The following is a 92,570-nucleotide window of genomic DNA, read 5'->3' as shown; positions in this document are numbered from 1 at the left end:
GGGACGGCGGGGTGGAGTGGGGACGGGAGGGGCGTGGGACGGAGAGATGACCGGCAGCTCACCGTGAGTTAGCTGACAATCGCGTGCCGGGGTGGGCCTTGGCTGACCTCGGTGGCAATCCTGGACACCATGCCCCGACCCCGGTCGCCGCTGTCGCGGCTCTTCACCGTGCTGCTCGCCGGCCTGCTGGCCGGCCTCGTGCTCGCGGTCGCCGCGCTGCCGGGCAACCTGCTCGCCGGGGTCGCCGCCAAGGCGGCGCTCGGGGCGTACGGCGAGTTGCCGGCGGCGCTGCGCACGCCGGCCACCCCGCAGCGTTCCTACCTCTACGCCAACGACGGCACAACGCTGCTCACCACGTTCTACGACGTCAACCGCACCGACGTGCCGCTGGCCGAGATCGCCCCGGTGATGCGGCAGGCCATCGTGGCCGCCGAGGACCGGCGCTTCTACTCGCACGGCGGGGCCGACCTGCGCGGCCTGGCCCGCGCCGTGGTCGCCAACGTCACCGGCGGTGCGGCGCAGGGCGGCTCGACGCTGACCATGCAGTACGTCCGCAACGTGCTCAAGACCGACCCCGGCCGCACCGCCGAGCAGCGGCAGGCCGCCACCGAGCAGACCGTCGGGCGCAAGCTCCAGGAGATCCGGTACGCCACCGCGCTGGAGGACACGCTCAGCAAGGACGAGATCCTCAACCGCTACCTGAACATCGCGTACTTCGGCTCCGGGGCGTACGGCATCGCGGCGGCCAGCCAGCGCTACTTCGGCAAGGCGCCGGCCGGCCTGACCCTCGGCGAGGCCGCCCTGCTCGCCGGCCTGGTCCAGTCCCCCGACGAGTACAGCCCGATCGACGGGGACGCCGACGCGGCGCTGGCCCGGCGCGGGTACGTGCTCGACGCGATGGTCGACACCGGCGTGATCAGCGAGGCCCGGGCCGCGCAGGCGCGGGCCGAGAAGCTGACGCTGAAGCCCACCGCCCAGCCCAACGGCTGTGCGGCGACCCGGACCGGCGACGCCGGCTTCTTCTGCGACTACCTGCGCCGCTGGTGGCTGGAGCAGCCCGCGTTCGGCGCCACCGCCGAGGAGCGGGAGCAGGCGTTGCGCCGGGGCGGCTACCGGGTGGTCACCTCGCTCGACCCGAAGGTGCAGGCCACCGCGGCCGCTCAGGCCCGCAAGGTGTACGCCGACGACGACGCGCGGGCGCTGCCGATCGCCGCGGTCGAGCCGGGCACCGGCCGGGTGCTGGCGATGGCGGTCAACCGGCAGTACGGCGTGGCCGAGAAGCAGACGGTCAACCCGCTGATCTCCGGCGGTGGCAGCGTCGAGGGCTACCAGGCGGGCTCGACGTTCAAGCTCTTCACCATGCTCGCCGCGCTGGAGGCCGGCAAGCCCCTGGCGACCGGCTTCGACGCCCCCAGCCGCCTGCCCACCCGGTACGCCGCCGAGGGGGAGGCCAGCTGCGACGGCAGGTGGTGCCCGGCCAACGCCAACCCGGAGCGGATGGACGGCTACCGGATGATGTGGGACGGCTTCGGCCGCTCCGTGAACACCTACTTCGTCTGGCTGGCCGAGCAGGTCGGCCAGGACAAGGTGGTGGAGATGGCCCAGCGTCTCGGCATCACCTTCCGGGCCGAGGCCGACGCCGCCTTCGCCGCCGACAACGCCGCCAACTGGGGTGCGTTCACCCTGGGCGTGGCCGCCACCACCCCGCTCGACCTGGCCAACGCGTACGCCACCGTGGCGGCCGAGGGGACGTACTGCGCCCCGACCCCGGTGGTGTCGGTGACCGCGCCGGACGGCACGAAGGTGCCGGTCGGCCAGCCCTCCTGCAAGCGCGTGCTGGAGGCCGACGTGGCCCGGGCCGCCACCGACGCCGCCCGCTGCCCGGTCGGTCAGCAGTCCGCGTACGGGCAGTGCAACGGCGGTACGGCCGGCGGGGTGGACCGGATCGTGGGCCGGCCGGTCGCCGGCAAGACCGGTAGCTCCGAGCAGAACGCCACCGAGACCTTCGTCGGGTTCACCCCGCAGGTGGCGGTCGCCGGCATCGCCGCCAACCCGGACGACCCGAGCGACGCGGTCGGTGGCGCGGTGCAGACGAAGGTGATCGACGCGGTCGCCCGGATCATCCGTGCCGCGGTCGACGGTCAGCCGGTCCGTGACTTCACCGCGCCGAGCCGCGAGCTGGCCGGCAACCCGCAGCGCCCCGAGCCGCCGCGGCCCTCGCCCCGGGAACGGGAGCGGGAGATCCCCTCCGACATCCTGCGCTGGCTGCAGGAACGCCGCAGCTGACCCGCCGAGATCGTGGACGGTTGCCGTCCCGTCCGGACGGCAACTGTCCACGATTCACCTCGTCGGGCTGACCAGCGGCCGGACCAGGCGGTCGAGGGCGGCGGCCACCGCCGCCGGGTCGGCCTCGCCGTCGAGCAGCCGGAACCCGGCGAACTCCGGCAGCGCCCGGTAGGCGGCGTCCAGCGCGCTCAGGTGGCCCAGCTCCTCGGTGTCGATGCCCCGCTCGTGCACCCGCCGCTGCGCCAGCGCCGGTGACACCGCCAGGAAACAGACCAGATCGGGGCGGGGGAAGAGCGCGTACGCCGCCCGGACCAGCCGAACGCCACGGTCCCCGCGAGCGCGCATGATCACGTACTGGCACCAGGTCCAGCGGTCCATCACGCCGACCCGCCCGGTCAGCCGGACCCCGGCGAGCGCCCGGGTCACGGCCAGCCAGCGCACCGCCGACTCCAGCGCCGGGTAGCAGCGCCGGCCGAACAGGTGCACGCCGTCGCGCCGGCCAAGCCGGCGGGCCAGCGCGTTCCACAGCGGCCGGCCGCCGGCGTTCTCGAAGTACGTCGCCGGGACACCGTGCTCGGTGAGCCGCCGGGCCAGCGCCCGGGCCTGCGTCGACTTGCCGGAGCCGTCGACGCCGAGCAGCGCGATGATCACGGGACGGGCCATGCTCCGGCACGCTAGCCGGGCCGGGCAAGAAATTCTGCGCCGAGGTGTCGGAAACCGTCGTCCCGCTCCGATCCACCGGTGAGAGCGCCCACCGCAGGCGCCCCGAGCGTGAGGAGAGGTCATGCGCAAGGTCATCTACTGGGTCCACCAGTCCCTCGACGGCTTCATCGAGGGCCCGAACGGCGAGTTCGACTGGCCGTCCATGGGGCCGGAGCTGTCCGCGTACTCCCTGGAGCTGACCGACCGGGTCGGTGCCTTCGCCTACGGACGCAAGGTCTGGGAGATGATGTCCTGGTACTGGCCGCGCGCCGAGTCGATGTCGACGGATCCGCACGACCTGGCCTTCGCCCCGGTCTGGCGGCGGACCCCGAAGGTCGTCGTCTCCCGGACGCTGACCGAGGCCGAGTGGGACGCGCAGGTGATCGGCGGCGACGACCTCGCCAAGGAGATGACCGCCCTCAAGGAGCAGCCCGGCGGCGATCTGCTGCTCACCGGCGGCTCCGGCGCCGCCGCCGCGCTGACCGCGCTCGGCCTGATCGACGAGTACCAGGTGATCGTGCACCCGGTCGTGCTCGGCGGCGGCCGGCCCGTCTTCCCCGGCGGCGCGGAGCGGTTCGACCTGCGGCCGGCCGGGTCGCGCGTCTTCGACGGCCGGAGCGTGCTGCTGCGCTACGAGCGTGCGGCGGGGTGAGCGTGGCCCGGGTCGCCCCGCCGACCCGCCCCGGCCGCCGCGCGCCGGGCACCCGGCAGAATCGTCGCGTGCCCGTCCACCAGATCACCGACCCCGACGACGACCGGATCGCCGACTACCGCGCGTTGACCGACGTCGAGCTGCGTACCCGCTGGGAGCCCCCGCACGGGCTCTTCATCGCCGAGGGGGAGCTGGTGCTGCGGCGGGCGTTGCGCGCCGGCTACCCCGCCCGGTCATACCTGGTCGACGCCAAGCGCGCCGACCAGCTCGCCGACCTCGACACCGGCGACGCGCCGGTCTACGCCGCCACCCCGGACGTGCTCCAGCGGGCCACCGGCTTCCACGTGCACCGCGGCGTGCTCGCCTCGTTCCGCCGCAAGCCGCTGCCGGCCGCCGCCGAGGTGCTGGCCACCGCCCGCCGGGTGGTGATCCTCGAAGACGTGAACAACCATACGAACTTGGGCGCGATCTTCCGGGCGGTGGCCGGGCTCGGGGTGGACGCGGTGCTGCTCTCCCCGACCTGCGCCGACCCGCTCTACCGGCGCAGCGTACGGGTGAGCATGGGCGAGGTCTTCGCCGTCCCGTACGCGAAGCTGGAGCCCTGGCCGGACGCGCTCGCCGAGGTCCGCGCGGCCGGCTTCACCGTGCTGGCGATGACCCCGGCCCCGGACGCGGTGCCGATCCAGCGTCTCGACGCCGCCCAGCGGGCCCGCGCCGCGTTGCTGCTCGGCGCGGAGGGCGCCGGGCTGACCCGGGCCGCGATGGACGCCAGCGACGCCCGGGTGGTCATCCCGATGCGCCGGGGCGTCGACTCGCTCAACGTGGCCGCGGCGACCGCGGTGGCCTGCTGGGAGCTGGGGCGCGACGACCCGCTCTGACCGCCGGGACGGCCTCTCGTCGGGCCGGGTCACGGACGGTAGCGTGTCGCCCGTGTTCCCTACCGTGCGTGAGGTGCTGGCGCTGGACCCGGTCCGCCACGGCGCGCCGCGCCTGGTCGCCGGGGACGCCGGTTTGGACGCGCCCGTGCGCTGGGTGCACGTCGCCGAGGTGCCGGACATCGCCACCCTGCTCGGCGGGGGCGAGCTGGTACTGACCACCGGCATCGGGCTGCCCGCCGACGACGCGGGCCTGCGCGCCTTCATCGGCGACCTGGCCGACGTGGGCGTCTCCGGGCTGGTGGTGGAGCTGGGCCGCCGGTACGTCAGCGGGGTGCCCCGGGTGATGGCCGCCGCCGCCGAGCGGCGCGGGCTGCCCCTGGTCGAGCTGCGCCGGGCGACGCCGTTCGTACGGATCACCGAGGCGGTGCACGCGCTGATCGTGGACGCCCAGCTCACCGAGCTGCGGGCCACGGAGGAGATCCACCAGCGGTTCACCGAGCTGTCGGTCGAGGGCGCCGGCCCGGCCGAGGTGGTGCGGCAGGCCGCCGAGCTGGCCGGCTGCCCGGTGGTGCTGGAGAACCTGTCCCGGCAGGTCCTCGCCTACGACGCGGCGGGGGAGAGCGCCGAGCTGTTGCTGGACGGCTGGGAGCAGCATTCCCGGCGGATCCGTCCCGCCGGGCGGACCGCGTACGACTCCGACAGCGGCTGGTTGGTGACCACGGTCGGCGCGCGGGGGCAGGACTGGGGGCGGCTGCTGCTGCGCTGGCCCGGCGGGGGAGAGCTGGCCGGCGGGGCCACGGCCGGTGGGCGGGCGGCGGGCGCCCCGCCGACCCGGCTGACGATCCTCGTGGAGCGGGCCGCGTCCACGCTGGCGCTGGGCCGGCTCATCCGGCGCGACGCCGAGGGCCTGGAGCGGCAGATCCACCGGACCCTGCTCACCGCCCTGCTCGACCACTCCCGCCCGGTGGACGAGGTGGCGCTGCGGGCGCGGGCGCTCGGCGTGACGCTGGAGCGCCGGCACCTGGTCGGGGTGGTGGTCCGGCACCGCCTCGACGACCCGGCCGCCGAGGGCGCGTCGGGGGAGAGCGGGCTGTCGGCGGACGCGGCCCCGGAGGCCGGTCCGGCGCGGCTGCGGGATCTCGCCGAGGCGGTCGGGCAGGCGTTGCGGGAGGCGAAGCTGACCGGGCTGAGCAGCGCGGTCGACGACCAGGCGGTGGGCGCGCTGCTCGCCCTGCCCGACGCGGCCGGGGAGGAACGGGCGCTGACCGCGTTCGCCACCGCCCTGCGCCGGATCCGGCTCGACGCCGCCCCGGCCCGTGCCGCGGTGGCCGGTGGCGTGGGGCCGGACGCGGTGATCGTCGCCGCCGGTTCCGGGGTGGGCGGCCTGCGGGAGGCCCGGCGTTCGCTGATCGAGGCCCGGCAGATCGCCGACGCGGCCCGTCGCGACCGCCGCGACCTGCCCATCTTCCGGCTACCCCACGTCGGGCTGGCCGGACTGCTGCACCTGCTGCGCGACGAGCCCCGGGTGCAGACCTTCGTCGAGCGGGAACTGGGCGCGCTGCTCGCCCACGACGCCCGGCACCCCCGCGACCAACTGCTCGGCACGCTGCGGGCGTACCTGGAACAGGGGCGCAACAAGTCGGCGGCGGCCGCGGCGGCGCACCTGTCCCGGCCGGCGTTCTACGAGCGGCTGGCCCGCATCGCCCGCATCCTCGACGTCGACCTGGACTCGGTCGAGGCCTGCCTCTCCCTCCACGTCGCCCTGCTAGCCCTCGACGCCATCCGCACCCCCTGACCGGCCCCCGCCCGCGATGCGGTGATCATGAAGTTAGCGGGGCGGTTCGCCCGTTCTGTCCCCGCTAACTTCATGATCAACCAGGCGGGACATGGTCGGCCAGGTGGGGGCCGGGTCAGGTGAGGGCGGTGAGGGTTTTGGCGTAGGGGGTGGGGACGAAGTTGGGGCCGCCGGGGGTGAAGACGTCCGAGTTCGCCGCGGCGGACCAGGCGGTCTCCGGGACGGCGTCGGCCAGGGCGCGGACGACCGGGGCGTCGCGCCACTGGTCCTGCTCGGCCAGCAGGCTCAGCGCCACCACGGACTCCTCCACCTCGCCGACGCACTCGAACGGCTTGTGCCCGTCCACTCCGAGCAGCTCCCGGTAGCCGGGAATCTGGCTCTCGTCGGCCAGCAGGTCGCCGCCGAAGATGTGCACCACCCGCTCACGCGGCATGAACGGCGCCATGGCCAGGAAGACGAACCGGCACTTCGGGCAGTCCCGGCACCAGCGCTCGCTCGCGTCGCGCAGCTTGAACGCGGCGTTGCAGCTGGTCACCACCGCGTCGTACCGGTCGATGCCGGCGAAGAGCCGGGCGATGTGCAGCTCCGACAGCGAGCGCAGCAGCGAGAAGTACGGCTCGGTGAGACCGGCGTGCTCGGCCAGCGCCGCCCGCAGCAGCCCCTCCGCCTCGACGCCCTTGGACCACTGGTGGTTGATCTCGTGACCGTTCCAGATCAGGTTCGGGTCGGACGCGGAGCGCTCGTTGGACATCACCACCGGCCCGAGCCCGTGCAGCACGGCGGTGGCGACCGCGATCAGCGAGTTGATCGCGGTGACCGGGATGTGGCCGTTGAGGGCGCCGGCCGCGTTGAGGTCGAACAGCACCGGGTCGATCCGCCGGCGGGCGGCCAGCGGGGCGAGGCCGGACGCCTCGTTCACCGAGACGATCACGTGGTTCGGGTTGACCGAGAACGGCACCGGGTCGAAGCCGGCCCGGCGCAGCGCCTCCAGGCTGACGATGGAGTCCTTGCCGCCGCCGACCGCCGAGAGCGGACGCCGGTCGGAGTCGTCGTACTCGCGGGCCGGGGAGACGGTGCCGGAGGGCACCTCGGGGCGCAGGTCGAGCACGTGCGGCAGCTGGTTGCGGTAGGCGTACTCGGCCAGGCCCTTGGTGTAGACGGCGGTGACCAGCTCGGCGGCGGCCGGGCCCAGCGGCGCCGGCAGCACCAGCCGGCGCGGCGCGGCGGCCTTGTAGTAGCTGACGCCGGCGACCACGTGCAGCAACTCCAGGACCCGGCCCAGGGTGGCGACGGTCTCGTCCGACGGTGGGCCGGCGGGCAGCGGCAGCGTGATCACCTCGGTGAACCGCTGCTCACCGTCGGGGCCGGTCAGCTTGTAGTCGAACAACGCCTCACCGGTGGCGAGGTCGATCGAGTAGGACGGGAAGGTGAAGGCGTCCATCCGCCGGAGCTGCTCGTTGGGCACACGCCATACTAGGCCCTGGTTCGTCCGGCCGTGTCCGGCTGCGCGGACCGTGCTCCGTGCCACGCCGTCGAGATCCCCGAGGAGAGAGCCCGTGCGCCTGTCTGACCTGCGCGGACGTACCGTCGCCGTCTGGGGGGCCGGCCGTGAGGGCCGGGCCGCCGTGACCGCCATCGCCGCGCACGGCCCCGCCGACCTGGTCGCCGTGGACGACAGCGCCAACTTCCTCACCCTGCCCTGGGAGGGGCCGCTCGCCGAGGCCGCGCCCCTGGTCACCGGAGAGGCGGGCTTCGACCGGCTGGCCGCCGCCGACGTCGTGGTCCGCTCCCCGGGCGTGCCGAACACCCACCCCTGGATGGTCCAGCTGCGCGCCCGGGCGGCCACCATCACCCAGGGCACCGCGCTCTGGATGGCCGACCACGCGGACCGGACCGTCGGGGTCACCGGGAGCAAGGGCAAGAGCACCACCTCCAGCCTGATCAGCCACCTGCTCGCCGCGGTCGACCGGCCCAACGTCTTCGGCGGCAACATCGGGGTGCCCACCCTCGACCTGCCCGAGGCCGACCTGTACGTGCTGGAGCTCTCCAGCTACCAGTGCAGCGACCTGACCGACTCGCCCCGGATCGCCGTGGTCACCGCGCTCTTCCCCGAGCACCTCGACGCGCACGGCGGCGAGGCCGAGTACTACCGGGACAAGCTCAACCTGCTGGCGTACGGCCCGCGGACCGTGGTGGTCAACGGCGCCGACCCGCGGCTCGCCCTCGAACTGGGTGACCGGGCCGCCGTGCGCGCCGGCCGGCCGGACACCGCCCACGTGGCGAGCGGCCCCGACGGCACGCCCTGGTTCCACCTGGCCGACCAGCCGCTCTTCCCGCGCGCCGTGCTGCCGCTGGTCGGCCGGCACAACGAGGGCAACCTCTGCGTGGCGCTGGCCGTGCTCGACGCGCTCGGGGTGGACGTGGTGGCCCGCAAGGACACCCTGGCCGTGGCGGTCGCCGAGTTCCAGGGCCTGGCCCACCGGCTGACCGAGATCGCCGACCCGTCCGGGCTCACCTTCGTCGACGACACCCTCGCCACCAGCCCGTACGCGGCCATGCACGCGATCGACGCGTACGAGGGGCGGCCGTTGACGGTGATCGTCGGCGGCGCCGACCGGGGCCTGGACTACAGCCCGCTCGCCGAGCACCTGGCCGAGCGGGAGATCACCGTGATCGGCATCCCGGACAGCGGCCCGCGCATCGTCGAGGCGCTGGCCGGGCTGCCGGGGGTGCGTACCGAGACGGCCGAGGACCTGGTCGCGGCGGTGGGGCTGTCCCGCAAGCTCACCCCGGCCGGCGGGGTGGTCCTGCTCTCGCCGGCCGCGCCCAGCTACGGGCGGTTCCGCAACTTCGAGCACCGCTCCGAGGTGTTCGCCCAGGCGGTCGCCGACACCGCGCCGTGACCGCCGCCGGAGCCGGGGACCCCGCCGGTCGCCGTCCGCGCCGCGCGCACCCCACCGACCGGTACGGCTCCAACACCGAGCTGTACGCCGCCCCGGGCCTGGCCGAAGGCACCGAGTACGCGCTGCGCTGCTGCCATCGGTGCGCCCCCGGCGACCGCCCCGCCTGCCCGACGGGGCGGACGCAGACGGCGGTCCTCGCGCCGCACGGCGGCGGCATCGAGGCGGGCACGTCGGAGTTGTGCCTCGCGGTCGCCGGTCATCACCCAGCGACCCTGGAGCCCAGCACCGACGGCAAGGGGCTGCACCACTGGTGGATGTTCGAGGGGCTGCTCGGCGCCGGCAACGCCGCCCTGCACGTGACCTCGGTGAACTGCGACGACCCGTCGGCGGAGTCGATCTGCGCCGGGGTCCGCCACGCGGTCGCCCTGCACGGCTGCACGGCGGCGCAGGCCGGTGAGCCGGACGGGACCGCGGCGGTGGTGATCGGTGGGCTGGACGGCACGCTGCGGGACCTGCTGCGCCGGGAACTGGCGAAGGTCCCCGTCACCGTCGCCCGGCGGGCCAACGGCGCCATCGACGGCACCAGCCCGCGGAACATCTGCAACCGGACGTCGTCGGGGGCCGGCGCGCAGCTGGAGCTGACCACGCCGCTGCGTGAGGCGATGTTCGGCACCAACACCCCCGCCGGACGCCCGCACACCACCCGGCCGCTGTTCTGGGACTTCGTGTCCGCGACCCGGACGGCACTCGCGCTGCGCGCCGCCGCCTGACGGCCCCTGACCGAGCGGCCCCCGCGCCGAGTCAGCCCAGCGCCTCGTGCAGGGCCCGCATCGCCCGGATCGCCGAGCGGATCTCCTGGAGGTAGCGCCCCGGGGTGAGCGCCGGCTCGGGCAACCGGACCAGGTCGGGCAGGGCCGGGTCGACGCCGACGGTGTCGACCGTGCAGCCGTACGGCACCGCCAGGGTGCGCAGCGCGTCGCAATGCTGGAACGGCACGTAGATCGGCGCGGTCACCACCAGCAGCGCGTCGCCGGGGGAGAGCCGGACGTGCCCGGCCCAGAACCGCTGGGTGTCCGCGGTGTGCGCCCGCCGCCGCTCCGGCTCGCTGGACGGGGCGGCGAGCACCCGCACCGGCGGCAGCCCGTCCGGCCGGTAGGTCCGCGAGGACCAGGAGTGGTGCGGGTGGCCGGCGTCGTGCCCGTCCTGCTCGCTCGGTGCGGTCACCTCGAACACCGACCGGACCGCCGCGTCGAGCGCGCCGACCTCGGTGTCGGCCGTGATCCCCACCCCGGCCAGCATGGCCTGCTCCACCTCGGACAGCGGCCGGAAGCTGCCGAGCACGGCCACCTCCCCGGCCACCGCCGGTCCGTGCCGTACCAGATGGGCCGCGTACGCGACGCGCCGCAGGCAGGCGTGCGCCAGCCCGCCCAGGACCACCAGGTGGGCGTACCGGGGGTGGGCCGGCGACACCGGGCGGACCAGGCCGAGCGCCTCGGCGGTGGCGAGCACCAGCGCGGCGGTGGCGGGGTCGAGGTCCGGTTCCCGCGCCTCGGGGCGTTCCCGCCCGCCTCGGAAGTCCCAGTGCCGGGCGGAGAAGTCGTCCAGCCCGGCCAGCACCGCCGCCAGGTCGCCGGTCGGCCACTCGCCACCGAAGTGCGCGACCAGCGCGCGCAGCGGCGGGGCCTGCACCCAGGCATGCAGCCCCCGGGCGAGCTGCGGGGGCGACGCGTCGGCCGGGCAGTTCGGCAGCGCCACGTCCGCGATCCGCACCACCGGATCGTACCGGCGGCCGTGGCCACGAGGGGCCCTTGTGGATCGGCACTACGCTGGGCGCACCCACGAGATCGAGGGGCTGCCGATGACTGGCGACGTGCTCCGCCGACGTTCCACCGGGCGTACCCGGCCGGCCGGTGGACTGGTCCGGCTGGCGGCGCACACCGACCCGGTGGCGCTGATCGGCATCACCCTGTCGATCGCGCTCTCCGTCACGCTCGACCTCACCAACGCCGCCAGCGGCGTCGAGTCGCTGCTGGCCGGGCTGATGGGCATCACCATCTCGCTGCTGGTGGACTCGCTGGCCCGCGCGGAGCGCCGGTTCCACCTGCGTACCCTGCTGGACGGCCCGTCCTGGTTGGTGCAGAGCACGCCGCAGCTGGTCAGCGCGGTGCGCGAGGCGGCCGAGCGGCACCCGGACACCCGGATCGCGGCGCGGGCGCAGCACCGCTACGAGCAGTTCCGCATCGAGGCCGAACAGCTCGCCGCGGGGCGGATCGTCCGGCCGGGCGACGACGACGAGGACCTGATCGAAGCCACCCGGGACTGCGCCCGGCGGCTCGACGGGCTGACCAACCTGGCGCCGCGGGCCAGCGGCGAGCTGAGCTGGTGGCGCAGCGAGATCGGGCGGCGCTACTGGGAGGCGAACCTGGCGGCCCTGGCACGCGGGGTGCGGATCACCCGGGTCTTCGTCTACGCCACCCTCTCCGACGAGCTGACCGAGCTGGTCGAGAGGCAGCGCCGGGCCGGGGTGCGGGTGGGCCTGCTGCCGCTGGGTGCCCTCAGCCCGCACCTGCACGTCAACCTGGCGCTCTGGGACGGCACGAGCTGCTGGGAGGCCAGGATGAGCGCGCACGGGGAGATCACCGAGAACCAGTTCTCGGTGAACCGGGCGGACGTCGACCGGCTCACCCGGGTGTTCGACCAGTGCGCGAGCGTCGCCACCTTCCAGGACTGACCGCCCCGGCGGGCGGTGGAGGGGAGCCGGCCGGCCATGACGTTCAGCGCCGTGATCCTGGTGACCGCCGTGGTCTGGGCGGTCAGCGTCATCCGATCGGTACGGCTGCGGGCGTTCGTCTACAGCCTGCCGCTGCCGATGACGCTGGCCCTGGTCACCACGGATCACCGGGTCGACGGCGCCCAGCTGCTCGGCGTGCTCGGCCTCAACCTCTTCTTCGCCACCGTGGCGCTGACCCACCACCGGCTGCGCTGGCCGATTCTGCTGGCCGACCTGGCCGGGATCGCCGCCTACGTGGCGCTGAGCGCCGGCCTGCTGGCGATCCCGGTGCCGTTCGGTCCGGCCCTGGCCGGCACGGTGGCGCTCTGGCTGCTCGCCATGGTCGTGCTGCGCCGCCGCGCCCACGTCGCGGCTCCCGCGCCGCCTGCGTCACCGGCGCCGGCCGCGTCATCCGAGCCCGCCGCGCCGGCCGCGACCCGGCGGGACGGTCTCCCCGCCCCGGCCAAGCTGGCGGTGATCTTCGCCGGGGCGATGCTCACCGGGCTGCTCGGCCAGCTGCTGCGCGGGATGGTGGTCACCTTCCCCTACTCCGGCGTGCTGGTGGCCGTCGAGGCCCGCCGCGAGCTGGTCGACTTCAGCCGGCACTTCGCCCGCAACAGCCTCGCGCTGGTCGGCTTCCTCACCGCCTACCACCACCTGCAGGACGGGCCACCGGCCCTCGCCCTGGCCGGGGGCTGGGCCGCCTTCGCGCTGCTGGCCACCGCCCTTCACCTGCCGCGCCGGGTCCACCTCGGACGACCCGCCCCGCACCGCCAGGGCGGCGCGGAGCCTCCCGGGCCGGGACGCTGGGCCGGGGTCCGCTCAGGGCAGGGCGGAGCCCACGGTACGGAATGAGTCGCAGATCGGCCCGACTCACACCGGAAAGAGGCGCGAACACCACACCTGGCTCCGGAAATCGCACCGGACGGGTTGACACGCTGTCGGGCCGCCACCCCGGCTGCGCTACACAGTGACAGTTGTCCCTGTACCCGGGTGGTGGAAGCGTGCGAGGAACGCGAATCCGCCGCCGCTGAAGGGTGCGACGATGACCTCCGACGACCTGCTGGCCCGACACCGGGCCGTGCTCCCGTCCTGGATGCCGCTCTACTACGCCGAGCCGATCGAGCTGGTGTCCGGCTCGGGCCGCCGGGTGACCGACGCGCAGGGCCGCAGCTACCTGGACTTCTTCGGCGGCGTGCTGACCAACATGATCGGCTACGACATTCCGGAGATCCGCGAGGCGGTGCAGCGGCAGCTGAGCACCGGCATCGTGCACAGCTCGACGCTCTACCTGATCCGGCAGCAGGTGGAACTGGCCGAGAAGATCGCCCAGCTCTCCGGCATCCCGGACGCCCGGGTCTTCTTCACCAACTCCGGCACCGAGGCGAACGAGGCGGCCCTGCTGGTCGCCACCAACCACCGGCGCTCGCACCAGATCCTGGCGGTGCGCAACAGCTACCACGGCCGGTCGTACGCGGCGATGGGCGTCACCGGCAACCGGGGCTGGGCGGCGAGCGCGCTCAACCCGCTCCAGGTGGCCTGGCTGCACTCCGGCGAGCGGCTGCGCGGCCTGCTGGCCCGCCTCGACGAGTCCGACCGGATCGACGCGGCGGTGGAGGACCTGCGCGAGGTCCTCGCCACCCAGACCGCCGGGGACGTGGCCTGCCTGATCGCCGAGCCGATCCAGGGCGTGGGCGGCTTCGTCGCCCCGCCGGACGGGCTCTTCGCCGCCTGGAAGAAGGTCCTCGACGAGCACGGCATCCTGCTGATCTCCGACGAGGTGCAGACCGGCTGGGGGCGTACCGGCGAGCACTTCTGGGGCTACCAGGCGCACGGCGTCACCCCGGACCTGCTCACCTTCGCCAAGGGCATCGGCAACGGCTTCGCCCTCGCCGGCGTGGTCGGCCGGGCCGAGGTGCTGGAGTCGGTGCCGGCGATCAGCTTCTCCACCTTCGGCGGCAACCCGGTCTCCACCGCCGCCGGCAACGCGGTCCTGGACTACCTGCGCGACCATGACCTCCAGGCCAACGCGGCCCGCACCGGCGCGATCCTCGCCGACGGCCTGCGCGCCGCCGTGGCCGGCCTCGACTGCGTCGCCGAGGTACGCGGCAAGGGGCTGATGCTCGGCATCGAGTTCGTCCGGCCGGGCGGCACGGAGCCGGACCCGGCGCTGACCACCCGGGTCTTCGAGGCGTGCCGGGCCGGTGGGCTGCTCGCCGGCAAGGGCGGCCTGCACGGCAACGTGCTGCGGATGGGTCCGCCGCTGACGCTGACCGAGGACGAGGCCCGCGAGGGGCTGGCCATCCTGGTCGACGCGATCCGCTCCTGCGCGGCGGCGGAGGTGGCGGCGTGAGCGCGAGGAGTGAGCCGGTCCTGCGAGCCCCGCAGTCGCGAACGGAAGGTGGCCCGGTGACCGCGGCGGAGAACGGGACGCTCATCGGGCATTTCGTCGACGGCAAGCGGATCTCCGGCGGCTCCCAGCGGCGCGGGGACGTCTTCGATCCGGCCACTGGCCGGCGTACCGGGCAGGTGGAGCTGGCCTCCGCCGCGGACGTCGCGGTCGCGGTGGAGGCGGCCGAGCGCGCAGCGCGCAGCTGGCGCGACGCCTCGCTGGCGAAGCGCACGGCGGTGCTGTTCGCCTTCCGCGAGCTGGTCCACGCCCGCCGCGACCGGCTCGCCGAGGTGATCACGGCCGAGCACGGCAAGGTGCTCGCGGACGCCGCCGGGGAGGTGCAGCGCGGCCTGGAGGTGATTGAGTACGCCTGCGGCATCCCCGCGGCGCTGCGGGGCGGGTTCAGCGAGAACGTCTCCACCGAGGTCGACTCGTACAGCATCCGGCAGCCGCTGGGCGTGGTGGCGGTGATCTCGCCGTTCAACTTCCCGGTGATGGTGCCGCTGTGGTTCGTGCCGGTGGCGGTGGCCTGCGGCAACGCGGTGGTGCTCAAGCCGAGCGAGAAGGACCCGAGCGCGGCGCTGCTGCTGGCCGAGTGGTTCGTCGAGGCGGGCCTGCCCGACGGGGTGCTCAACGTGGTCAACGGCGACAAGGAGGCGGTCGACGCGCTGCTGGAGCACCCGGCGGTGCGGGCGGTCTCGTTCGTCGGCTCCACCCCGGTCGCCCGGTACGTGCACCAGCGCGGGTCGATGGCCGGCAAGCGGGTGCAGGCGCTCGGCGGGGCGAAGAACCACATGGTGGTGCTCCCGGACGCCGACCTGGACCTGGCCGCCGACGCGGCGGTCAACGCCGGCTTCGGCTCGGCGGGGGAGCGGTGCATGGCGATCTCGGCGCTGGTGGCGGTCGAGCCGGTGGCCGACGCCCTGGTGGCGAAGATCGCCGAACGGATGGCCGGGCTGCGCACCGGCGACGGGCGGCGCGGCTGCGACATGGGTCCGCTGGTCACCGCCGCGCACGCGGAGCGGGTCCGCTCCTACGTCGCGGCGGGCGTGGCGGCCGGGGCGGTGGCGGTCCTCGACGGCCGGGACGTCACCCCGGACGGGGAGTCCGGCGGCTTCTGGCTGGGCCCGACCCTGTTCGACCGGGTCACCCCGGACATGTCGATCTACACCGACGAGATCTTCGGCCCGGTGCTCGGCGTCGTCCGGGTGGGCTCGTACGACGAGGCGGTCGAGCTGGTCAACGCCAACCCGTACGGCAACGGCACCGCGATCTTCACCAACGACGGTGGTGCCGCCCGCCGCTACCAGCACGAGGTGGAGGTCGGCATGGTCGGGATCAACGTGCCGATCCCGGTGCCGATGGCGTACTACTCGTTCGGCGGGTGGAAGTCGTCGCTCTTCGGCGACCTGCACGCGCACGGCGAGGACGGGGTGCGCTTCTTCACCCGGGGCAAGGTGGTCACCAGCCGCTGGCTCGACCCGCGCCACGGCGGGGTCAACCTCGGCTTCCCCACCCAGACCTGAGCAGCCGCAGCACGCCCGCCCCGGCCAGGTACGCCACCAGCGCCGGGACGGGCATCCCCAGCGGTTCGGGCGCCGACTTCGGCGTCACCGCGTTGACCACCAGGGCGTAGACCACCGCGGCGAAGCCGGCGGCGACGAGGGCGGCGCGTGCGGTCGCCCACCCGCCGGCCCACCGCCGGCGGGCGTCGCCCGGCCCGTCGCTGCGGCGCCGCCGGTCCGTCCGGCGGCGCCCGGAGCGCGCCTCGACGGGGCCGAAGACGGCGACCAGGACGGCCAGCACCACGGCCAGCAGGAGCACCCAGGGCACCCGCCAGGCCAGCCAGGCCGCCGAGCCCGCCGGCGGCGTCGGCAGCAGTCCCACCGCGTCCAGGGCGCCGACCAGCAGCACCGCGGCGCTCAGGTGCCACAGGAAGATGGTGAGCACGACGGCGTTCACCGCGATCACCGCCTGCCACGGCCGGGGGCGGTGCAGCCATCGCTCGGCCGGGTCGCGCAGTAGCAGGATCAGCCCCACCTGAGCGGTGGTCAGGGTGAGCAGGGCCAGGCTGGGCGGCGCCGCGTTGTCCAGCCGCTCACCCGGCATGTTGAGCATCGCGACCGGGTACGGGCCGACGCCGGTCAGCAGCACCGTCGCGGCCAGCCCGCCCAGCAGTGCCGTCCAGCCCGCCCGGCGCGACAGCGGCAGGCGGCGCGACCGCACGCCGCCCGGTCGCCCTGGCCGGGCGGACCCGGGTGCGCGGGCGTCGGGCCGGTCCGGTCGCCGGGCCTCGTACCAGGCGAAGCCGAGCTGGTGGACGGCGAGCCAGCCGAAGAGGTAGTTCGGCAGCGCCAGTGCCGCCGGTCCCACCGCGCGCCCCACGTCACCGGCCGCGACCAGCACCGCCAGCACCAGCGGTACGGCCAGGCCGAAGCGCCGGTGCAGCGCGTACGTCAGCGGGGTCAGCGGCACCACCACGAGGTAGGCGGCGAGGAACCAGAGCGGGATGCTGGCGAACCAGACGACGGTGCGGACCATCGGCGCGTCGACGCCGGCCGCGCGGGCCACCACCGCCCCGGCGACGAGTACCAGCAGCAGCGCGGTGGTGGGCCGCAGCAGGCGGGCGCCCCGGTCCAGTAGCCAGCTCGTCGCGTCGCCGCCGCGGTCCCGGTGCCGGGTCAGCGAGGCCGCGTTGGCGAAGCCGCCGACCAGGAAGAAGATCGGCATCACCTGGGCCGGCCAGGTGAACGGATACAGCCAGGGCAGGTCGCCGAGCGCCGACCGCCCGGTGGGCTGGCCGGCGGCGTCGCGGCCGATCACGGCGACGGCCCAGTGGCCGAGGACGACCATCGTGATCGCCAGCGCGCGCAGCAGGTCGACGTAGCGTTCCCGGCCGGCCGGGGTGCGCTCGGCGAGCTGGCGCAGGCGGCGCATGGGACCAGGCTATGCCAGCCCGGGGACGGGCGGTGGTGATAACGGATCGGTCGCCGGGGGTTGAAGTCGTCGCGCTCCTGCCGTAGAAATTCTTCAGCAACAACGAGTGAACTGAAGAGAATCGACGAGCCTCGCGCGGCGGACGCCATCCCCCAATGCACCAGGCACCCGCCCGACCCGATCCGAGGAGAAGCTGATGAACAGGCGTGACATCCTGCGGCGTACCGCTGCCGCCGGCCTGCTGGCCACCCCCGCCGCCGGCCTGCTCGCCGGCTGCGCCACCGGCGGTGGCGACGACAAGGCCGACGGCGGCACCTACCAGGGCACCAAGAGCGCGCAGAACCCCCTGGGGGTCAAGGAGGACGCCCCGCTCGAGGTGGTGATCTTCAACGGCGGCTTCGGCGAGGAGTACGCCAAGGCCCACGAGGCCATGTACAAGGAGAAGTACCCGAAGGCCGAGGTCAAGCACTCGGCCACGCAGGAGATCAGCAAGACCCTCCAGCCGCGCTTCGTCGACGGCACCCCGCCGGACGTGGTCAACAACTCCGGGGCCGGCCAGATCGACTTCAACGGCCTGGTCTCGCAGAACGCCCTCGCCGACCTCAACGATCTGCTCGCCGCCCCGAGCCTCGACATCCCCGGCAAGACCGTCAAGGAGACCCTGCTGCCCGGCGCGGTCGAGGTCGGCTCGTACGACGGCCGGTTCCTGGTGTTCAACTACACCTACACCGTCTACGGCATCTGGCACTCCACCAAGCTCTTCGGCGAGCGCAACTGGGCGTACGCCAAGACCTGGGACGAGCACATCGCGCTCTGCAAGCAGATCAAGGCCGCCGGCATCGCCCCGTGGACGTACGCCGGCCTGCACCCCCGCTACATGAGCTGGCCGCTGATCTCGACCGCGATCAAGTTCGGCGGGCCCTCGGTCGCCACCGCGATCGACAACCTGGAGCCGAACGCGTGGAAGTCCGACGCGATGAAGGCCGCGGCCGACGCCTGGCACCAGATCGTGAAGGACAAGTACATCCTGGAAGGCTCGCCCGGCCTGGACCACAAGCAGGCGCAGACGGCCTGGTGCCAGGGCAAGGCCGCCTTCATTTCCTGCGGCTCCTGGCTGGAGAGCGAGCAGAAGGACGTCACCCCGGCCGGGTTCAACATGACCGTGCAGCCGACGCCCAGCCTGGGCAGCGGCGACAAGCTGCCGTTCGAGGCGGTCCGGGGCACCGCCGGCGAGCCGTTCATGGTGCCGGCGAAGGCGAAGAACGTGGCCGGCGGCCTGGAGTTCTTCCGGACCATGCTCTCCAAGAAGGGCGCGCAGGACTTCACGAAGAAGGTCTCCAGCCTCACCGTGGTCGCCGGCGCCGCCGAGGGCATCGAGCTGCCGTACGGGCTGGCCACCGTGGTCAAGGCGCTCGACGCGTCCGGCGCCAACGGCTTCAACTGGGTCTACAACAACTACTACCGCAAGCTGGAGCGCAACCTCGTCGACGCCGCGTGCGGCGAGTTCTTCAGCGGCCGGATCGGCCCGGCGGAGTTCCTCGACCAGTGCCAGAAGGGCGCCGACTCGATCGCCCAGGACAGCTCGGTCAAGAAGTACAAGCGCACCGCGTGACATCCCGGCCGATGGGGACGCACCGGCGTCCCCATCGGCCGCCCGCCGGGAGTTGGGGCCCACCGTGAAACATGGCAAGTACCCGCTGATCATCACCTTCCTGGTGCCGCCGGTGCTGCTCTACGTCGTCTTCGTCGTATCGCCGTACCTGCAGGCGTTCCAGATCTCCACCACCGACTGGCTCGGCTACTCCGCCGACGCCAACTCCGTGGGGCTGGCCAACTTCAAGGCGCTCTGGCGCGACGACTACGTCTGGAACGCGCTGAAGAACAACGTCGTCCTGTTGGCCCTGGTCCCGGTGCTGACCATCGTGCTCGGGCTCTTCTTCGCCACCATGCTCAACATGGGCGGGCGCAAGGGCCGCGCCGGCGTGACCGGGGTACGCGGCAGCGCGCTCTACCGCACCGTCTACTTCTTCCCCCAGGTGCTCTCGGTGGTGATCATCGCGCTGCTCTGGAAGGAGGTCTACCACCCCAACAAGGGCCTGCTGACCAGCGCGCTGCACGCGGTGGGGCTCGCCTCGCCGACCTGGCTCGGCGATCCGCGGACCGCCTTCTGGTGCGTGCTGGCCGTGATGGTCTGGAGCAACGTCGGCTTCTACGTGGTGCTCTTCGGCGCCGCGATGTCGGCGGTGCCGAAGGAGATCTACGAGGCGGTCATGCTCGACGGCGCGTCCCGGCTGACCACCCTGCGCCGGGTCACCCTGCCGCTGCTCTGGGACACCGTCCAGGTCGCCTGGGTCTACCTGGCCATCTTCGCCCTGGACGGCTTCATCCTGGTGCAGCTGATGACCAACGGCGGCCCCAACTTCTCCACCGACGTGATCGGCGTGCGGATGTACGACACGGCGTTCGGCAGCGAGACCAAGTTCGGCTACGCCTCGGCGATCGGCGTGGTGATGTTCTTCCTGACCCTGTCGGTCGCGGTGCTGTCCCTGCGCGCCGGCCGACGCGACCGAATCGAGTACTCTTGACCTCCCTCGCTGCCCCTTCGGGCATGAGGTCCGACGATTGCTCGTCCGGTTTCCTGCTTCGTCGGGTCGCGCCGTTGGCGCTGTTGCGACAACGGTCTTACCTTCCCTCCACAGGCGTTTTCCCTCTCCGCCAGCCCGGCGGCGAGGATGTTTCTGGCGGCATTCACATCCCGATCGTGGATAAGTCCACAGTCGCACGTCCAAAGACGGTCAGACAGACGCAGCGCATTGTTGATCGCTCCGCATGCCGAGCAGCGCCTCGACGACGGAAGCCACCGGTCGGTCGCGATCACCGTCCGTCCATACCAGCGGGCCTTGTACTCCAGCATGGAGCGCAAGCGGTACCAACCCGCGTCAGCGATCGCCCTCGCCAACGTGCGGTTTCGCATCATGTTGCGGATGCTGAGCGTCTCGACGACGACCGTTTGGTTCTCACGGATCAGTCGAGTTGTCAGCTTGTGCAGGTGGTCGTGGCGTCGATCGCTGATCCGGCAGTGGATCCTCGCTACCTTGACGCTGGCTTTTTCCCGGTTGCGGGAGCTGGCCACCTTGCGGGAGAGGAGGCGCTGTGCTCGGGCGAGCTTCCGCCGGTCCCGCCGTTCATGGCGGGGATTTTCCACCACCTCGCCCGTGGACAGCGTCGCGAGGGTGGTTATGCCGACGTCCACCCCAACGGCGCCGATGGCCTTCGGCAGCGTGTGAATTGTTGCGTCTTCGATCCGGAGGGACACGAACCAGCGTCCTGCTCTGTCCCGAGACACAATAACCGTGGAGGGTACCGCACCTGGCGGAAGTGGACGCGACCAGACGATGTTGAGCGGCTGCGGCATCTTGGCGAGCATCAGCCGCCCTTCTCGCCACGTGAAGGCGGAACGGGTGAAGATTGCCGTTGCCCGCGAACGGTGCTTGGACTTGAAGCGGGGGTATCGAGCCCTCTTGGCAAAGAACGCTGTAAAGGCCGAGTGGAGGTGTCGGATCGCTTGCTGAAGCGGGACGCAGGACACCTCGTTGAGGAACGCAAACTCCTCAGATTTCTTCCACTGCGTCAGCGCAGCAGAAGATTCGGCGTACGTGGTTCCTCTGCGCTGTGTCTTCCAGGTCGAACTGCGTTCCTGCAGGGCCTTGTTGTAGACCCATCGGACGCAGCCGAACGTGCGATTGAGCTGAGCGGCCTGTTCTGCCGTCGGAAAGAAGCGGTACTTGAACGTCCGCTTCACCACCTCCGTCATGGTCCGCATGCTATGGGTACGCTCCGACAATTTCCGTGGGGAGGTGGCGGCGTGGGCCTGCGCCGAGGAGCGTCGGGCCGATCTGCGCCGCGAGCCACATGACAGTCCTAGAGACCTCGGATGGTGTGGTGGCTGCGGCCGCACCCGCCTCGAAGGCCGATCGCGCCGTGCGCCGGGAACTCGGCGTCGCCAACGTCTTCTCGCACGGCTTCCTGCTGGTCTGGGCCGCGCTGACGGTGCTGCCGCTGCTCTGGATGTTCGTCAGCTCGTTCAAGAGCAACGGCGAGATCCTGGCCGACCCCTGGGGGCTGCCCGAGACGCTGCGCCTGGAGAACTGGTCCCGGGCCTGGACGGGCGCGCACATCGGCCGGTACTTCCTCAACAGCCTGGTGGTGGTGGCCGGGTCGGTCAGCCTGACCATGCTGATGGGCGCCACCGCCGCGTACGTCTTCGCCCGGTACGAGTTCCGGGGCCGGCAGGTCGTCTACTACCTCTTCGTCGGCGGCCTGATGTTCCCGGTCTTCCTCGCCCTGGTGCCGCTCTTCTTCGTGGTCCGCAACGCCGGGCTCTTCGGCACCTGGACCGGCCTGATCCTGGTGTACGCGGCGTACTCGCTGCCGTTCACGGTCTTCTTCCTGACCGCCTTCTTCCGCACCCTGCCCACCTCGGTGGCGGAGGCGGCGCTGGTCGACGGCTGCGGTCACTTCCGGCTCTTCTTCCGGGTGATGCTGCCGATGGCCCGTCCGGGACTGATCAGTGTCGCGATCTTCAACTTCCTCAGCCACTGGAACCAGTTCCTGTTGCCGCAGGTGCTGATGCAGGGCGACGAGTCGAAGTGGATGCTCGCCCAGGGGCTCTTCGCCCTCTCGGTCAGCCAGGGCTATGCCGGCGACTACGCCCGGCTCTTCGCCGGCCTCAGCATCGCGGTGCTGCCCGTGCTCGCGGTCTACGTGGCCTTCCAGCGGCAGGTGCAGTCCGGCCTGACCGCCGGTCAGCTCAAGTGAGAGTTGACCGAGACTGATCACCCTTCTGCCCGGTCCGGCCTGACGGTAGGGCCGGGAGGGCTCAGCGGCCGGCGGGGACCAGCAGGGCGTGCAGGGCCAGCGGGTCGCCGGCCTCGGGCAGTTCCCGGGCGGCGAGCCAGGCCGCCGCGGCGGCGCCGTCGCCGGCCGTGCGCACCGCGGCGCCCGGCCAGCGCCGGTGCGCCTCGGCACGGACCGCCGCCGCCAGCGGCGTGTCGCCGGTGAGCAGTCCGCCGCCGAGCACGATCGGGGTGACCGCCTCCGCCGGCCGGATCCGCGCGGCGCTGTCCACCAGGTGCGCGGCGGCCGCGTCGAGCAGCGCCACCGCCTCCGGCTCGCCCTCGACGGCGGCGGTCACCACCAGCGGCGCGAGCCGGGCCAGCTCGACCGGGGGCCGCGTGGTCACCGCCTGGACCAGCGCGTCGACGGTGTCCCGGGTACGGGTCGCCACCTCGGCCGAGCCGAGCAGTTCGGTGAGCAGCCGGCGGCCCAGCCGATCGGGCGCGGCGGCGCTGTCCAGGGTCGCCAGCAGCCGGCGGACCGCCTCGCGCCCCAGCCAGAAGCCGGAGCCGGCGTCGCCCAGCAGCCAGCCGTGCCCGTCCGCGACCCGGTCCAGCCGCAGGTCGCGTACCTGGGCGGCGATCGCCCCGGTGCCGGCGATCAGCACGGTGCCGTCCGGGGCGGCGGTGCCCGACGCGTACGCGACGAGGGCGTCGCCGTGCACCGCGTACGGGCAGCGCAGGCCGGCTTCGGCCCAGGCCCGGTCGAAGGCGGCCCGCCCCGCCGGGTCGGCCAGCAGGCGGGCGGCGCCGGCGAGGCCGATGGTGCCGGCGCGTACCCGGGTGGGGTCCACCCCGGTGAGCGCGCCGGTCAGCGCGGTCAGCAGCTCGCCGGCGGCGCGCTCGGCGCCGTGACTGGTCGGGTTGCCGCCGCCGCCCCGGCCGGTGCCCAGCCGCTCCCCGGCGAGGGTGAACGCGGCGGCGCGGGTGGACGTACCTCCGACGTCGAGACCGACCACGACGGTGTCGGACATGCTCACGGGCCTCCCGGTGCGGCGGTACGGGTGGGTTCATGCTGGTCCGCCGCGTGCCGCTGGGGCAAGCTGGGGGACCGCCGAGGCCCTGTGCGCCAGGTAACAGTTTGAAAACTTCGCCCACGCTATTGACACGGAGGGGCCTTCAGTAAGAACTTTTACCACTAACAGTTAACAGTCTTATCCGAAAGGCGCTCCCGATGGTGGATCATGAGGTGGACACTTCCGCGGGGACCGCGGTGGTCGACGCCGACACGGTCGACCGGCGGGGCGCCGACGGGGTGCTGGCCCGGGTCAGGGCCGGTGCGGGCGAGCTGACGGGGGCGTTGCGCCGGGTCGCTGAGCACGTGCTCAGCGACCCGGAGGCGGCGGCCCGGGCCACCATCGTGGAACTCGCCGAGCGCAGCGGCACCTCCCCGGCCACCATCACCCGGTTCTGCCGGGCCATGGGCTTCGACGGCTACGCCGACCTGCGGCTCGGCATCGCCTCGGAGACCGGCCGGGCCCGGTCGGCCGGCTGGACCGTCGACATCGGCCGCGAGATCCAGCCGAGCGACCCCCTGGAGCGGGTGCTCGACCAGATCATGGCCGCCGACACCCGGGCCATGCACGACACCGCCGCCCTGCTGGACCTCGCCGAGGTGGAACGCGCCGCGGTGGCCATCGCCGGAGCGTCCCGGGTGAACATCTTCGGCGCCAGCGGCAGCGCCCTGGTCGGCGAGGAGATGCAGTTCAGCCTGCACCGCATCGGGGTGGCCGCCTGGGCCTGGAGCGACGTGCACGAGGGGCTGGCCAGCGCCGCGCTGCTCGGCGTCGGGGACGTCGCGCTCGGCATCTCGCACACCGGGCAGACCCGGGAGACCATCGAGATGCTGGCCGAGGCGGACAGCCGGGGCGCGACCACCGTGGCGCTGACCGGCTTCCCCCGCTCGCCGCTGGCCGAGCTGGCCGACATCGTGCTGCTCACCGCCAGCCAGGCCACCACCTTCCGGCCGGACGCGCTCTCCGCCCGGCACCCGCAGCTCGTCGTGCTCGACCTGCTCTACATCGCCGTGGCGCAGCGCACCCACGACCGCGCCCACGCGGCCTTCCGGCGTACCGCCCAGGCCGTCGACGGGCACAAGGCCGCGAAGGGGGCCGCCTCATGATCAGTGCACAGGGGTACGCCGAGGCCGTCCGCCCGGTCCTCGACCGGGTGGTCGACTCGCAGGCCGAGGCCATCGGCCGGGCCGCCGACCTGATCGTCGCCAGCCTGCGCTCGGGCGGGGTGCTGCAGGCCTTCGGCGCCGGGCACTCCGAGGCGTTCGCCGCCGAGCTGGTGGCCCGGGCCGGCGGGCTGGTACCCACCAACCGGCTCTCCCTGCACGACCTGGTGCTGCACGGCGACGCGCCCCGCACCCTGCTCGCCGACCCCAAGCTGGAGCGCGACCCGGCCGTCGCCCACCAGCTGCACGCCCTCGCCGGCCCGCACCCGGCCGACGTCTTCGTCGTCGCCTCGCAGTCCGGCATCAACGGCTCGGTCGTCGAGCTGGCGCTGCTGGTCAAGGACGGCGGCCACCCGCTGATCGCGGTCACCTCGGTCGCCCACACCGCCCGGGTGGCTCCCCGCCACCCGTCCGGTCACCGGCTCGCCGATCTCGCCGACGTCGTGCTGGACAACGGCGCGCCGTACGGCGACGCACTGCTGCCGCTCGAGGGCGGCGGCGCGGTCTGTGCGGTCTCCTCGGTCACCACCGCGCTGCTGGCGCAGCTGCTGACCGCGGAGGTCGTACGACGGTTCCACCAGGCCGGAGAGGTACCCCCTATCTACCTCTCCGCCAACGTCCCCGGCGGGGACGAGCACAACCTCGCCCTCGAGTCGCGGTACGCCGGGCGTCTCCGGCGAACCGCCTGACCCGACACCACAAGGAGAGACGACGATGTCGATTACCCCCGACCAGCCTTCCGAGGTCAGCCGCCGTACCCTGCTCGGCCGCGCCGCCGCCGCGGGCCTGCTCGCCACCCCGGCGGTCAGCCTGCTCGGCGCCTGCGCGACCAGCACCTCCGACGAGGGCGGCAGCAAGGCCGAGACGGGCACCAAGAGCGCCACCAACCCGCTGGGCGTCAAGGAGGACGCGCCGCTGGAGGTGGTCATCTTCAACGGTGGCTACGGCGAGAAGTACGCCACCGACGTGCACCAGCCGCTCTACAAGAAGGCGTTCCCCAAGGCGGAGGTGAAGCACCAGGCCACCCAGGCGGTCTCCACGGTGCTCCAGCCCCGCTTCGCCTCGGGCAACCCGCCGGAGTTCGTCAACAACTCGGGCGAGAAGCTGATCGACTTCGGCTCGCTGGTGGCCGACGGTCAGCTGATGGACCTCACCGAGCTGTGGGACGCCCCGTCGGTCGACGACCCGAACAAGAAGGTCCGCGACACCGTCGTGCCGGGCACCGTCGAGGCGGGCTCGTTCAACGGCAAGCCGTACGTGCTCTACTACGTCTCCACGGTCTTCGGCATCTGGTACTCGGGCAAGCTGTTCAACGACAACGGCTGGGCGCCGGCCAAGACCTGGTCGGAGTTCACCGCCCTGCTCGACAAGATCAAGGCCAAGGGCATCACCCCGTACGGCTACGCCGGTGCGAACGCCGCCTACTACCAGTGGAACGTGATCCTCACCCACGCCGCCAAGATCGGCGGCACGGACGTGCTGAAGAACATCGACAACCTGGAGGACGGCGCCTGGCAGCAGGACGCGGTCAAGCAGGCTGCCGAGGCGTGGGCCGAGATCGGCGCCAAGTACGTCGACAAGAGCTTCGAGGGGCTCAAGCACACCGACGTGCAGCTGCGGCAGAACCAGTACAAGCTGGCCTTCTACCCCAGCGGCGACTGGCTGGAGGGCGAGCAGAAGAAGGACACCCCGGCCGGCTTCGAGTACCAGCTGATGCCGGTGCCGAGCCTGTCCGCCTCGGACAAGCTGCCGGCCACGGCGCTGCGCGCCACCGCCGGTGAGGGCTACTTCGTCTCCGCCAAGTCCAAGAACCCGCGGGGCGGTATGGAGTACATGCGCCAGATGCTCTCCGTCGCGGGCGCCAAGGGCTTCACCGAGGTGGTCAAGGCCCCGACCGTGGTCACCGCCGGCAGCGAGGGCTTCGCCTTCCCGCCGGGTGTGGCCAGCTCGCAGGCCGCCCTCAAGGCGGCCGGCCAGGACGTGTTCAACCTGTACTTCGACGGCTGGTACAAGGAGCTCGACACGGAGGCGCGCACCGCCACCAACGAGCTGATGTTCGGCCGGATCAAGGCGGACGCCTTCGTGGAGCGGATCCAGAAGCGCGCCGACGCGATCAAGAAGGACAGCTCCGTCGCCAAGTTCAAGCGCTGACCGATCGGAGTAGCGGGATCATGCGGCACGGCAAGTATCCATTTGTGATCGGGTTCCTCTTCGCCCCGGTCACGCTGTACGTCGTCTTCGTCATCGCGCCGTACGCGCAGGCGTTCCAGATCTCGATGACCAACTGGCGGGGGCTCTCCGCCCCGCAGTGGGTGGGCCTGGACAACTACCGGCGGCTGCTCGAGGACGGCAGCTTCTGGAAGGCGGTCCAGCACCACGGCGTACTGCTGCTTGCCCTGCCGCTGATCACCATCGTCATCGCGCTCTTCTTCGCCTTCCTGCTCAACGTGGGCGGGCGGAGCGTGGGTGGGCAGCGCCAGGGGGTCCGGGGGGCGAAGTTCTACCGGGTGGTGTTCTTCTTCCCTCAGGTCCTGGCGGTGGCCATCATCGCGGTGCTGTTCCAGATGGTCTACCGGCCCAACGAGTCCGGGCTGATCAACGGTGTGCTGATGAAGCTCGGCCTCGACCCGGTGCTCTTCCTGGTCAAGCCGAACCTGGCGCTCTGGTCGATCATCGCGGTGCTGGTCTGGCAGGCCGTCGGCTTCTACGTGGTGCTCTTCTCGGCCGGGATGGCCTCCATCCCGGGCGAGATCTACGAGGCGGCCGAGATGGACGGGGCGAGCAAGGTGACCCTCTTCTTCCGGGTCACCCTGCCGCTGCTCTGGGACACCCTCCAGGTGGCCTGGGTCTATCTCGGCATCGCCGCGTTCGACGCGTTCGCCATCGTCGCGGTCCTCTCGGTGGACAACGGTGGCCCGGACGGCGCGACGACGGTGCTGGCGGTGGAGATCTACCGCAACGCCTTCGTCTACTCGAAGTACGGCTACGCCTCGGCGATGGGCGTGGCGCTGTTCTTCCTCACCCTCACGTTCGCGGCGCTGACGCTGCGGCTGACCAAGCGGGAAAGCGTGGAGTACTGAGATGACATCGCAGACGACGCTGCCGCCGACGTCCGGGGCCACGCCGCCGGCCGCGGCCCCCGACGCCCGCCGCCGCAAGCGCCAGCACCAGGAGGTACGGCTGCTCAGCAGCCTCGGGCAGATCTCGCTCGCCGTCTGGGCGGTGATCGTGATCGTGCCGATCCTCTGGACGTTCCTGGCCGCCTTCAAGAACACCAGCGAGATCTTCAGCAGCCCGTGGACGCTCCCGGCGGAGCTGCGCTGGGAGAACTTCGGCCGGGCCTGGACCAAGGCGCACGTCGGCCGGTACTTCCTGAACAGCGTCTTCGTGGTGGCGTGCAGCACCTTAGGCACCATGCTGCTCGGCTCGATGGCCGCGTACGTGCTGGCCCGCTACAAGTTCTGGGGCAACCGGGCGATCTACTACCTGTTCGTCTCGGGGCTGGCCTTCCCGGTCTTCCTGGCCCTGGTGCCGCTCTTCTTCGTGGTGAAGAACCTGGGCCTGCTGGACACCCACACCGGCGTGATCCTGGTCTACATCGCCTACTCGCTGCCGTTCACGATCTTCTTCCTGGCCGCGTTCTTCAAGACGCTGCCGAACTCGGTGGCCGAGGCCGGCATGATCGACGGCTGCTCGCACACCCGGCTGTTCTTCCAGGTGATGCTGCCGATGGCCAAGCCGGGCCTGATCAGCGTGGCGATCTTCAACATCATCGGCCAGTGGGCGCAGTACCAGCTGCCGCTGGTGCTGCTCTCCAACGCCAAGGACAAGTGGGTGCTAACCCAGGGCATCGCCGACATCTCGGTCAACGCCGGCTACGAGGCGGACTGGTCCGGCCTCTTCGCCGCACTGACCATCGCCATCCTGCCGATGATCCTCGTCTACGCGCTCTTCCAGCGGCAGATCCAGTCCGGCCTCACCTCCGGCGCCGTCGGCGCGGACCAGGTCGTGGTGGCTGCCGATCTCGGTGATCCGGCCGTCGGAGAGGACGGCCACCCGGTCGGCGTCGTGCGCGGTGTTCAGCCGGTGTGCGATCGCGATGACGGTACGCCCGGTCAGCACGGCGGCGAGGGCCCGCTCGGTGCGCCGGGCGGTGGTCGGGTCGAGCGCGGCGGTCGCCTCGTCGAGGATCAGCGTGTGCGGGTCGGCGAGCACCAGCCGGGCCAGGGCGAGCTGCTGGGCCTCGGCCGCGGCAAGCTGCCGGGCCCCGTCGCCGAGCGGGGTGTCCAGGCCGTCGGGCAGCTCGGCGTACCAGTCGGCGCCCACGGTGCGCAGCGCGGAGCGCATCTGCTCGTCGGTGGCGTCCGGGGCGGCGAAGGCGAGGTTGTCGCGCACCGAGCCGATGAAGACGTGGTGCTCCTGGGTCACCAGGGCGATCCGCCGGCGGCGCTCGGCCGGGTCGAGGTCGGTGACCGGGCAGCCGCCGATGCTGACGACGCCCTGCCGGGGCGCGTCGATCCCGGCCAGCAGCCGGGCCAGGGTGGACTTCCCGGCCCCCGACGGGCCCACGACGGCGAGCCGCTCGCCGGGGCGTACCTCCAGGTCGATGCCGTGCAGCACGTCGTGCCCCGGGGCGTAGGAGAAGCGCGCCCCGCGCACCACGAGGCGCTCATCCCGCGGGGTGCAGGCGGCGCCGGGCGACTCGGGTGGCACCAGGCCGACGCCGAGCACCCGGGCGAACGAGGCGAAGCCGCGCTGCGCCTGCTCCGTCCACTGCAGCAGCCGGTCCAGCGGTTCGATGGCCTGTTGCAGGTAGAGCGCGGCGGCGACCACCGCGCCGAGCGAGACCGAACCCCGGGCGAGCAGGTACCCGCCGACCAGCAGCACCGCGGCGACCGGGAGCGGGTAGCTGGCCTCCACCACAGTGAAGAACACCGTGCGCAGCCCCAGCGTCGCCCGCCGGGCGGCCCACAGCCGGGCGATGCGCGTGGTGCCGCGGGCGATCCGGTCGTCGGCGAGGCGGAGCGCCTCGACGGTGCGGGCGCCGTCGGCGGTGCTGGTCAGCGTCTCGGTCAGCGCGGCGGCGGCCGCGCCCTCGGTGAGGTACGCGGGGCTGGCCCGGCGCAGGTACCAGCGGGTGACCGCGCCGATCGACGGCAGCCCGGTCAGCGCCGCGAGGCCCAGCAGCGGGTGCAGCAGGAAGACCGCTCCGAACAGCAGGGTCAGCTGCACCGAGGCGATGACGATGGTGGGCACCACGTCCCGGACAGTGGTCCCCACCGTGGACACGTCGACCGAGCTGCGGGTGGCCAGGTCCCCGGAGCCGGCCCGCTCGACGACGGAGACGGGCAGCCCGAGCGTCCGCCGGACGAAGTCCTCGCGCAGCTCCGCCACGGCCCGCTCCCCGAACCGGTGGCCCGCGTACTGGGCGTACCGGGAGAGCAGCGCCTGCACCAGGACCGCCGCGCCGATCGCCAGCGCCAGCCGGTCCACGGTGGCGACGCCGGCGCCCCCGGTCACCCCGTCGACGATGCGGCCCAGCAGCCACGGCGGGGCGAGCCCGGCGATCGCGGCGGCGCTGTGCAGCGCCAGGACGGCCAGCACCGCGCGGCGGTGCCGGCCGATCAGGTCCCGCAGCGCCCGGCGTACCGTGCTCCGGTCGGCCACCGGCAGCGCGCTCACGGGAAGGCCCCCTCGGCGTCGGCGGGCCGGTCGAGGTCGGGCTCGGCGCTGTCCCGGGCGACCAGCCGTCGGTAGCCCGGGTCCCGCTCGAGCAGGTCGGCGTGGCTGCCGGTGGCGACGATCCGGCCCGCCCGGAGGTGGGCGACCGTGTCGGCCCGGCCGAGCAGCAGCGGCGAGGTGGCGAGCAGCAGCGTGGTCCGGCCGGCCCGCGCGGCGTGCAGCCGCTCGGCGATCCGCGCCTCGGTGTGCGCGTCCACGGCGGACGTCGGGTCGAGAAGGATCAGCACCTCCGGCTCGGCGAGCAGCGCCCGGGCCAGGCGGATCCGTTGCCGCTGGCCGCCCGAGAGCGTCCGGGCCCGGGCGTCGAGCGGGGTGTCGAGCCCGTCCGGCAGGGCCTCGGCGACGTCCTCGGCGGACGCGGCGCGCAGCGCCGCCACCAGGTCGTCGTCGGTTCCCGGCCCGGGGCGGTCGTCGGCGCCCGGCCGGGGGCGCAGGATGTCGCGCAGGCTCCCGGCGAACAGGTACGAGTCGTGGTCGGCGACCAGGATCCGGGCCCGCACCTCGTCCAGCGCGATCCCGGTCAGCGGCACGCCGCCCCAGGTGGCGTCGGAGACGGCGTACCGCCCGAGCCGGTCGGCCAGCGCCAGCGCCTCGGCCGGGTCGTCGGCGGCGACGCCGGTGAGCCGGCCGGCGCGGACGGTCAGCCCGGTCGCCGGGTCGTGCAGGTCGGCGGGGCCGGCGGGCGCGGGTGCCGCCTCCGGCCGGCGGGCACCGGGCACCGGAGGTCGCCCACCGGCACCGGTGCGGGGACCGCCGACGTCGTCCGGGGTCAGGTCGAGCAGGGCGACGATCCGGCGGGCGGCCACCCGGCCGCGGATCAGCTGGTGGCTGCCCTCCAGCAGGAACCAGACCGGCACTACGAGGGTCGCCACGTAGCCGTAGACGGCGACCAGCTCCCCGATGCTGATGTCGCCGGTCACCGCCATCCGGGCCGCGAGCCAGACCACCGCCGCGAGGAAGAGCCCGGGAATCGCGACCGTGGCCGCGTCGATCCAGCTGTTGACCGCACCGACCCGGTAGCCCTCGGCGAGCAGGGCTCGCGACCGGGTGGCGTAGCGGCGGGCGAACAGGTCCCGGCCGCCGACCCCGGCGAGCACCCGCAGCCCGGCCACGATGTCGCCGGAGCGGGCGGTGAGCGCGCCCTGCTGCTGCCGGTAGACGGACTCGGCCCGTTCGAGGCGGCGCAGCAGGGGCCCGACCACCAGCCCGACCGCCGGCACGCCGATGAGCACGCAGAGCGCGAGGAAGGGGGAGATGGACCAGAGCACGACGGCGATGACCGCGTAGGCGACGACCGCGCCGACCCCCGGCCCGGTCAGCGTCAGCACCTGCGCCGTCCAGTCGATGTCGGAGCCGCCGACGGTGGCCACCTCGCCGGCGGCCGCCCGGCGGGGCAGCACCGCGCCGATCCGGGAGAGCTGCCGCAGCACCACGGCGGCCGAGCGGGCCTTCGCGTCCTCCCGGATGAAGGTCATCGTGCGGTGGCGCATGATGCCCAGGTACGACAGTCCGACGCCCGCCACGACGATCGCCGCGATCCAAAGCCACAGGGCGCGGTTGTCGTGGGCGCGCAGCCCGTCGTCGACCGCGCGGGCGATCAGCCAGGGCCGCACCGACAGCCCGATCATCCAGGCCGTGCCGAGCAGGCTGCCGCGCAGCACCCGCCAGGGCTGGCAGCGGATCAGCCACCAGATGTAGCGCAACGGCCCCCTGGTGTCCGCGATGCCGGGTTCGGGATGGGGGATCTGCGGGGGCACCCGCCCACGCTACCGATCACTTCGACGCCGCACCGACCCGTATGTCGGCTTCCCGCGGCCCGCCCAAGCTCCCGCTTTGCGGCGGGTCGGCGCATCCCGTGCCGCCGACACCCCGACACGCCGCAAACCGGGGGGCGGCACGTGCGGGCCCGCCCGCGACGGTGACGGCGCGGCCGGCGGACGCGCATCCGGGACAGCGGCGCGGGCGTGCGGCGGCGCCGGTGTCACAGGGGCGAGGCAGAATCGCATCCGTGCTGGTGGCGGTGGTGGCGGACGAGCGGGGCGGGGGAGTGCTCCAGCCTCTCGACGCCCAGGGGCGTCCGGCCGGCGCGGCCGAGGTGGCCGTCGACCTCGCCGCCGCCGTCGCCGCGCGGGAGGCCGCCGCCCACCCGCGCTGGGTCTGGCCGTCGGGCGTGGCGCTCTACCCGGCGCTGCTGCGCGCCGGGGTGCGGGTCGAGCGTTGCCACGACGTCGAGCTGACCGAGGCCCTGCTGCTCGGCAACGCGGGCCGCTGGGGCGAGCCGCGCTCGCTCGCCGCCGCGTACGCCCGGCTCACCGGCGCGGCCGTGCCACCCGACCCGCCGCCGCGTCCGCCCGCGCCCCCCGGAAACGGCCAGGGCGCCCTCTTCGAGGCCGTCCCCGGGCCGCCGGGTCCGGGCATCGAGGCCCTGGTGCGGGTGTACGCCGACCAGCTCGCCCGGATCGCGGCGACGGAGCACCCGGGCCGGTTCCGGCTGCTGGTCGCCGCCGAGTCGGCCGGCGCGTTGGTGGCGGTGGAGATGGGCGCCGCCGGCCTGCCCTGGCGCGCCGACGTGCACGACGCGATCCTCGACGAGCTGCTCGGTGAGGCGTCCCCGGTCGGCGGGCCGCCCCGGCGGCTGGCCGAGCTGGCCGCCCGGATCGCCGACGCCTTCGGCGTACGCCAGGTGCACGCCGACTCCCCGGCGGAGCTGCTGCGGGCCTTCGCCCGGGCCGGGGTGGAGCTGCCCAACACCCGGGCCTGGGTGTTGCGCGGCGTCGACCACCCGGCGGTGCCGCTGGTGCTGGAATACAAGGAGCTCTACCGGATCTGGACGGCGCACGGCCGGGCCTGGCGGGACGCCTGGGTGCGCGACGGCCGCTTCCAGCCGGAGTACGTCCCCGGCGGGGTGGTCTCCGGCCGGTGGGCGACCCGCGGCGGTGGCGCGTTGCAGATCCCGAAGGTGATCCGGCGGGCGGTGGTGGCCGACCCGGGCTGGCGGTTCGTGGTCGCCGACGCCGGTCAGCTGGAGCCGCGGGTGCTCGCCGCGGTCTCCGGCGACGCCCGGCTCGCCGCGGCGGGCGGGGCGGGTGACCTCTACGCGGCGCTGGCCCAGGACGCCTTCGGCGGTGACCGGGCCCGCGCCAAGGTGGCCCTGCTCGGCGCGATGTACGGCCAGACCGGCGGGGCGGCGCTGCCCGCGCTGGCGGTGCTGCGGCGCAGCTACCCGACGGCATTCGGTTACGTGGAGGCGGCGGCCCGCACCGGCGAGGCGGGCGGGCTGGTCCGCTCCTGGCTCGGGCGCACCTGCCCGCCGGGCACGGCGGGCTTCGTCGACGGCGACGAGGCGAGCGTCGATCCCGGCGCCGACCCGCAGTCCCCGCGCGCCCGGGCGGCCCGCTCGCGGGGGCGGTTCACCCGCAACTTCGTCATCCAGGCCACCGCCGCCGAATGGGCCTCGACGCTGCTCGCCACGCTCCGGGGCGAGCTGGCCGGCACCGATGCCGAGCTGGTCTTCTTCCAGCACGACGAGGTGCTGGTGCACTGTCCGGCCGGGCAGGCCGAGGCGGTCGCCGAGGCGGTCGGCCGCTCCGGCGACCGGGCGTCGGCGCTGCTGTTCGGGGACACTCCGGTCCGGTTCCCGCTGGATCTGTCCATCGTCGACTGCTACGCCGACGCGGCATAGCGCACGATTTTCCTATTTGCCCCGCTACCCGGCGCCCCGGGTGCTCGTTGGGTCCGGTGTGCGCAACGGGCCGGGCAGCTCTGCTCCGGTCCGTCTTCACGACGGAGGTGGCGCAGCTGAACCGGATCGCAGGGATGATCATCGCAGCGGGCGGGGGACGCCGGATCGGCGGACCGGAGGCGCTGCTGCACCAGGGCGGTACGCCCCTGGTGAACCAGATGATCGACACGATGACCGAGGCGGGCTGCGAGCAGATCGTGGTGGTCCTGGGCGCGGCCGCCGACCAGGTGCGGGAGACCGCCGACCTGAGCCGCGTCACGGTGGTGGTCAACCGGGCCTGGGGCACCGGGGTGGGCTCCTCCATCCGGGCCGGCCTGGCCGCGCTCACCGACGGCGGGATCGAGGCCGTGGTGGTGGTGCCGGTGGACATGCCGGGCCTCACTCCCGCGGCGGTACGCCGGGTGGCCGCCCTGCCGTATCCGGACGTGCTGGTCTGCGCCACCTACGACGGGCTGCGCGGCTACCCGATGCTGTTCGGCCGGCGGCACTGGTCCGGCATCGCCACCCTGGCCAGCGCCGACGTCGGCGCCCGGCCGTACCTGCTGGCGCACAAGGACCAGATCGTCGACATCGCCTGCGACTCGGTGGCCGACGGCAGCCGGGTCGACACACCGGAGCTGATGGCGCTCTACGGCCTCACCGTCCCGCCGCAACGCGTCGGCGTCTGAGCCGGCCCCGTCGCCGGTGCAGCACGCCTGCACCTGAGGTGCGGGACGCGACGCCCCGCCCGGGGGAGGTGCGGTCGGTGATCACTGTGCTGGCTCGGCACGTCGCCGGGACGCTGGTCGCCGCCCGGCGGCGGTCGCGCTCGGCGCAGCGCTCAGCGGAGGTCGAACAGGTCGGCGGCGCTGTGCCAGCACACCGCGCGCAGCCAGTCGTCGCCCAGATCGAGCCGGACCAGCCCGGCGAGCTGCTCGGCGTACGGGTAGGGGATGTTCGGGAAGTCGCTGCCCAGCAGCACCTTGCCGGCCAGCCCCAGCTCGCGCAGCCGGGGCAGCTCACCGGCGGGGAAGGGCACGAAGCGGTCGAAGAACGGGGTGAACGCCATGGTGGTGTCGAGTCGTACCCGCTCGTGGCGCTCGGCCAGGTCGAGGAAGGCGGCGTAGTCGGGCGCGCCCAGGTGCGCCACGATCGCGCTCAGCCGCGGGTGCCGGGCCAGCAGGGCCGCGAAGCCCTCCGGCCCGGTGTGCGCGGTGCCGACCGGCGCGTGCCCGGCGTGCACCACCACCGGCACGCCCGCGTCGGCGAGCAGCCCCCACACCTTGTCCAGTGCCGGGTCGGTCGGGGCGAACCCGCCGACCTGGACGTGCACCTTGAACACCCGGGCCCCGTCGTCCAGCGCCTCGGCGACGTACCGGGGCGCGTCCGGCTCCGGGAAGAAGGTCGCCGAGGGCAGGCACCCCGGGGTGGCCCGGGCGAAGTCCAGCGTCCACCGGTTCAGCTCCGCCGCCATGCCGGGCTTGTGCGGGTACGCCAGCGCGCTGAACGCCCGTACGCCCATCCGCCGCAGGTGCGCGACCCGGTCGTCGTCGCTCCACCGGTACCGGATCGGCCACTCGGTGCCGACCAGCGGCCCGGCCGCGTCGAAGTACGCCCACACCCGCCGCAGCAGGCGGGGCGGGAGGAAGTGCACGTGCACGTCGGCCAGCCCGGGAATGCCCAGGTGGCGGCAGAACGCCGGTACCTCGTCGTCGCCGGCCGGCGCCGGCCCGTGGCTGCTCACACCTCGATGTTGAATCGCTGCAGCACCGACGGCGCCACCAGCCCGAGCGTGGCGAGCACGGAGAGCACGGTGAGCGCGGTGCGCAGCACGATCACCTCGGCCTTGCTGCCGGTACGCAGCGCGATGCCGTTGGGCAGGCCGATCATCAGCCACATCCGCCGTTTGATCGGGATCGGCCAGAGGATCGGCACCCCGGCCTTGGTGATCATGTCGCCGAGGATGTGCACGAAGCAGCCCACCCCGACGGCCAGCCCGATCATCGGATAGCCCCGGTCGCCGGGCAGGTTGGCGAAGGTGAACCAGGCGGCGGCGGCCGAGGCCAGCGTCACGATGACCCAGCCGGCCCGCTCGGCCCACTGGTCGAAGAGCCCGCGCAGGGCCAGTCCGATCATGAAGAACAGGATGCTCACCACGGCCCACTTGCCGTACGCGGTGCAGAGCGCGGTGGTGCCCCAGCCGACCAGCGCGGTGAACGGCAGGGTGTGGGTCAGCGTCCGGTGGCCGTTGTTGCGGCGCGGGTCCCGGCTCAGCTTGGTGGCGTAGTAGACGCCCAGCGAGATCTTCTCCATCACCTCGGCGATGAAGAGCGAGAAGACCCCGAAGGTGCGGGCCACCGTCGCGCCGCCCTGGTTGCGGGTCACCTTGCCGGAGAGGTCGAGGTCGGGGAAGAGCGCCCCGCCGGCGCAGACCGCGGTGCCGACGGCCAGCGCCAACGGCGACTGGTGGTAGTCGGCGAACTGGTCCAGCGCCCACGAGCCGGTCAGCCACACCGCCGCGCCGGACAGCGCGTGGGACGGTCCCATCATGTCGCGTCGCCCTCCCCAGGTTCTTGATCGACAAAGCTACGCCACTGTGTCAGAGCCGCCGCCGGAGGGGCAATCACCCGGACGGTCCACAGGGGAGGGTGTCAGGTCGCGGGCCGGAAGCTCTGCCGGATCATCAGGAAGTATGTCGCGTTGACCTGCCAGTCGAACTCTTCTGTCAACCATGAGACGGTGTAGGCGCGACCTGCGGCGACGGCCACGATCAGCCGGGCGGTGTGCACCTGGACGCCGGCCGCGTTGAGCCAGGAGCACTCCCACAGCGCCCCGCCCCGGAACAGGTCCAGCCGGGAGATCTCCACCCGGCGGTAGCCGGGCAGCGCCCCGTCGCCGGTCAGCCGCCGCTCCTCGGCGCGCCAGTGGGCGACCGGGTCCGGCGGCGCGACACCGGGGGCCACGCTGAGCATCCGCGCGCCGCCCGGTTCACGGAAGCAGGTGGCCGCGCCGTCGGCGAAGCGCAGCCAGCGCGCCGGCGCGGCGATCCGGAAGCCGGTGCGATCCTCGTACCAGGTCCACCCCGGAACCAGTGCGGGCTCGCCGGCCGGCGGCGGCACGGAGGGGACCGGGGTGGCGTCCGCCGGGGCGGGCGTGGCGCAGGGGAAGGCCGCGGGCCGGGCGGCGGTCGCGCCCCCGCCGCCACCGGGGGCGCGCGCCGCCCGGTCGTCGTCGCGCAGCACCGCCGCGATCCCGGCGCCGACCAGCAGGGCGCTCGCGACGGCCGCAGCGATCAGCGCCCACCGGCGGCGTCGGGCGGTGCCCGGCGGGACGACCGTCACCGCGGTCCCGGCCACCGGCGCGGTGGGGCGCCACGGCCGGAGGTCCGTCGGCACCTGAACGTCCACCGCCGGCCCGTCGACGGCGTCGGGACGTCGGCCGGCCACGGGCAGCTCACTCGCTGCGGCGGTGAGCGCCGCCCGCAGCAGCGGTTCGACCTCCAGGGCGGTCAGCCGTCGCCACGGGTCGCGCTGCAACAGTCCCTCCAGCACCGGCCGCAGCGGCCCGGCCCGGCGCACCGGGTCGGGCGGCTCGGTGGCCAGCGCGCTCAGCGTCGCCATCGCGCTCGACCGGGCGTACGGGGCCCGGCCCTCCACGGCCGCGTACAGCGTCGCGCCCAGCGACCACAGGTCGGTGCGCGGGTCGGAGACGCCGTCCCGGGCCCGCTCCGGGGCGACGAACTGCGGTGAGCCGAAGACCTGCCCCGGCCCGGTCATCAGGCCGTCCCCACCGTCGAAGGTGGCCAGCCCGAAGTCGGTGAGCATCACCCGCCCGTCGTCGGCGACCAGCACGTTGTGCGGCTTGACGTCGCGGTGCAGCACCCCGGCGGCGTGCGCGGCGCGCAACGCGGCCAGCACCGCCAGCCCGATCCGCGCGGTACGCCCCGGGTCCAGCGGCCCCTCGGCGGTGATGAGCTCCTGCAGGGAGCGCGACGGCACGTACTCCATCACGATCCACGGGCTGTCCCGGTCGTGCACCACGTCGTAGAGCCGGACCACGTTGGGGTGGTTGAGCCGGGCCGCGGTCCGCGCCTCGCGCAACGTGCGCAGTCGCAACTCGTCGCGCTCGGCCTCGGCCAGCCAGTGCGGCGGGACCACCTGCTTGACGGCGACGTCTCGGTGCAGCATCTCGTCGCGGGCCAGCCAGACCCGGCCCATCCCGCCGCTGCCGACCAGATCGCGCAGCCGGTACCGCCCGGCGACCAGCAGTTGCTGCACGGCGTTCCCCCTTGGCTACCCCTGGTACACGATATCGAGCAGCCTGCGGTTTCTCATCGGCAGCGCGGCCGGGATCGTGGGTGGGTGTCAGGTGGGGGAGACCACCTCGGTGACGCGGCCCCGGAAGCTCTGCCGCACCACGGTGAGCTGCCCGGCCGAGGCGGCCCAGTCGTCGTCCGCCGCGCTCCAGCCGAGCATCCAGGCGCCGGCCTCGTCGCCCGGCAACAGGCGCAGCGCGTGCTGTCGCTTGCCGAACGGGGCCGTCCAGCGGCACTCCCACTGTGCGCCCCGGTCGCCGGACGCGCCGAGGCGCACCTTGGCGTACCCGGGGAGCGTGCCGGCGTCGCGCAGCCGGTGCTCCTCGGCCCGTAACCAGGCCACCGGGTCGAGGTGGTCGGCGACGGGTTCGACGCTGAGCGTGCGGAGGCTGGACGGGTCGCGGAAGCAGGCAACCTCGTTCTCGGTGAAGCGGAGCCAGCCGACGGGCACCGCGACCCGCCAGCCTTCCTCCACGTGCCAGGTCCAGCCGGCGGGCGGACGGAAGCCGCCGTCGGCCGTGCCGGGCCGGGCGACGATCGGTTCGCCGATCGGGTTGGGCCGCAGGCACGGGAAGGGTGGGGGGCCCACCGGACGGTCACCGCCCGGCGGGGGCCGGTCCGGCCGGCGGCCGTACGGTGCGTCGAGGGGTCCGGCGGGAGATTTGTCGGGGGTGGACGCGCTGACCGGCGTCGCGGTCGGTGAGCGGTTCGACCCGTCGCCGACGAGCGCGAAGGCGGTGCCGATCCCGGTGGCCGCCGCCACGCCCAGCGCCGTCACCACCAGCGCCACCCGGCGCGGGGTGAGTCGCAGCCGGGCCAGGGCACCCTTGAGCACGGCGAGCCGGTCGGCCGCCGCCCGCGTGGCGACCGGGGTGGCGCGGGTGGCCTCGCGTTCCTGCTCGATTCCCGGACGGCCGGCGACGGGCAGCGCGGCACCGGCCGGGACCGCCTCGCCCGGCTGCCGTCCGCCGGTGGACGTCGCGCCGGACCGGTCGGCGTCGCCCGATTCCGCGGCGCCGGTGTCGGAGCGGTCCCGCACGCCGGGCCAGGGCGGCGGTGGTGGCACGCTGCCCGCCGGGCGGGCGACGGGGAGCACCACCGTGGGCGGCTCCGGGGCGGACGGTTGTTCGGCCGCCGCGATCAGCCGGTCCGCCTCGTCGTGGCGGATCCGTCGTCGCGGGTCGCGGCGCAGCAGCCCCTGCAGCGCCGGTCCGAGCGGACCGGCGTGCGGCGCCGGGTCGGGCGGTTCGGTGGCCAGCGCCGCGAGGGTGGCCATCGCGGTGCTGCGGGCGTACGGGGAGCGCCCCTCGACGGCGGCGTGCAGGGTGGCGCCGAGCGACCACAGGTCGGCCTCCACGCTGGACACCCCCTCGGCCGCGCGTTCCGGGGCGACGAACTGCGGCGAGCCGAGGACCATTCCGGGCCCGGTCGTCAGTCCGTCGCCACCGTCGAAGGTGGCCAGCCCGAAGTCGGTGAGCATCACCCGCCCGTCGTCGGCCATCAGCACGTTCTGCGGCTTGACGTCGCGGTGCAGCACGCCGGCGGTGTGCGCGGCGCGCAGGGCGGCCAGCAGGGCCCGCCCGATGCCGGCCGCGCGCACCGGGTCGACCGGACCGGTCTGCTCCAGGACGGCCTGCAACGTCCGCGAGGGGACGTACTCCATCACGATCCACGGGCGGTCGTCGACCTGGACCACGTCGTAGACGCGGACCACGTTGGGGTGGTTGAGCCGGGCCGCGGTGCGCGCCTCGCGCAGCGTCCGCAGCCGCAGCTCGTCGCGCTCGGCCTCGGCCAGCCAGTGCGGCGGGACGACCTCCTTGACCGCCACCTCCCGGTGCAGGATCTCGTCCCGGGACCGCCACACCCGGCCCATCCCGCCCCGTCCCACCAGCTCCAGCAGGCGGTACCGGCCGGCGATCACTACCTGCTGCACCGTTCTCCTCACCGTTGGCCGACGTACACCGTAGCCAATGGGATCGGGGGAGACCTATCCGTCGGGGGGATTCGGCGGGTCAGCAGGCCGCGGAGTCCATCGCCAGCAGGTTGCCCTCGGGAATGGCGATCCGGGCCCGCCCGTCGCCCAGCAGCGCGGCGGCCCGCCGGGCCTGGAACGTGCCGTGCTCGCGCCGCGCGACGGCGTAGCTGGCCGCGGTGCGGGCCGCGATGGTCGCCCAGGCGTAGCGCCGGCTGACCATGGTGCGGGCCCGGCGGGCCACCCGGCGGGCGAAGACCTCGTCGCCGAGGAGTTGGTCGACCGCGCCGGCGAGCGCGTCCGGGTCGCTGTGCGGGAAGGTCACCCCGGTGACGCCGGGTTCCACGATCTCGGCCAGCCCCCCGGTGTCCGCCACCGCCAGCGGCGCGCCGGCCGCCGCGGCCTCCAGCGCCACCATCCCGAACGGCTCGTAGAGGCTGGGCACCACGGTCGCGTCGGTGGCGGCCAGCACCGCCGGCAGTTGGGTGGCGTCCATGAAACCGGCGAAGCGGACCGTGTCGCCCAGGTCCAGCCGCCGCGTCTGGTCGAGCAGCTCCTCCCGGTACGGCCCGTCGCCGGCGATCACCACCCGCAGCCCCGGGTGCCGCCGGCGCAGGTCCGGCACGGCGTGCACCAGGTGCTGGACGCCCTTCTCGTAGACCAGCCGGCCGGCGTACCCGACCAGGGGGCCGTCCCCGGCGAACCGGGCGCGCGCCGAGGCGACCGCCCGGGGGCGGGCGTGCCAGGCCCGGTCGTCGACGCCGTTGGGCACCACGTCGACCCGCGCGGCCGGCACCTCGAAGAGCCGGGTGACCTGGTCGCGCATGTAGCCCGAGCAGGCGATCACCCGGGCGGAGGCGTTGCTGAGCCAGTGCTCGACGCCGTGGATGGTGCGGTTCATCTCCTCCGGCAGCCAGCCCTGGTGCCGCCCGGCCTCGGTGGCGTGGATGGTGGTGACCAGGGGCAGGTCGAGGTGCTCGGCGAGGGTGATCGCGGTGTGCGCGACGAGCCAGTCGTGGGCGTGGATGACGTCGTAGGCGCCGGACTCGGCGGCGCGCAGGGCGGCGCGGGTCAGGGTGTGGTTGAAGGCCATGGTCCAGGCCAGCAGGGAGCCGGTGGCCAGGGGGAAGGTGACCGGGTCCTCGGCGGCGCGGACGATGCGCACGCCGTCGGCGTACTCCTCCAGGGGTGCGCCCTCGGCGTGCCGGGTGACGACGGTGACCTCGTGCCCGGCGGCGGCCAGCGCCACCGACAGCGCGTGCACGTGCCGGCCCAGGCCCCCGACCAGCACGGGCGGGTACTCCCAGGAGAGCATCAGCACCCGCTGGTGCCGGGCGGGGTGGATGTCGATCACGTCGGCGTCAGGTGACATGAAGGCCCCCTTTGAGTTGTCCCCCGTACGTGCGGCGGCCGACACCCCACCGGGATGCCCGTCGTCTCGCCTGGGTCGGGGCCCATCCTGCCGACCGCTGGATAACCAGCGAAGACGCCGTCGTTGCCGGTGTGTAACGGGTGTCTAGCGGGGCCGCCGGACGCGCAGCAGCTCGGCCACCGACCACGCCTGGAACGGGCAACCGGTGGCGGCGTGCGGCGCGGTGCCGTCGGCCGTCTCACTCACCGATCCTAGGCCGAAATCCACCAAATGGCCCTCAAGTCCGACCAAAAGGTCATCGGTGGGCAGGCCGGCCTTCCGGTACGCCTCGACGAACGGCCCGATCAGCCACGGCCAGACGGTCCCCTGGTGGTAGGCGGTGTCCCGCTCGGCCGGACCGCCCCGGTGCCGGGCGGCGAAGTCGGGGGAGTCGGGGGAGAGGCTGCGCGGGCCGAGCGGGGTGAACAGCCCCGCCGCCACCCGGCGCAGCACCGCCGGGTCCGGGTCCAGCGGGGCGTACGGCAGGGACCAGGCCAGCAGCTGGTTGGGGCGCAGCAGGTCGTCGTCGTGGTGCGCCGCCCCGCCCAGCGGGTACGCCGGCGCGGGCGCGTCGACCACGTCGTGCAGCCAGCCGGCCGGCGACGGGAACCGCTTGCCGAACGCCTCCCGGGCCCGGGCGTGCAGCCGGCCCAGCTCGGCCGCGTCCCGGCCGGCCAGCTCGGTCAGCTCGGCCACACCGGCCAGCCCGTTGATCCACAGCGCGTTGACCTCGACCGGCTTGCCGGTGCGCGGGGTCACCGGCACCCCGTAGACCCGGGCGTCCATCCAGGTCAGCGCGGTGCCCGGGACGCCGCCCTGGGTGAGCAGGCCGTCGGCCGGGTCCACCGCGATGCCGTACCGGGTGCCGGCCAGGTGCGCCTGGACCACCGCGTGCAGCGCCGGCAGCAGCTCGTCGCCCAGGTCGGTGTCGCCGGTGACCGTCACGTGCCGGCTCACCGCGTGCAGGAACCACAGCGTCGCGTCGACGGTGTTGTACTCCACCCGGCCGGTGTCGGCGGTGTTCGCCAACATCCCCTCCGACAGCGTCGCCGCGTACGAGCGCAGCAGGTCCCGCCCCTCGTCGGCCCGCCCGGTGCAGAGGAACAGCCCCTCGTACGAGGTCATCGTGTCCCGCGACCACGCCCCGAACCAGGGATAGCCGGCCACCACGTCCGGCCCGGCGGCGGTGCGCACCACGAACGCGTCCGCGGCCAGGGCGAGGGTGGCCTCGACCGGGTCGGCCGGCCGCGCCGCCGCCACCACCGCCCGGTGCCGCCGCCGCGCCGCCGCGACCACCTCGGTCGCCGCCGGCGGCTGGTCGGCCAGGTCGCCGGCCCAGGCCAGCACCGACACGGTGTCACCCGGGCGGTCCAGCGCGCCGGCGAAGCGGCCGGCGTACCAGAGGTCCTCCTCCGGGTGCAGACCGCGCGCGGCCTCCTCGCGGTGGTGCACGCCGAGCCACCACTGCCCCTCCGGCGTCCAGTCCGGCCCGGCCAGCCGGAAGGAGCCTTCCACCACCGCACCGCCGTCAACCGGCTCCATCGCCGGCGCCGGGCCGTCCGCGCGGCGCTCGCCGTGCGCGTCCCGCCAGGTGCAGGCCGCCGAGAGTTCCAGCCGGACCGGCCCGCCGGCCACCAGCCGGTGCACCACCGCCACGCCGGGACGGCCGTGGGTCATCGCCAGCTCCCGCTCGATCACCACGTCGCCGATCCGCCAGCGCCACCTCGGCAGCCCGTCGACCAGCTCGAAGCGCTCCAGCAGCTCGAAGCCGCGCGGGTCGACCACGCCCGAGGACCACTCGTGCGCGCCGAGCCGCACCCGCGCTCCGGAGGGCCAGATCACCGCCGGGTCCAGGCTCACCAGGCCCACCGTGCGGGCGGCCGGCGTCTGCCCGGCCACCACCAGCAGGCCGTGGTAGCGCCGGGTACGCAACCCGCTCACCGTGCCCATCGCGTACCCGCCCAGGCCGTCGGTGACCAGCCACTCCCGGGTCGCCCCGCCGGCCAGTTCGCCGCAGACCTGCGGACCGAAACCGATCTCGATCAACTGCTTTCCTCCTGCGGCCGCGAGGTGTAACACGCCACGACGACAATGGCCCTTGTGGTGAAGTACCCCGGCGGCGTCGAAGATGTGCACGTGTTCACCGACAGATCGCCCTCCGACGCACCGTCCCCCGACCCCGAGCGGCTCCGGCTGGCCCAGGCCGACGCCCGGGAGCAGGACTGGCGCGCATGGGGTCCCTATCTGTCCGAGCGGGCGTGGGGCACGGTACGGGAGGACTACAGCGAGCACGGTACGGCGTGGGACTACTTCCCCCACGACCACGCGCGGTCCAGAGCCTACCGGTGGAACGAGGACGGCATGGCGGGCGTCTGCGACGACCGGCAGACCTTCTGCTTCGCCCTCGCACTCTGGAACGGCGTCGACCCGATCCTCAAGGAGCGGATGTTCGGCCTCGGCGGCGACGGCGGCAACCACGGCGAGGACGTCAAGGAGTACTGGTGGTACGAGGACTCCACGCCGACCCACTCCTGGATGCGCTGGCGCTACCACTACCCGCAGGCCGCCTTCCCGTACGACGAGCTGGTCGCCGTCAACGCGCTGCGCGGCCGGGACGAGACCGAGTACGAGCTGGTCGACACGGGGATCTTCGACGACGACCGGTACTGGGCGGTGACCGTCGACTACGCCAAGGCGTCCCCGACCGACATGTGCATCCTCGTCACGGTCGCCAACCGGGGCGACGAGGCGGCCAGCCTGCACGTGCTGCCGCACCTGTGGTTCCGCAACACCTGGGCCTGGGGGCTGCCCGGCGCCGACCGGGTGCCCCGGCTGGTCGGCGCGGGCTCCCGGCTGGTCGGTGAGCACTGGGTGCTGGGGCAGGTCCTGCTGGAGGGCGACGGCGAGCCCACCCCGCTGCTCTGCGACAACGACACCAACGCCGAGCGGCTCTGGGGGCTGCCCGGGCGCTCGCCGTACCCGAAGGACGGCATCAACGACCACGTCGTGGCCGGCGCGGCCACCGTCAACCCGGCGCGGGAGGGGACCAAGGGCGCCCTGCACTACGTCCTCGACGTGCCGGCCGGCGGCCAGCGGCAGATCCGGTTGCGGCTGACCCGCACCGCGCCGCCGCCGGGCGGCACCCCGCCGCCCCCGGCGGACCTGGGCGACGGCTTCGACGCGGTCTGCTGGGCCCGGCGGGCCGAGGCCAACCGGTTCTTCGCCGGGGTGATCCCGGCCCAGGCCAGCGCCGACGAGACGCTGGTCGCCCGGCAGGCCATCGCCGGGCTGATGTGGGGCAAGCAGTTCTACCACTTCGACGTCAAGCGGTGGCTGGAAGGCGATCCCGGCTCCGCGCCACCGCCGGCCGGCCGCCGGCACGGGCGCAACAGCGCCTGGTGGCACATGAACAGCTTCGACGTGATCTCCATGCCCGACCCCTGGGAGTACCCCTGGTACGCGGCCTGGGACCTGGCCTTCCACTGCGTCACCATCGCCCGGGTCGACCCGGGCTTCGCCAAGGACCAGCTCCTGCTCCTGCTGCGCGAGTGGTACCTGCACCCCAACGGGCAGATCCCGGCGTACGAGTGGGCGTTCGGCGACGTCAACCCGCCGGTGCACGCCTGGGCGGCGCTGAAGGTGTTCGAGATCGACGGCGGGCGCGACCACGAGTTCCTCGCCCGGGTGATGCAGAAGCTGCTGCTGAACTTCACCTGGTGGGTCAACCGCAAGGACACCGGCGGCAACAACCTCTTCGAGGGCGGCTTCCTCGGGCTGGACAACGTCGGCCCGTTCGACCGCTCGGCCGCGCTGCCGGTGGCCGGGGTGCTGGAGCAGTCCGACGGCACCGGCTGGATGGCGATGTACGCGCTCAACCTGCTGGACATGGCCATCGTGCTGGCCGAGCACGACCGGTCGTACGTCGACACCGCGACCAAGTTCTTCGAGCACTTCGCGTACATCGCCGCGGCCGCGTACTCGCAGGGGCTCTGGGACGACGAGGACGCCTTCTTCTACGACGTGCTCCGGCTCGCCGACGGCAGCCAGGTGCCGCTGCGGGTGCGCTCGGTGGTCGGTCTGCTGCCGCTGGCCGCCACCACCCGGCTCACCGCGAAGACCCTGCAGCGCCTGCCCGAGCTGGGCGCCCGACTGCGCTGGTTCCTCACCCACCGCCCCGAGTACGCCGATGTGATCGGTGCCCGCCGGCTCGGCCCGGACGGCCGCCAGCAACGGCTGCTCTCCATGGTCGGCCCGGAGCAGGTGGTCCGGTTGCTCGCCCGGATGCTCGACCCCGACGAGTTCCTCTCCGACTTCGGCCTGCGCACGCTGAGCCGTGCCCACCTGGACAAGCCCTTCTCGGTGACCCTCGGCGGGCAGGAGTTCTGCGTCGGCTACGAGCCGGCCGAGTCGACCAGCGGCCTGTTCGGCGGCAACTCCAACTGGCGCGGCCCGATCTGGATGCCGACGAACTTCCTGCTGATCAGCGCGCTGCGCGACTACGCGGCGTTCTTCGGCGACGACCTCCAGGTGGAGTACCCGACCCGCTCCGGGCGCAAGTGCTCGCTGGACGAGATCGCCGACGACCTGTCCGTACGGTTGATCTCGCTGTTCACCCGGGACGACTGGGGCCGGCGCCCGATCTACGGCGCCGCCCAGCTCTTCCAGACGCACCCCGACTGGCGGGACCTGATCTGCTTCCCGGAGTACTTCCACGGCGACAACGGCGCCGGCCTGGGGGCCTGGCACCAGACCGGATGGACGGCCCTGGTCGCCGACCTCATCCTCACCCGGCGGCGCTGAACTCCGGAGAGTCGCCAATCCGTCACCGGCCGGTGACCACCGGTCACCCTCGCTAGCATCGACCGGGTGTCGCCCACCGACGACCCGGACGCCGAGCCGGCCGAGCGCACCCGCGTCGTCGCGGCCGCCCGGCAACTGGCCGAGGCCGAGGGCTGGGCGGCGGTGACCCGCCGCCGGCTGGCCGAGCGGACCGGCATCGACATCGAGGCGCTGTACCGCCGCTTCCCGGACCCGGCGGCGCTGATGGCCGCCGTCGCGCTGCGCGGCTTCGCCGACCTGGCGGCCGCCCTCGCCGCCGCCCGGGCCACCGCCGGCGACGACGGCGCCTGGCCGGCCGTGGTGACGGCCTACCTGGACTTCGCCTACGCCAACCCCGAGGTGTACGACGCGATGCTGGCGCACACCTCGGACCTCACCCTGGGCCGGGACCCGGCGCCCGGTGCCCCGCACGCCGCCTTCACCGAACTGCGTGCCGCGCTGGCGCCGCTGGCCGCCGGCCGCGACCCCGACACCCTCGCCGAGATCGGCTGGGCCCTCCTGCACGGCACGGTCATGCTGACCCGCGGCGGCCGGCTGCGCCCCGACACCCAGGAGCAGCGGGAGGAGCTGATCGCGGTCCGGCTGCTGGACGGGCCGTGACCGGTCCGGGTGCCCGCCGGCCGCGACGTCGACCCCGCCCTGCCGGGCGTCACGAACCGGGGTAACCCGGATGACCCGGGCGGCGGCGCGCAGTAGCGTGTCCCGGACGCCGGAAACGGAAGGGGACCCATGGAACAGCGGCGGGACGCGGCGGTGCTCGTCTTCGACGCCGACGACACGCTCTGGGAGAACAACGTCCTCTTCGAGCGGGTGATCGACGACTTCCTCGACTGGCTGGACCACCCGACGCTGGACCGGACGCAGATCCGGGCCGTGCTCGACGACATCGAACGCGCCAACGCGGTCGCCCACGGGTACGGCAGCAAGGTCTTCCTGCGCAGCCTCGGGGAGTGTCTGGAGCGGCTGCGCGAGCGGCCCGCCACCGAGCGGGAGCGCCGCCAGATCGACGAGCTGGCCGCGGCGCTCGTCGCCCACCAGGTGGAGCTGATGCCCGGCGTCGCCGACACCCTGGACGCCCTGGCCGGCCGGTACGACCTGCTGTTGCTGACCAAGGGTCAACGGGAGGAGCAGCAGCGCAAGCTCGACGCCTGCGGGCTGCTGCACCACTTCGACGCCGCGCACATCGTGATGGAGAAGGACGCCGGCACCTACCGCTGGCTGGCCCGGGAGCACGGCTTCGACCCGGCCCGCGCCTGGATGATCGGCAACTCCCCGAAGTCCGACATCCTGCCCGCCCGGGCCGCCGGGATGAACGCGGTCTACATCCCGAACGACAACACCTGGGTGCTGGAGCAGGACGAGATGGACCCCACCGACGAGGGTGTGCTGCGCCTGAAGGAGTTCACCGACCTGCTTCAGCACTTCTGAGCGGGCGCCGGACGGTAACGTCCGGTCCGTGCCCCTGACGTTCCCCTCGCACCTGGCGCCGGTGCTGCCGCTGAAGATGTGGCGACCGCGCTGGTTCGACGGGGTCGCGCTGGCCACCGGCGCGGTGGCGCCGGACGTCTCCTACCTGTTCACCCGCACCCGCTTCGACCTGGGCATGGCCCCGCACACCATGGGCGGGCTGCTCTGGTGGGGCCTGCCGGTCGCGCTGGTGTACGCCTGGATCGTGCGCCGCACGGTGGCCGGGATCGCGGTGCACCTGCCCGCCGCACGGCTGTTCGCCTGGCGGGACTACGCGGCCCTCGGCACGGTCCGGCACCCGTGGCAGGTCACCGTCTGCTCGGCGCTGATCGGGGCGGCCAGCCACGTGGCCTGGGACCGGGCCACCCACACCGAGCGCTGGCTTCGCCTGGTCGGGATCGACGACTTCGCCGCGCACACCGGCATGCCCTGGTGGGTCTTCGCCGACCTGGTCAGCACCGCGGCCGGCGGCGCGTTCGTGGTCGCGCTCGCGCTGCGGGCAGCCCACCGGGGTGAGATCTTCCAGGGGGTACGCCCGCCCGCGCCGACGGCGCGCCCCGCCGTCTTCTGGGCGGTGGCCCTGGCGGTCACCGCCGCCGGGGCGACCGTGCTGCCGCTGCTGCCGGCCGCCACCGTGCCCGCCCCGGCCGGGGTACGGCTGCTGCATCTGGCGGCGCTCGCGCTCATCGCCGGCGCCGCGGCGGCGGGAGCGCTCTCCGCCGCCCGGACGGCGGGAAGCCGGACGGGTCGCTCCGAGGAGAAACAGCGTCAGTCCGGCTGACCGCGTTACGCGGACATGCCGCTTTTCAGGATTGGTATCAATCACATTCGCCGGGGCCCGGAAATGCTTGTCCGGATGGCGACGGGATGCCTAATCTGGCCCCGCGTTCACGGCTCTTCGGGGTGAGTCGGGAACGCACCGAAGTCCGGTAGTTGGGCACCGTGGAGCTGAGTGCAGGCGGGCCGGCTCGCCGTGCTGAGCCCGGCGTGGGCGACGTGCCACGCCCGCCGTGCTCGCATCGGCGATTCCGCTACCACACCGGACGGCTGGTGGTCAGGGCCGGGGAGTTGCGGACCCGGTCCTGACCCGCCCGCCAAAACTGTTTCCGCGTCGATCCCTCTGCTCCACCGGAAAGAGAAAGCGTCGGACGCGTCTCCCGCGTTACATCGACCCGCCGAAATTGTGCGACGAGATCCGTCACCATTTCCGGGACACCGCGGAGACGGCCGGGATGCCATCATCTGGCGAATGGAACCGACACCTCTCGCCGGCGGCCCCGCCGGGACGACGACGGGCCGGCCGACGCCGATCCCGCCGCCCAACCGCGCCTCCCGGTTGACCACCCTGCCCGCCGCGACCACCCAGGTGGTCGTCGTGACCGGCGAGAGCTACAGCACCACCTACGCCACCCTGGAGACGTTCCACAAGGTCGGCGGTCACTGGGTGGCGGTGTCGAGGCCACTGCCGGCCCGGATCGGCTCCAAGGGCTTCAGCGACAACCACCTGGAGGGCGTGCCGACCACCCCCACCGGGGTCTACTCCTTCGGCCCGACCATGTACGGCATCGGCGTCAACCCCGGCGTGCGCTACCCCTACCACCAGGTGGTGCAGTACGACTGGTGGAACGAGAACCCGAACTCGCCCGCGTACAACACCTTCCAGCACACCACCACCAACCCGGGCGGCTACAGCGAGGCGCTCTGGACGGAGAAGCCGGCGTACACCCACTTCGCCGTGATCACCTACAACATGACGCCGAACGTGGCCAAGCCCGTCCCCGGCGCCGGCAGCGGGATCTTCCTGCACGAGTACAGCACCTCCAGCGGCAACCCCACCGCCGGCTGCGTGAGCATGTCGCACGCCAACCTGGTCTCGGTGCTGAAGTGGCTCGACCCGGCGCGCTCGCCGCGCATCGTCATCAGCCCCGTGCAGAACCTCGGCCGCTACTAGCCCTCGATCACCTCGCGAGCCCCCGGCATCCACGCCGGGGGCTCGTTCCGTCGGGCACCTCATCGCCCGGTCACCGGGAGATACCTCAGCGATAGCTACCCGCGTATCGGCCGTTCCTAACCTCCACCCGACGTGTCTGTCGATGGACCGGAGGGTAACGGGTGAAGAAACGATCACGAGGTCCCCTTGTCGGGGGACTGGTGCTGGCCCTGGTGGCGACACTCGGCGGGATGGAGGCGCTGCCGGACGACGAGCCCGGCACCGCCACCGTGCCGACGGCCACCGCCACCGAGGAGGAAGGCTTCCTCTCCAAGCTGGGCAGCGCCGCGCGTGGCCTGGTCGACCCCGGGCCCCGCAAGGCCCGGCCCGAGGTGGTCGGCGCCGGCCTGGCGATGAGTGAGAAGCCGCCCGCGGCGAAGAAGTGGCCGCCGCAGAAGCGGGTCAGGGAACTCACCGGCAAGCGGACGGCGAACAGCCGGACCTACCAGCTCTCGGACGGGCGTACCCAGTCGGAGATCTCGGCGACGCCGCTGCACTACCGCGACGCCAAGGGCAAGCTCCAGCCGATCGATACCACGGTTCGCCCGATCACCGAGAAGGGCTACGTCCAGGGCAACCGCACCAACGCCTTCACCAGCCTCTTCGGCGACAGCTCCGACGAGCTGGCCCGCTTCGAGCAGGACGGCCGCAGCATCGAGCTGGGCCTGGCCGGCGCCGCCAAGAGCGTCACGCCGAAGGTCTCCGGCTCCACGGTCACCTACCCCGGGCTCGCCGGGGGTGCCGACATCGTCTACGACGTCACCTCCACCGCACTCAAGGAAAAGATCGTCCTGCACCGCGCCCCGGCCGGGCCGGCGTCGTACACCTTCACCCTCGACACCGCCGGTCTCACCGCGCAGCAGCGGGCGGACGGCTCGATCGCGTTCGTCCCGCGCGCGGGCGGCGAGCCGGCGTTCGTCATGCCGGCGCCGTTCATGTACGACGCCAAGGACGACAAGGCGTCCCCGGTCGGCAAGGTTTGGAGCGACAAGGTCACCCAGACGGTGACCCAGTCCGGCGGCCGGTCGACCGTCACCGTCACGGCGGACGCCGGCTGGCTCGCCGACCCCGCCCGGGTCTACCCGGTGGTCGTCGACCCGACCATCAAGGTCCAGCCGGTGCCGACCGACGCCCAGGACGTGCAGATCTACTCCGCCGACCCCACCCACGCGTACGGGCAGGACACCATCAAGTGGCCGCTGCACGTGGGCACGTCGGGCAGCGGCAAGTGGCGCTCGCTGGTCAAGTTCGACACCAGCTCCATTCCGGCGAACACCGCGGTCGACGACGCGCGTCTGGAGATGTACTACTCCCAGACGCACACCGCCTGGCAGTACGACGTGCCGATCGAGGCGCGCCGGGTCACCGCGGCCTGGGACGAGGACACGGCGACCTGGAACAGCATCTCCGGCAGCGTCGACACCGGTCCCGCCGGCAACTTCGTCTCGGTCGACGACGGCAACACCGGGTCCTCGGCCCAGGGGACCTGGACGGCGTCGACGAGCACGCTGACTTCGGAGGCGGTCGGCACCGACTACCGGGTGAACCAGGACGCGGTCGCAGGGGAGACCTACACCTGGACGCCGACTCTGACCGAGTCCGGCGACTACAAGGTCGAGGTGCACTACGTCGGCGCGTCCGACCGGACCGACACCGCGAAGTACACGGTCCACTCGTCCGGCGGTAAGCAGACGCCCTACACGATCGATCAGCGCACGCCGGCCAGCAAGGGCGCCTGGAAGACCCTCGGCATTCACCACTTCGACGCCGGCACCACCGGCAAGGTCGTGCTCAGCGACGTGGCCAACGAGGTCGTGATCGCCGACGCCGTGCGCTTCAGCAAGCAGGGCGCGGTGAAGGACACGGCCAAGTCCGGCGCATGGCTGTCGTTCCCGGTCCGCAGCGTGGTGCAGCAGTGGGTCAACAGGACCCAGCCCAACCACGGTTTCTCGCTGCAGGCCAAGGACGAGGCGACCCTCGGCCGGGGCGGTCCGATCTTCGAGGCGTCCGAGTACGCCTACCTGAACGACCGGCGGGACTACAACCTGCCCAAGCTCATCGTCACCTGGGGCCGCCCGGGTGTGGCGGTCAACCCGCCGGACACGGTCACCTCGACCGGCGCCCTGCTCACCTGGCCCGCCTACAGCGACCCGACCCCGACCACCACTGACAACGACGACATCGCCGAGTACCAGGTGCACCGCAGCGTGCACCAGAACTTCACCCCGTCGGCCGAGACGCTGATCGCGCCGGTGTCGTCGGCGACGCGGTCGTACCAGGACACCACGGCGGTGCCCACGGCGGCGGACAACACCGACCCGATGGCGCGGAAGTTCTACTACTACATGGTCGCGGTCAAGACCCGGAGCGGGCAGCTCTTCGCCGGCCCGACTCAGCCGGTGATGCTGCCGAAGGCCGGCCAGATCACCCGGATCTACCGGACCGGTGTCACCGACACGACCCTGGCGCAGGGCCGGTCGACCGAGAACGTCGACGTCTACGACGGCGACCCCTACGTCAGCCCCGGCAACAACTCCACCTACTACGGCGACACCCGCGGTCTGGTGAAGTTCCCGGCGCTGGCCGGCATCCCGACGAACGCCCAGATCGTCGATGCCGACCTGCGGATGTACAACACGTACCTGTACCCCGGCACGGACCGGGACGAGTACGTGGACGTCTACCGCCTGACCAAGGGCTTCACCGAGACGAAGGCGACCTGGAACAGCTACGACGGCACCAACCTGTGGAGCACGCCCGGCGGTGACTACGACACCAGCTGGAAGGCGAGCTTCAACGGGTTCAGCAACGACCCCGAGTGGGAGACCTGGGACGTCACCACCGCGGTGAAGGGCTGGTACGCCACTCCGGCCAGCAACTACGGCTTCCTGCTGCGCCAGCGGGACGAGGTCAACCAGACCGCGCGAGCCATGCTGCTCTCCTCCGAGGGTGAGGAGCCGCTGCTGCGGCCGACGCTGGAGGTGACCTACCTCGAGCAGACCGCCGAGTCGACGTACTACGCGGCCTCGACGCCGCAGACGCTGACGCCGAACGCCACGTACACCCTCCCGGTGACGGTGTCGAACCCGACGCTGGCGGCGTGGAACACCACCGACTGGGAGCTGTCCTACGACTGGAAGCGGTACAACGCGGCGGGTGTCCTGGAGGACGTCCCCGACGAGACCTACGAGCTGCGCACCGCCCTGCCGAAGAACGTGGTGGCCAGCGGCACGGTCGAGGTCAACGCGCAGGTGAAGACCCCGCCGTCGTCGACCGACGGCAACAAGCGCACCGAGTACGTCCTCAGCTGGGACCTGCGCAACAAGCTCAACGGCACGAAGCTGTCCTCGTCCTCGGTCATCAAGGGCCTGCCGCAGAACGTGGCGGTGGAGGAGCCGACCTCCGACCAGCTCGGCCTGGAGAAGTTCTACTCGTACGCGGGCAAGAACACCGGCGCCGGCGGCACCCTGATGAACAACCTGTACGCCGGCAACACCGTCTGGTCGTACAACGCGCTCAACAACCCGTCGCGGGGCCTGTCGACGTTCGTGCGGATGTCGTACAACTCGTTGGACACCAGCGACTCGGTCGCCGGTTTCGGCTGGTCACTGCAGGCGTCGTCGATGATGCGCCTGGGCACCCCGCTGGACTTCCACCCCAACCCGAACCCGACGAAGGTCACCCTGACCGACGGCGACGGGACCAGCCACTGGTTCACCTGGGACGCGGCCACCAACGAGTGGAAGAGCCCCAAGGGCGTCAACCTCTACCTGGAAAAGGTCACCGCGCTCGACTGCAAGCCGAACACGCAGGAGCGGCGGGCCTGGCGGCTGACCAAGCCGGACCGGACCCAGTTCTACTACGACTGCGAGGGTTTCCTCTCCAGCGTGGTGGACAACAACGGCAACGAGATGCTCTTCACCTACGAGGAGCGCAAGAGCAACAACAAGCCGACCAAGTTCCTGCGCTACCTCACGGACGCGGCCGGCCGGAAGACCCTGACCATCGACTACTACGCCAAGGGTCAGGCTTACGACTACATCAACGACACCACCTGGGCGCGGACGTCGGCGACCAACCTGACCAACCCGAAGATCATCGACCACGTCTCGCAGATCACCGACATCTCGGGGCGCAAGCTGACCTTCACGTACACCGACAAGGGTCTGCTCGGTGAGCTGATCGACGGCGCCGGCTCCACCAACGGCGCGCCGAAGGTGTTCAAGTTCCGCTACGACATGACGCAGGGGAACAAGAACGTCAAGCTCGTCAAGGTCACCGACCCGCGCGGCAACGCCACCGACCTGACCTACCACTACCCGCAGACCGGCGACGACCCGAAGTGGCACTGGCGGACCAAGTCCTACACCGACCGCCTCGGACACCCGACCCAGTTCGGCTACGTCGACCCGGACGCCACCAACAACATCCGCACGACGATCACCGACGCGGAGAACCACGCGACGGCCTACCTGCAGGACGGCTACGGCCGGCCGATCGAGACCACCAACGCCAAGAGCGAGACCACCAAACTCGGCTGGGACGACGACCACAACGTCACCCGGATCGAGGAGGCCAACGGCGCGGTCTCGACCTGGACGTACGACGCTAAGACCGGTTACCCCACCGAGATCAAGGACGCCGAGGCGGTCAAGAACGGCACGTCGGGCACCGTGCTGGCCTACCAGCGCCAGCTCAACGGATACGTCGCCGACCTGACCGAGAAGACCAGCCCCGAGGAACGCAAGCACACCTTCGGGTACGAGGCCGACGGTGACCTGGCCTGGGTGGTCGACCCGATGGGCAACACCACGGCGGATCCGGAGGACTACAAGACGTCCTACACGTACGACGCGTGGGGCCAGCAGCTGACGGCCAAGGACGCCAACGACAACGTCACCACCAACAGTAGCTTCGATGCGAACGGCTACCCGCAGACCATCACCGACGCGGAGACCCGGGCCACGAAGTTCGTCTACGACGTGCGCGGCAACGTCCTCAAGGTCACCGACGCGCTGAATCACGACACCACGCAGACGTACGACACCTTCGGCCGTCCGCTGGAAAACAGGGTGGCCAAAGACCAGGCCGCCGGTGAGTGGATCACCACGTTGGCGCCCAAGTACGACCAGAACGACAACGTCTACGAGTCGTATGCGCCAAACGGGGCCGTCACAAAGGCGTTCTACGACAAAGCGGACCAGCTCGACTACACGCTGGACCCAGTCGACATCACGGGTGATCCGGAGCGGAAGACCTCGTATACCTACGACAAGGTCGGCAATCTTCGGACCACTACCGAACCAATGGGCAACCTGACTACCACGGTCGGGGACTACACCACCACCAACGGCTACGACGAGATCTACCAGCTCATCAGCGTCACCAACGCCAAGAGCGAGAAGATCACCTACGAGTACAACAACGTCGGTGATGTCCGGAAGGTGGTCGACCCGCGGAAGAACGCCACCGCCGATCCCCTCGACTACACCACCCTCTATGAATATGACAAGGCGCACCGAGTTACCAAGATTACGGACGCGTTGGGCAAGTTCATCACCACTAGGTACGACCGAGACGGCGTGGTGATAACCACAATCGACCAGCTCGGCAACACCACCGAGATCACCCTCGACGCGCGGGGCAAGCCGAGCCAAATGAAAGTTCCGCACAAGAACGACGCGGGCACCATCACCTACCGCACCACCAAGCACGAGTACGACGAGGTCGGCAACCAGACCAGGGTGATCAGCCCGCGGGGCGTGGCCACCACGGACGACCCGGACGACTTCGCCACGGTCAACGTCTACGACAAGCTGAACCGGGTCAAGGAGAGCCGCACCGCTTACGACAAGGATGACTCCCGCTACACCACGGCGGACGTCACCACCTACGAGTACGACGAGGTCGGGCGACTCAAGATCCTGTCGGCGCCGCCATCGGCGGGTGAGTCGGTCCGGAACAACACCACGTACACGTACTTCGACAACGGCTGGACGAAGACCAGCAGCGACCCGTGGGACATCGTCACCGCCTACGAGTACGACGACCTCGGCGCCAAAACCACGCGGACGCTGACTCCGGCCGGTGAGGATCCATTGAACTCGACGGCCAATCGGACGATGAGCTGGACTTACCACCCGGACGGAAAGCTGAAGTCCCGCGCGGACAACGGTGTGCCGGTCGGCAAGCAGGTGGTGCTGGTCGACAACTCCGACTTCAACAACACCACCGCCACCGGCACCTGGACCGCCGCCACCACGGCCGGCAACAAGTACGGCACCAACTACGTCACCCGGCCGGCGGGGACCGGCGCGAACACCTTCACCTGGCAGTTGAACGTGCCGCAGGCCGGCACGTACCAGGTCTTCGCCCGCTACCCGACGGTCACCGGCGCGGCCACCGACGCGAAGTACACGGTGAGTCACGGCGGTGGCAATACGCCGAAGACGGTCAACCAGACCACCGGCGCCGGCACCTGGGTCAGCCTCGGCTCGTACAACTTCATCGAGGGCAATAGCCACAAGGTGTCGCTGTCTGACCAAGCTACCGGCACGATCGTGGCGGACGCAGTCAAGATGGTCCGCGACAACACCGGTGCAACTGACGACGAGCGACAGGAATACGACTACCGGTACGACCCCAACGGCAACCTCAAGACCGTCACCGACTCATCACCCAATACCCCGGTCGACACCTACACTATCGACTACACGAGCTTGAACCAGGTGCAAACGGTCACCGAAAGCAAGTCCGGGGCAGAAAAGAACACCACCTCGTTCACCTACAACGAGAACAGCGCTCCGCTGACCACGACCCACAAGAAGCAGTACTCGGCCTTCGAGTATGACGCGCGCGATCTGGTCTCGAAGGTCACCAATGGCAAAACACCGACCGACCCAGACAAGAAGACCACCACCTTCACGTACACCGACCGCAGCGAGAAACTCAAAGAGACGAAGGGCAACGGCAACACAGTCGAGCACGCGTACTACCTGGATGGGCTGCTTAAGTACCAGGCCGAGAAGAAGCCGAACGGGGTGATTGTCTCCGAGCACTCCATGTACTACGACCTAAACGGCAACCGCATTAAGGACGTCAACAAGAAGATGCGCGCGGACGACCATTCCGCGTACATCTTCAACAGCACGGAGAACACCTACGACCCGCGTGACCGGCTCGTGTCGATGACCAAGACGGGCGACACGCCCGGCGCCGAGACCTATGTTCATGACGCCAACAACAACGTCATCGACCAGACCGTTAATGACACGAGGACCATTTACAACTACGACCGTAACCGGTTGTTGACGGCTGCCACGGGGGGCGCCACCGCTTCCTACAACTACGATCCGTTCGGTCGACTGGACACGGTGACTGCCGCAGGTCAGGTGATCGAGCGAAAGGTGTACGACGGTTTCGATCACGTCATCGAGAACCGTAAGAAGTCCAGCACGGGTACCTCGACGACGAAGTACACGTTTGACCCCTTGGACCGGACGACGACGAAGACGACGGACGTCGGCGGTGTCAAGGAGAAAATGACCGCATTTAACTACCTCGGGCTGTCGACGGACGTCCTGAATGAGGAGGTCGCGGGCAAGGTCACCAAGTCGTACCAGTACTCGCCGTGGGGCCAGAGGCTCTCGCAAGTTACCCACAAGGATGACGGCAGCGAGGAGGACGCCTACTACGGCTACAACCCGCACACCGACGTCGAGCAGTTGACCGACGAGACAGGCAACACCAGGGCGACGTACGGCTACACCGCCTACGGCAAGAACAATGAGGCCGAATTTACTGGCATCGACAAGCCCGAAGCCAGCGACCCGACGAAGGAGCCGTACAACTCCTACCGCTTTAACTCTAAGCGCTGGGACCAGAACTCCGAGTCATATGACATGGGTTTCCGCGACTACAGTCCGGGCCTAAACCGATTCCTTGCCCGCGACAGCTACAACGGTGCCCTTGCGGACATGAACCTCGGGCTCAACGCTTGGACCGGAAATCGGTACGCGTTCGGTGGTGGAAACCCGATCAGCTCGGTCGAATTGGACGGGCATGACTTCTGGGGCAACCTCGGTGAGTTCGTAGCTGGCGCCCAGGATGGCTGGGAAAACTGGGGCTCGGACACCGCCAGCGGCATAGTTTCCTTCGTGAAGGATCCTGTCGGGGCTTTTAAGGGGATGGCCGAGGAGTCGATCAACTGGAGCCAGAAGTACGGGCAAGTCCCGGGTACGCCCGGAGGGAATACCATCGGATGGGGCTGCACACTTACCGGCGCCTGTGAGATCTACGAGAACATCAAGGCCGGCAAGTACTATGAAGCGGGTTACCAGACCGGCGGGATGGGTCCGGACCTGGTCCTCGGCGCAGCTACAATGGGGAGCAGTGCCGGAATTTCATTAAGCATAAAGGGCTTGCGGACCGCCGCGAAGGCAGGGAGCCCGGACCCTGACTGGCCCAATGGGCTGCCGGTCAAGGCGGGAACGGCATTGCCGGAAAACCCGATCGACCTTGTGCCGTCATATGCTTCGCGCCGTAATCTCACACCTCACTCGAACGGTGGAGCGCAGTATGGTGTGGAATACAGTTGGCGTCAGGATGGTCAACGGATTCGTGTTCGCATCCACGGTCCGGACGGAACTGCACCCATCGGGTCGAACGCCGCGAGTGGGGTAACGTACCGGGTCCAGATCGGGCAGCGCTTCATGGACAAGAACGGGAACCTGTACCCGAGCAAGGTGCACAACCCCAAGAGCCCGAACTATAATCCAGAGGCGGCGAATGCAACTCACATCCCCTGGCCGGCTGGTGTTCCCTATCCTTGGAGTTGACCGAGTGATTGACGGTGATCTGCTGCGACTCGCGTTGATTGGCGCTGTCGTGGATGAGTCGCCCGGTAGGGCCTTGCGAATCGATTCCTTGACCGACCAGTTGGGCGCCTATTCGGATGAGGAGGCATATCTGGTTGTCTGGTGCCTGGCTCACCTGGTTGTCGACGGGCTCGGCGATGCCTGTCGCGAGGCGGCTCTTCATGCGATTGCCGAAATCGTCGAGTGGCATGCAGGTTCGCGTGAGGCTGCTCGCGTTCTATCCGCGGTAAGTGATCGTGGGCTGAGCGATTCTGAGCGGGAGTACCTGGAAAATATCTCCGACCTAGTTGCCGGTTCATGATTTTCGGCCAGGTTTGATTCGACGGGCGTGTCGGCACTGCCGACACGCCCGTCGACTGCATATTGTGACGGGCCATTGGTGCGCCACCGTCTTTTTTCGCGGGTTGGGCCACCGCCAGCGAGGTGATGTGCCCTGGTTCTGTGGAGTAGCGGCGCGCTTGGTGGCGTAGACCATCCTGCTGCTGGCGACCCGGAGATGGTGACGAGTCTCCAGCCGACCTGCTCGAGCACGTCGATCGCCCACCGCTTGGGCGCTTGAACGGCTGGATGGTTCCTGCGTACCCTCGCGGGACCTTGGGCCTGTTTCTGGGGAGGCTCTCAGTGTGTGGACTCGCTGTTGGTTTTGCTGTGTCCACATATTTTCCCGATGCCGGGGGTGGGCCAAGGCCGAACAGCCAAGCCCGGCATGTGCCACGGGATGCCCTACGGACAAGGGTGGGCCTGGTGATCGTCGGCGTTCGAGGTTAGGTCGTGAGGGTAGTTTCAGGTCCGTCGCTCGATCCTGCGGATCCGCCAGTCGCTTCGGAGGATTGAGCGCCTGGCCGACCTCATTGGTCGGGGGCTGGAGCGCGAGGAACTACTCGACCGCGTTGTCCAAATCGAGGTCTTAGACTGACGAAGCAAACTCCAGGTACTACTCCGCGTCGATGGGGGGCAGCTTGGCGGCAGTGTCGTAGACGGTCATCCGGCAGGCCTGTGGGTCGGGTGCCAGCCTTGAAGTTGCCGTCGGTTGCTTAGCAGTACCCGTCCGGTGATGAGCGGTCCCGGCGCCGAGTGCGATAGGTGTTGTGCCCTGTGCGTCGGCTGGCCGTGGCCATGCACATGGCGGTCGAGTCGCCCAGTGGGGGCGATAGATGTGGCGGGGGCTGTCGGCTCGGCCGATCGGCTGACGCGAGCGACACCGAAGGTCAGCGGGGCCTCATCAGGTGGATCACCGGGTCGGCCGAACGTGGATCGTGACGCACCGGAGTCGCCTGCTAGTCACCCGTCCGGGTGCTTGGCGGACCGCGCTCTCCGGTGTGGACTGATGAGGATCGCTCCCGTCGTTGTTTCAACCTGGCAATATCGGGGTAGTTCACTATCGGTGCCTGAGCAGGCCCGCGGCAATGACGATCACACCATGTGACGGCGGGCCGGGAGCGTTCTTCGCCCCCTTTTCGTTACGGTGACACGCCGTCCGCGGTCATTGATATTCGTCACCTTCGGATGCCCCATTTCTGCCTTGTTGCCCACGCAACCGTCCACCTAACCTGAGCGCGCTCAGGGTTCAACGGGGGGCGACGATGAAATTGCAGATTCGGCTTCTGGGCAGCATGGAGCTGCGCGTGGACGACCATGTCGTCACGCCGGGCGCGGCCAAGCGGCGTGCCGTCCTCGCCGGTCTGGCGATGGAGGCGAACCAGTCGGTCTCGTTGCCACGACTGGCCGGCATGGTGTGGGCCGACATCCCACCGGCCTCCGCGGTGGCGAATCTGCGTTCCCACGCCGCCGGCCTGCGCCGGGAGTTGGGCGACCGGGTGGTCGCCCGACCCAACGCGTACCAGCTGCGGTTGTCGCCGCACGAGCTGGATGTCACCGAGTTCCACCGGCTGGCGGAAGAGGGGCGGGCACTGCTCGCCACGGCCGATCCCGCCGGCGCCGTCACGACCCTCACCGCCGCGCTTGCGCACTGGCGCGGAGCCTCGGGTGACGGCCTGCCGCGGGGCACCGTGCTGGACAGCCGGTGGGCGAGCCTCGACGAGCAGCGGCTCCAGGTGTTCGAGGAACTCGCCGAGGCGCGGCTGGCCGCCGGCGAGCACGGGCAGCTCCTGCCCCAGCTCCGCGTACACCTTGCCGCGCACCCGCTGCGCGAGCGTGCCTGGGGGCAGCTCATGCTCGCTCTCTACCGCTGCGGGGACGTGCCGGCGGCACTGACGGTGTACCGGGACGCCCGGGCCATACTGGACGAGGAACTCGGCATCGAGCCGGGTGCGGAGCTGGCCAACCTGCACCGCGCGATGCTGGAGCGGGCCTCGGAGCTGGCGTACACCCCGCCGGCCGTCCCGGTCACGACGGCGAGCGTGCCGGTCGCTCCGCCGGACGACGCGCCGACCCCTGCGGCGCGGCCGATCGGGAGCGTCGGCTGGACCGTCCCCCGCGAGCTGCCGGCGGACCTGGTCACCTTCGTCGGCCGCGCCCGGGAGACTGCCGACGTGGTCGCGGCCCTCAGCGGTACGGCACCGGCGACGGTGGTGATCACCGGGCCCTTCGGCAGCGGCAAGACCGCCGTGGCGGTACGCGCCGCGCACACCGTCGCGAACGCCTTCCCGGACGGGCAGGTCTTCGTCGACCTCGGCCACCAGAGCTCCGTGACCCCCGGTGAGGTGCTGGCGCGGGTGCTGCGCGCGCTCGGGGTCGCCCCCGCCGACGTACCGGAGAACACCGACGAGCGAGCCGGCTGGTTCCGCTCGCTGGTCGCCGGACGCCGGCTGCTGCTGGTCGTCGACGGCGTCACCCGGGCCGCCCAGGTGCGACCGCTGCTCCCGGCCGGGCACGGTCCGGCCCTCCTGGTGGTCGGCCAGACCCGACTGAGCAGCCTGGACGGGGTGCGGCGGGTGACACTGCGCCCGCTGGGTGCCGCCGAGGCGCGTGACCTGCTCGGCACGCTCGCCGGTCCGGAGCGGCTGGTCGCCGACGCGGCGGCCACCGCCGAACTGGTACGCCTCTGCACCGGTTCGGTGCTCGCCCTGCGGATCGCCGGCATGCGCCTGGCGGCCCGGCCGGGCAGGTCGGTGCAGGCCCTGATCGGTCAGCTCGCCGACGGGCGGGAGCAGTTGGACCTGCTGGACTACGAGGACCTGTCGGTGCGGGCCAGCCTCGCGGCCGTCGTCGCGGCGGTCCGCGCCGAGGACGAGGTGGCCGGGCAGCTCCTGATGCTGCTCGGCGCGGCACCCGACGCCCCGCTCCAGCCCGACCGGGCGGCCCGGCAGCTCGGCGTCTCCGCCGTCCGGCTGCGCCGCGCCTTGGACGATCTGGTCGACGCGCACCTGGTCCACCGCGACGAGCCCGGCCGGTACCGTTTGCCGGGGCTGGTCCGGGAGTACGCCGCGGAACTGACCGCGGCGCCTCCGTTCGCGGCGCATCCGTTGACCGGTTGGCGGGTGGATCCGCTGGCCGCCTGACAGGCTGCCGCCCGAGCGCCGTATCAGGAGTCCGAGCCGCGCACGATTGCCACCGCCACCCGGCAGAACTCGTCCATGTCCGGGTTGAACCCGGCCGCGATGTCGGGGTGCAGCCCGGCCCGGGTCTCGTCGAGCAACCGCTGGCAGACCTGCTCGATCGGCTCGCCCGCGTAGCTGGAGCGGATCCGTTCGGTGGCCGCCTGCAGGGCCGAGGTCAGCTGATCCTCCAGCGCACCGCGCAGCTTCTCCTGCACGGGATCCAACGCGCTCGGATCGAGCGTGACATGTGGCTCCGACATCGGCGCTCCCTTCGTCGGCGTCCGCGGTACCCCACCACGGTCGTCGGTCAAACCCCGGCCGGTACGGCCGCCACCCGAACCTGGTACGAGAAGTCCTCCGCGGGCTCCTCCGCGTACGACAGCCGCCGGATCTGCCGGTCGTCGTCGTAGAGCGCGACGTCGACCAGGACGCCGAGGTGGGCCAGCCCGATGTTGGCGACCCGCTTCTTGTCCTGGAGCACCGCGCACACCCCGCCGAGCAGGGTGCTGGCGTCCGAGGTGCGGTGCCCGGGTGGGCAGCGCAGGATCAGGTCGACCTCGACCGGCCCGTCCAGCGGCGTCCAGCCGGTGCGCTGGGCGGCGGCGCAGGCCGCCTGGAGCAGGGCGCGGACCCTCGTCGCCTGCCGGTGCCCGGCGGCGAAGATGGACAGCGCCTCGGTCTTGACCGGTGGCAGGCCGCTCACCTCGAACGTCAGGGCGAGAGCGCGGGTGTCCTGCACGACGGCACCTCCTCGTGGGGACGATCCTGCCCAACCGGTGGACCGGCGGAGGAAGTTCGCGCGAGAACCAACCGATCGGGCGGGCGGGGGTCGGCCGGAGGCGTATCGACTTCGACGGCGACGCGCTGGCTGGCGAGTGGAACAGACGCTAGCCGACCCGGCGGGCGCAGGGTAGCCCCGCCGCGTCCACCTGCTGGGAAGCGCGGCCGGTCAGCCGGCGCGGCGCGGCGGGAAGGCGCAGAACTCGTTGCCCTCCGGGTCGGCCAGCACCCACCAGCCGGCCGTCTCGTCCGGCACGTGCAGCAGGGTCGCCCCGGCGGTGATCAACGCGGTGGCGTCCGGGCCGGTCAGGTCGACGTCCCAGTGCACCCGGTTCTTGACCCGCTTGCGTTCCGGCACCGGGTCGAAGAGCAAGCGGTCCCAGGGAAAGCCGGCCGCCCCGACGACCGAGGCGTCGCCCTCCGCCGAGGTCTCCACCCGCCCGCCCAGCACGGCCGCCCACCAGGTGGCCTGGGCGGTCGGATCGGCGCTGTCCACCACCAGCTTGTACGGCCCAGGCCGGGCGCCCTCCCGGGGTGCGAAGGCGCAGAACTGGTTGCCCTCCGGGTCGGCGAGCACCCACCAGCTGATCTCGGCGTCGGGCTCGCGCACCAGCCGGGCGCCGGCGGCCAGCAGCGCCGCCGGGTCCGCGTCGGTCAGCCGCAGGTCCAGGTGGACCCGGGTCTTGCCGGTACGCGGCTCGGGCACCCGGTTGACCCAGATCGACTCCGGCCCGGCCCCGCCCGGCCGCGGGTCGACCCGGAAGTCCCCGTCGCCGGTGTCGATTACCTCGCCATCGAGGATCCGAGCCCAGAACCCGGCCAGCGAGCGGGTGTCGGCGGCGTCCATGCAGAGGTCCTTGAAGCGCGCGATCATCCGGTCATCATGCCCGCCGGCCCCGACACCACGCCGCCCTTGCCGCGGGCCGCGCCGCCGCCCGGCCATGATCCATCCCGCTTTGCGGCGTGTCGGGGTCTCCCGCGGCTGGGACACCCCGACACGCCGCAAACCGTGAGCCGCGGTCCGCGCCTGGCGAGGCGGGGGAGGTCAGCGGCGGCCGCGCTTGATCTCGTGGAAGGCCGGCATCCGCAGCAGTGGCAGCAGCGAGTCCCAGATGGTCAGCGCGTCGTCCAGGTCGGGCACCTCGGTCAGGATCGGCCCGTGGATGCCGCGCTCCGCGTCCGGCACCATCAGCACCGGCGAGCCGATGTCCGGACCCGCCGAGGCCCATGCGAGGTCGTGCGACTCGCGTACCGCCTCGTCCCAGCGCTCGTCGTCGAGGGCCGGCGCGGCCTCGCCCAGCCCGGCCGCGTCGACGGCCGCGGTCACCACCGACGCGGCGAGCGGGCTGCCCGCGTCGTGGCTGCGCGCGCCCAGCTCGGTGTAGAAGCGGGCGACGTCGTCGGCGCGACCCTGCGCGCGCAGCGCCTCCACCAGCCGCAGCGCCCGGCGCGACGCGGTCATCGCCTCGGCGAACTGCGGCGGCACGTTGCCCTCGTTGAGGATCGCCAGGCTGAACGCCCGCCACTCGACGGTTAGCTGGCGGGCCTCGGCGACCCGCACCAGCCAGCGCGAGGCGCGCCAGGTCCAGGGGCAGGCGGGGTCGAAGAAGAAGGTCGCATCCATCGGGCGAGCCTACGGCCGGGCCGGCGGGCCCGCAGGAGGGTGATCTCCGGCACACCGGCCGCCGGGCCGGGTGCTTCGTCACGCTGAGGTTTCGCGGCGTCGCAGCCAGGGCACTGTGGGCGCACGAAACGCCCGGACTTGACGCGATTCCGCAACCGCTGTCCGGGCCGTCTCGCCGTGCGCCGGGGCGCGGGCCTTCCCCGGTTTCTCGCCGAAGAAAAGGGGGAGGGCGATGACGACAGACCCCACAGCGACCCGACATCGGCGCCGCCCAGGCTTCCGGGCCGGGGCGGCGGCCGCCGCCCTGGCGCTGGTCGCGCCACTGGCGGCGTGCGGCTCCGATGGCTCAAGCGGCGGTACGCCCACGATCAACCTGTACTACCCGCCGGAGCAGAACCTGCAGAAGGTGGTCGACGACTGCAACGCCCAGGCGCAGGGGCGGTACCGCATCGCCTACCGGGTGCTGCCCCGGCAGGCCGACGACCAGCGGGTGCAGATGGTCCGCCGGTTGGCCGCGCAGGACACCGGCATGGACGTGCTCGGTCTCGACGTCACCTGGACCCAGGAGTTCGCCAGCGCCGACTGGATCCGCGAGTGGACCGGTCAGGACAAGGCCGAGGTGGAGCAGGGCACGCTCACCGGCCCGCTGGAGACCGCCCGGTACGAGGGCAAGCTCTACGGCGCGCCGAAGAACACCAACGTCCAGCTGCTCTGGTACCGCAGCGACCTGGTGCCGCAGGCGCCGACCACCTGGGACGAGATGATCTCCGCGGCCCAGGACCTCAAGGGACAGGGCAAGCCGCACCAGGTGCTCACCATGGGCGCCCAGTACGAGGGTCTCGTCGTCCTCTACAACACCCTGGCCGAGAGCGCGGGCGGGAAGATCCTCAGCGACGACGGCAAGCAGGCCGTGATGGACGCCGGGACGGTCAAGGCGCTGGACCAGCTGAAGCGCTTCGCCACGTCGGGCGTGGCCTCGCCGTCGTTCAGCAACGCCACCGAGGACCCGGTACGGCTGGAGTTCCAGGCCGGCGGCGGCGCCTTCCAGGTCAACTGGCCCTTCGTCTACCCGGCATTGCAGGAGGCGGACCCGGAGCTGGCCAACAAGGTCAAGTGGGCCCGGGTGCCGGGCATCGACGCGAACACCCCGAGCAAGGTCACCATCGGTGGGGTGAACATGGCGGTCAGCGCCTACTCGAAGCACCCGGCGGAGTCCTTCGAGGCGGCCAGGTGCATCCGCAACGAGAAGAACCAGAAGTTCTCCGCGATCAACGACGGTGTGCCGCCGACCATCGAGAAGGTCTACGACGACCCGGAGATGGTCGAGGCGTACCCGATGAAGGAGACGATCCTCGACGAGCTCAAGGAGCCGGCGGTCCGGCCGCTGACTCCGGCGTACCAGAGCATCTCGACGGTGATGTCGGCGATCCTGTCGCCGCCGTCGGCGATCGAGCCGGAAAAGACGGCGGACGAGTTGCGCGACGCCATCTCCGACGCCCTGCAGTCCAAGGGGGTCCTGCCGTGAGCGAGCGAACCCAGCGCCGCCTGCCCAGCGGTGCTGCTGCGGAGGTGACGGCATGAGCATCAACGCCACTCCGACCGGCGCGGAGGTCGCCACCGAGGCCGAGCGGCCCACCGGCCGGCACGCGGCGGTGCCCGCCCAGCGGGCGGGCCGCCGGGCGAAGACCCCGTTGAGCGAGAACAAGAAGGCCGAGCGCCGGCTGGGCTGGCTGCTCTGCGCCCCGGCCGCGCTGGTCATGGTGCTGGTGACCGCCTACCCGATCATCTACTCGGTCTGGCTGTCGTTGCAGCGCTTCGATTTGCGCTTCCCGGACCAGCGCGAGTTCATCGGGCTGGAGAACTACGTCACCGTGCTGACCAACGAGTTCTGGTGGACGGCGTTCGGGGTCACCATGCTGATCACGGTGGTCACCGTCGCCGTCGAGCTGGTGCTCGGCATGGGGCTGGCGCTGATCATGCACCGGACGCTGGTCGGCCGGGGGATCGTCCGCACCGCGGCGCTGATCCCGTACGGCATCGTCACGGTCGTCGCCGCCTTCTCCTGGCGGTACGCCTGGACGCCCGGCACCGGCTACCTGGCCAACCTCTTCGACGGCAGTGCGCCGCTGACCGAGCGGGCCAGCTCGCTGGCGATCATCATGCTGGCGGAGATCTGGAAGACCACCCCGTTCATGGCCCTGCTGCTCATGGCCGGGCTGGCGCTGGTGCCCGAGGACCTGCTCAAGGCCGCCTCGACCGACGGGGCGACCGCCTGGCAGCGGTTCACCAAGGTGATGCTGCCGGTGATGAAGCCGGCGATCCTGGTCGCGCTGCTGTTCCGCACCCTCGACGCGTTCCGGGTCTTCGACAACATCTTCGTGCTGACCGCGGGCGGCAACGAGACCTCCTCGGTGTCGATGCTCGCCTACAACAACCTGATCCGGGGTCTGAACCTCGGCATCGGTTCGACGATGTCGGTGCTGATCTTCCTCACCGTGGCGATCATCGCCTTCGTCTTCGTGAAGCTGTTCGGTACCGCTGCCCCCGGCAGCGACGACTCCGAGAGGCGCTGACATGGCCGAAACCACCACGCGGGCGAAGCTGCGCTGGGGTCTGCTGGACGTCATCGTCGTCGTCTTCGCGCTGATCCCGGTGCTCTGGATCGCCTCGCTGTCGTTCAAGACCCCGGCCACCCTCACCGACGGGAAGTTCATCCCCCGGGAGTGGACGCTGGACAACTACCGGACGATCTTCGACACCGACCAGTTCGTCCGGGCGCTGGTCAACTCGATCGGCATCGCGCTGATCGCCACGCTGATCGCGGTGGTGCTCGGCGCGATGGCCGCGTACGCGATCTCGCGGCTGGACTTCCCCGGCAAGCGGCTGCTGGTCGGCGTCTCGCTGCTGATCGCGATGTTCCCGCAGGTGTCGCTCGTGTCGCCGCTGTTCGAGATCGAGCGGCAGCTCGGCCTCTTCGACACCTGGCCGGGGCTGATCCTGCCGTACATCACCTTCGCGCTGCCGCTGGCGATCTACACGCTGTCGGCGTTCTTCAAGCAGATCCCGTGGGACCTGGAGAAGGCGGCGAAGATGGACGGCGCCACCCAGGGCCAGGCGTTCCGGCGGGTCATCGCCCCGCTGGCCGCGCCGGGGCTGTTCACCACGGCGATCCTGGTCTTCATCTTCTGCTGGAACGACTTCCTCTTCGCCATCACGCTCACCTCCACGGAGCGGGCCCGCACGGTGCCGGTGGCGTTGTCGTTTTTCACCGGCGAGTCGCAGTTCGAGGACCCCACCGGGGCGATCTGCGCCGCCGCCGTGGTGATCACCATTCCGATCATCCTGTTCGTGCTCTTCTTCCAGCGCCGCATCGTCTCCGGACTGACCTCCGGCGCAGTCAAGGGATAGGTGGTAGTCGTGGCTGACATCGTGCTGGACAAGGTGAGCAAGCGGTTCCCGGACGGGACCGTGGCGGTGCAGGACGTCGATCTGGAGATCGCCGACGGCGAGTTCGTCATCCTGGTCGGCCCCTCCGGCTGCGGGAAGTCCACCACCCTCAACATGATCGCCGGGCTGGAGGACATCAGCTCCGGTGAGCTGCGCATCGCCGGGCAGCGGGTGAACGACAAGGCGCCCCGGGACCGGGACATCGCGATGGTGTTCCAGTCGTACGCGCTCTACCCGAACATGACCGTCCGGGAGAACATGGCCTTCCCGCTGCGCCTGGCGAAGATGGACAAGGACACCATCAACCAGAAAGTGGACGAGGCGGCCAAGGTCCTGGAGCTGACCGCGCTGCTGGATCGCAAGCCGGCCAACCTCTCCGGCGGCCAGCGCCAGCGGGTGGCGATGGGCCGGGCCATCGTCCGGCAGCCCAAGGCTTTCCTGATGGACGAGCCGCTGTCCAACCTGGACGCGAAGCTGCGGGTGCAGATGCGAACGGTGGTGTCCCGGCTGCAGAAGCAGCTCGGCACCACCACCGTCTACGTCACGCACGACCAGACCGAGGCGATGACCCTCGGGGACCGCGTGGTCATCATGCGAGGCGGCGCGGTGCAGCAGGTCGGCCCGCCGCAGGAGCTCTACGACCACCCTCGCAACCTCTTCGTCGCCGGCTTCATCGGCTCACCGTCGATGAACTTCCTGCACGCGGCGATCTCCGACGGCACGCTGCGTACCGCGCTCGGCGACGTTCCGATCGGGGACCGGGTCCGCCGGCAGTTGGAGGGGGCCGACGCGCCTCGCGAGCTGATCCTCGGCATCCGCCCCGAGCACTTCGAGGACGCGGAGCTGGTGGACGACGACACCCGTCGCCGGGGCATGGAGTTCGAGGCGCCGGTGGACATCGTCGAGTCGATGGGGTCGGACAAGTACGTCTACTTCACCGTCGAGGGGGAGCGGGCCAGCGCCGCCGAGTTGGAGGAGCTGGCCGCCGACGCCGGCGCCGCCGACTTCACCGGCTCCGGTGCCAGCCTGGTCACCCGCCTGTCCGCCGAGTCGCCGGTGCGGGAGGGCACGACCCGCCGCGTCTGGTTCAACCTGGAGAAGATCCACCTGTTCGACCCGTCCAGCGGGCGCAACCTGACCCTGCACGAGGGCCGGGCCGCGGGCGCGCTGGCCGACTGACGCCTCGTCGCCGAGGGGCCGGTGGGGTCATCACCCCACCGGCCCCTGGCGTCTGTGTATCACCGGCAGGGTGCCGTCCCCGGTGATCACCCGGTTTGGAGGCGGCCACCCCTCCGCGACGACCGGCAAAGGTCACGATCCGTCACGGCGCTCGTCCACGCCGGGACCTCAGTCCCGCGCTTTGCTCTGCTGCCCTACCGGCGACAGTGACCGTCGGTGCCTGTCGCCGGTAGGGCAGCAGAGCAAAGCCTGCGAGACAGGGGTGGGTGGGGAGGGGAGGGCTTCCGCGTTGTGGCAGCTCGCAGGCTTTGCCGGGATCCGACGGGGGGTGCGGACCGTCGCCGGACGTCAGCCCGGTGACGGACGGTGACGACCGCCGTCGAGTGGAGCCGACGTCACCAGGAGTGATGCAGGGGCAGGCCGAGGAAGTCGGCGTACCCGCCCAGCGCCGTCTCGACCCGCGCCCGCAGCGCGGCGTCGAACGGGACCAGCTCCCGCACGGTGACGGTGACCCGGTCCCGGCCGATGGTGCGCTTCCAGGTGCCGACCACCCGGCCGCCGCGCACGACGGTGGACTGGAAGACGCCGTTGCCGCCGGGGACCACGGCCTGCCGGTGCGCCGGGTCGAGCATCAGTGCGCGGTCCTTGAAGCCGAGCAGGTACTCGTCGAAGCCGGGCAGCGCCAGCACGTCGTCGCGCGGGGTGCGGGGCGCGTCCAGCAGGGCCGCGTCGAGCAGCGCGGGCACCCCGTCGACCTGCACCGTCGCGAGGTCGTCGCCGGCCACCGCGATGCCGCGCTTCGTGTCGGCCACGGTCAGCCCCGTCCAGCCGGCGAAGTCCTGACGGGTGGTCGGCCCGTGGGAGCGGAAGTAGCGCAGCGCCAGCAGGCCGAGCGCCTCGTCGCGCTCGGGGCGGCGCGGCGCGGGCGCCCACTCGTCGAGCAGGGCAAAGGTCTGCTCGGTGCCGACGTGCGGGGCGATGCAGGTGACGCCGCGCTGGCTGGCGTACCAGAGCAGGTGGTAGCCGCGCTGCCCAGCGGTGTCGATGCCGGCGGCGGCCAGGGTGGTCAGGCACTCGGCGCGGGTGAGTCGCCCGCCGCCGGTCAGTGCGGCGCCCAGCACGTCGGCCGCCCGGTCGGCCTCGGCCTCGGTGAGGCCGAGCGCGGCCCGGCGGCTCGCCGCCCCGCTCAATGCCCGCACGCCGGTCACCGCCAACATCCAGCGGGCGTCAGCAGGGGGTACGAGGTGGACGGTGCCCCGCATCGGCCAGGTCCGCAACGCCTCCCGGCGCTCCAGCGCCGCCCGCACGTCCGCCGCCGTCCAGCCCGGCAGCCGGCTGCCCAACGACCACATGCCGCTCGCCACGTCCTGGGCCTGCATCGCTCCGAACCACTCGACCACGCCCGCGACGTCCCGCGGCCGGCCGCGCGGGTGTTCCCGCAACAGCAGGTTGGTCATCCGCAACGCCAACGCCTCGCCGCCGGTCAACCGCACGTCGTCGCCGCCCTTCCCCGGGGAACGACGGCCAGCCTAGGCGGCGGCACCGACATCGGCGGCACCGCTGCCGCCGGGCGGGCGGGCCGTGGCCCACCCGCCCGACGTCCACGGTCGTCGACCGTGGCTGTCGCGGTCAGCGCCGGCGGCGCGCCGGCTCCGGCAGGTCGACGTCGACCCGCTCGCGGCGGACCTGGGCGTCGATCGGCTCCTCCTCGACCACCTCGTCCTTGCCGAGGCGAACCCGCTCGACCGGCACCTGCTCCTTGCTGACCACCGGCCGCTCGGCGCGCAGCTCGACCTCACGCTGGTCGTCGCGGATGTCGGGCCGCGCGTTGCCACGGTTGGCCGCGGTGATGGGCTCGTGCACCACCCGCGCCTCGTCGTGCTCGACCGGGACCGTGGTGTGCACGTTCTCGGTCACCACGTGCTTGCTCAGCCGGGCGGTGCCCGCCGGCTCGCTCTGCGTGCCGACCCGCAGCCGCTCCTCGGATCGGGTCAGCTCCGGCGAACCGGGCTGCCGCGCGGACGGCTGCTCCGTCTGCTGGAGCTGGTAGTGCCGGTACAGCTGGGCGAGCTGGTCCGCCCCCAACGGCGTTTCGGCACCCGACTCTACGGCCGGCGCGCTGCGCACGGTCGCCTTGTCGTACGGCACCTGGAGGCGGTTCTCGGCCAGGCCGGCCCCGGCCAGCGGCGCCATGGACTCGTGGTGGCCCATCACACCGGTCTTGACGCTGACCCAGGTGGGCTCGCCGGCGGGGTCGGCCCAGATCTGGCCCACGGTGCCGATCTTCGCGCCCGAGCGGTCCTGGACGTCCTGCCCGTACAGCGAGCTGACCTGCTGTTCGGTGAGTCGCATCGTTCGTCCTTCCTCTCGTGGGTCAGGACCTGGCTACCCGACGCGCCGGGGGCACATTCGTCGACCCGGCGGTGGATAGCAGCAGCGGCAGAACCTGTGCCTCGAGGGACGCATAAGCGCCCGGGCAACGGGGATGCGCCGACCGGGACCATAGCGACGAATGCGAGGTATGACATGACCGCCTCCAGTGAGCCGGCGCGCGGCGCCGGCGCCGCCCCCGTACGAGCGGGGAACGGCGGTGGCCGGGCCAAGACCAGCGCGGCCGCCACCTTCGCCCTGGTGTTCGGGGTGGCGGCGTTCTTCAGCGTGCTGACCGCCATCCTCGCCTGGATCGGTCTGCTGCTCGGCATCATCGGGGTGATCCTGGCGATCGTCGGACTGAAGATGAGCCGCCGGCCCGGCGTGACCGGGCGCGGGGTGGCCATCGGCGGGCTGGTGCTCAGCGCGTTGGCGGTACTGCTCGGACTGGCGCTCGTCGCCGGGATCAGCACCTTCGTCAACAACGAGGGCGCCGTGGACCGCCTCCAGCAGCGGGTCGACGACCTGCGCGACCGGCTCGACCAATGAACCGGCCACCGGTCACCGACCCGCTGGCGGCGCCCCCCGGCGGAAACGGGCCCTGATCGCGCTACGCCCGCCGCCCGGCGGGCGGAGCGCGATCCCCCGTCCAGGTCGCCGTGCGGTCGGCGGTGTGCCGGAAACCATCGACGCCCGTGCGAATAGGATCCCGTTCGCCGGGCCCGGCGGGCACCGGTCCGGGGGGAACTTGCGCAAATCTTGAGCCGGGCGCGGCGGCGGTCACCGCCCGGCGTCGGCGCCCGGACCGCGTTCGGCGGCGACCAGGTCGCGGACGGCCGGCGCTACCTCGGCGGCGAACCGGCGCAGGTCGTCGGGGTCGTCGGTGCCGAGGATGAACACGCTGACGCCGTCGGTGAGGGCGAGGTGGGCCAGCTCCTCGGCCCACTGCTCCGCCGGGCCGTCCAGCGGTCCCCGGCCGGCCGCCGCGAACCGGCCGGAGATGTTGAGCAGCCGACGGACGGCCCGGGGCGACCGGCCGGCCTCCTCGGCGGCGTCGTCGATGACCCGGTTGCCCGCGGTCAGGTCACCCGGTTGCAGGTAGGCCAGGGACGGGAGCCAGCCGTCGGCCCGGCGGCCGGTGAGGGCGAGCATCCGTGGTTTGTAGGCGCCCAGCCAGATCGGCACCGGGTGGGCGGGGGCCGGGCCCCGCTTGGCGCCGTGCACCCGGTGGAACTCGCCGTCGACGCGGACGCCGCCGCGCGCCTGGACGTCCCACAGCTGGTGGATGACGTCGATGGCCTCCTCCAGGGCCTGCACCCCCTGCGCGGGGGTCAACCGGCGGCCGCCCATGGCCTCGATCGCGTCCCAGAACGCCCCCGCGCCCAGACCGAGCCGGACCCGGCCACCGCTGAGCAGGTCGAGGCTCGCCACGCTGCGCGCCAGGACCGCCGGCGGGCGCAGCGGCAGGTTGGTCACGTTCGCCGACAGGCCCACCGTGCCGGTCCGCGCGGCGACGTAGCTCAGCAGCGTCCACGTGTCGAGGAGCTTCGGCTGGTACGGATGGTCCTGGAAGGTGACCAGGTCCAGGCCGACCTGCTCGGCCAGGACGGCGAGGTCGACGGTGCCCGCCGGGTCGGTGCTCGCCGGTGTGGTGAACGACCCGAAGAGCAGCCGGTGACCGTAGTCGCTCATCTCCGCGTTCGCCTCCGCATCCCGGCGCCGACGAGGGCCCATCGTCTTTCACCTCACCTTCCCTCAAGGGCGGCAGGCAGTCCACCGGACCCCGGACAACGCCGCCGAGCAGGGCGGACGCCTCCGATTCGTACGCCCGATCCGGAGATCTTGCCGTTTGACCCGCTTTGCAAGGGGTAGTCGCGGGAGCTGATCCGAACCAAGGAGGGACGTGTCGATGGACGGCCAGGTCAAGGTAGCGGTGATCTACTACAGCGCGACGGGAATCACCTACCAGATGGCGCAGGCGGCCTGCGAGGCCGCCGGCGAGGCCGGCGCCGAAGTGCGCCTGCGCAAGGTACGCGAGCTGGCGCCGGCCGAGGCGATCCGCTCCAACTCGGGCTGGCAGGCCCACCACCTGGAGACCCAGGACGTTCCAGAAGCCCAGATCGACGACCTGGCCTGGGCGGACGTGGTCATCTTCGGCTCGCCCACCCGGTACGGCATGATCGCCGCGCAGCTCAAGCAGTTCATCGACACCACCGGCCCGCTCTGGGCGCAGGGGGCCCTGGTCGACAAGGTCTACAGCGCCTTCACCTCCACCGCGACCTCGCACGGTGGGCAGGAGTCCACCCTGTTGTCCCTGTTCACGGTCTTCTACCACTGGGGTGGCCTGGTGGTGGCCCCCGGCTACACCGACACCAGCCAGTTCGTCGCGGGCAACCCGTACGGCGCCTCGCACACCAGCAACAACGGGGAGATCGCCCCGGACCACGTGGCGCTGGGCGCCACCGCCCTGACCGTCAAGCGGGCGGTGCGGCTGGGCGGCGTCGTCAAGCGCGGTCTGGCCGCCGGGTGACCCGCGGGTGACCGGTGGCCCGGGCGGGGGCTCTCGACCCGTCCGGTCCACCGGTCGTCGCCACCCCTACCCGTGATCGGCCGGACCATGCACGGTCAGCGCCGGACGCGCCAGCAGGTGCCCGAGCAGATCCGCGAGCACCGCCAGGCCGTCGCGGCTGAGCACCGACTCCGGGTGGAACTGCACCCCGGCGAAGCTCCGGCCGCGCACCGCGTGCACCGCCTGGTCGGCGGGGTCGCGGGACAGCTCCACCGGGCCGTACCCGGTGCTGATCCGGTCGCTGTCGGCCAGGGCGGTGAAGCTGGAGTAGAAGCCGACCCGCCGCGGCGTGCCGAAGACCGGCACGTCCTGCTGCAGCCCCTGGTAGGGCGCCTCCCGCCGGTGCAGGGGCAGCCCCAGCAGGCCGGCGAGCAGCTGGTGGCCGAGGCAGACCGCCAGCGTCGGCAGCCCGGCGGCCAGCCGGTCGGCCAGCAGCGCGCGCAGCGCCGCCATCTTCGGCTCGGTGACCGCGCGCGGGTCGCCCGGCCCGGGCCCCACCACCACGAGGTCGTACTCGTCGAGCGGGGCGGGCCGCTGCCATGGCCGGACGTCCACGGCGAGACCGAGCGCGCCGAGCTGGTGGGCGAGCATCCCGGTGAAGGTGTCCTCGCCGTCCACGATCAGCGCCCGCCGTCCGGCCAGCCCGGGCAGCGTGGTCGACCCGGGCGTCCGCTGGTCGAGCCAGAACCGGGCCAGCGGGGTGTTCCGCGCGGAGAGGACCGCGCGGACCTCGGGGTCGTCGGCGAGCGACGGTGCCGGATCGCGGCGCGCCGAGCCGAGCTGGTCGTCTCGCACCGCCCGGGCGGCGTCGGCGGTCGGGGCCTGCGGACCCAGCCCCAGCGCCGCGAGCACCCCGGCCGCCTTGGCGTGCGTCTCGGCGACCTCGCCGGCGGCGGTGGAGTGCCGTACCAGGGTCGCCCCGACCGGTACCCGCAGCTCGCCGGCGGGGGAGATCTCCGCGGTCCGGATCAGGATCGGCGCGTCCAGCGTCTGCCCGCCCTCGGCGTCGCGGCCCAGCAGGGCCAGCACCCCCGAGTAGTAGCGCCGCCCGGTGCGCTCGTGCCGGGCGATCACCCGGCAGGCGTTCTCCATCGGGCTGCCGGTCACCGTCGGGGCGAACATCGTCTCGCGCAGCACCTCCCGTACGTCCTTCGAGCCGCGCCCGGCGAGCAGGTACTCGGTGTGCGCGAGGTGCGCCATCTCCTTCAGGTACGGCCCGACCACCCGGCCGCCGTGCTCGGCGACCGTGGCCATCATCTTCAGCTCCTCGTCGAGGACCATGTACAGCTCCTCGATCTCCTTGCGGTCGCGCAGGAAGCGCAGCAGGGCGTCCCGGTCCGGGGCGGCGCCGGCGTGCCGGAAGGTGCCGCTGATCGGGTTCATCATCACCAGGCCGTCGTCGACGCTGACGTGCCGCTCCGGGCTCGCCCCGACCAGGATCCGGCTGCCGGTGTGCACCAGGAACGTCCAGTACGCGCCCCGCTCGCCGAGGAGCAGCCGGCGCAGCGCCGCCAGCCCGGCCCGCAGCGGCGAGCCCTGCACGGCCGCGGTCAGGGTGCGGTGGATGACGAAGTTGGCGCCCTCACCGCGGCCGATCTCCTCGGCCAGCACCCGCTGCACCGTGTCGGCGTACTCGTCGTCGGCGACGTCGAAGGCGGCGCCCGTGGTGACCACCGGTGCCTCGGGGAGCGCGGCGAGCGCGTCGGCCAGGGCGATCCGGGCGTGCCCGGCTATCTCCAGGTACTCCAGCGGCGTGCCGTCGTCGACGCAGTCGAAGCCGCGCTCGGTGATCTGCCGGTACGGCACCAGGGCCAGCGTGCGCGGGCCGGGCGCCCCGTCCGGCAGCGGCAGGTCGGCGAGCCGTTCGGCGGTGCGGACCGTACCCGTGAAGAGGTCGAGGTGCGCGGCGCCCTCGCGGCGGACGAGCGCGAACGGGCCGGGGTCGGCGTCGGGCGCGAGGGCGGCGAGCAGGTCGTGCGGGCGGTTCATCGGGTGTCTCCTCCGGGGAGTCGGCGCCGCCCGTCGGGGCGGCCCGGGAGCCGGGGAGTAACCGGCGGCCGCCTCGTCGGGCGGCCGCGTGGGAAAGCTACGCGCGGAAGGTGGCCGCCGGGTCGGCGGGCCACCAGCAGGACAGGTGCGCGAGCATGCGACCACCCTACGGGCTGCCCGCCGGGCGCGGAAGCCGTCCGGGGTACGCGGTCGGGCGCCCGCCGGCGATCGCGGCGTGACCGGCCCGGTCGACGGGTACCGTGACCGGCGATGAACATTCTCGCTCTCGACCTCGGCACCTCCTCGGTACGCGGGCTCGTGCTCGACGCCGACGCGGATCCGCGGCCGGGTGCACTGGCGCGGCGCAAGGTGCACCTGAGCGTCGGCGAAGGCGGCTCGGGCACCCTCGACGCCGGGCGTTACCTGGCCTGCCTGATCGAGTGCCTGGACGAGCTGGCCGCCGCCGGGCACCTGCGCGACGTGCACCTGGTCGCGGTCTCGGCGCAGTGGCACTCGGTGGTGCCGCTCGACTCCGCGGGTGCGCCGCTCGGGCCGATCCTCACCTGGCTGGACACCCGCCCCGCGCCGGCCCCCGGCGCCGCGGGCCCGGTCGATGCGCAGGCGTACCACGAACGTACCGGCGCGTGGTGGCACCGCACCTACTGGTCGGTCCGGCTGCCCTGGCTGCGGGCGCAGTGCGGCAGCCGGGTCGTCCGCTTCGCCGGCCTGGCCGAGTACGTCCTGGGCGAGCTGCTCGACACCGCGCCGATGTCGGTCTCCATGGCCTCCGGCACCGGACTGCTCGACCTGCGCGCGCTCACCTGGGACGCCGAGGCCTGCGAGCTGGCCGGGACACGCCCGGGCGAGCTGCCCGAGCTGGCGCCGACGCGGTGGCGGGGGAGCCTCCGCGCGGAGCACGCCCGCCGCTGGCCGCAGCTGGCCGGGGTGACCTGGGCCGCCCCGATCGGCGACGGGGCCGCCTCCAACGTGGGTTCCGGTTGCGTGGACGGGCGGCGCGCCGCGGTGACCGTGGGCACCTCCGCCGCGATCCGGCTGATGCAGCGCCTGCCGGCCGGCGAGCGGCTCCCGCCGCTGCCGGAGGAGCTCTGGCGCTACCGGGTGGACCACGAGTACGTGGTGACCGGTGCGGCCTACTCCAGCGGCGGCAACCTGTACACCTGGGCCAAGCGGGAGCTGCGGCTGCCCGAGGGCGCCGAGTTGGCGGCCGCGCTGGCCCGCGTACCGCCGGACGGTGGCCCGGTGGTGGCCGACCCCCGCCTCGGCGGCGACCGGCCACCCGGTCTCGCCCCGGCCGGTGCGGGCGGCCTGCGCGGGCTCAGCTTCTCCACCACCGGGGTGGAGGTCCTGGCCGGACTGATGGCCGGCTTGTGCCGGATGGTCGCCGACGATCTGACCGTGCTGGAGTCCACCGTCGAGGTCCCGATCGAGGTGGTGCTCGGTGGGGGAGCGATGGCGGCCTCAGTCTGGTGGCGCTCGGCGTTCGCCTCGGCACTGGCGCCCCGCCCGGTACGGCACCGCGCGGAACCGGAGATCGGGGCGATCGGCGCGGCGCTGGTCGCGCTGGGCCGGGTGCCCGAGGCGGAGCGGCTGGCGAGGGCCGACCTGCTCGACGAGGGACGCGCTCCGGAGCGCTCCGGCGCCGCTTCCTGACCCAGCTGCGCCACGGCCCGTTGACACAGCTCGCGGGCCTGGTTGGATGGAGCCCGCTCCCCGACGCGGGGGAGACGGGGACCGAGGAGGCAGGTGTGGGCGCAGGTCCCGACCCGGGGCGGGGCGTACAACGGGGTCGGAGCCGGGGGGAGGTCCAGATCGCACCCCACCGGCGGCGCTCGCCGTTCCGGCTGCGGGACTGGCGGATGCGCACCAAGCTCGCCACCGTGCTGGTCATCCCGTCGGTGGCCTTCCTGGTGCTGGCCGGCGTGCAGACCGCGGCGCTGGTCGGGCAGACCACCGCGCTGAGCGACTTCGCCCGGCAGGTCGGCATAGGCCGGCAGATCACCGGCGTGGTCGACCGGCTCCAGCAGGAGCGGGACCGATCGGCGGGGGAGCTGGCCGAGCTGCGCCGGGCCGGGGGAGAGGCCGACCGGGAAGCGGCGGTCACCGCGCTGCGGCCGTTGCAGGCGGCCACCGACCGGGCCGTCGCCGAGCTGCGCGAGGCGGCGCAGCCGCTGGCCGACGCCGACGCGTCCTGGCGGGTGGCGTACGGCGAGGCGCTGGAGGCGTACGACCAGGTCGTCTACATCCGGGCGGCGGTGCCCCCGGCGGTGCTCAACAGCGACACCATCCTGAGCAACTACCACCGGGCCATCGAGGCGCTGCTCAATCTGCTGGCGGAACCCTCGCCGGGGGAGCAGCAGCCCGCCCTGACCGACGCGGTGCTGCGCTACGTGCAGCTGGCCCGGGTCAAGGAGCTGTCGTCGCGGATCCGCGGGCAGCTCTACGCGGCCGCCCGGGCCGGCCGCTACGACCTGGACGACCAGGTGACCCTCACCGACCTGCGGGCCCAGCAGCTGGCCGCGCTCGGGGCGTTCCGCGTCGCGGCCACCAACGAGCAGGTCCGGCTCTACGACCGGACCTCGGTCGATCCGGCGTTCGTCGCCGCGATGAAGCTGGAGGAGAGGAGCCTGCCCACCGGTGGCGCCCGCGCGGAGGTGCTGCCCGCGCCACAGTGGTGGGCCGCCAGCGAGCAGCGGCACGAGCTGCTGCGCCGGCTGGAGGTGCAGGTGCTGGACGACGCGGTGAGCCGGGCCGACCGGGTCAGTGGGGACCGGCTGCGCACCACCCTGCTGGTGGTCGGCGGCATCGTGGTGGTGCTCGGGCTCGCCGTGCTGCTCGCGCTGCTGATCGGCCGGTCCATCGCCAACTCGATGCAACGCCTGCGCGGCCAGGCCCTGCGGATCGCGCAGGTCGAGTTGCCGGACGCGCTGGACCGGCTCCGCTCGGTGCAGGGCGGCGTACCCGCGATCGACGTGCCGCCCCCGGTGGTCCGTTCCCTCGACGAGATCGGCGAGCTGGCCGAGGCGTTCGTCGCGGTGCACCGCAGTGCGGTCAGCGTCGCGGTGGAGCAGGCGGAGACGCGGCGCACGGTCAACGCGATGTTCGTCAACCTGGCCCGCCGCAGCCAGGTGCTGGTGGAGCGGCAGCTGGAGCTGCTCGACGACCTGGAGCGGGAGGAGGCCGATCCGGACCAGCTGGAGAATCTGTTCAAGCTGGACCATCTGGCCGCCCGGATGCGGCGTAACGACGAGAGCCTGCTGGTGCTGGCCGGTACGGAGTCCACCCGGCGGTGGAACCGGCCGGTCGGTCTTCCCGCGGTGCTGCTGGCCGCCAGCGCCGAGATCGAGCAGTACCAGCGGGTCCGCCGGGAGTCGGTGGCCGACCTGCACGTGGTCGGGCACGCCGTCGGCGAGCTGGTGCACCTGCTGGCCGAGCTGCTGGAGAACGCCACCGCCTTCTCCCGGCCGGACACCATGGTCCGGGTGAGTGGCCGGGCCGAGGGCGGCGGCGCGGTGGTGGAGATCGTCGACCAGGGGCTCGGCATGAGCCCGGCCGCACTGGCGCAGGCGAACACCGTGCTGGCCTCCCCGCCGGCCGCCGACGTGGCCGCCTCGGAGCGGATGGGCCTGTTCGTGGTCAGCCACCTCGCGGCCCGGCACGGCGTGCGGGTACGCCTCAGCGGCGGCGCGCAGGGCTTGGTCGCCCGGATCGAGCTGCCCGGCGCGCTGCTGGCCGCCGCGCCGTCGGCGGAGCTGGACGCGCCGGTCCCCCCGCGGATGCTGACCACTGCGGTCGCCGGCGCGACCGGGGCCGGCGGGCCGAGGAGTCCGGCGCCGGCGGAGCTGCCGGTGGCCGGCCGTCGTCCCACCCCGGCGCCGACGGTGCCGGCCCAGGGTCGGCCGGTGCCGGTCCGTGCCGAGGACGTGCTGGCGCCGGCCGCGGGCGCCCCGGCGGACGGGGCCGGCTGGTGGTCCCGCCAGGGCCCGGCGTCCCCCGCGCCCGTGCCGGCCGGTGACGTGACGCCCGCGCCGCCCGCGACGCCGGTCATCGCAGGGACCAACGACCGGGGCCTGCCGGTGCGGGTGCCGATGGCCCAGCTCTCCGCCGTCACCGAGCAGGCCCGTCCGAATGCGCCCGTGGCGCGGGAGGACCCGGACCCGGAGGCGGTCGGCGGCATGCTGTCGCGGCTGTACAGCGGGGTCCGCCGGGCGGAGGCCGAGGAGACCCGGGAGATAATCTTGCCGCCGGCGGGTGGGCACAGCGAAGGGGGACGACAGTGACGACGTTGAGCCAGGAGGCGCGGGACCTGAGCTGGCTGGTCAATGCTTTCGCGGAACGGGTGCCGGGGGTGGCCCACGCGGTGGTGGTCTCCTCCGACGGCCTGCTGGTGGCGATCTCGGAGCACCTGCCCCGGGACCACGCCGACAAGCTCGCGGCGGTGACGTCCGGGCTGATGAGCATCACCGCGGGGGCCGCGCAGATGTTCGACGGTGACGTGGTCAAGCAGACCGTGGTCGAGATGGGGCGCGGCTACTTCCTGGTGATGCAGATCCGCGACGGCTCGATCCTGGCCACGCTCGCCGGGTCGGACGCCGACATCGGCGTGGTGGGCTACGAGATGGCCCGGTTGGCCAAGCAGGCCGGTGAGATGCTCACCCCGGCGCTGCGCGCCGAGTTGCAGCAGGCGCTGCCGCGCTGACGACGGCCGCCCGGCCCGCACCGGCGGGTCCGGGCCGGCCCCGCGCGGCCGGGCGGGGTGCGCCCGGCCGGGCCGACCCGCCGGACCGCCCCCACGCGGTCCGGCGTACCGGCTTCCGTCGGCGGGTGGCTCAGAGGCCGTTGTCGCTGATCACCTGCCGGTACCAGTGGGCACTGCGCTTGGGGATGCGGCGCTGGGTGGCGTAGTCCACGTAGACCAGTCCCCAGCGCTGGTCGTAGCCCTCGGCCCACTCGAAGTTGTCCAGCAGCGACCAGACGTGGTAGCTCTCCAGCGGCACGCCGTCGGCGATCGCGCGGTGCGCGGCGGCGAAGTGGTCCCGCAGGAAGGCGATCCGGCCGGCGTCGTCGATCGTGCCGTCGGCGCCCAGGACGTCCGGGCAGGGCAGGCCGTTCTCGGTGACGGTGATCGGGACAGGGCCGTAGTCGCGGGTGACCCGGGTCAGGATGTCGTACATCCCGTCGGGGTGAATCTGCTGCCACTCCGCCTCGGAGGTGGCCCAGCGCTGCACGGTGCCGCCGTCGGCGGTGACGTAGATCGGCGTGTAGTACTGCACGGCCAGCAGGTCGACCGGGCTGGAGATGATCTCCAGGTCGCCGTCGGCGATGCCCCGCACCATCCGGCTGCCCTCGCCCAGGTCGGCCAGCACGTCGGCCGGGTACGCGCCGGTGAGCACGGAGTCCAGGTAGAGCCGGTTCTCGTACCCGTCGTAGAGCCGGGTGGCCGCCGCGGCGGCCGGGGTGTCGTCGGCCGGGTAGCACGGGTGCAGGTTGAACGCCGGCCCGATCCGGGCGGCGGAGCCGGTGGCGCGCAGGGCGCGTACCGCCAGGCCGTGCGCGAGCTGCAGGTGGTGGGCGACCAGGTACGCGGCCTCCGGATCCTGCCGGCCGGGGGCGTGGTGCCCGCCGAGGTAGCCGTTCTGCACCACGGTCTTCGGCTCGTTGACGGTCAGCCAGACCGGCACCTGGTCACCGAGTCCCCGGAACACCGCGTCGGCGTAGTCGGCGAAGCGGTACGCGGTGTCCCGGTTCTCCCAGCCGCCGGCGTCCTGCAGCGACTGGGGCAGGTCCCAGTGGAAGAGGGTGACCATGGGGGCGATGCCGCGCTCGTGCAGGCCGTCGACGAGGCGCCGGTAGAAGTCGAGGCCGCGCTGGTTGGGCCGGCCGGTGCCGTCGGCCTGGATGCGGGGCCAGGAGATCGAGAACCGGTAGCTGCGCAGGCCGAGGTCGCGCATCAGGTCCAGGTCGTCGGCCCACCGGTGGTAGTGGTCCGCGGCCACGTCACCGGTGTCGCCGTTGCGGGTGCGCCCCGGCGTACGGCTGAAGGTGTCCCAGATCGACTCGCCCCGCCCGTCCTCCTTCGCGGCGCCCTCGATCTGGTACGCCGAGGTGGCCGCGCCCCAGCCGAAGTCGCGCGGGAAGCGCAGGCTGCCCGCGCCGGGGGTGGCGGCCGGGTCCCCGCTCGGCGGGGTGCCGGTGCCGGCCGTCACGGCGGCGCTCGCGCCGGCCACGGTCGCCCCCGCCGGGGTGAGCCCGGTCCCGGCGGTGGTGGAGAGCGCGGCGCGGTGCGGCAGTGGCCGTCGGGTCAGTGTCGACATGGGCATTTCTCCTCAGGGTGCGGGCCACCCCGACGGCCGGGAGCGCTCCCAGCACCGGCATGCGGGCTTCCGGCCGCCTCGGGAGCGGGCCGCCAGCCTAGAGGGCCGCGCGGAGGCGGCCGGGATGGGGGAAGTGAGATGTGACGCGCGCCGTCGGACCTCCGCGGCGCGCCGGGCAGGCGCAGATAGCGAGCGAGGCCGGCCGGGCGGCGTACGCGCCGTCCCGTCGGCCTCTTTTCCCGTCGACTGCCGGGGTTTAGTGTGGGGACGGGGGAGGGCAACCCCCGTCCCCACCTCTGGTGCACACACGCACGAGTCGAGTTGGCGTTCGCCGTGCGTGTCGCGCGGGAGCCGGGCCACGCGAGTGGCTCTGGTTCCACCTCCCTCCGTCACTGGCGGGTGTCGGCTGGCGACGGCGTCCGGGCTGGCCCGTCGTCAGCCCGTGGGCTGCGCACCGCGGCCAAGCGACCACGGTCGACGAAACATTTGCATCTCCGTCGATGGAAGCGCTCCCATCGGCGATGCAGCGACTGTAACGCCCGTCACGAGTTTGTGAAAGCCCCTACACGAGATCGAAACATGGACAGGTCTCGCCGCCGGGGCGTTGTCGTGGGAGCGCTTCCATGGCAGACTGTCGAATCGACGCAGCGGAGCCAGCTCGCGTGAGCGTGGGTCGCCGAGGGCATCCGGATCTCCGGACGGCACCCGAGGAACCGCGCCGGTGCCGCCACGGCGGCAGGCCGGCCCAGTTCCGCACCGACCACCTTCCCGGGCGCCTCCGTCCCCCCGCGGTCCCTGCTCGCGTGGAGGCGCCTCGCCGGTGACCCCTGCGGCCCCGGCCCTCCTTCGAGGAGACACCGCGCACATGAGACTCTGGGCAAGACGCCGCCGGACGGCGATGCTCGCCGCCACCGCGCTGGCCATCGGCGGGGTGACCCTGCCGGCCGGTGCCGCGCAGGCCGCCCTCGCCTGCGACGTGGTCTACGCGACCAACGACTGGAACACCGGCTTCACCGCCAACGTCACCGTCAAGAACCTGGGCGACGCCCTCAACGGCTGGAGCCTCAAGTTCTCCTTCCCCGACAGCTCCCAGCGCGTCACCCAGGGCTGGTCGGCCAAGTGGAGCCAGACCGGCAGCGAGGTCACCGCGACCAACGAGTCGTGGAACGGCAGCCTCGGCACCGGCGCCTCGACCACCATCGGGTTCAACGGCGCCCACTCCGGCACCAACCCGAAGCCCACCGCCTTCACCCTGAACGGGGTCGCCTGCAACGGCACCCCGGCCAACCAGCCGCCGACGGTGTCGCTGGGGCTGCCGACCGGCCCCTTCGAGGCGCCGGCCGACGTGCCGCTGACCGCCACCGCCGCCGACCCGGACGGGACGATCGCCAAGGTCGAGTTCTACCGCAACGGCCTGCTCGTCAACACCGACACCACCGCCCCGTACGGCTACACCCTCGAGGACCTGCCGGCCGGCAGCTACACCGTGCAGGCCAAGGCGTACGACAACGCCAACGGCATCGGGGTGGCGGAGAAGGCGTTCACCGTCAACCCGGCCTCCGGTCCGGTGCTGGTGGCCACCCCGTCGGCGGTCAGCGTGACCGAGGGCGGCACCGGCACGGTCAACCTGAAGCTCAGCGCCGCGCCCACCGCCAACGTGCCGGTGACCCTCACCCGCACCGGCGACGCCGACGTCACCGTGACCCCGGCGACCGTGACGCTCACGCCGGCCAACTGGAACACCGGCGTGACGGCCACCGTCGCCGCGGCCGAGGACGCGGACACCCTGGGCGGCACCGCCACCGTCACCGCCTCGGCCGCCGGCTTCGCGCCGCTGGCCGTCACCGTCACCGAGATCGACAACGACACCCCGGGCGGGGACAACGCCTACATCAAGCGGTTCCTCGACCAGTACGGCAAGATCAAGAACTCCGGATACTTCAGCCCGGAAGGCGTGCCGTACCACTCGGTCGAGACGCTGATCGTCGAGGCGCCCGACCACGGCCACGAGACCACCTCGGAGGCGTTCAGCTTCTGGCTCTGGCTGGAGGCGCAGTACGGCCGGGTCACCCAGAACTGGGCCCCGTTCAACAACGCCTGGACCGTCATGGAGAAATATATAATTCCGAATCATTCCGACCAGCCCACGGCCGGCGCCGCGGGAACGCCGCAGTACGCGGCCGAGCACAACCTGCCCAGCCAGTACCCGTCGCAGCTGCAGCCCTCCGTGCCGGTCGGCCAGGACCCGCTGCGCGGCGAACTGCAGAGCACCTATGGCACCGGCGACATCTACGGCATGCACTGGCTGCTGGATGTCGACAACACCTACGGCTTCGGCCGCTGCGGTGACGGCACCACGCGGCCGGCGTACATCAACACCTTCCAGCGGGGCACCCAGGAGTCGGTCTGGGAGACCGTGCCGCAGCCGTCCTGCGACACCTTCAAGCACGGCGGCCAGTACGGCTACCTGGACCTGTTCATCAAAGAGGGCAACGCCCCCGCCAAGCAGTGGAAGTACACCAACGCCCCGGACGCCGACGCGCGCGCCGTGCAGGCCGCGTACTGGGCGCTGACCTGGGCCAAGGCGCAGGGCAAGGAGGCCGACGTGGCGGCCACCGTGGCCAAGGCCGCCAAGATGGGCGATTACCTGCGCTACGCGATGTTCGACAAGTACTTCAAGAAGATCGGCAACTGCGTCGGGGCCACCACCTGCCCGGCCGGCACCGGCAAGGACTCCGCGCACTACCTGATGTCCTGGTACTATGCCTGGGGCGGCGCGTACGAGCCGAACCAGAACTGGTCCTGGCGGATCGGCTCCAGCCACAACCACTTCGGCTACCAGAACCCGTTTGCGGCCTGGGCACTGACCAACGTGGCCGAGCTCAAGCCGAAGTCGCCGACGGCCGTCACCGACTGGCAGAAGAGCCTCGACCGGCAGCTGGAGTTCTACACCTGGCTGCAGTCCGCCGAGGGCGGCATCGCCGGTGGCGCCACCAACAGCTGGGACGGCAGCTACGCCCAGCCGCCGGCCGGCACCGCCACCTTCTACGGCATGTTCTACGACGTCGACCCGGTCTACAACGACCCGCCGTCGAACCAGTGGTTCGGCATGCAGGCCTGGTCCATGCAGCGGATCGCCGAGCTGTACCTGCAGACCGGCAACGCCAAGGCCAAGGCGCTGCTGGACAAGTGGGTACCGTGGGCCGTCGCCAACACCATGCTGGGCACCAGCTGGTCGATCCCGTCGGACATGAAGTGGACCGGCCAGCCGAACACCTGGAACCCGGCCGCCCCGCAGCCGAACACCAACCTGCACGTCGAGGTCACGGTGAAGGGCCAGGACGTCGGCGTCGCCGCCGCCTACGCCCGGACCCTGATCGCGTACGCGGCCAAGTCGGGCAACGTGTCGGCCAAGAACACCGCCAAGGGGCTGCTGGACGCCCTGCACGCGGCCAGCGACGCCAAGGGCGTCTCCACCACCGAGAAGCGCGGCGACTACCGGCGCTTCGACGACGTCTACAACGCCGCCGACGGACAGGGTCTCTACGTGCCGCCGGGCTGGACCGGCAAGATGCCCAACGGCGACACCATCGCCGCCGGCAAGAGCTTCCTGGACATCCGGTCGTTCTACAAGAACGACCCCGACTGGCCCAAGGTGCAGGCCTACCTCAACGGTGGCGCCGAGCCCGCGTTCAACTACCACCGGTTCTGGGCCCAGGCCGACGTCGCCATGGCGTACGCCGACTACGGCAACCTGTTCCCGAACGGGTGAGCTGACCCTTCCGGGCGGGTGGCGCGGCGCCACCCGCCCGGGGCCCGACCGGGCCCGGGGGAGCGGACCGCCCGGTCGGCGGGCGGCCCGACGCCCACGGTCGGGCCGGGGGTGGGTCGAGCATCCGGTCGACGCAGCGGATCGCAGACCCACCCCACCGTCCGCTTCCCGTCCCGCCGTGGAAAAACCGCGAAAAAAGAGGGCGTCGTGGGATCACACGACGCCGCGCGACGGAGTACCGTGTTTCTCGGAGAGGCCGCTCCCCCCGTGGCGGCCTCTCCCTTAATTTTTTCCCGGGTCAGCGCCCGTCCGGGGTCACCGGGTGCCGCAGCCCCGGATGGCCGGCCGGCAGCGACCGCCGGATCACCACCCAGCTCACCGTCAGCGCCGCCGCCACCAGCGGCCAGGTCAGCGCCGCCCGGGCCACCGTCAGCGCGACCACCTGACCACCGAGGTAGAGCGGCAGGAACACCGCCACCCGCAGCGCGTACGTCGCCGCCCAGACCCAGCTGCCCCGCGCGTACGCCCGCAGCAGCGCCCGGTCCCGCCGCCACCGGCCCCGCTGCCGCAACGCCACCCCGACCAGCACCCCGAGCAGCGGCCGGCGCACCACGATGCTGACCACCCAGACCAGCGCGCTGGCGGCGTTGGAGAAGAGCTGCACCAGGAAGAAGTCGGCCGCCCGCCCGGTGTAGAGCGCGATCAGCGCGGCGACGCAGACGGCGAGCAGCCCGACCAGCACCGACCTCGGCCGGTCGCCCCGGCGCAGCCGCCACCCGGCCACCGCCGTGCCCACCAGCACGGCCGCCGCCACCCCGCCGGCGATGGACCGCCCGGTCAGCAGCCAGCCGAGGGTGAACGCCACCGGGGGCAGCGTCGCGTCCACCGCGCCGCGCCGCCCGCCCAGCAGGTCCGCCAGCGACTCCGGCCGCTCCGCGACCGCCGGCTCCCGTTCCGCCGTACCGCCCACCGTCACCTCCCGTCCTCCCGGCCCCAACCTAACCGGGGCGCACCGGTGGCCCGCCGCGCAACCTCCCGGGTGTGCCGTTACGGTGTGCGGGTGCGAGCGACGGCAAGGGGTTGGACCGCGGTCTGGTTGGTCGTACTGGCGCTGGCCCAGGCGGCCGCTCTGGTCGTGGTGTGGCGCTTCGCCGTGCACACCGGGACGGGCCAGTGGCTCGACACCGTGGCGCTGACCGGCAACCGGATCGGCCAGGAGCGCATCGACGGGCCGGTCGACCGGATCCTCAACGCGATGTCGGTGGTGTCGCTGCTCGCCGCCACGGCCGTGATCGGCTTCATCGCGCTGATCCGTGGGCGCAAGGGGCTCGCCGTCGCGGCCACCCTGCTGATCGCCGGGGCCAACGTCACCACGCAACTGCTCAAGTACGTCCTCGACCGCCCGGCGCTGGGCATCGACCCCGAACGCGACGCGGTCGGCAACAGCCTGCCCAGCGGGCACACCACCATCGCCGCGTCGGTGGCGTTGGCACTGGTCCTGGTGCTGCCGCCGAAGGTGCGCCCGCTCGGGGCCTTCCTCGGCGTCGCGTACGCGGCCAGCGCCGGCGTGGCCACCCTCTCCGCCGGGTGGCACCGGCCCAGCGACGCGGTGGCGGCGTTTCTGGTGGTCGGGGTCTGGGCGGCGCTGGCCGGGCTGCTCCTGCTGGTCTTCCAGCGGGAGCAGGCGCAGGTCGCCACCGAGGACGCGCACCGGGTCGCCGCCGCCGTGCTCGGCCTGGGCGGCCTGGCGGCCGTCGTCGCCAGCGGGCTGGCCCTGTCCTGGCTGCTCGACCAGCAGCAGGTGCCGGTCGACGAGCTGGGCCGCCGTCCGCTCTTCATCGGGTACGCGGGCAGTGCCGCCGGCATCGCCGGCACGATGAGCGTGGTGGCCGCGCTGGTGCTGCTGCCGGTGCACCGCCTGGTGCCCCGCTACAAGGGCTGATCAGCGCCGGTACGTCCCGACCATGGTGCCGCTGGCCAGTTCCCGGCCGGCCACCGCGGCGTGCACGTCCGCGGCCTGCGGGGCGTCGGCCAGGTCGAGGGGACGGTCGAGGGCGTACAGCCGGAAGAAGTAGCGGTGCGCCTCGTCGCCCTGCGGCGGGTGCGGCCCGCCCCACCCCGTGGTGCCGAAGTCGTTGGGCCACTCCTGGCCGCCTTCGGGCACCGTGCCCTCGTCGACCCCGCCCGAGGTGGGGGAGATCCCGGTGACCAGCCAGTGCAGGAACGGGCTCCGTCCGGCGTCCGGGTCCTCGACCAGCAGCACCAGCTCGGTCGCCGACTCCGGCACGTCGGACCACTGCAACGGTGGTGACGCGTTCCCGCCGTCGCGCGAGAACCGCCCCGGCAACTGGTCGTGGTCGTTGAACGCGGTGCTGCGCAGCATGATGCCGGCCATCTGTCGCCCGCCCCCTCTCGTCGGCCCGGCGCGTACCCGCACCCGGCGGGCCGAAACCGGCGTGGCAGGGTACGGACGCGACGACGGCGGGGAGGAGCTGCCCGGTGGAGACGGTACGGACGGCGTTCCGGGACGAGTGCGCCCGGCTCGACGGGGTCCTGCGCACCCTGGACGAGGCGGACCTGGACCGCCCGACCCCCTGCCCGTCCTGGGCGGTACGCGACCTCGTCGCCCACGTCAGCACCGGCGCCGGCCGGCTGGCCGGCATGCTGGCCGAGCCGGCCCCGCCCCGGGCGGAGGTGGACGCCGCCGGCTACTTCGGCGCGGCGAAGTTCACCCCGGAGGTCGACGCCGCGCGGGTCGACAGCGCCCGCCGGGCGGCCCGCCGACCGGCCGACGTGGCGGCGACGGCGGCGGCCTTCACCGCTGCCTGGCGCGGTACCGACTCCGCGGTGGCGGCTCAGCCCACCGGCCGGATCGTCCGCACCCGCCACGGTGACGCGATGACCCTGGCGGACTTCCTGGTCACCCGGGTGGTGGAGGTCGGCGTGCACGGCCTCGACCTGGCGCAGGCGCTGGACCGGCCGCCATGGCTGACCCCGGCCGCCGCCCGGGTGATCGCCGACCTGCTGACCGGCGGCCGGGCCGTCCCGGCGGAGCTGGGCTGGGACCCGCTCACGGTGATCCGTAAGACCACCGGGCGGCTGCCGCTCAGCGCGGCCGAGCGGGCCGCGATCGCGGCGGCGGACTTCCGCCGGCTCTCCTTCGCCGGCTGCTCGCGGCAGGCTCGGGGCCCGCCGTGGCAGCGGGCGGTCGCCGTAGACCGTCAGTCGCCGGCGCGGGGTGCGGGGATCGCGGCGGCCGTGCGGCGCAGGTGCGTCAGGACGATCGGGTCGATGTGCCCTGGCACCAGCCGTTCCTCCAGGTTCTCCCAGCCGGCCCAGGAGGCGAGCGCCTCCTCCAGCGCGGGCCCGGCGACCGTCGCGGGCGCCGCGGCACCCGCCGGGAGGACGGCGGCCGGCAGCCCGGCGCCGCCGGCCGGGTGGCCCGCGGCGGCCAGCAGAGCGGCCACCTCGTCGGCGAGCGGGCCGGTCAGCTCCAGCAGGGTGGCCGGGTCGGGCTTGCCGAAGAGCATGGTGTGGATGTCGAGCAGCCGGTGCAGCTCGGTGATCGGGTCGGGGTGGTCGTCGACTCGCAGGTCGACCAGGTTGTCACCGGTGCCCGCATACCCACCGCCGCGCTGGACCACCAGGAGGGCCGCGCTCTGGCGACCGCGCCGGTCGCCCCCGGCCTGCTCGCCGGCGCGCAGGGCAGCGAGCAGGCGCTGCGGGAAGGGCAGCGATTCCCCGGCCAGCCAGCCGTCGCGCACCGCCTCGACGACCTGCGGGCCGGTCAGGATGTTGCCCTGCGCCGCCCAGCCGTCACCGGCCAGGCCACCGGCCCAGCCGCCGCACCGCGGGCCCGTCCAGGTCGCGCCGGGGCCTGTGACGCCCACCACACCGAGCTGCCGGTCGTCCCGGCCGTCGTCGGCGGCGACCAGCTGGGCGATCACGTCGGCGGCGGGGACGCCCGCGCGCAGCAGCGCCAGCCCGTTCGGCCGGTAGGAGAGGTTGGCGTGGGCCTGGCTGGCCACCGCGCCCACCTCGGCCTCGGCCCCCGGCACCAGGGCCCCGGCGGCGAGGAACCTGCTGGCCACGGCGACGCCGTGCAGGCGGCCGTCGGCGGAGCGGGCGACGAGGGAGAAGGTCACCGCTGAAGGTTAGCGTCGCCGTCGGGCACCCGGGAGTCCCCGGAACGGGCGGCGGGCGCGCGGCCGGGACTTGCAGTGGCGGACGCCACCGACCGGGCCGGCCGACCGGAGCCTCGTGCGGACACCCCCGCTCACCCCGGCGGGCGTTGGGAGCGCGACGCGCGTGAATCCCGCCCTTGTCCCCGTGCCGGGGAGCGGGCACGATCGACCGGATGACGAACCGATGGGGCATGACGGTGCCGTTGGGCGGCATCCCGCTCGCCGACCACGCCGCGGTCTACGCGGCGCTCGACCGCGCCGGGTTCACCGACGTCTGGTCGTCGGAGGTCAACGGCGCCGACGCGTTCACCCCGCTCGCACTCGCCGCCGCCTGGCAGCCGCGGCTGCGGCTCGGCACCGCGATCGCCCCGGTCTTCACCCGGGGGCCGGGGCTGCTGGCGATGAGCGCCGCCGCGCTCGCCGACGCCGCCCCGGGCCGCTTCGCGCTGGGCATCGGCGCCTCCTCGCCGGTGCTGGTCAACGACTGGAACGGGGTCCCGTTCACCGAGCCCTTCCGGCGTACCCGGGACGTGCTGCGCTTCCTCCAGGCGGCGCTGCGCGGGGAGACCGTCGACGGCGCGTTCGACACCTTCGCCGTCCGCCGGTTCAGCCTGGAACGCCCACCGGCGGTGCCGCCGTCGGTGCTGCTGGCCGCGCTGCGCCCCGGAATGCTCCGGCTCGCCGCCGCCGAGGCCGACGGGGTGATCCTCAACTGGCTCGCCGCCGACGACGTGCCGAAGGCCCTCGCCGAGCTGGGCGGGCGCGGCCCCGGCTTCGAGGTGGTCGCCCGGATCTTCGTCTGCCCCACCGAGGACGCCGGCTACGCCCGCACCCTCGGCCGGCGGCTGATCACCAGCTACCTGACCGTGCCGGCGTACGCCGAGTTCCACCGCTGGCTGGGCCGGGAGAGCGCGCTCGGCCCGATGTGGGCGGCCTGGGCCGCCGGGGACCGGCGCGGTGCCGGCGCGGCCGTGCCCGACGAGGTGGTCGACGCGCTGGTGCTGCACGGCTCGCCCGAGCAGTGCAGCAGCCAGGTGCGCCGCTACGCCGAGGCGGGGGTGGACGTGCCGGTGCTCGCGCTGCTGCCCACCCCGGAGCTGACGTCCGGGGGCGCCGCCGCGCTGGGCGACCTGATCGCCCGGCTGGGACCGGCGGGGGAGGAGCGGGCATGAACCTGACCGATCGGGTGGCCGTGATCACCGGAGCGGCGGGCGGCATCGGGTCCGCCCTGGCCCGCCGGTTCGCCGCCGAGGGTGCGGCGGCCGTCGTGCTGGCCGACCTGGACGCCGCCGCCACCGCCGCGGTGGCCGACGGCATCGGCCCGGTGGCCCGCGCGGTCGCCGTGGACGTCACCGACGAGGACCAGGTCCGCGAGCTGGTCGCCGACACCGAGCGACGGTACGGCCGGATCGACCTGTTCTGCGCCAACGCCGGCGTGGCCACCGGCGGTGGCGTCGAGGCGGACGACGCGGCCTGGGACCGCTCGTGGCGGGTGAACGTGCTGTCCCACGTGTACGCCGCGCGGGCGGTGCTGCCGGCGATGCTGGCCCGGGGCGAGGGCTACCTGCTGCACACCTGCTCGGCGGCCGGGGTGCTGACCGCGGTGGGCGACGCCCCGTACACCGCCACCAAGCACGCGGCGGTCGGGTTCGCCGAGTGGCTGGCGATCACCTACCGCGACCAGGGCGTGCGGGTGAGCGCGCTCTGCCCGCAGGGGGTGGACACGCCGATGCTCGCCGACGGGCTGGCCGCCGGCCATCTCGGCGCGCGGGTGATCGCCGCCTCCGGCGCGGTGCTCACCCCCGACCAGGTCGCCGACGCGGCCATCGCCGGGCTGGCCGAGGAGCGCTTCCTGATCCTGCCGCACCCGGAGGTCGCCGGCTACGCCCTGCGCCGCGCGGAGGACCCGGACGGCTGGCAGGCCGGCCTCCGCAAACTGGTCCGCCGCCTCCGCGCCTGACCCCTCCCGCGCTCCCGCCGGCCCCTCCCGCCGGCCCGCCCGGTGATCAAGAAGTTTGCGTCTCGGCGGGCCGGTTTCCCGACGCAAACCTCTTGATCACCGGGGCAGGCAGGACCGAGCCGGCGCTGGGCGGGGTGGGGTG

66 protein-coding genes and 2 pseudogenes are annotated in these 92,570 nt (G+C 72.6%); 42 read left to right on the top strand and 26 right to left on the bottom strand.

Annotated features, from left to right (window positions below; genetic code table 11):
• Positions 1 to 129: 129 nt before the first annotated feature.
• Entirely contained in the window at positions 130 to 2,286 is a 2,157-nt protein-coding gene (locus tag ACSNN7_RS06890; protein ID WP_436679801.1) for a transglycosylase domain-containing protein, read from the top strand.
• A 54-nt stretch (positions 2,287 to 2,340) separates the two neighbouring features.
• Here ACSNN7_RS06890 and ACSNN7_RS06885 read toward each other — a convergent pair whose 3' ends face one another.
• On the bottom strand, positions 2,341 to 2,949 hold the full coding sequence (locus tag ACSNN7_RS06885) for a dTMP kinase (protein WP_436679800.1): 609 nt from the start codon (positions 2,947 to 2,949) through the stop codon (positions 2,341 to 2,343).
• Between the two features lie 121 nt (positions 2,950 to 3,070).
• On the opposite strand from ACSNN7_RS06885, the gene ACSNN7_RS06880 reads away from it, so the two are divergent.
• The 3 genes from ACSNN7_RS06880 to ACSNN7_RS06870 are packed head-to-tail and all read left to right on the top strand — an operon-like array spanning position 3,071 to position 6,313.
• Positions 3,071 to 3,640 (top strand): dihydrofolate reductase family protein, encoded by a 570-nt coding sequence (locus ACSNN7_RS06880; RefSeq protein WP_436679799.1) that lies wholly within the window; start codon positions 3,071 to 3,073, stop codon positions 3,638 to 3,640.
• Positions 3,637 to 4,518: a TrmH family RNA methyltransferase gene (locus ACSNN7_RS06875; RefSeq protein WP_436679798.1), complete on the top strand. Its 882-nt coding sequence runs from the start codon at positions 3,637 to 3,639 to the stop codon at positions 4,516 to 4,518. The genes ACSNN7_RS06880 and ACSNN7_RS06875 overlap by 4 nt, the downstream gene beginning before the upstream one ends.
• Before the next feature lie 43 nt (positions 4,519 to 4,561).
• Positions 4,562 to 6,313 (top strand): PucR family transcriptional regulator, encoded by a 1,752-nt coding sequence (locus ACSNN7_RS06870; RefSeq protein ID WP_436679797.1) that lies wholly within the window; start codon positions 4,562 to 4,564, stop codon positions 6,311 to 6,313.
• A 115-nt stretch (positions 6,314 to 6,428) separates the two neighbouring features.
• On the opposite strand, the gene ACSNN7_RS06865 is transcribed toward ACSNN7_RS06870, so the two are convergent.
• A complete protein-coding gene (locus ACSNN7_RS06865) occupies positions 6,429 to 7,778 on the bottom strand; it encodes a hypothetical protein (RefSeq protein WP_436679796.1) in 1,350 nt (449 codons plus the stop codon).
• Positions 7,779 to 7,869: 91 nt separating this feature from the next.
• On the opposite strand from ACSNN7_RS06865, the gene murD reads away from it, so the two are divergent.
• Complete coding sequence (gene murD / locus ACSNN7_RS06860) at positions 7,870 to 9,216, top strand: UDP-N-acetylmuramoyl-L-alanine--D-glutamate ligase (RefSeq protein ID WP_436679795.1); 1,347 nt, start codon at positions 7,870 to 7,872, stop codon at positions 9,214 to 9,216.
• Positions 9,213 to 9,986 (top strand): poly-gamma-glutamate hydrolase family protein, encoded by a 774-nt coding sequence (locus ACSNN7_RS06855; protein WP_436679794.1) that lies wholly within the window; start codon positions 9,213 to 9,215, stop codon positions 9,984 to 9,986. The genes murD and ACSNN7_RS06855 overlap by 4 nt, the downstream gene beginning before the upstream one ends.
• Positions 9,987 to 10,017: 31 nt before the next feature.
• On the opposite strand, the gene ACSNN7_RS06850 is transcribed toward ACSNN7_RS06855, so the two are convergent.
• Positions 10,018 to 10,986, bottom strand: coding sequence for a hypothetical protein (locus ACSNN7_RS06850; protein WP_436679793.1), 969 nt, complete (start codon positions 10,984 to 10,986; stop codon positions 10,018 to 10,020).
• 40 nt (positions 10,987 to 11,026) lie between these two features.
• Between ACSNN7_RS06850 and ACSNN7_RS06845 the strand changes: the two genes are divergently transcribed.
• The 4 genes from ACSNN7_RS06845 (at position 11,027) to ACSNN7_RS06830 (ending at position 15,904) form a co-directional block, all read left to right on the top strand.
• Positions 11,027 to 11,947 carry a hypothetical protein gene (locus ACSNN7_RS06845; protein WP_436679792.1) on the top strand — a complete coding sequence of 307 codons (921 nt, stop codon included), beginning with the start codon at positions 11,027 to 11,029 and terminating at the stop codon, positions 11,945 to 11,947.
• A gap of 36 nt (positions 11,948 to 11,983) precedes the next feature.
• On the top strand, positions 11,984 to 12,841 hold the full coding sequence (locus ACSNN7_RS06840) for a hypothetical protein (RefSeq protein ID WP_436679791.1): 858 nt from the start codon (positions 11,984 to 11,986) through the stop codon (positions 12,839 to 12,841).
• Positions 12,842 to 13,031: 190 nt separating this feature from the next.
• Positions 13,032 to 14,339 carry an aspartate aminotransferase family protein gene (locus tag ACSNN7_RS06835; RefSeq protein ID WP_436679790.1) on the top strand — a complete coding sequence of 436 codons (1,308 nt, stop codon included), beginning with the start codon at positions 13,032 to 13,034 and terminating at the stop codon, positions 14,337 to 14,339.
• 56 nt (positions 14,340 to 14,395) lie between these two features.
• Entirely contained in the window at positions 14,396 to 15,904 is a 1,509-nt protein-coding gene (locus ACSNN7_RS06830; protein WP_436679789.1) for a CoA-acylating methylmalonate-semialdehyde dehydrogenase, read from the top strand.
• Here ACSNN7_RS06830 and ACSNN7_RS06825 read toward each other — a convergent pair.
• Positions 15,876 to 17,315 carry an acyltransferase family protein gene (locus ACSNN7_RS06825; protein WP_436679788.1) on the bottom strand — a complete coding sequence of 480 codons (1,440 nt, stop codon included), beginning with the start codon at positions 17,313 to 17,315 and terminating at the stop codon, positions 15,876 to 15,878. The genes ACSNN7_RS06830 and ACSNN7_RS06825 overlap by 29 nt on opposite strands.
• A 196-nt stretch (positions 17,316 to 17,511) precedes the next feature.
• Between ACSNN7_RS06825 and ngcE (ACSNN7_RS06820) the strand changes: the two genes are divergently transcribed.
• Both ngcE (ACSNN7_RS06820) and ACSNN7_RS06815 read left to right on the top strand, forming a co-directional pair.
• Positions 17,512 to 18,927 carry an N-acetylglucosamine/diacetylchitobiose ABC transporter substrate-binding protein gene (ngcE, locus tag ACSNN7_RS06820; RefSeq protein ID WP_436679787.1) on the top strand — a complete coding sequence of 472 codons (1,416 nt, stop codon included), beginning with the start codon at positions 17,512 to 17,514 and terminating at the stop codon, positions 18,925 to 18,927.
• A gap of 64 nt (positions 18,928 to 18,991) precedes the next feature.
• Positions 18,992 to 19,900: a carbohydrate ABC transporter permease gene (locus ACSNN7_RS06815; RefSeq protein WP_436679786.1), complete on the top strand. Its 909-nt coding sequence runs from the start codon at positions 18,992 to 18,994 to the stop codon at positions 19,898 to 19,900.
• On the opposite strand, the gene ACSNN7_RS06810 is transcribed toward ACSNN7_RS06815, so the two are convergent.
• Positions 19,801 to 21,129, bottom strand: coding sequence for an RNA-guided endonuclease InsQ/TnpB family protein (locus ACSNN7_RS06810; RefSeq protein ID WP_436679785.1), 1,329 nt, complete (start codon positions 21,127 to 21,129; stop codon positions 19,801 to 19,803). The two genes, ACSNN7_RS06815 and ACSNN7_RS06810, sit on opposite strands and share 100 nt — an antisense overlap.
• A gap of 98 nt (positions 21,130 to 21,227) precedes the next feature.
• Here ACSNN7_RS06810 and ACSNN7_RS06805 point away from each other — a divergent pair, with 98 nt between their 5' ends.
• A complete protein-coding gene (locus ACSNN7_RS06805; RefSeq protein WP_436679784.1) occupies positions 21,228 to 22,133 on the top strand; it encodes a carbohydrate ABC transporter permease in 906 nt (301 codons plus the stop codon).
• A 61-nt stretch (positions 22,134 to 22,194) separates the two neighbouring features.
• Here the strand turns inward: ACSNN7_RS06805 and ACSNN7_RS06800 are convergent, their stop codons facing one another.
• Positions 22,195 to 23,184, bottom strand: a complete 990-nt coding sequence (locus ACSNN7_RS06800; protein WP_436679783.1) for an N-acetylglucosamine kinase — start codon at positions 23,182 to 23,184, stop codon at positions 22,195 to 22,197.
• Positions 23,185 to 23,384: 200 nt separating this feature from the next.
• Between ACSNN7_RS06800 and ACSNN7_RS06795 the strand changes: the two genes are divergently transcribed.
• The 5 genes and pseudogenes from ACSNN7_RS06795 to ACSNN7_RS06775 all read left to right on the top strand — a co-directional run.
• Positions 23,385 to 24,332 (top strand): MurR/RpiR family transcriptional regulator, encoded by a 948-nt coding sequence (locus ACSNN7_RS06795; protein WP_436679782.1) that lies wholly within the window; start codon positions 23,385 to 23,387, stop codon positions 24,330 to 24,332.
• Positions 24,329 to 25,078, top strand: a complete 750-nt coding sequence (locus ACSNN7_RS06790; protein WP_436679781.1) for a sugar isomerase domain-containing protein — start codon at positions 24,329 to 24,331, stop codon at positions 25,076 to 25,078. The genes ACSNN7_RS06795 and ACSNN7_RS06790 overlap by 4 nt, the downstream gene beginning before the upstream one ends.
• A gap of 25 nt (positions 25,079 to 25,103) precedes the next feature.
• Positions 25,104 to 26,540 carry an N-acetylglucosamine/diacetylchitobiose ABC transporter substrate-binding protein gene (gene ngcE / locus ACSNN7_RS06785; protein WP_436679780.1) on the top strand — a complete coding sequence of 479 codons (1,437 nt, stop codon included), beginning with the start codon at positions 25,104 to 25,106 and terminating at the stop codon, positions 26,538 to 26,540.
• 20 nt (positions 26,541 to 26,560) lie between these two features.
• Positions 26,561 to 27,469 carry a carbohydrate ABC transporter permease gene (locus ACSNN7_RS06780; protein ID WP_436679779.1) on the top strand — a complete coding sequence of 303 codons (909 nt, stop codon included), beginning with the start codon at positions 26,561 to 26,563 and terminating at the stop codon, positions 27,467 to 27,469.
• 1 nt (position 27,470) lies between these two features.
• Positions 27,471 to 28,304: pseudogene (locus tag ACSNN7_RS06775) on the top strand (carbohydrate ABC transporter permease); the annotation flags it as partial.
• Here ACSNN7_RS06775 and ACSNN7_RS06770 read toward each other — a convergent pair.
• On the bottom strand, positions 28,227 to 30,071 hold the full coding sequence (locus ACSNN7_RS06770) for an ABC transporter ATP-binding protein (RefSeq protein ID WP_436679778.1): 1,845 nt from the start codon (positions 30,069 to 30,071) through the stop codon (positions 28,227 to 28,229). The pseudogene ACSNN7_RS06775 and the gene ACSNN7_RS06770 overlap by 78 nt on opposite strands.
• Positions 30,068 to 31,792, bottom strand: coding sequence for an ABC transporter transmembrane domain-containing protein (locus ACSNN7_RS06765; RefSeq protein WP_436679805.1), 1,725 nt, complete (start codon positions 31,790 to 31,792; stop codon positions 30,068 to 30,070). Before ACSNN7_RS06765 ends, ACSNN7_RS06770 begins: the two co-directional genes overlap by 4 nt.
• A 317-nt stretch (positions 31,793 to 32,109) precedes the next feature.
• Between ACSNN7_RS06765 and ACSNN7_RS06760 the strand changes: the two genes are divergently transcribed.
• A complete protein-coding gene (locus ACSNN7_RS06760) occupies positions 32,110 to 33,813 on the top strand; it encodes a bifunctional 3'-5' exonuclease/DNA polymerase (protein WP_436679777.1) in 1,704 nt (567 codons plus the stop codon).
• A gap of 134 nt (positions 33,814 to 33,947) precedes the next feature.
• A complete protein-coding gene (locus tag ACSNN7_RS06755) occupies positions 33,948 to 34,541 on the top strand; it encodes a nucleotidyltransferase family protein (RefSeq protein ID WP_436679776.1) in 594 nt (197 codons plus the stop codon).
• A 152-nt stretch (positions 34,542 to 34,693) separates the two neighbouring features.
• Here ACSNN7_RS06755 and ACSNN7_RS06750 read toward each other — a convergent pair whose 3' ends face one another.
• The 6 genes from ACSNN7_RS06750 to ACSNN7_RS06725 form a co-directional block, all read right to left on the bottom strand.
• Positions 34,694 to 35,596 carry an amidohydrolase family protein gene (locus ACSNN7_RS06750; protein ID WP_436679775.1) on the bottom strand — a complete coding sequence of 301 codons (903 nt, stop codon included), beginning with the start codon at positions 35,594 to 35,596 and terminating at the stop codon, positions 34,694 to 34,696.
• Positions 35,593 to 36,402, bottom strand: coding sequence for a metal-dependent hydrolase (locus ACSNN7_RS06745; RefSeq protein ID WP_436679774.1), 810 nt, complete (start codon positions 36,400 to 36,402; stop codon positions 35,593 to 35,595). Before ACSNN7_RS06745 ends, ACSNN7_RS06750 begins: the two co-directional genes overlap by 4 nt.
• Positions 36,403 to 36,503: 101 nt before the next feature.
• Positions 36,504 to 38,129 (bottom strand): serine/threonine-protein kinase, encoded by a 1,626-nt coding sequence (locus ACSNN7_RS06740; RefSeq protein WP_436679773.1) that lies wholly within the window; start codon positions 38,127 to 38,129, stop codon positions 36,504 to 36,506.
• Positions 38,130 to 38,216: 87 nt separating this feature from the next.
• Entirely contained in the window at positions 38,217 to 40,100 is a 1,884-nt protein-coding gene (locus ACSNN7_RS06735; protein WP_436679772.1) for a protein kinase domain-containing protein, read from the bottom strand.
• A 79-nt stretch (positions 40,101 to 40,179) separates the two neighbouring features.
• Positions 40,180 to 41,511: a glycosyltransferase family 4 protein gene (locus ACSNN7_RS06730; RefSeq protein ID WP_436679771.1), complete on the bottom strand. Its 1,332-nt coding sequence runs from the start codon at positions 41,509 to 41,511 to the stop codon at positions 40,180 to 40,182.
• 144 nt (positions 41,512 to 41,655) lie between these two features.
• Complete coding sequence (locus tag ACSNN7_RS06725; protein WP_436679770.1) at positions 41,656 to 43,596, bottom strand: amylo-alpha-1,6-glucosidase; 1,941 nt, start codon at positions 43,594 to 43,596, stop codon at positions 41,656 to 41,658.
• Positions 43,597 to 43,641: 45 nt separating this feature from the next.
• On the opposite strand from ACSNN7_RS06725, the gene ACSNN7_RS06720 reads away from it, so the two are divergent.
• The 8 genes from ACSNN7_RS06720 (at position 43,642) to ACSNN7_RS06685 (ending at position 62,183) form a co-directional block, all read left to right on the top strand.
• Positions 43,642 to 46,350, top strand: coding sequence for an MGH1-like glycoside hydrolase domain-containing protein (locus ACSNN7_RS06720; RefSeq protein WP_436679769.1), 2,709 nt, complete (start codon positions 43,642 to 43,644; stop codon positions 46,348 to 46,350).
• Positions 46,351 to 46,416: 66 nt separating this feature from the next.
• The gene (locus ACSNN7_RS06715; RefSeq protein WP_436679768.1) at positions 46,417 to 46,989 is read left to right on the top strand and encodes a TetR/AcrR family transcriptional regulator; all 573 of its coding nucleotides are present in this window, start codon (positions 46,417 to 46,419) and stop codon (positions 46,987 to 46,989) included.
• A 129-nt stretch (positions 46,990 to 47,118) separates the two neighbouring features.
• Entirely contained in the window at positions 47,119 to 47,817 is a 699-nt protein-coding gene (locus ACSNN7_RS06710) for an HAD family hydrolase (RefSeq protein ID WP_436679767.1), read from the top strand.
• Positions 47,818 to 47,845: 28 nt separating this feature from the next.
• The gene (locus ACSNN7_RS06705) at positions 47,846 to 48,637 is read left to right on the top strand and encodes a DUF4184 family protein (RefSeq protein WP_436679766.1); all 792 of its coding nucleotides are present in this window, start codon (positions 47,846 to 47,848) and stop codon (positions 48,635 to 48,637) included.
• Positions 48,638 to 49,105: 468 nt separating this feature from the next.
• On the top strand, positions 49,106 to 49,807 hold the full coding sequence (locus ACSNN7_RS06700) for a L,D-transpeptidase family protein (RefSeq protein ID WP_436679765.1): 702 nt from the start codon (positions 49,106 to 49,108) through the stop codon (positions 49,805 to 49,807).
• A 200-nt stretch (positions 49,808 to 50,007) separates the two neighbouring features.
• Positions 50,008 to 58,683, top strand: a complete 8,676-nt coding sequence (locus tag ACSNN7_RS06695; protein WP_436679764.1) for a DNRLRE domain-containing protein — start codon at positions 50,008 to 50,010, stop codon at positions 58,681 to 58,683.
• Between the two features lie 4 nt (positions 58,684 to 58,687).
• Entirely contained in the window at positions 58,688 to 59,023 is a 336-nt protein-coding gene (locus tag ACSNN7_RS06690) for a hypothetical protein (RefSeq protein ID WP_436679763.1), read from the top strand.
• Between the two features lie 1,324 nt (positions 59,024 to 60,347).
• Positions 60,348 to 62,183, top strand: a complete 1,836-nt coding sequence (locus tag ACSNN7_RS06685; protein WP_436679762.1) for a BTAD domain-containing putative transcriptional regulator — start codon at positions 60,348 to 60,350, stop codon at positions 62,181 to 62,183.
• A 23-nt stretch (positions 62,184 to 62,206) separates the two neighbouring features.
• Here ACSNN7_RS06685 and ACSNN7_RS06680 read toward each other — a convergent pair whose 3' ends face one another.
• The 4 genes from ACSNN7_RS06680 to ACSNN7_RS06665 form a co-directional block, all read right to left on the bottom strand.
• On the bottom strand, positions 62,207 to 62,482 hold the full coding sequence (locus ACSNN7_RS06680; RefSeq protein ID WP_436679761.1) for a hypothetical protein: 276 nt from the start codon (positions 62,480 to 62,482) through the stop codon (positions 62,207 to 62,209).
• Between the two features lie 47 nt (positions 62,483 to 62,529).
• Positions 62,530 to 62,961: a hypothetical protein gene (locus ACSNN7_RS06675; protein WP_436679760.1), complete on the bottom strand. Its 432-nt coding sequence runs from the start codon at positions 62,959 to 62,961 to the stop codon at positions 62,530 to 62,532.
• A gap of 210 nt (positions 62,962 to 63,171) precedes the next feature.
• Positions 63,172 to 63,876 (bottom strand): VOC family protein, encoded by a 705-nt coding sequence (locus ACSNN7_RS06670; RefSeq protein ID WP_436679759.1) that lies wholly within the window; start codon positions 63,874 to 63,876, stop codon positions 63,172 to 63,174.
• A gap of 171 nt (positions 63,877 to 64,047) precedes the next feature.
• Positions 64,048 to 64,626, bottom strand: a complete 579-nt coding sequence (locus ACSNN7_RS06665; protein WP_436679758.1) for a mycothiol-dependent nitroreductase Rv2466c family protein — start codon at positions 64,624 to 64,626, stop codon at positions 64,048 to 64,050.
• A 232-nt stretch (positions 64,627 to 64,858) separates the two neighbouring features.
• Between ACSNN7_RS06665 and ACSNN7_RS06660 the strand changes: the two genes are divergently transcribed.
• Genes ACSNN7_RS06660 through ACSNN7_RS06645 form a run of 4 tightly spaced genes read left to right on the top strand, consistent with a single transcriptional unit; the run spans position 64,859 to position 69,252 of the window.
• Entirely contained in the window at positions 64,859 to 66,151 is a 1,293-nt protein-coding gene (locus ACSNN7_RS06660; RefSeq protein ID WP_436679757.1) for an ABC transporter substrate-binding protein, read from the top strand.
• Positions 66,152 to 66,203: 52 nt separating this feature from the next.
• Complete coding sequence (locus tag ACSNN7_RS06655; protein ID WP_436679756.1) at positions 66,204 to 67,199, top strand: carbohydrate ABC transporter permease; 996 nt, start codon at positions 66,204 to 66,206, stop codon at positions 67,197 to 67,199.
• A 1-nt stretch (position 67,200) separates the two neighbouring features.
• The gene (locus ACSNN7_RS06650; protein WP_436679755.1) at positions 67,201 to 68,034 is read left to right on the top strand and encodes a carbohydrate ABC transporter permease; all 834 of its coding nucleotides are present in this window, start codon (positions 67,201 to 67,203) and stop codon (positions 68,032 to 68,034) included.
• Positions 68,035 to 68,043: 9 nt separating this feature from the next.
• Positions 68,044 to 69,252, top strand: a complete 1,209-nt coding sequence (locus tag ACSNN7_RS06645) for an ABC transporter ATP-binding protein (RefSeq protein ID WP_436679754.1) — start codon at positions 68,044 to 68,046, stop codon at positions 69,250 to 69,252.
• A 395-nt stretch (positions 69,253 to 69,647) separates the two neighbouring features.
• On the opposite strand, the gene ACSNN7_RS06640 is transcribed toward ACSNN7_RS06645, so the two are convergent.
• Entirely contained in the window at positions 69,648 to 70,709 is a 1,062-nt protein-coding gene (locus ACSNN7_RS06640) for a winged helix DNA-binding domain-containing protein (protein ID WP_436679804.1), read from the bottom strand.
• 172 nt (positions 70,710 to 70,881) lie between these two features.
• Complete coding sequence (locus ACSNN7_RS06635; RefSeq protein WP_436679753.1) at positions 70,882 to 71,604, bottom strand: PRC and DUF2382 domain-containing protein; 723 nt, start codon at positions 71,602 to 71,604, stop codon at positions 70,882 to 70,884.
• Positions 71,605 to 71,778: 174 nt separating this feature from the next.
• On the opposite strand from ACSNN7_RS06635, the gene ACSNN7_RS06630 reads away from it, so the two are divergent.
• A complete protein-coding gene (locus tag ACSNN7_RS06630) occupies positions 71,779 to 72,171 on the top strand; it encodes a hypothetical protein (protein WP_436679752.1) in 393 nt (130 codons plus the stop codon).
• Between the two features lie 231 nt (positions 72,172 to 72,402).
• Here ACSNN7_RS06630 and ACSNN7_RS06625 read toward each other — a convergent pair whose 3' ends face one another.
• Entirely contained in the window at positions 72,403 to 73,314 is a 912-nt protein-coding gene (locus tag ACSNN7_RS06625; RefSeq protein ID WP_436679751.1) for an LLM class flavin-dependent oxidoreductase, read from the bottom strand.
• A 217-nt stretch (positions 73,315 to 73,531) separates the two neighbouring features.
• Here ACSNN7_RS06625 and wrbA point away from each other — a divergent pair, with 217 nt between their 5' ends.
• Positions 73,532 to 74,152 (top strand): NAD(P)H:quinone oxidoreductase, encoded by a 621-nt coding sequence (gene wrbA, locus ACSNN7_RS06620; RefSeq protein ID WP_436679803.1) that lies wholly within the window; start codon positions 73,532 to 73,534, stop codon positions 74,150 to 74,152.
• 66 nt (positions 74,153 to 74,218) lie between these two features.
• Here the strand turns inward: wrbA and ACSNN7_RS06615 are convergent, their stop codons facing one another.
• Positions 74,219 to 76,180: an anthranilate synthase family protein gene (locus ACSNN7_RS06615; RefSeq protein WP_436679750.1), complete on the bottom strand. Its 1,962-nt coding sequence runs from the start codon at positions 76,178 to 76,180 to the stop codon at positions 74,219 to 74,221.
• 270 nt (positions 76,181 to 76,450) lie between these two features.
• Here ACSNN7_RS06615 and ACSNN7_RS06610 point away from each other — a divergent pair, with 270 nt between their 5' ends.
• The 3 genes from ACSNN7_RS06610 (at position 76,451) to ACSNN7_RS06600 (ending at position 80,897) form a co-directional block, all read left to right on the top strand.
• Positions 76,451 to 77,851 carry an FGGY family carbohydrate kinase gene (locus tag ACSNN7_RS06610; protein ID WP_436679749.1) on the top strand — a complete coding sequence of 467 codons (1,401 nt, stop codon included), beginning with the start codon at positions 76,451 to 76,453 and terminating at the stop codon, positions 77,849 to 77,851.
• Positions 77,852 to 78,057: 206 nt separating this feature from the next.
• Positions 78,058 to 80,478: a nitrate- and nitrite sensing domain-containing protein gene (locus ACSNN7_RS06605; protein WP_436679748.1), complete on the top strand. Its 2,421-nt coding sequence runs from the start codon at positions 78,058 to 78,060 to the stop codon at positions 80,476 to 80,478.
• Entirely contained in the window at positions 80,475 to 80,897 is a 423-nt protein-coding gene (locus tag ACSNN7_RS06600; protein ID WP_436679747.1) for a roadblock/LC7 domain-containing protein, read from the top strand. Before ACSNN7_RS06605 ends, ACSNN7_RS06600 begins: the two co-directional genes overlap by 4 nt.
• Before the next feature lie 130 nt (positions 80,898 to 81,027).
• On the opposite strand, the gene ACSNN7_RS06595 is transcribed toward ACSNN7_RS06600, so the two are convergent.
• Positions 81,028 to 82,512 carry a GH1 family beta-glucosidase gene (locus ACSNN7_RS06595; protein WP_436679746.1) on the bottom strand — a complete coding sequence of 495 codons (1,485 nt, stop codon included), beginning with the start codon at positions 82,510 to 82,512 and terminating at the stop codon, positions 81,028 to 81,030.
• Positions 82,513 to 83,377: 865 nt separating this feature from the next.
• Here ACSNN7_RS06595 and ACSNN7_RS06590 point away from each other — a divergent pair.
• Positions 83,378 to 86,284, top strand: coding sequence for a glycoside hydrolase family 48 protein (locus tag ACSNN7_RS06590; RefSeq protein ID WP_436679745.1), 2,907 nt, complete (start codon positions 83,378 to 83,380; stop codon positions 86,282 to 86,284).
• Between the two features lie 298 nt (positions 86,285 to 86,582).
• On the opposite strand, the gene ACSNN7_RS06585 is transcribed toward ACSNN7_RS06590, so the two are convergent.
• A complete protein-coding gene (locus ACSNN7_RS06585; protein ID WP_436679744.1) occupies positions 86,583 to 87,254 on the bottom strand; it encodes a DUF3159 domain-containing protein in 672 nt (223 codons plus the stop codon).
• Positions 87,255 to 87,338: 84 nt separating this feature from the next.
• On the opposite strand from ACSNN7_RS06585, the gene ACSNN7_RS06580 reads away from it, so the two are divergent.
• Complete coding sequence (locus tag ACSNN7_RS06580; protein WP_436679743.1) at positions 87,339 to 88,226, top strand: phosphatase PAP2 family protein; 888 nt, start codon at positions 87,339 to 87,341, stop codon at positions 88,224 to 88,226.
• Here ACSNN7_RS06580 and ACSNN7_RS06575 read toward each other — a convergent pair whose 3' ends face one another.
• Complete coding sequence (locus ACSNN7_RS06575) at positions 88,227 to 88,679, bottom strand: YbhB/YbcL family Raf kinase inhibitor-like protein (RefSeq protein ID WP_436679742.1); 453 nt, start codon at positions 88,677 to 88,679, stop codon at positions 88,227 to 88,229. It lies immediately after the preceding gene.
• A 104-nt stretch (positions 88,680 to 88,783) separates the two neighbouring features.
• On the opposite strand from ACSNN7_RS06575, the pseudogene ACSNN7_RS06570 reads away from it, so the two are divergent.
• Positions 88,784 to 89,449, top strand: a pseudogene (locus tag ACSNN7_RS06570) (maleylpyruvate isomerase N-terminal domain-containing protein); the annotation flags it as partial.
• Between the two features lie 56 nt (positions 89,450 to 89,505).
• Here the strand turns inward: ACSNN7_RS06570 and ACSNN7_RS06565 are convergent.
• Positions 89,506 to 90,429: a DUF1028 domain-containing protein gene (locus ACSNN7_RS06565; protein WP_436679741.1), complete on the bottom strand. Its 924-nt coding sequence runs from the start codon at positions 90,427 to 90,429 to the stop codon at positions 89,506 to 89,508.
• A gap of 230 nt (positions 90,430 to 90,659) precedes the next feature.
• Between ACSNN7_RS06565 and ACSNN7_RS06560 the strand changes: the two genes are divergently transcribed.
• Both ACSNN7_RS06560 and ACSNN7_RS06555 read left to right on the top strand, forming a co-directional pair.
• On the top strand, positions 90,660 to 91,640 hold the full coding sequence (locus ACSNN7_RS06560; protein ID WP_436679802.1) for an LLM class F420-dependent oxidoreductase: 981 nt from the start codon (positions 90,660 to 90,662) through the stop codon (positions 91,638 to 91,640).
• The gene (locus ACSNN7_RS06555; protein ID WP_436679740.1) at positions 91,637 to 92,428 is read left to right on the top strand and encodes an SDR family oxidoreductase; all 792 of its coding nucleotides are present in this window, start codon (positions 91,637 to 91,639) and stop codon (positions 92,426 to 92,428) included. Before ACSNN7_RS06560 ends, ACSNN7_RS06555 begins: the two co-directional genes overlap by 4 nt.
• The last annotated feature ends 142 nt before the right edge of the window (positions 92,429 to 92,570 follow it).

Source organism: Micromonospora sp. URMC 105 (assembly GCF_051386295.1).
Lineage (GTDB): Bacteria > Actinomycetota > Actinomycetes > Mycobacteriales > Micromonosporaceae > Micromonospora.
Note: the sequence above shows the minus strand (reverse complement) of the source record. Positions and strands in the feature narration are given on the sequence as shown.

What these genes read in the sequence shown, in the direction of transcription:
- ACSNN7_RS06680 (WP_436679761.1), bottom strand. Translation starts at nt 62,482, where the DNA reads ATGTCGGAGCCACATGTCACGCTCGATCCGAGCGCGTTGGATCCCGTG.
- ACSNN7_RS06790 (WP_436679781.1), top strand. Translation starts at nt 24,329, where the DNA reads ATGATCAGTGCACAGGGGTACGCCGAGGCCGTCCGCCCGGTCCTCGAC.
- ACSNN7_RS06720 (WP_436679769.1), top strand. Translation starts at nt 43,642, where the DNA reads ATGGCCCTTGTGGTGAAGTACCCCGGCGGCGTCGAAGATGTGCACGTG.
- ACSNN7_RS06835 (WP_436679790.1), top strand. Translation starts at nt 13,032, where the DNA reads ATGACCTCCGACGACCTGCTGGCCCGACACCGGGCCGTGCTCCCGTCC.
- ACSNN7_RS06625 (WP_436679751.1), bottom strand. Translation starts at nt 73,314, where the DNA reads ATGAGCGACTACGGTCACCGGCTGCTCTTCGGGTCGTTCACCACACCG.
- ACSNN7_RS06805 (WP_436679784.1), top strand. Translation starts at nt 21,228, where the DNA reads ATGACAGTCCTAGAGACCTCGGATGGTGTGGTGGCTGCGGCCGCACCC.
- ACSNN7_RS06840 (WP_436679791.1), top strand. Translation starts at nt 11,984, where the DNA reads ATGACGTTCAGCGCCGTGATCCTGGTGACCGCCGTGGTCTGGGCGGTC.
- ACSNN7_RS06710 (WP_436679767.1), top strand. Translation starts at nt 47,119, where the DNA reads ATGGAACAGCGGCGGGACGCGGCGGTGCTCGTCTTCGACGCCGACGAC.
- ACSNN7_RS06555 (WP_436679740.1), top strand. Translation starts at nt 91,637, where the DNA reads ATGAACCTGACCGATCGGGTGGCCGTGATCACCGGAGCGGCGGGCGGC.
- ACSNN7_RS06670 (WP_436679759.1), bottom strand. Translation starts at nt 63,876, where the DNA reads ATGATCGCGCGCTTCAAGGACCTCTGCATGGACGCCGCCGACACCCGC.
- ACSNN7_RS06560 (WP_436679802.1), top strand. Translation starts at nt 90,660, where the DNA reads ATGACGGTGCCGTTGGGCGGCATCCCGCTCGCCGACCACGCCGCGGTC.
- ACSNN7_RS06665 (WP_436679758.1), bottom strand. Translation starts at nt 64,626, where the DNA reads ATGGATGCGACCTTCTTCTTCGACCCCGCCTGCCCCTGGACCTGGCGC.
- ACSNN7_RS06605 (WP_436679748.1), top strand. Translation starts at nt 78,058, where the DNA reads ATGCGCACCAAGCTCGCCACCGTGCTGGTCATCCCGTCGGTGGCCTTC.
- ACSNN7_RS06660 (WP_436679757.1), top strand. Translation starts at nt 64,859, where the DNA reads ATGACGACAGACCCCACAGCGACCCGACATCGGCGCCGCCCAGGCTTC.
- ACSNN7_RS06575 (WP_436679742.1), bottom strand. Translation starts at nt 88,679, where the DNA reads ATGGCCGGCATCATGCTGCGCAGCACCGCGTTCAACGACCACGACCAG.
- wrbA (WP_436679803.1), top strand. Translation starts at nt 73,532, where the DNA reads ATGGACGGCCAGGTCAAGGTAGCGGTGATCTACTACAGCGCGACGGGA.
- ACSNN7_RS06630 (WP_436679752.1), top strand. Translation starts at nt 71,779, where the DNA reads ATGACCGCCTCCAGTGAGCCGGCGCGCGGCGCCGGCGCCGCCCCCGTA.
- ACSNN7_RS06755 (WP_436679776.1), top strand. Translation starts at nt 33,948, where the DNA reads ATGATCATCGCAGCGGGCGGGGGACGCCGGATCGGCGGACCGGAGGCG.
- ACSNN7_RS06885 (WP_436679800.1), bottom strand. Translation starts at nt 2,949, where the DNA reads ATGGCCCGTCCCGTGATCATCGCGCTGCTCGGCGTCGACGGCTCCGGC.
- ACSNN7_RS06780 (WP_436679779.1), top strand. Translation starts at nt 26,561, where the DNA reads ATGCGGCACGGCAAGTATCCATTTGTGATCGGGTTCCTCTTCGCCCCG.
- ACSNN7_RS06825 (WP_436679788.1), bottom strand. Translation starts at nt 17,315, where the DNA reads ATGCGCCGCCTGCGCCAGCTCGCCGAGCGCACCCCGGCCGGCCGGGAA.
- ACSNN7_RS06800 (WP_436679783.1), bottom strand. Translation starts at nt 23,184, where the DNA reads ATGTCCGACACCGTCGTGGTCGGTCTCGACGTCGGAGGTACGTCCACC.
- ngcE (WP_436679780.1), top strand. Translation starts at nt 25,104, where the DNA reads ATGTCGATTACCCCCGACCAGCCTTCCGAGGTCAGCCGCCGTACCCTG.
- ACSNN7_RS06795 (WP_436679782.1), top strand. Translation starts at nt 23,385, where the DNA reads ATGGTGGATCATGAGGTGGACACTTCCGCGGGGACCGCGGTGGTCGAC.
- ngcE (WP_436679787.1), top strand. Translation starts at nt 17,512, where the DNA reads ATGAACAGGCGTGACATCCTGCGGCGTACCGCTGCCGCCGGCCTGCTG.
- ACSNN7_RS06730 (WP_436679771.1), bottom strand. Translation starts at nt 41,511, where the DNA reads ATGTCACCTGACGCCGACGTGATCGACATCCACCCCGCCCGGCACCAG.
- ACSNN7_RS06810 (WP_436679785.1), bottom strand. Translation starts at nt 21,129, where the DNA reads ATGACGGAGGTGGTGAAGCGGACGTTCAAGTACCGCTTCTTTCCGACG.
- ACSNN7_RS06640 (WP_436679804.1), bottom strand. Translation starts at nt 70,709, where the DNA reads ATGACCAACCTGCTGTTGCGGGAACACCCGCGCGGCCGGCCGCGGGAC.
- ACSNN7_RS06590 (WP_436679745.1), top strand. Translation starts at nt 83,378, where the DNA reads ATGAGACTCTGGGCAAGACGCCGCCGGACGGCGATGCTCGCCGCCACC.
- ACSNN7_RS06880 (WP_436679799.1), top strand. Translation starts at nt 3,071, where the DNA reads ATGCGCAAGGTCATCTACTGGGTCCACCAGTCCCTCGACGGCTTCATC.
- ACSNN7_RS06890 (WP_436679801.1), top strand. Translation starts at nt 130, where the DNA reads ATGCCCCGACCCCGGTCGCCGCTGTCGCGGCTCTTCACCGTGCTGCTC.
- ACSNN7_RS06635 (WP_436679753.1), bottom strand. Translation starts at nt 71,604, where the DNA reads ATGCGACTCACCGAACAGCAGGTCAGCTCGCTGTACGGGCAGGACGTC.
- ACSNN7_RS06655 (WP_436679756.1), top strand. Translation starts at nt 66,204, where the DNA reads ATGAGCATCAACGCCACTCCGACCGGCGCGGAGGTCGCCACCGAGGCC.
- ACSNN7_RS06700 (WP_436679765.1), top strand. Translation starts at nt 49,106, where the DNA reads ATGGAACCGACACCTCTCGCCGGCGGCCCCGCCGGGACGACGACGGGC.
- ACSNN7_RS06610 (WP_436679749.1), top strand. Translation starts at nt 76,451, where the DNA reads ATGAACATTCTCGCTCTCGACCTCGGCACCTCCTCGGTACGCGGGCTC.
- ACSNN7_RS06650 (WP_436679755.1), top strand. Translation starts at nt 67,201, where the DNA reads ATGGCCGAAACCACCACGCGGGCGAAGCTGCGCTGGGGTCTGCTGGAC.
- ACSNN7_RS06745 (WP_436679774.1), bottom strand. Translation starts at nt 36,402, where the DNA reads ATGATGGGACCGTCCCACGCGCTGTCCGGCGCGGCGGTGTGGCTGACC.
- ACSNN7_RS06595 (WP_436679746.1), bottom strand. Translation starts at nt 82,512, where the DNA reads ATGTCGACACTGACCCGACGGCCACTGCCGCACCGCGCCGCGCTCTCC.
- ACSNN7_RS06615 (WP_436679750.1), bottom strand. Translation starts at nt 76,180, where the DNA reads ATGAACCGCCCGCACGACCTGCTCGCCGCCCTCGCGCCCGACGCCGAC.